Source organism: Prauserella halophila, assembly GCF_024171895.1.
GTDB lineage: Bacteria > Actinomycetota > Actinomycetes > Mycobacteriales > Pseudonocardiaceae > Prauserella > Prauserella halophila.
In genome coordinates this window covers 858,418-973,760 of record NZ_JAMTCQ010000008.1, presented here as the reverse complement: position 1 = coordinate 973,760, position 115,343 = coordinate 858,418, and the positions used below count along the sequence as shown (strand labels likewise).

Sequence of the window (115,343 nt, the reverse complement as noted above, 5' to 3'; positions counted from 1 at the left end):
GATGCGCGCCCCTGCCGCCGACCGGCGGCAGGCTGGTCACGGGATCATCGCGGCCGTCTCGTCACGTCATGTCACGTCGTGGCCGGGCGCCTCCCTCGACGTTGCGGAGGGTCTACGCCGACGGGTGATTGTTGCAGAACACGCGTTGCGAATATAGCCACCGCCGCCGGCGGTGCGCGGACGCAGCGGCAACCCCCGCCCGGCCGCATCGGCCACGCGGGGCGGCCATAGACTCCGGGGAGAAGAGAGACCTCCGCGGGCGGCCGGCGCTCGGTGGTCCTGCGGTCCGAGCACATCCCATCGGAGTCAGCTGCGTGTCGAACATTTCCCGCGACGAGGTCGCGCACCTCGCGAAACTGGCCAGGATGGCCGTCACCCCAGAGGAGCTGGACACCTTCGCGGGCCAGCTCGACCAGATCCTGGACGCGGTGGCCGAGGTCGGAGAAGTGGCGGGCGACGACATCCCGCCGACGTCGCACGCCGTACCGCTGACCAACGTCTTCCGCACCGACGAGGTCCGCCCCGGACTGTCCCAGGACGCGGCCCTGGCCGGAGCGCCCGCCGCCGAAGAGGGACGGTTCCGCGTCCCGCGCATCCTGGGTGAACAACAGTGAGCGGAGGAACAGTGAGCGACCTGACCAGGCTCACCGCGGCCGAGCTCGCGGAGAAGATCCACACCGGCGAGGTGACGGCCGCCGAGGTGACACAGGCCCACCTCGACCGCATCGCCGCGGTCGACGGCGACGTGCACGCGTTCCTGCACGTCGACGCCGAGGGTGCGCTCGAGACCGCCCGCGCCGTCGACGCCGACCTCGCCGCGGGCCGTGCGCCGGTCAGCCCGCTGGCGGGCGTCCCGCTGGCGCTCAAGGACGTGCTCACCACCCGGGGCGTGCCCACGACCTGCGGGTCGAAGACCCTCGAAGGCTGGCTGCCGCCGTACGACGCGACCGTCACCCGGCGGCTGCGCGAGGCGGGCGTCCCGGTCCTCGGCAAGACCAACATGGACGAGTTCGCCATGGGCTCGTCGACCGAGAACTCGGCCTACGGCCCCACGCACAATCCGTGGGACCTCGACCGCATCCCCGGCGGCTCCGGCGGCGGTTCGTCCGCCTCGCTCGCCGCCTACGAGGCGCCGCTGGCCATCGGCACGGACACCGGCGGCTCGATCCGCCAGCCCGCCGCCGTCACGGCCACCGTCGGGGTGAAGCCCACCTACGGCGGCGTGTCGCGCTACGGCCTCGTGGCGTTCTCGTCGTCGCTCGACCAGGCCGGTCCGTGCGGGCGAACGGTGCTCGACGCGGCGCTGCTGCACGAGGTCATCGCCGGGCACGACCCGATGGACGCCACCTCCATCGACGCGCCCGTGCCCGCCCTGGCCGATGCCGCCCGTGAAGGTGCCCGCGGTGACCTGAACGGTGTGAAGGTCGGCGTCGTGCGGGAGCTCTCCGGTGACGGCTACCAGGGCGGCGTGCTCCGCTCGTTCGACGCCGCCGTGGCGCAGCTCAAGGAACTGGGCGCCGAGGTCGTCGAGGTCTCGTGCCCGCACTTCGGCTACGCGCTGTCGGCCTACTACCTCATCGCGCCCAGCGAGTGCTCGTCGAACCTCGCGCGGTTCGACGCCATGCGCTACGGCCTGCGCGTCGCCGACGACGGGTCGCACAGCGCCGAGGAGGTCATGTCGCTGACCCGCGAGGAAGGCTTCGGCGCCGAGGTCAAGCGCCGGGTCATGCTCGGTACCTACGCACTCTCGTCCGGCTACTACGATGCCTACTACGGCTCGGCCCAGAAGGTGCGCACCCTCATCACGCGCGACTTCGCCGCCGCGTTCGAGCAGGTCGACGTGCTGGTCTCGCCCACGACGCCGGTCACGCCGTTCAAGCTCGGCGAGAAGGTCGACGACCCGCTCGCGATGTATCTCAACGACATCTGCTCGATCCCCGCCAACCTCGCGGGCAACGCGGCCATGAGTGTCCCCAGCGGACTGTCCGACGAGGACGGTCTGCCCGTCGGGCTGCAGATCATGGCACCCGCGCTCGCCGATGACCGCCTCTACCGCGTCGGCGCCGCCTACGAAGCGGCGCGCGGCCCGGTGCTCGACAAGCTGGGTGAACTGGAGGCCGCCAAGTGACCACCACCGCCGAACTCATGGACTACGCCGAGGTCGTCGAACGGTACGACCCGGTGCTCGGCCTCGAAGTGCACGTCGAGTTGTCCACGAAGACGAAGATGTTCTGCGGCTGCCCCAACTCCTTCGGCGGCGACCCGAACACGCACGTGTGCCCCGTGTGCCTCGGCATGCCCGGCGCGCTGCCCGTGGTCAACGGCACCGCCGTCGAATCGGCCATCCGGATCGGCCTCGCGCTGAACTGCGACATCGCGCAGTGGTGCCGGTTCGCCCGGAAGAACTACTTCTACCCGGACATGCCGAAGAACTTCCAGACCTCGCAGTACGACGAGCCGATCGCCTTCGACGGCCACCTCGACGTCGTACTCGACGACGGCGAGGTCGTGCGCGTCGACATCGAGCGCGCGCACATGGAGGAGGACACCGGCAAGTCGCTGCACGTCGGCGGCGCCACCGGCCGGATCCACGGCGCGGAGCACTCGCTGCTGGACTACAACCGTGCGGGCGTGCCTCTCATCGAGATCGTCACCAAACCGATCGCCGGCATGGGTGAGCGCGCGCCCGAGGTCGCCCGCGCCTACGTGACGGCGCTGCGCGATCTGCTGCGTGCCATGGACGTCTCCGACGTCCGCATGGACCAGGGGTCCCTGCGCTGCGACGCCAACGTCTCGCTCATGGCCAAGGGGGCGAACGAGTTCGGCACCCGCACCGAGACCAAGAACGTCAACTCGCTGCGCAGCGTCGAACGTGCCGTGCGGTACGAGATGACGCGGCACGCTGCGGTCCTGGCCGACGGTGGTTCCATCAAGCAGGAGACCCGGCACTTCCAGGAGGCCGACGGCACCACCGCCGCGGGCCGCACCAAGGAAACCGCCGAGGACTACCGGTACTTCCCCGAGCCCGACCTCGTGCCCATCGCCCCGACACGTGAGTGGGTCGACCAGCTGCGCGCCACCATCCCCGAGATGCCGTGGCAGCGCCGCAAGCGCATCCAGGACGACTGGAACCTCACCGACGAGGAACTCCGCGACCTCGTCAACACCGGCGCCGTCGACCTCGTCGCCGCGACCGTCGACGCGGGCGCCGCCCAGGCCGACGCCCGCAGCTGGTGGGTGCAGTACCTCAACCAGGCGGCGACCGCCCGCGAGACCGAACTCGCCGACCTGGCCATCACCCCGGCCGAGGTCGCGCGCGTGATCGCACTCGTCGGCTCCGGCGAGCTCACCCACAAACTGGCCCGCCAGGTCGTCGACGGCGTCCTCGACGGCGAAGGTGATCCCGACCAGGTCATCGAGGCGCGCGGACTCAAGGTCGTCTCCGACGACTCGGCCCTGCTGGCCGCCGTCGACGAGGCCCTCGCCGCCCAGCCCGACGTCGCCGACAAGATCCGCGGCGGCAAGGTACAGGCCGCGGGCGCCATCGTCGGCGCCGTCATGAAGGCCACCAAGGGGCAAGCCGACGCCGCCCGCGTCCGCGAGCTCATTTTGGAGAGGGTCGGGGCGGCTTGATAAGCGGTGCCGGTAGGGGAACCTCAGCGGCTCCTTGGCTGCGGGATCGCCTCCTCATGAATGTCCAATTCACCACGTCGTCGCTGTCCTCGCCAAGAAGCCGCTGAGAACCCCCGGCGGTGCCGGTTGCTTGGGCGGTCGCAGCGGCGGCTCACCCGCCGCTGTGGTGACTGCGGGTTCTCGGGGGTGAGGGCGCGAATGGTGCAGCGGCGGATCACCTTTCGTCGTTGTTGCTTCCGAGGTGCAGGTTCTCGTGCTGCGGCGGCTCGCCTTCGTCAGTGGTTGCGCGGTACGGGTGCGGGTTTTCGAGGTGTGAGGGGAGTGTTCGCATGACTGCTCGGCCTTCGTGGCGGGAGTTCGGCGGGCTCGCGGCCGCGGTGCTCGCCGTCGTCTCGCTGCTGTTGCCCTGGACCGTGCTGTCCGCCGACGATCCCGCGGTGCGGTCCGCGCTGGCCGAGCTTCCTGCGGGCGACGTCACCCGCTCGGTGTGGCGCGCGACCTTCTTCGGCTGGTTCCCGCCCCTGCTCGTCGCAGCCGTCGGTGTCACGGTCGCGGCGATCGGCCGGAAGAACGTCGCCCGCACCGGTGGTCTCCCGCAGCTGTGGCTCATCGGCGCCTGCCTGGCGCTGCTGTGCACCGTGCTCGGCTGGCTGCTCGCGGACTGGCAGTTCGGAGCCGAGGAACGCGCCGTGCTCGAGGCGGGCGGCGTGGCCGTCGAGGCGGGCATCGGCCGGTACCTCGGTGCGCTCGCCGCCGTCGCGAGTACCGCCTTCGCCGCACTCGACACCCGCGCGCTCCACACCGAAACCCGCCGCAGCCGCTGACACCCGCCCGTGTTGCGCTTTCCGGGGCCCGTGTTGCGTTCTCCGGGGGCTGTGTTGCGCCTTCCGGAGTCCGTGTTGCGGTTCGGGGAGGCCGTGTCGTGCTGCCCGGTGCGCTCGTCCCTGTCGGCCGCGGTCGGCCCCGTCGAACCGTGCGGTGCGGCCGGCCCCGCGGTGGGAACCGTCGGCCGAGCGGCTCAGTCGCGGCCCGAACCACCCGACGGCTGGCGCACGATCAGCACGACGCGATCGTCGCTCGATGCCGGGTCACCGTCGTGCTTGTTGATCGTGCCGGCCACCGACACGTTCTCCGACACCTGCGACAGCGACCCCAGCCTGCCGTAACTCGGCCCGTTGTCGCCGTCCATCGTGATCTGCGGTTCGCCGCCCACGGAGCCGTCCTGTGTCAGCGGCAGGTTCTGCACGTTCTCCCCGCGCGAGGTCGCCACGGCCACCGAATCCGTCCAGTCGGCACAGCCGGTCACGCCCGGCTTGTCCGGCCACGTCCACGCCGGTGCTCCCAGCGCGGGCGCGCCGTCGGCGCTGTCGGCACCGTCGGACCCGTCAACACTGTCGGGCACCTCGTACAGTGCGTCCTTGTCGGCGCCGCGGTCCGTCACCCACGTGCGCGAACCGTCGGGTGTCCGGCACAGTCCGCCCGGCCTCGTCAGGCCCGAGGCGAACACCGGCGACCCGCTCGTCGGATTGTCGGCGGCAGGAGAGCCCGACGGGTCGATCCGCAGTACCTTGCCCGACAGTGTCCCGCTGCGGTCGGCCTTCTTCGCATCGCCCGCGTTGCCCGTGGCCACGAGCAGTGAACCGTCGGCCGTGGCCAACAGCGCACCGGCGTTGCCGGTCCGCCCCTTCGGGATACCCTTCAGCACCGGCTTCGGCGGCTGGCCGCGGGCGAACCGCACGACCCGGTTGTCGTCCGGCGTCGTGATGTAGGCGTAGACGAGCCGGTCCTCCCTGTACGTCGGCGACAGCGCCAGGCTCGTCAGCCCGCCGTCGCCGGTCGCGTCGACGTCCAGCTTCGCGAACCGGTCCTTCGTGCCGTTGCTGTCGACCAGCATCACCCGGCCGCTGCGGCGCTCACCCGCCAGTGCGCTGATCACCTGGCCCCCGCCCGGCAGCGGCGCCACCGCCGACACCGTGTCCAGGCAGGTGGCGATCACGGCTTGGTCGAAGTCCGTGCAGCCCTCCGGCGGCGGTACGTCGGTCGGCTGCTCCTGGGGAGCGCTCGGCACGTCGGGGGTGTCGGCCTCGGGAAGCTCGGGCTGCGGCCCGCGCTCCGGTGACAGTTCCGGCGCCGCGGACCATTGCTCCCCGGCAGCTTCGTCCTCGAACTGGGCGCACCCGGACAGCGCGAGCAGGCCGCTGACCGCCAGGGCCAGCGGCACCGACCACCGTTGCTGCCCGATGCGCACGGTTTCCGAGCGTAAGTGCCGCGCCGTGAGCCGAGGGTAAGCGGGTCGCGCGTTCCCCGGGTCGTCGGACCGAGAAGATGGGGGCATGGCGATCACGGTTCTGGTTCCCGACGACGGCGGCATGACCGCGCTGACCGGCATCGACGGCGTGTACCCGGTCAAGTACGAACCCGGACAGCCGTTGCCCGAGGCCGCAGCCGACGCGGAGGTGCTGGTGCCGGGAGTCGGTATCTCCGGGAAGGTGCTGTCGGATCTGCCGAAGCTGCGTCTGATCCAGTTGCGCAGCGCGGGTGCGGAGGACTGGGTCGACGTCGTACCGCCCGGAGTGTTGCTGTCGACGTGCCGCGGTGCCCACGGCGGCAGCACCGCCGAATGGGCCGTGGCCACGCTGCTGTCGCTGTATCGCGAGCTGCCGGACTTCCAGGCCGCCCACGCCGAGGGCGTGTGGCGGCCGCACGGGACGGACACGCTGCAGGGCAAACGGGCCGTGATCGTCGGGGCGGGAGACGTCGGCAGACAGCTCGAACGCAGGCTCACCCCGTTCGACGTGCGCGTCACGATGGTCGGGATGGCGGCCCGCGACGGCGTGCACGGTGTCGACGACCTGCCGTCGCTGCTGGCCGGCGCCGACATCGTCGTGCTGCTCGTGCCGTTGACGTCGACGACCCGGGGCATGGTCGATGCCGGTTTCCTCGCCGCCCTGCCCGACGGTGCCGTGATCGTCAACGCCGCCAGAGGACCGGTGGTCGACACCGACGCGCTGCTCGGCGAGCTGACGTCGCGGCGGCTGCGCGCGATCCTCGACGTCACCGATCCCGAACCGCTGCCCGCAGGTCACCCGTTGTGGACGGCGCCGAACGTGATGATCACCCCGCACACCGGTGGGTTCGTCGGTGGCATGCTCGCCCGCTCGTACGCCGTCGTGGCGCGGGAGCTGGAACGGTATGCCGGTGGTGAACTGCCGGAGAACCTGGTGAACGGCGAGTACTGAGCCGGGGATCACCGCACTGGTCGACGAGAGCGGCCTTGCGCGACGGTGAATTCTGGCCTGACTGGTCAGCAACGCGTATCGTGGCGGCGTGCCACGGCCCCGGGAGTTCGACGAGGAGCGCGTCGTCGCGGCGATCCGCCAGGTTTTTTGGGACAAGGGCTACGCGGCGACGTCGGTGGACGATCTCATGCGCGCCAGCGGACTGGGCAAGGGCAGCCTGTACGGAGCTTTCGGCGATAAGCACCAGCTGTTCCTTCGGGTGCTGCGCGAATACAACGACACCAACGATCGGATGCTCCGCGAGCGGCTGGCTTCCGTGCCGCAGGCCATCGACTTCGTGCGCGAGTTCGCACACGGTCCGAGTCGTGACTCCACCGGGGCATCCGCCCAGCGAGGATGTCTCCTGGCGAACAGCACTGCCGAGCTGGCGACGAGCATGCCGGATGTAGCGGCCGAGGCCCGGCGCAGCTACGACGCCACCGCCGGGATTCTGACGGAGGCGATCGAGCGGGCTCAGTGCGAAGGCGACGTGGACCCCGGCGTGGATGCCGGCGAGGTCGCCTATGCGGTGCTGGCCGCCCAGCTCGGAGTGGTCGCGCTCGGGCGGACAGGTATGGGCGTCGAGGCTCTCGCCTCGGCCGCCGAGTCCGCCCTGACTCGACTGCTGCCTTCACCGGGACGGTGAGTAGCCCGCACCACAGCTCACGGCAGCGACGGCCCGGTCCGGTCGAATGCCCTCGGCACGGATGGAGGGCGTCAGATCTGCGCGGCGCCGCCGTCGACGGCGAGTTCGGAGCCGTTGACGTAGCTTGACGCGTTCGAAGCCAGGAAGGTGGCGGCGGCAGCGATCTCCTCCGGTGTGCCGAGCCGGCCCAGCGGGGTGGCTTCCTCGCTCTGCTCCCGAGCTTCCGCGGGCAGGAGATCGAGCAGGCCTGGAGTGGGCACCGTACCCGGTGAGAGCACGTTCACCCGGAAGCCGTGCTGCCGTGAACTGTGGGCCCAGCCGCGGGCCAGGTTACGCACCGCGGCCTTCGTCGCCGCGTAGATCTCGAGACCGTGGGGAGGGCGGGTTGCGGCGCTCGAGCCCGTCAGGATGACGGATGCCCCCGAGCGAAGCAGTGGCAATGCTTTTTGGACGGTGAAGACGGTTCCCTTGACATTGGTGGCGAGCAGGGCGTCGACCTGTTCCTCGGTGACCTCGCCGAATGTGGTCTGGATGCCGATACCGGCGTTGGCGACCACGATGTCCACGTGCCCGGCCTGCTCACGGACGGTCTCGTAGAGAACGTCGAGATCCGCTGGTACGGCAGAATCGCAGACCACAGCGGTCACGTCCGCTCCGAGTTCAACGAGTGCCTCGTCGAGTGCTTCCTTGCGACGGCCCGTGATGAACACCTTCGCACCCTCGTCGCGGAACGCCCGCGCGATCGCGAGCCCGATGCCGCTGCTGCCGCCGGTGACCACCGCGATCTTTCCCGTAAGGACGGCCACGCCGCCCACCTCCTCCGAGTTATTGACTTAATCGTCCATAACTATGCCCGATATGGACCTCTCGGTCAATAATGAGGACGTACGTGTCCGTGGTCACGCCGAGGTGCGGTTCGTCGGGCGGGCAGTCGCGCTCGTGCTCGCTTCGCCGGCCCGTGAGTGCGCCATCCCCTGGTGTCCACAGGGGAGGGAGCGCTGGGCCGTTGGAGTGGTTCGGACGAAGCGTCGACCATTGTCGGTTGTTCGTGTGCCCGGGGCGCTGCTTGTCTTCCTGTCGATCATCGATCCGGCAGAGAGGACCTCCCGATGGACCCGGCAGCAGCCGAGCCCGCCCGACCCTCCCACGCCAGCCCACGTCGTCGCCGGTTCGCGAGGCCACTGCTGGCGGTCAAGACCCTCGCCGCGACGGCGCTGCTGCTCGTCGTGCCCATGGCCGGTGTCGCCCACGCCGATCCGCCGGCCGCACTGCCCGCGAGCCACGCCGAGGCCGACGGCCGGTGGCAGCCGGCGCTCGACTACGACACGGACGGCTGCTATCCGACCCCCGCCGTCGGGCCGGACGGCACCCTCAACGAGGGACTCAACAACTCGGGTGCCCTCAACGGCAACTGCCGTGACGCATCCGATTTGGACAACACGAACGCGTACTCCCGGTCCACGTGCGACGGCGACTGGTGCGCCTACCTGTACGACCTGTACTTCGAGAAGGACCAGGCAGTCCCCGGGTTCGACGTGTTCGGCCACCGGCACGACATCGAGCACGTCGTCGTCTGGGTCCGTGGCGGCGACAGCGCCGAGTACGTGTCGGTCTCCGCCCACGGCGACTACTCGACCTATTCCGCGTCCGAGGTGCAGTGGGAGGGCACGCACCCGAAGATCGTCTACCACAAGGACGGTGCAGGCACGCATTGCTTCCGCCTCGCGTCCACAGGAGACGAACCGCCGGAGAACCACTACGGCACCTGGCAGTACCCGGATCTGGTGAGCTGGGACCACTTCCCGGGCGGCATTCGCGACACCCTCACCTCCGCCGACTTCGGCAGTGCGAGCCTGGCGATCTCCGACGGTGCGTTCGCGAGCAACCTCGAGAAGGCCGAGCCCGGCGACATCGCGTTCGACCCGCACGCGTGACGAGACGTCACCGTCACGGGTGCCACGTGTGCCGTGTCGTTCACCCGGTCGTCGCGGTGATGCTCTACTCTGCGCGGCTATGAGCACACCCGACGACCCCGATTCCCCGACGACGAAGTTCGACCCCAGCACGATGGACGACTCCGGCCCCAGCCGGCCGGGGAGTGACAGCATGCTCGCGGAGGTCGAAGAGTCCGGCCCCGAACCCGACCGCTGGCACGCCGGGCTGGATGTCGGCCTGCTCGTGCTGCGGCTCGGGCTCGCCATGGTGATGGGCGCCCACGGCCTGCAGAAGCTGTTCGGCCTGTTCGACGGCCCCGGCATCGGCGGCTTCGCCGACGCCCTGACCGGTATGGGCTACACGGGCCAGACGACGCTCCTGGCGTGGATCACGGCCCTCGCGGAGACCGGCGGCGCACTGCTGCTGGCCGCCGGGCTGTTCACGCCGCTCGGTGCCGCCGCGGTCCTCGGTGTCACCATCAACATGGTCGTCACGAAGTTCCAGCTCGGCAGTGGCTACTTCGAGACCGAGCTCGAGCTGCTGATCGGGCTCGCGGCGCTGACCCTGTTGTTCACGGGAGCGGGCCGGCTCGCCGTCGACAAGAACACGCCGTGGCGGCGCAAGCCCGGTGCGTTCGGCCTGTTCGGGCTCCTCCTCGCCACCGCAGCCTCCATTGTGGTCATCGTGATGTTCCGCTGAGCGTGGCCGCTCCCGTGGAACGTGAAAACGGCGCCGCACCCCCACAGGTGGGGTGCGGCGCCGTTCGTCCGCTGTGGACGCTGTGGATCAGGTGCGATCCGCTGTGACCTACCCGTTCAGGTCGCGCACCGCGCCGCGGTCGGCCGATGTCGCCATCCTGGCGTAGGCGCGCAGCGCGGTGGTCACCGGACGCTCCCGTTCGACGGGCTGCCACGGCCGTTCGCTCGCGTTCATCTTGGCGCGCCGTTCGGCCAGCACCGTGTCGTCCACGAGCAGCTCGAGGGACCGCCCGTGGACGTCGATACGGATCGGGTCGCCGTTCTCGACCAGGCCGATCGTCCCGCCGTCGGCGGCCTCGGGGGAGACGTGGCCCACCGAGATGCCGGACGACCCGCCGGAGAAGCGGCCGTCGGTGATCAGCGCGCACACCTTGCCCAGGCCCGCGCCCTTGAGGAACGCCGTCGGATGCAGCATCTCCTGCATGCCCGGCCCGCCGGACGGCCCTTCGTAACGGACGACGATCACCTCGCCGGGCTGCACCTGCTTGCCGAGGATCGCCGACACGGCTTCCTCCTGGCTCTCCACGACACGCGCGGGGCCCTCGAAGTGCCACAGCTCCTCGTCGATGCCCGCGGATTTGATCACCGCGCCGTTCTCGGCGAGGTTGCCCTGCAGGACGGCCAGGCCGCCGTCGACGGTGTAGGCGTGCTCGACGTCACGGATGCAGCCGCCGGTCGCATCGGTGTCCACCGAGGACCACCGGTTCTCGGTGGAGAACGCAGCGGTCGTGCGCACCCCACCCGGTGCGGCGTGGAAGAGCTCGACGGCGTCCTCGGACGGCGACTCGGCTCGGATGTCCCATGTGGACAGCCACTGTTCCATCGACGGCGAGTGCACCGATGCGACGCCGGTGTTGAGCAGTCCCCCGCGGTACAGTTCGCCGAGGATCGCGGGGATTCCGCCCGCCCGGTGCACGTCCTCCATGTGGTAGTCCGAATTGGGCGCCACCTTGGACAGGCATGGCACGGAGCGGCCGATGCGGTCGATGTCGTCGATCGAGAAGTCGATCTCGCCCTCCTCGGCGGCGGCGAGGACGTGCAGCACGGTGTTCGTCGACCCGCCCATCGCCATGTCGAGCGCCATGGCGTTCTCGAACGCCTCCCGCGACGCGATGCTGCGCGGCAGTGCCGACTCGTCGTCCTCGGCGTACCAGCGTTTGGCCAGTTCGACGACGGTGCGGCCCGCGTCCTCGAACAGCGCACGTCGCGCCGCGTGGGTGGCCAGCGTCGAACCGTTGCCCGGCAACGACAGCCCGAGGGCTTCGGTGAGGCAGTTCATCGAGTTCGCGGTGAACATGCCCGAGCACGACCCGCAGGTCGGGCACGCCGACCGTTCGACCTCCGACAGGCCCTGCTCGTCGACCGCGTCGTTCGCCGACGCCGAGATCGTCGTGATCAGGTCGCTCGACGGGTGCGCGACGCCGTCCACGACGACCGCCTTGCCCGCTTCCATCGGACCGCCGGAGACGAACACGGTCGGGACGTTCAGGCGCATCGCGGCGTTGAGCATGCCGGGCGTGATCTTGTCGCAGTTGGAGATGCACACGAGCGCATCGGCCTGGTGCGCGTTGACCATGTACTCCACCGAATCGGAGATGATCTCGCGCGAGGGCAGCGAGTAGAGCATGCCCGAGTGGCCCATGGCGATGCCGTCGTCGACCGCGATCGTGTGGAATTCGCGCGCCACGCCGCCCGCCTCGCCGACGGCCTTCGCCACGATCTCACCGAGATCCTTGAGGTGTACGTGGCCGGGGACGAACTGCGTGTAGGAGTTGGCGATCGCGACGATCGGCTTGCCGAAGTCGCTGTCGGTCATCCCGGTCGCTCGCCACAGGGAACGCGCCCCGGCGGCATTACGGCCGTGGGTGGTGGTACGGGAACGCAGAGCAGGCATGCCGTACAGGCTACGCCCGGGTCCCAGTCGGTGGGCAGGTGGCGTCCTGACATGCGGTGGTCACGAGGACGATGCGTCCGCCATGTGGGAACCGGGGCGAGTCTCAGGTGCCGCTGGGGGAGGGTCGGGAGTGCACACGCGCACGCCGATGACGCCACGCGCACCAGAGCAGACAGCCGGCTGCCACGCCGGCGCCGTACAGGCTGCGGCCGCCGGACTGGACGAGCGACGCCGTCATGACGACGAGCAGCGCGGCGTTCGAGACGGTGCGGCCGTTGACCCCGTACAACCGGACGTAGCCCACGATGCACACCGCGTAGATGAGCACGAACACGGCACTGCTCGCGGCGAGTGCGTCCACGGTCAGGCTCTGGTCCGTCAGTAGGACGGCGAGAGTGACGGAGAACAGCGCGCCCATCGTCACCACGGGAGCGGGGGTTCGGCGCGGCAGCGTGCTGTCGGCGGCCGCGAGCCTCAGCAGTGTGCTCAGCCCGCGGACCCACGCGGTGGCGTTGATGAGCATCGCCGACACGGCCACGAGAGCGACGATCGCCTGCACGAGCGGGGTTTCGGCGATCTGCAGCAGTCCCGCGACCGGGTCGACGCCCGTGCGGGTGACGCTGAGGGCGACGGCCACGGTGAGCGCGACGGCGAACGTGCCGTACAGCGCGAGTGCCACCACGCTGACCGGGAGGAAATCCCGGTCGGGTGCGCGGAGTTCGCGAGCCAGGAACGTCAGGTTCTCGAAACCGACGAAGGCCCAGAACGCCAGCAGCACACCCGGGAGCAGGACGTGCGCCGCCTCGGCGCCGGGGATCAGGTCGACGGGTTCGGCCCGCGATCCGGTGGTGCCGAGTGTGCCGAGCAGTACGAGTGCCACGCCCGTGAGCGTCAGCGCGGCGCTGCCCACGAGCTGGGTCCACTGTTTGGCGCCCGCACCGCGGGCGCTGATCAGCAGGGCGGTGCCGAGCAGCGCCACGGCGATCACGCCGGTCGCGCCGGGGATGCCGAGGCCGCGTTCGACGTAGCGGCCGGCCACGACGCATCCCGTCGGCAGGCCGACGACAACGACGAACAGGAACATCAGTGGCATGGCCCGGCCGATCGGGTCACCGAGGCCGCGGGTCACCAGTGCCTGCAGTGCGTCGCCGTCAGGGGACAGTCGCACGGTGTCGCGGAACATGACGAGCATCGGCACGCACAGCACACCCGCGGCGAGCCACACGAGCAGGCTGCTCGGGCCGGTTTCGGCGTAGACCGCCGACGGCAGGCTGAGGATGCCCGACCCCGCGATCGAACCGAAGGCGAGGGGGATCGCGGCGAGTCTGCCCAGTCGTCGGCGTCCGGTGTCGGTCATGCGCTCAGTCGACTAGAATGACAACATGTTGTCAAGTAATGCCGACATGTCCTCCTCCGGAGCGTCCGAGGGCGGCGACGCGGCGGCCAAGGCGCAGGCGTACCGGGCACTGATCGCGGACGTGTACGAACTCGCCGCGGTGAGCCGCCGGATCAGTGAGACGGACGCGGCCGCACGCGGTGTGACCGTCGCGCAGTGGCACGTGCTCAGCGTGCTGTCCGGCGGCGACGCGACGGTGCCGCAGATCGCGGCACGGCTCGGGCTCACCCGGCAGGCCGTCCAGCGAGTGGCGGGAGAACTCGTCGGGGCCGGCTCAGCGGTGCGTCACGACAATCCGGAGCACGCACGTTCCTCGCTCTACCGGGCGACCGAGGCGGGCCTGGGCATGCTCGATCAGTTGATCGCCGACACGGACGCACCGAGGGCGGAGGCCGTGTCGGCCGTGTCGCTCGACGAACTCCGCGCGGCCCGGAACACGCTGCGCGCCGTGTTGACGGGGCTCGGCGGCGGATGAGCCGGTGGCGAGCCGGCGGGGTGTCAGGCCGGGGTCGCGGGCCGGGTCGTGTCGTCGGACTCGGTGTGGCTGTCGGCGGTGGCACCGGAGTCGGCGGTAGCGGGGGAATCGGAGGTCATGTCGCCTGCCAGCGCGCCCGACGGATCGGGGATGCGACCGTCGGACAACAGCGACAGCACCGGTACGTGATGCAGCCGGACGTAGGGCAGTGCCACGGTCGTGCCGTCCGTCAGCGCCGCGCGGATCGCGGCCTTCTCCGTGACCGACAGGCCGGAGAGGTCGTCCCAGGGGATGGATCGGGTGGTCGTAAGGGCGCGGGCGGTCAGCCCCTCGGAGGTCGCGATCGTCCGGACCCGCAGTACCCACACCACGACAGCGACCGGGATCAGATACAGCAGCTGCAGGCCGGGCACGCTGAACGCGATCGGGGTGATGCAGAACAGCAGGATCGGGATGGTCAGCAGGGACACCGACGGGACCCGGAACACCGCGCGGCGCTGCTTGCGCACGACCTGTTCGTCGCGCGCCTGCCGCTCGCGGACCCGGATGCCGGACTGCTGCTGCGGTTCACCTGATTCGTCTGCCACACCTCGATGGTGCCACCGCCGGGTGATCTTCCGGCATTCCGGGCGGGACTTGCGCAGGGCGAACGGCGGATGAAGCCGGCGCGACCGAGGCCCGAGAAACGCAGCGCGGGACCCGACGGGCGCAACCCCGAAGGCGCAACACGGCCCCCGCGGAACGCAACACGGCCCCCGGAGGGCGCAACACGGCCCCCGGGGAACGCAACACGGCGTCTCCGTGGTCGCGCGGCGTCCGCCCGGGTGCTCCGGGTGTCCGCCGATTGGATCAGTGTTTCAGTATTCGGAATCACGATCCCGCAGAGTTGACACCCGCACCGCGGCCCGATTAACGTCACCGGCGTGACACCGCAGACGATTCTCGTACTTCCCGAGCGCGTTGACGCCGAGAGCGACGCTTAGGAAGCGGCCTCTGCAGCAACGCGCGACCCTCGTACGACCACCCCGGTCGGCGGGGGTTTTTTGATGTCGAGGGAGTGTCCACAACGGCCCGACCACGACCATCCCGACCATGACCATCCCGACCACGACGATCCCGACCATGACGTCCCGGACCAGACAAGCCGACCCGAGAAGCCGACGAGCCCAGCAGGACCCACTCAGTACGCTCGAGAGCACCAGGACACGAGGCAGAAATCCATGACTAGCGCGACCTCGCGATCGGATTCCGGCTCCGCCGGAGACAGCGGAGCCCGGGACGCCACGGAGGCGTCCCGGAAGTCCGCCCAGCCGAACGGCCCCCGTCCGAAGCCCACCCCGCCCGCGGGCACCCCCGTCCGCGTGACCGGCGCGCAGTCGCTCGTGCGTGCGCTCGAGGCGGTCGGCTCGGAGGTCGTCTTCGGGATTCCCGGCGGCACGATTCTTCCTGCCTACGACCCGCTGCTCGACTCGACGAAGGTCCGTCACGTGCTGGTGCGGCACGAGCAGGCCGCAGGCCACGCCGCCACCGGATACGCCCAGGCCACCGGCGAGGTCGGCGTGTGCATGGCGACGTCGGGCCCCGGTGCTACGAACCTGGTCACCCCGCTGGCGGACGCCAACATGGACTCGGTCCCGCTCGTGGCGATCACCGGTCAGCAGACTCGGGCGCTCATCGGTACGGACGCGTTCCAGGAAGCCGACATCTGCGGCATCACGATGCCGGTCACCAAGCACAACTTCCTCGTCACCGACCCCGCCGACATCCCGCGGGTCATCGCCGAGGCGTTCCACCTGGCCAGTACCGGCCGTCCGGGCCCGGTGCTGGTCGACATCCCGAAGGACGTCCTGCAGGAGAACACGTCGTTCTCGTGGCCGCCGGAGATGACGCTGCCCGGCTACCGGCCCACGCTGCGTCCGCACGGCAAGCAGGTGCGGGAGGCCGCGCGGCTGATCTCGCAGTCGCGCAGGCCGGTGCTGTACGTCGGCGGCGGGGTGCTCAAGGCCGAGGCGTCGGCCGAACTGGCCGAATTGGCCGAGCTGACCGGCATCCCGGTCGCGACGACACTCATGGCGCGCGGCGCGTTCCCCGATTCGCACGATCACCACGTGGGCATGCCCGGCATGCACGGCACCGTGTCCGCGGTCGCCGCGCTGCAGCGGGCGGACCTGCTGCTGGCGATCGGCGCGCGGTTCGACGACCGGGTCACCGGCAGGCTCGACTCGTTCGCACCCGAAGCCACGGTCGTGCACGCCGACATCGATCCGGCCGAGATCTCGAAGAACCGCAAGGCCGACGTCCCGATCGTGGGCGACTGCAAGGAGATCCTCCGCGAACTCATCGACGCCGTGAAGTTCGAGCACGACCGCGGCGACCGCCCCGACCTCGCAGCCTGGTGGACCCAGATCAACTCCTGGCGCGACACGTTCCCCGCCGGATACGAGTGGCCCGAGGACGGCACGCTCGCGCCGCAGTACGTCATCGAGCGCATCGGCGCGCTCGTGGGCCAGGATGCCTACTACACGGCCGGCGTCGGCCAGCACCAGATGTGGGCCGCACAGTTCATCAAGTACGACAACCCGCGCACGTGGATCAACTCCGGTGGACTCGGCACGATGGGCTTCGCCGTGCCCGCGGCGATGGGCGCGCAGTTCGGCAGGCCCGGCCATCAGGTGTGGGCGATCGACGGTGACGGCTGCTTCCAGATGACCAACCAGGAGCTGGCGACGTGCGCGCTGGAAGGCGCCCCGATCAAGGTGGCCGTGATCAACAACGGCAACCTCGGCATGGTGCGCCAGTGGCAGAATCTCTTCTACGCCGAGCGCTACTCCAACACCGACCTCGGCACGCACAAGCACCGCATCCCGGACTTCGCACTCCTCGCGGAGTCGCTCGGCTGTGCGGGACTGCGGTGTGAGACGGCCGACGAGGTCGACGACGTCATCGAACGGGCCATGGCCATCAACGACCGCCCTGTCGTGATCGACTTCGTCGTCGGCAAGGATGCTCAGGTGTGGCCGATGGTCGGCCCGGGCGCCAGCAACGACGAGGTGATGGCGGCCCGCGGCATCCGGCCGCTGTTCGACGACGACGATGTCACCGACGGGCCCGCCGCGGAGGGCGTCGTCGCCGACAAGGCCGTCACCGGTACCCGAGGGGAGCAGTGAGAGTCATGAGCATGCATACGCTGAGCGTCCTGGTGGAGAACGTCCCCGGCGTGCTCGCCCGTGTCTCCGGCCTGTTCTCCCGCCGGGGTTTCAACATCGAGTCCCTCGCCGTCGGGCCCACGGAGACCCCGGAGGTGTCCCGGATGACGATCGTCGTCGCCGTCGAGGAACAACCCCTCGAACAGGTGACAAAGCAGCTGAACAAGCTCGTGAACGTCATCAAGATCGTGGAACTCGACCCGGCCAGCTCGGTGCAGCGCGACCTGCTGCTCGTGAAGGTGCGGGCCGATGCCACCGTGCGCAGTCAGGTCCTGGAGACCGTGGAAATGTTCCGCGCGAAGGTGGTCGACGTCTCGCCGGAGGCGGTCACCGTCGAGGCCACCGGCACGCACGACAAACTGAACGCGCTCATGCGCATGCTGGAACCGTACGGCGTGCGCGAGCTCGTGAAATCCGGCATGGTCGCGCTCGGCCGGGGCGCCCGGTCGATCACCGCGAACTCAACCCGATAGAAACCTGCGGCCACCGCGCCGCCCGGCCCGGGCGCCCGCCGGAAGGTGCGTCCCGGGCACATCACGCGATGGGAAAGGAAGTACCACCCCTCATGTCAGTCGAAATCTTCTACGACGACGACGCCGATCTCGGCATCATCCAGGGCCGTAAGGTCGCCGTCATCGGGTACGGCAGTCAGGGCCACGCGCATGCGCTGAGCCTGCGTGACTCCGGCGTCGACGTCCGCATCGGCCTGGCCGAGGGTTCGAAGTCGCGCGCCAAGGCCGAGGACGAGGGCCTGCAGGTCGGCACGGTGTCGGAGGTCTCCGCGTGGGCCGACGTGATCATGCTCCTCGCGCCCGACACGAAGCAGCGCGCCATCTACACCGCCGACATCGAGCCGAACCTCAAGGAGGGTGACGCGCTCTTCTTCGGACACGGCTTCAACATCCGGTACGACCTCATCAAGCCGCCTGCCGACGTGGACGTGGCGATGGTGGCACCGAAGGGGCCGGGGCACCTGGTACGCAGGCAGTTCGTCGACGGCAAGGGTGTGCCGTGCCTGATCGCCGTCGAGCAGGACCCCAGCGGCGGTGGCCAGGCGCTGGCGCTGTCGTACGCGGCCGCGATCGGCGGTGCACGCGCGGGCGTCATCAAGACGACGTTCACCGAGGAGACCGAGACCGACCTGTTCGGTGAGCAGTCGGTGCTCTGCGGCGGTGCGTCGGCGCTGGTGCAGACGGGCTTCGAGGTGCTGACCGAGGCGGGCTACGCCCCCGAGATCGCCTACTTCGAGGTGCTGCACGAGCTCAAGCTGATCGTCGACCTCATGTACGAGGGCGGCATCGCGCGCATGCGCTACTCGATCTCCGACACCGCCGAGTACGGCGACCTCACCCGCGGTCCGCGCGTGGTCACCCCCGAGGTGAAGGAGAACATGAAGGCCGTGCTGGCCGAGATCCAGGACGGCACGTTCGCCCGCGAATGGGTCTCCGAGGACGAGAACGACCGGCCGAACTTCGCGAAGTTGCGTCAGGCCGGTGAGCAGCACCCGATCGAGGAGACCGGCAAGAAGCTGCGCGACCTGATGTCCTGGGTCGACCGCCCGATCACCGAAACGGCCTGAATTATCGGATAAGTCCGGTTCGGCTTCCGCGGACCCCCAAGACGTGCATCCGCACGTCTTGGGGGTTTGTGCTGCTCAGGGCTACGGTGCTCGGTGATGACCGACGGCGTTGACCCTGGCGCGCCCTCGGCCGCGGGCCCGGGCGGTGCCGTCGGCCGGGCCGGCGACCAGCAGGCGAAACAGGATGTGTCGGCCGCGCTGGACCTGCGGTCCGCCGACTGGTCGCGGCTGCGCGACGAGGCGGGCACCGAGCGCGGTCCGGTCGAGTACGCCTTCGTGTCCCACACCGACGGCGTGACGTACGTGGTGCTGCGGCCCGCTCGCCGGGCCCGGGACGTGGGCGCGGCCGGCGACGGCGGTGACGACGGTACGAACGGCGGCGACGGCGCGGCCGGCGACGGGGCAGGCGGCGACGGGACAGGCGGCGACGGGACAGGCGGCGACGGGACAGGCGGCGACGGGACAGGCGGCGATGGGGCGGTGCTCGTGTTCACGCCGTCCGAATGGGACGCGTTCCTCGCGGGTGCTCGCGACGGCGAATTCGACCGTCCGCCGGAGTGATCGAGGCGGGAGAAGGGCGATTCGAGGCGGTCGTCCCGGAATGGTGACCTGACGAACGAAGTTCGCATTTGTCCCCTGTGACCAGCGGAAACGGGTGCAGGATCGTCCCCGATGGCGCTGATTTGCCGTCGGAGCATTGCGTCTGCGTGAACGTCGGCGGATAGACTCTGCGCGATCGAGGACACAGTGACGTGACCTCGACCACGTCGACGATCGCCACGGCTGGCGAGCACGCACCGGGCAGGTCGGTCGACGAGTGCGGGGCAGGCGCAGGTCGTGACACGCAGCCCGCGGGCGAGACAACAGTCCCGCGGGCGAGCCGGTGCGCCGCGGGACGGACTGGATTCCGCGTCGCCGGGGCGAGCCGGAACGCAGGGCGATTGCGGCCTGCGGTGTGAGACGCCGTAAGGGTGCTGTGCCCGCTGCACAAGACCAGTGAGTCGAGCTACGAAAGGCGCATCGTGACCACTTCCACCAAGCCCGTCGTCCTCCTCGCCGAGAAGCTCGCTCCCTCCGCGGTGAGCATCTTCTCCGACGAGGTCGAAATCCGGCACGTGGACGGAACGGACCGGCCCGCACTGCTCGAGGCGGTGAAGACCGCCGACGCGCTGCTCGTACGGTCCGCGACGCAGGTCGACGCCGAGGTGCTCGACGCCACCAGCACGCTGAAGGTGGTGGCCCGCGCGGGTGTCGGTCTCGACAACGTCGACGTGTCCGCCGCCACCCAGCACGGCGTGCTCGTGGTGAACGCCCCGACGTCGAACATCGTCTCCGCCGCCGAGCACGCCGTTGCGCTGCTGCTGTCCGTGCTGCGCCGGGTGCCGGCCGCGGACCAGAGCCTGCAGGGCGGTGAATGGAAGCGCAGCTCCTACACCGGTGTCGAGCTGAACGGTAAGACCGTCGGCGTCGTCGGCTTCGGCAAGATCGGTCAGCTCGTGTCGCAGCGCCTCGGTGCGTTCGACACCGAGCTGATCGGCTACGACCCGTACGCCACGGCGGCACGGGCCAAGCAGTTCGGGGTCGAGCTCGTCGGCCTCGACGAGCTGCTCGAGCGTGCCGACATCATCACCGTCCACCTGCCGAAGACGCCCGAGACCAAGGGCCTGATCGACGCGAAGGCGCTGGCGAAGACCAAGAAGGGCGTCATCATCGTCAACGCCGCGCGCGGTGGCCTGATCGACGAGGATGCGCTCGCCAACGCCGTGTCGGACGGGCACGTGGGCGGTGCGGGCATCGACGTGTTCGAGTCCGAGCCGATCACCGAGAGCCCGCTGTTCGGCCTGCCCAACGTCGTGGTCACGCCGCACCTCGGCGCCTCGACCGGGGAGGCGCAGGACCGCGCGGGCACCGATGTCGCGAAGTCGACACTGCTGGCACTGCGCGGCGAGTTCGTGCCGGACGCCGTGAACGTCGCGGGCGGTGCGGTGACCGACGAGGTGCGTCCCTACCTGCCGCTGGCGCAGAAGCTCGGCACCGTGCTGTCGGCGTTCAGCGCGAAGGCGCCGCAATCGGTGTCGGTCGTCGCCTCCGGCGAGCTGTCCGGCGAGGACGTCAGCGTGCTGCAGCTCGCGGCGCTGCGTGGCGTGTTCGCCAATGTCGTCGAGTCGCAGGTGACGTTCGTGAACGCGCCCCGGCTGGCCGAGGAGCTGGGCGTGCAGGTGTCGGTGAGCACCGAGCCCGAGAGCCAGAACTACCGCAGCCAGCTGACCGTGCGTGCGGTGCAGGACGACGGCACGGCACACACGGTGTCGGGTGCGGTCACCGGCAAGGACGAGGTGCAGAAGCTGATCGAGATCGACGGCAGGCACTTCGACATCCGGGCCGAGGGCCACATGCTGCTCATGGAGTACCCGGACAAGCCGGGCATCATGGGCCGTGTCGGCACGGTGCTCGGTGAGGCGGGCGTGAACATCGACGCCGCGCAGATCAGCCAGACCACCGGGCGTTCCGAGTCGGTCATGCTGCTGCGAGTGGACCGTGCGGTGGACCCGGGGCTGCTCGACCCGATCGGTGCCGCCGTGTCGGCGCGCAAGATCCGGTCGATCTCGTTCCCGTGATCGCGGGCAGCGCCTACCAGGTCCGAACCATCACATTCGAGTAAGACGCTACGAATTACGCTATTGGGTGACATCCCCGATGGTGTTGGCTGGTTGATCACGCACTGTCAACCTCCCGGCCCATTGGGGGTGCCCCAGTATGAATCGCTGGCAAGCACGCTTGCTCGCGACCTGCTCGACCGCCTTACTCGCCGCCACGGTTGCGGCCGGTGGCGCGTCGGCGCAGGACGCATCACACATCGAACCCGTTCCGGCCGCCTCGGCCGACAGTCTCGATCCCGGACTCGCCGACGGAGGTGTCTCCCCGCGGCTCGCCGAGGCACAGGGCCGGATATCGGCCTTCGTCGAGGTGGACAAGCAGCCCGCGGTCGACGCGTTCAACGACAAGGAGGCCAGCGGCAACAAGGCCGCGTCCGCGGCCGCCAAGCGGGCCCGGAAGTCGGCACTGGGCACCGTCGACAAGGTCGTCGGCAACCTCAGGGCGATGGGCGCCGGCACCACGGTGCTGGCGCGTACGTCGAACGCGATCGCCGGTGCCGTCGTCTCCTCGGACGCGGCGCGGCTGCGTGAGCTGGCAGGCCGCGACGACGTCGTCTCGGTCAAGCCGATCGTGCCGAAGAAGCACCAGAACGCGGGGGCCGACCAGCTGACCAAGGCCATCAACGTCTGGCAGCAGACCGGCAACTACGGCGACGACGTCAAGATCGGTGTCATCGACAGCGGCATCGACTACACGCATGCCACCTTCGGCGGCCCCGGGACGAAGGAGGCCTACGAGTCGGTCGACCCGACGAAGAAGGCACCGGAGCTGTTCCCGTCGGCGAAGGTCGCGGGCGGTACCGACCTCGTCGGTGACGACTACGACGCCTCGGGTGCCAACGGCTCCGAGATTCCGAGACCGGACCCGAATCCGTTGCCGTGCATGGACCACGGCACGCACGTGGCGGGCACCGCGGGCGGTTTCGGCGTCGACGCGGACGGATCGACGTTCACGGGCGACTACTCGAAGCTCGACGGCGACGCCCTGATGGACATGAAGGTCGCACCGGGCAGCGCGCCGAAGGCCGAGTTGTACGACGTCAAGGTGTTCGGCTGCAACGGTTCGACGGCCGTCATGGCGCAGGCGATGGACTGGACGCTCGACCCGAACGGCGACGGCGACTTCTCCGACAAGCTCGACGTCGTCAACATCTCGGTCGGCAGCGACTACGGCGCGCCCGACGACCCGGAGTCCGACTTCGTGCGCAAGCTCGTCGCCAACGACGTGCTTCCCGTCATGTCGGCGGGCAACGGCGGCGACCTGTACGACATCGGCGGCAGCCCCGGCAACACGCCCGAGGGGCTCGGCGTTGCGAGCATCCGCGACTCGTACGTGCTGCGCGACGCGGTCGAGGTGGCCGCTCCGTCCGATGTGGCCGGCCGGGTGGCCGGGCAGTTCAGCCTGTACTACACCGATTACGACTCGCTGGACCTCACGAAGCCGGTCGTGGCACTGTCCGGTGACAACGCCGACAGCTGCGCGGAGTTCTCGGATTCCGACGCGGCCGCGGTCGAGGGCAAGTTCGCCTGGCTCGAATGGGACGACAACGACGAGACCCGGGCGTGCGGTTCCGCCACCCGTGCGGACAACGCCACGGCGGCTGGTGCCGCGGGCGTCGTGTTCACCTCCAGCCTGCAGAATTTCGGCGCGGCCATCGCGGGTAACGAGGACGTCCCGGTCTTCCAGCTGACCGGCGACGCCACGGAGAAACTGCGCCCGGCCCTCGACGCGGGCACCCTCGAGATCGCCATGACCGGCGACGGCCGCACGTCGCTTCCCACCGAGAACGAGTCCATCGAGGACACTCCGAGCTCGTTCACCTCGCGAGGTGTACGCGGACCGGCCGTGAAGCCGGACCTCGCGTCGCCGGGTGACACGATCGCCTCGGCCCTGATGGGCGGCGGTGACGCAGCCACCGTCATGTCGGGCACGTCGATGGCCTCGCCGCACGCGGCGGGCATCACGGCGCTCGTGCGTGAGTCGAACCCCGACTGGGACGCCACCGAGGTCAAGAACTCGGTCATGAACACCGCGGCCCACGAGGTGACCTCCGGCGGCACGGCCGTCGGGCCGCAACGGGTCGGTGCCGGCCGCATCGACGCGCGGGCCGCGGTCGACAACGAGGTCCTGGTCTACGCGGCCCGCGACCGCAAGGCCGTCAGCGCGTCGTTCGGGGTGCTCGAGGTCGGCCACCCGACCACCAAGCGCAAGGTCGTCCGCATCGACAACCAGGGCGACGAGGGCACGCGGTACTCGCTGGACTACCGGGCCTCGTCCACGATCCCCGGCGTGAGCTACACGCTGTCGCGGGACTCGGTGTACGTGCCGGCCCACGGCAGTGCCGACGTGACCGTCACACTGCGGATCGACCCGTCGGCGATGCGCAAGACGATCGATCCCACGCTCGAACGCACCCAGCTCGGCGTGCCGCGGCAGTTCGTCGCCGAGGCCGCGGGCCGCATGGTGCTCACTCCCGAGGGCGACGGGGCCACGCTGCGGCTTCCGGTGCACGCTGCGCCGAAGCCGGTGGCGAAGCTCCACCACTCCCGCAACATCGTCTTCCGCGGTGACTCCGGCACGGCGGACGTGCGGGTGCGGGGCCGTGGCCTGGATCAGGGTTCCGGCAGTGAGGCCTACCGCTCGCTGATGAGCATCATGGAGCTGCACGCGCGGTCGCCGCAGCTGCCGCGCTGCGTCGGTGAGCGGACGAGCGACTGCACGATCAACGAGACGGCCGAGGGCGGCGATCTGCGGCACGTCGGCGCCACGTCGGTGGGCGAGGGTGACGACGCGTTACTCGCGTTCGGACTGTCCACATGGGGCAACTGGTCGAGTCTCGGCGGGCACACGATCCCGTACATCCAGACCGACACCGACGGTGACGGTCGGCCCGATTACGAGACCTACGCCACGCCGATGCCGTCCACCGACGTGCTGGTCGCCCAGACCGTGCGCCTGTCGGACGATTCCACTGTGGACCTGCATCCGGTCAACGGACAGTTCGGCGGCGTGGACACCAACACGTTCGACAGCAACGTCGCGGTGCTGCCCGTCTCGCTGAGTGCACTCGGCATCGACCCGTCGGCCGACACGCACGAGATCAGCTACACGGTGGGTGTCTCCGGGTACTACGGCGATCCGGAGACGGGCAACGTGGACACGATCGACGAGCCGATCACGTTCGATCCGCTGAACCCGGCGTACACGGTGGAGGGCGCCGACGGTGCGGCCCTGTCGTACGTGGCCGGCCGTCGGGACACGTTCACGGTGACGCGGAACCCGGATGCGGCGGACTCGGCCGAGGAGCTGCTGGTGCTGAACCACCACAACGCATCCGGTCGGCGCGCCTCGACGATCGGGATCCACGAGGTCGGCCGGCGGCCGGTTTCGACGAACGACGGCTGATCCGGCGCCGCCGGAGTCCGGCCCGGCAGGGGCCGGACTCCGCTGAGCGGCCACACCTCCGTGGCCGCTCGCGCCGGCGTCGGACGGTGCCCGGCGACCCCGCCGCACCTCCGTGGCCGCTCGCGCCGGGCACACCGTGAATCAGCCGTTCGGGGGACCCGCGACGGTGGTGCATGCGCCGTTGGGGTGGTCGTGGGTCGACAGTTCGTCGACGCCCGGTAACCTGCCGTCGCTGGCTTAGGATGCGAATGGGGTACCCGCGCTCGATGGGACCCGGTCTGACGGAGGTGTGTGGATGCGGCTCGCTGTGATCCCGGGTGATGGGATCGGGCCCGAAGTGGTCTCCGAGGCGCTCAAGGTACTCGGGGAGGTCGTCCCGAACGCCGAGACGACCACCTATGACCTCGGTGCGTCCCGCTGGCACTCGACGGGTGAACTGTTGCCCGAATCGGTGCTGGGCGAACTGGCCGAGCACGACGCGATCCTGCTGGGTGCCGTCGGTGATCCGAGCGTGCCCAGCGGCATTCTCGAGCGCGGCCTGCTGCTGCGGCTGCGGTTCGAGCTCGATCACCACGTCAATCTGCGGCCCGGCAGGCTGTATCCGGGTGTGCCGAGCCCGCTGGCCGACCCGGGCGAGGTCGACATGGTCGTCGTCCGGGAGGGCACCGAGGGTCCGTACGCGGGCAACGGCGGGCTGCTGCGTAAGGACACCGAACACGAGGTCGCGACGGAGGTCAGCCTGAACACGGCCTTCGGTATCCGCCGGGTGGTGACGGATGCCTTCCGCCGCGCCAACGAGCGCCCGCGCAAACACCTCACGCTCGTGCACAAGACCAACGTGCTGGAGTACTCGGGCTCGTTGTGGTCGCGGATCGTCGAAGAGGTCTCGCTCGAGTACCCCGAGGTGTCGGTGGCGTACTCGCACGTCGATGCCGCGACGATCCACCTGGTCACGGACCCGAGCCGGTTCGACGTGATCGTCACCGACAACCTGTTCGGCGACATCGTCACCGACCTGGTGGCCGCCGTGACCGGCGGCATCGGGCTCGCCGCCAGTGGCAACCTCGACATCTCGGGCCGCAACCCGAGCATGTTCGAGCCGGTGCACGGCAGCGCACCCGACATCGCCGGGCAGAACGCGGCCGACCCGACGGCGACCGTGCTGTCGGTGTCGTTGCTGCTCGACCACCTCGGTGAGAAGGAGGCCGCGCGGCGCATCGAGGCATCGGTGGCGTTCGATCTCGCCACGCGGGACCAGGCGTCGCCGGGCACGACGACGGCGATCGGCGATCGCCTCGCAGCGCTGGTGTCGTCGAACACGACGCCGCGCCCCGCTCTCTGAGCACGCGCTGATTCGACAACGGGCGCCCCGGCCGTCACGGCCGGGGCGCCCGTTGTGTTCGAGGCGGGGTCCGGGCGGGGCCGCCCGGACCCCGTCGCTGCGAGTCCGCACCGTGGCGAGCCCCGGTCTGACGCGAGCCCCGTACTGTTGCGATCCCCGCACCGTATGCCCGGAATGTGGGAACACTGCCCAGCAATTGGACGCCGGTGCGGGAGATGTGGCATGCTCGATGCCCATGGACACGTTTCGCGTGATCATTATTGGCAGGCGCGCCGGGTAAGTGCCCCGCAGGAGCACCCGGCGCGCAGACCTCTCGCATCTTCGCGGGGGGTCTTTTTTGTGGCCGCTACCGGAACCGCGATCGACACTGTTGTCGGTGTTCCGCTTCGTTCGCACACCGCTGTTGTTCGCACACCACTGTTGTTCGTATACCGCGACGAGGAGACGAACCCGTGACCCGCACGGAACCCGCAGGAACCCCGCTCGGCGATGACTTCCACCTGTACGACACGACGTTGCGCGACGGTGCGCAGCGCGAGGGCGTTGCGTATTCGGTGGCCGACAAGATTCTCGTGGCACGGCATCTCGACGAGCTGGGGGTCGGGTTCATCGAGGGCGGCTGGCCCGGCGCGATGCCGAAGGACACCGAGTTCTTCGCGCGTGCTGCGGCGGGGGAACTGCAGCTCAAGCACGCCGCGCTGGTCGCGTTCGGATCGACCCGGCGCTCGGGCGTGGCCGCGGGCGACGACCCGCAGGTCCGCGCACTGCTCGACTCGGAGGCGCCGGTGGTCACGCTCGTGGCCAAATCGGACGTCCGCCACATCGAGCGCGCGTTGCGTGTGGACGTCGACGAGGCGTGCGCGATGGTGGCCGACACGGTGGCGTTCCTGACCGGCGAGGGCAGGCGGGTGTTCCTCGACGCGGAGCACTTCTTCGACGGCTACGCCTACGACCCGGACACCGCGCTGCGAGTGCTGGACGCGGCGGGCTCGGCGGGCGCCGACGTGGTCGTCCTGTGCGACACCAACGGCGGCCAGCTGCCGCTCGGCCTCGCCGACACGGTGCGCGAGGTGCGTGAGCGGACCGGACTGCGCGTCGGTATCCACTGCCAGGACGACACCTCGTGCGCCGTGGCCAACAGCATCGCCGCGGTGCAGGCGGGTGCGACGCACGTGCAGTGCACCGCCAACGGCTACGGCGAACGCGCAGGCAACGCCGACCTCTTCGCCGTCACGGGCAACCTCGTCGCGAAACTGGGTATGGAAGTCCTGCCGTCCGGGGGAGCGGCCGAGCTGACGCGCGTCTCCCACGCACTCGCCGAGATCGCGAACATCGCCCCCGACACCCACCAGGCCTACGTCGGGTCGTCGGCCTTCGCCCACAAAGCGGGACTGCACGCGAGCGCGATCAAAGTGGACCCGTTGCTGTACAACCACATCGACCCCGCACTGGTCGGCAACGACATGCGCGTGCTCGTCACCGAGATGGCGGGCAAGGCGAGCCTCGAACTCAAGGGGCAGGAACTCGGCGTGGACCTCGCGGGCAACCCCCGCGCGCTCAGCAACACGGTGCACAAGGTGAAGGACCTGGAGGCGGGCGGCTGGTCGTTCGAGGCGGCCGACGCGTCGCTGGAACTGCTGATGCGCCGGGAGATCGCGGGTTCGGACGGGCAGGAGCCCGTGGGCCCGCCGTTCGACCTGGAGTCGTACCGCGTGGTGCTGGACCACCGCGTCGACGGCGAGGTCGTGTCCGAGGCGACGGTGAAGGTGCACGTCGCCGGCGAGCGGGTCCTCGCGACGGCCGAGGGCAACGGCCCGGTCAACGCGCTCGACGCCGCGCTGCGGAAGGCGCTGCGGCCGCATCTGGCGTGGCTGGACGAGATGTCGCTGTCGGACTACAAGGTGCGCATCCTGGTCAACCGCCAGGGCACCGGTGCGGTGACGCGCGTGCTCGTCGAATCCTCCGACCGCGAGCGCGAATGGACGACCGTCGGCGTGCACGAGAACATCGTCGAGGCCAGCTGGCTGGCCCTGTGCGACGCGCTCGCCCACAAGGCGCTGCGCGTGACCTCCGAGCAGGTCTGACTCCGAGATTCCCAGGGCACCGGTGCCCGTCCGGGATCTCGGCGGGCACCGGCCGGGGTGCACGAGTGCAGGACACGCGGTGCCGAGTGCAGGACACGCGAGGTGTCGGTCGGACGCTCCGCGTCACTGTCCAGGCTCGCCCGTCGCCCGCCACCACCCAACACGAGGCGCTCCGCGCCGCAGGTAGGCCCGCCCGTCGCCCACCACCGCCCCAACGGAGACGCTCCGCGTCACTGTCTAGAATGGGACCGTGCGTTTGGCTCGGATTGCTCACCCGGAAGGTGTCGCCTTCGTCTCGGTGGACGGAGACGGCGACAGCAACGACACGGTGGTCTGGGAGGTCGCCGACCACCCGTTCGGTAAGCCGAACTACACCGGCAAGAAATGGCCGCTGGCCGACGTCCGGCTGCTCGCGCCGATCCTGCCGACGAAGGTGATCGCCGTCGGCCGCAACTACGCCGACCACGCCCGTGAAATGGGCAACGAGGTCCCGGCCGAGCCGATGATCTTCCTGAAGCCGTCGACGACCGTCATCGGCCCGAATGCCCCCATCCGCAGGCCGAAGCAGTCGGAGCGGGTGGACTTCGAGGGCGAACTCGCCGTCATCATCGGTCAGCCCGTGAAGAACGTGCCCGCGGCCCAGGCGTCGCAGGCCGTGCTCGGCTACACGATCGCCAACGACGTCAGCGCGCGCGACTTCCAGCGCTCGGACGGCCAGTGGGGCCGGGCCAAGGGGTTCGACACGTTCTGCCCGATCGGCCCGTGGATCGAGACCGATCTCGACCCGGCCGATCTGGCGATCCGCACCACCGTCGACGGCGAGACCAAACAGGACTCGCGCACCTCGGAGATCGTCCACAAGATCCCCGAGCTGATCGAGTTCGTCTCGTCGGTGATGACGTTGCTGCCCGGCGACACGATCCTCACCGGCACCCCTGCCGGTGTCGGCCCCATCGTGGCCGGACAGGAGGTGTCGGTGACGATCGACGGGCTCGGCACTCTCACCAATCCCGTCGACGACGCCTGACTCCCGGCTTCCGGCGGGCGAACTCGGGCGCGTGCTCGGGTCGCAGCCCGATGCCGACGAGGTAGGCGGGCACGAGTGACACCGCCGGAACCCTGCGCAGCAGCCGTTGCAGGGGTTTCGGCGGACCCAGCCGCCTGCCCTCCACCACCGGCGCGGCGACCATCCGGTGCAGCAGCCGTTGCAGCGTCTGTACCGCCGCCGTCGGCAGGAGCCTGCGCTTGCGCACCGCGGCCAGTTCCACGGCCGTCGGCGACCCGCGGCGCAGCGGCTCGGCCAACAGCCTCGCGGCGGCCACCGCGTCCTGTACCGCCAGGTTGATGCCGAGTCCGCCGATCGGTGACATCGCGTGGGCCGCGTCCCCGAGGCACAGCAGGCCCTCGGTGTGCCAACGGGGAAGCCGGTTGAGCCGCACGTCGAGGTGTTTGACGTCGTCGGTCGACTCCAGTTCGCCGACCCGGTCCGCCAGTTGCGGCACGACCTCGGCGACATCGCGGCGGAACGCGTCGATGCCGCGCCGCCGGAGGTCGCCGTCGGTGCCCTTGCGGCCCAGATAGGCGAGCTGGTGGAAACCCTCGCGCGGGATGTCGAGGACGAACCGGCCGCTGCGCATGGTGGGTGACAGGGCCGAGGTGGTGTCGTCGGGATCGCGGCCCAGGCGGAACCACCACACGTCGAAGGGCACCGGCCATTCCTTCGGCGTCAGTCCCGCCGCGCGCCGGGGGAGCGACCAGCGGCCGTCGGCGGCCACGGTCAGATCGGCGTGGAGCTCGCCGTCGCCGTCCGGGCCGGAGTGGCGCACTCCCACCACGCGGCCCTCCCGCTGAACCAGGTCGGTGACCTCGGTGTTCATCCGCAGTGTGAACGCGGGTTCGTCGGCGCCGGCCTCGGCGAGCAGGTTCAGCAGATCCCACTGCGGGGTGAGCGCGATGTACGGGTGCCGCGTCCACCGGCCCAACCGGGTCAGGTCGCCCACGACCACCGACGTGCCGTCCTCGGCGGGGAAGGCGATCTCGGTCAGCCGGGTCTGCGGCAGCGCCGCGAACTCCTCGCCGAGGCCGAGTTCGTCCAGCAGGGTCAGCGTCGACGGGTGCACGGTGTCGCCGCGGAAGTCGCGGAGGAAATCGCCGTGCTTCTCGAGCACGGTCACCTGCACTCCTGCGCGAGCGAGCAGCAGTCCGAGCACCATGCCCGCGGGTCCGCCGCCTGCGATGACGCAGTCCGTCCGTGCGGCCGTCACGTCCATCTCTCCACCTCGATTCGTCCGTCGGGCCCGTCACCTCGACTCGTCCGGACCGTCGACGAGCATGTTTTCAACACCCGTTGAATAATTTCAGCATGCGCTCGTGAGCAGCCGAAGTCAACGGCGCTAGGCTGGTCGGGCTATGACTGAGAACAAGCCCGCCGCCGTTCGTGCTCGCTTCTGCCCGTCGCCCACCGGTACGCCGCACGTGGGCCTGATCCGCACCGCCTTGTTCAACTGGGCGTTCGCCCGGCACAACGGCGGAAAGCTCGTGTTCCGGGTCGAGGACACCGACTCCTCGCGCGACAGCGAGGAGTCCTACGAGGCCCTGCTCGACGCGCTGCACTGGCTCGGTATCGACTGGGACGAAGGGCCGGAGGCCGGAGGCGAGTACGGCCCGTACCGGCAGAGCGAACGCGCCGACATCTACCGCGACGTCGCCGCCGAGCTCCTCGAGGCGGGCGAGCTGTACGAGGCGTTCTCCACCGGCGAGGAGGCCGCGCAGCGGCGCAAGGACGCCGGGCAGGACCCGCAGCTGGGCTACGACAATTACGACCGCGACCTCACCGAGGAGCAGAAGCAGGCCTTCCGCGCGGAGGGGCGCGAACCGGTGTTACGCCTGCGGATGCCGGACGAGGACCTGTCCTGGAACGACCTCGTGCGCGGCGAGATCGAGTTCAAGGCGGGCACCATCCCCGACCCGGTGCTGGTGCGCGGCAACGGGGCGCCGCTCTACACGCTGACCAACCCCGTCGACGACGCGCTGATGCGCATCACCCACGTGCTGCGTGGTGAGGACCTGCTTCCCTCGACGCCGCGGCAGATCGCGCTGTACCAGGCGTTGCAGCGGGTCGGTGTCGCCGAATTCGTTCCGGAGTTCGGCCACATGCCGTACGTCATGGGTGAGGGCAACAAGAAACTGTCCAAACGAGACCCGCAGTCGAACCTGTTCACCTACCGGGACCGGGGATTCATCCCCGAGGGCCTGCTGAACTACCTCGCTCTGCTCGGCTGGTCGATCGCCGACGACCGTGACATCTTCACCGTCGACGAACTCATCGAGGCGTTCGAGATCACCAAGGTCAGTGCCAACCCCGCGCGGTTCGACCTCAAGAAGGCCGAGTCGATCAACGGCAACCACGTGCGCGCGCTGAGTCACGAGGACTTCGTCACGCGCGTCACGCCGTATCTCGTCGACGCGGGTGTGCTGCCGCCGCAGCCGTCCGCGGACCAGCAGGCGACACTCGCCGCGATCGCCCCGCTCGTGCAGGAACGGGTCGCGGTGCTGTCCGAGGCGGGTGAGCTGCTGCGGTTCCTGTTCGTCGACGACGCCGAGTTCGTCCCCGAGGAGGCCGCGGCCACGAAGGCGCTCGGCCCGGACTCCGAACCGGCGCTGCGGGCCTCCATCGAGGCGTTGGAGGGATTGTCGTCGTGGGCGGCGTCCGACATCGAGCAGGCGCTCAAGGACGCGCTCGTGGAGGGCCTGGGACTCAAGCCGCGCAAGGCTTTCACGCCCGTGCGGGTCGCTGTGACCGGACGCACGGTGTCACCGCCGCTCTACGAATCGATGGAATTGCTCGGTCGCGACGTGTCACTCGGACGGCTGCGCCGGGCTCTGCCGGACAACTGAGCGTAGATCAGCTGGACCGAAACAGACCCGCCCATATCACCTCGATAGCAGAGTCGGGCTCGCGCAAAACCCCCTAGCCTCGCGTGAGTGGCTTTTGCGCTTGACTCCCCGACGGCTCCGCACCCTGTCGCCGATGCCGATCGCGACGATGTCGACGTCTGGGCACCGCCCGAACTGCGGGCCGTGTGCCTGGACATCGACGACACGCTGATCGACTTCACGGCGACGGGCAAGCGCACGCTCGCCGCCCTGACCGGACGCGTCGACATCTGGGAGGAATGGGAACGCGTCACCGACGAGCATGTCGCACGCGTCGTCGCGGGCGAACTCGACTACGCGGACATGCACGTCCGGCGCACGCACGCGTTCCTGCGCGGCCTCGGGATGGCTGTCGACCTCGCCGGCGCCGCCGGGTTCGAAACCCGGCGCAAAACGCTGCTGAACCGCTCGTGGCGGCTCTTCGACGACGTCGTGCCGTGCCTCGAATGGCTTGCCGCCGCCGGCGTGCAGCTGGCTGCCGTGACGAACGCCTCCGGACCCCATCAGCGCGACAAACTCGCCGCGCTCGGTCTGGCCCGGTTCTTCGACCACGTCGCCATCGCGGGCGAACTCGGCGTCGCCAAACCCGACCCGGCAATGTTCCGGTCCGTCTGCGCCCAGCTCGGCTGCGATCCACGGGAAGCCGTGCACCTGGGGGACAAACTCACCACCGACGCCCTCGGTGCACGTGATGCCGGTCTCACCGGGATCTGGCTCCACCGTGACCCCGACGACGCGAGCGCGGGACGGCGTGACTCCACAGGGGACGCCGGCGGTACCGGGGACATCGACGGTTCCGGGGACATCGACGGTTCCGGAGGCAGTTCCGGGGACGCGGACGGTGCCGGGAATGCCGGAGGCGGCGCCGATGCCGGGGACGGCGGCGCAGGGCGCAGCGGAGCACCCGCCGACGTCCACGTTCTCACCACACTCGCCGGACTGCCCGAACTGCTGGTCTCCGAGTTCGTGCGCGTCGGAGTCCCTGCGCCACGCTGAGCGCCGCACCGGGCCGGAGGACCAGCGACAACGGGGACCGCCGGGGTTCGCTGCGTGCGAGAGGGACCCCGGCTGCACGCGGCCACAGTGCGTGGTCTATGCTTTCTCCAACAACGCGATACGGAGCTGGGAAGCGCACCGGGGAACGGACGTACTCCGGTGAACCCGAGCGAAGTGTCCGTTGGGGTATGGTGTAATCGGCAGCACGGCTGATTCTGGTTCAGTTAGTCTAGGTTCGAGTCCTGGTACCCCAGCTGCGGAGAGAGCAAACCGATCTGGTAAGTTCTCTTCCAACACAAAAGAAGCAAGCCCCCGTCGTCTAGCGGCCTAGGACGCCGGCCTCTCACGCCGGTAGCGTGGGTTCGAATCCCATCGGGGGTACTCGAAAAAGTAGAAAAACCCTATCTGCGGAAAGCGCAGATAGGGTTTTTCTCGTTGTGCCTAGTGGGGGCGCAGCCCCCACACCCCCAGCCCGGCGGGCTCCGCCCCCGGACCCCCTGCCTGTGGTTGCGTGCCGTTCGCGTGTTGCGTCGGGTGGGTGGTTCCGGCCGTGCTCGCCGGCCTGGTTGGGGAGGGGGCGTGGGCGGGTTTGTTGGCGCCGTTACTCGCTGGCGCTCGTTCGGCTGGTGCCGGTTCCGGGGCGTCGTTGGTTTGGGTGTGGGTGTTGCCTCGTGTTTCCCGGAGGAGGCGGGCCAGGGAGAGGTAGGCGGGTTTCGGGTCAGAGGCGTTCCTGGAGGGATTCCGCGGCGTCCAGGAGGTCGCTCGCCCAGCGGGCGCCCGGTTTGCGGCCGATGCGGTCCACCGGACCCGACACCGACACCGCCGCCACGATCGCCCCCGCCGAATCACGCACCGGCGCCGACACACTCGCCACCCCCGGCTCCCGCTCGGCCACACTCTGCGCCCAGCCACGACGCCGCACCTCCAGCAGCGTCCGCTCCCCGAACACCGCCTCGGCGAGAATCGCCTGCTGGGTGTGGGCGTCGGCCCACGCCGTCAGCACCTTCGCCCCGGATCCCGCCGTCATCGGCAGTCGCGACCCCACCGGCACCGTGTCCCGCAACCCACTCGGCGGCTCCGCCGAGGCCACGCACACCCGTTGCACCCCGTCCCGGCGGTACACCTGCACGCTCTCGCCCGTGATGTCCCGCAGTTTGGGCAACACGACAGCCGCCGCATCGAGCAACGGATCCGCCGTGCCGCCGGACAGTTCCGCCAGTGCCGCACCGGGCCGCCACCGGCCGTCCGGGCCACGTCGCAACAACCGGTGCACCTCGAGCCCCACCGCCAATCGGTGTGCCGTCGCCCGCGGCAACCCCGTCTCGGAGCACAACTCCGCCAATCCGCACGGCTGTCCCGCCGCTGCGTGCAAGACGGCGATCGCCTTGTCCAAGACACCGATACCGCTCTGCTGAGCTTCAGAGTTATGCTGTCCCACACAGCGATACTACAATCCCGAAGTCTGGGAAGTCCAGAATTTGGGACAGTCCGGGAGCTCACAGCCCGGCCGACCCACCACAGTTCCCAGCGACACTCAAATGGAGGAGCCCTGATGGCGGAGAAACGGGGCCGCACACTCGCCGAAAAGGTGTGGGACCAGCACACGGTACGCCGCGGCGAAGGTGCCGAGCCCGACGTACTTTTCATCGATCTGCATCTTGTGCACGAGGTTACGAGTCCGCAGGCGTTCGACGGCCTCCGTCTCGCCGGCCGTCAGGTGCGCAGGCCGGACCTGACCATCGCCACCGAGGACCACAACGTGCCGACGGTCGACATCGAACTGCCGATCGCCGACCCGGTCTCCAAGACCCAGGTCGACACCCTGCGCAAGAACTGCGAGGAATTCGGTGTCCGGCTGCACCCCATGGGTGACGCCGAACAAGGCATCGTCCACGTGATCGGCCCGCAGCTCGGCCTCACGCAGCCCGGAACGACCGTGGTGTGCGGCGACAGTCACACCTCGACCCACGGTGCCTTCGGTGCCATGGCCTTCGGCATCGGCACCTCCGAGGTCGAGCACGTGCTCGCCACGCAGACGCTGCCGCTGCGGCCCTTCAAGACGATGGCGATCAACGTCGAAGGCACCTTGCGGCCCGGAGTCACGTCGAAGGACATCATCCTCGCGGTCATCGCGGAGATCGGCACGGGCGGCGGTCAGGGCTACGTACTCGAGTACCGCGGCAGCGCGATCGAGTCGCTGTCGATGGAAGCCCGCATGACGATCTGCAACATGTCCATCGAAGCCGGTGCTCGTGCGGGAATGATCGCGCCGGACGAGACGACGTTCGCCTATCTCGAGGGCAGGCCGCACGCACCGCAGGGTGAGCAGTGGGACGACGCCGTCGCCGCGTGGCGGGAGCTGCGCACCGACGACGACGCCGAGTTCGACGCCGAGGTCACCATCGACGCCGATGCGCTGACGCCGTTCGTGACCTGGGGCACGAACCCGGGGCAGGGGCTTCCGCTGGGCGAGAACGTGCCGGATCCGGAGCAGCTGGGCGACGATAGCGCGAAGTTCGCCGCCGAGAAGGCCTTGTCCTATATGGATCTCGAGCCCGGGACGCCGCTGCGGGAGATCGCGGTGGACACGGTGTTCCTCGGCTCCTGCACCAACGGCCGGATCGAGGATCTGCGTGCGGCGGCGGACGTGCTGCGGGGCAAGAAGGTCGCCGACAGCGTGCGCATGCTGGTCGTGCCCGGCTCCATGCGCGTGCGCACGACGGCGGAGTCGGAAGGCCTCGACAAGGTGTTTCTCGACGCCGGGGCCGAATGGCGCCAGGCCGGCTGCTCGATGTGCCTCGGCATGAACCCGGATCAGCTCGAGCCGGGGGAGCGCAGCGCGTCGACGTCCAACCGCAACTTCGAAGGCAGGCAGGGCAAGGGTGGCCGGACCCACCTCGTCTCGCCGCTGGTGGCGGCGGCCACTGCCGTACGCGGCACGCTGTCCTCGCCGGAAGACCTCTGACCCGCACCCGCTTCACACCGATCGCACAAGCCCGATCGCACAAGCCCGATCGCACAACGGAAGTAGCCCCTCATGGAACCGATCACCGAGCACACCGGCATCGGCGTGCCGCTGCGCAGGTCCAACGTGGACACCGACCAGATCATCCCCGCCGTCTACCTCAAGCGTGTGAGCCGCACCGGCTTCGAGGACGGCCTGTTCGCCGCCTGGCGCGGTGACGAGCAGTTCGTGCTCAACATCGAGCCGTTCGACCGTGGCTCCGTGCTCGTCGCCGGGCCGGACTTCGGCACCGGCTCCTCGCGTGAGCACGCGGTGTGGGCGCTGATGAACTACGGCTTCCGCGTGGTCATCTCGTCCCGCTTCGCCGACATCTTCCGCGGTAACGCGGGTAAGCAGGGCCTCGTGGCCGCGGAGTGCGGGCAGGACGACGTCGAGCTGCTGTGGAAGATCCTGGAGAACGATCCCGGCACCGAGGTCACTGTGGACCTTACGAGCAAGACCGTGCGGGCCAAGGACTTCAGCGCGCCCTTCGAGATCGACGAGTACACGCGCTGGCGGCTGACGGAAGGGCTCGACGACATCGCGCTGACACTGCGCCACTCCGGCGACATCGCCGAGTTCGAACGCAATCGTCCCGGCCACAAGCCCGTCACGCTGCCGGCGGCACAGTCACAGTAGGCCGCCTGCCTCCTGAGAACCGCGAAGATTCCCTGTTCAGTAAGGGAATCCGGCCCGGCCCACCGGCCGGCATCCGACACCGGACGCACGCTCGCACCGGCCGGATTCGATCGTCGCTCATCGGCGGGATCGTCCATCCGGCAAGGGAAAACCCGCGTGCCGTTTGGAAATTGTGCTGCGTAGGTAATACCGTATGCCCCATGTCGGCCGGTGTGGCCGGGTAACACGTAGTTCTTCCTGGAGGACTGGAATGGCCAACAAGGCCCAACTCATCGAGGCGCTCGGCGAGCGCCTGGGCGACAAGAAGGTCGCCACGCAAGCCGTCGACAATCTTGTCGACATCATCATTCGGACGGTCAACAAGGGCGAAAAGGTGAACATCACCGGCTTCGGTGTGTTCGAGAAGCGCGCCCGCGCCGCCCGCACCGCACGGAACCCGCGCACCGGCGAGACCGTCCGCGTCAAGAAGACCAACGTCCCGGCCTTCCGTGCGGGCACCACCTTCAAGGATGTGGTGAGCGGCACGAAGAAGCTGCCGAAGGCCACGAAGGCCAAGCCGGTGTCGGGCACCACCGCCCGCGGCACCACGGCCTCGTCCGCCGCGTCGTCCACGCGCAGCACGACGACCCGTTCGCGCGCGACGACCGCGACCCGCGCCACGGCCACGAAGTCGGCTCCGAAGACCGCGACGACGTCGACGGCGGCGAAGTCCTCGGCCACCAAGACGTCCTCGGCCGGCAAGGCTGCCCCGAAGATGGCCGCCAAGACTACGGCTGCCAAGTCCACGGCCGCCAAGTCCACGGCCTCGAAGAGCACGGCCGCCAAGAGCACGACGTCGAAGAGCACCGCCGCCAAGAGCACGGCGGCGAAGTCGACGGCGAGCAAGTCGACGGCCGCCAAGAGCACCGCGGCCACGGCGAAGAGCACCACCAAGGCTGCGCCGAAGACGGCGGCGAAGTCCTCGACCGCCAAGACGTCGACGGCCGCCAAGACGTCCTCGGCCGGCAAGACTGCCCCGAAGACCGCAGCCAAGTCCACGGCGTCGAAGAGCACGACGGCCAAGAGCACGACGGCCAAGAGCACCGCCAAGGCGGCACCGAAGTCCTCGGCCAAGACGACCAAGGCGGCAGCCACGCCGGCCAAGACCACCGCCACGGCGTCGACGGCGAAGAAGACGGCCACGAAGAAGAAGTGAACCGGCCCACCGGTCGACACCTGTGGCGCCGGACGTCACACGCGGACGGGCCCCGCACCGCAGTCGGCGGTGCGGGGCCCGTCCGCGTTCGGGGCCGGGTGTACCGGTCGCTACACGCCGAGCGGTGCGGCCAGCGCGTTCGGCAGGTAGCCCGCCGCGACGAGACGTCCGACTCGGTCGAACGAGAGTTGCCACACCGAGCCCTTCTTCGCCGGCACACCGTTCGGCGTGGCAGGCGGCAACGTGATGCCGCCGCGGTCGGCGAGCGTGGCGACCACGTGCGGGATCACGCCGCCCTGGCTGCACACCACCGGAGTACCGCCGCTGAGGCCGAGCTCGACGATGCGCCGTACCGCGCGGTCCGGATCCGCCGCGAAGGTGCGCTCGGACAACGCGTGATCGTGCCGCACCTCGGTGCCGAGGTCGTCCGCGACGCCCTGCACCGTCTGCACACAGCGCAGTAGGGGAGCGGTGATGACCCGGTCGGGTCCGAATGCTTGCAGTACCGGCCGCAGAGCACTCGCCTGGCGTTCGCCCGCGTCGCTCAGCGGCCGCAGATCGTCGTCCCCCGTCCAGGATTCGCGTTTGCCCGCCTTGGCGTGCCGCACGAGCAGCATCGACGTGACCTGCTGCGGCAGGGCGCCGAACTGCTCGACGACGGCGGCATCCGAGTCGTAGGACAACAGCCGGACGGCGTCGTCCGGCGTGGTCCAGCGCAGCTCGTCGACCTCCTCATTGGGGTCGAATGCACCGTTTCCGGCGCGTGCGGTGAAGTAGTCCACGGCTTTCGTGCCGCGGGCGATGCGGTATTCCACGCGTTTCAGGAATGCACCGAGGACGGCGGTGAAGCCGGTTTCCTCCCGAAGTTCCCGCAGCGCTGCGACCGGTGCGGTTTCGCCCGGATCGAGATGCCCCTTCGGCAGCGACCAGTCGTCGTAGCGTGGCCGGTGGACGACCGCGATGTCGACGCCCGGGTTCCCGCTTGCGGCCGGGCGCCAGAGCACCGCGCCCGCAGCCCGGGCGACGATGTGATCGGCGGCGTCGGTGGTAATGCTCACCCTGTTGCTCCGTGCTTGCGTAGCGTTTCGAGTTGATGGTCGCGGACCTCGGACGAGTTCGCAGGGGACGGTTGCCACTCTCCCGTCGAGGTGAGGATCCAGCACCGGGTGTGCCGGTCCATCGTGGAGCTGAGGATCTCGTCCAGTTCCGCGGTCAGTTTCGGATTGTGGACCTGAACGAGCGCCTCGATGCGACGGTCGAGGTTGCGGTGCATCATGTCGGCGCTGCCGATCCAGTATGCCCCGCTCGCGCGGAAGTGGAAGATCCGCGAGTGCTCGAGGAACCGGCCGAGGATCGAGCGGACGGTGATGTTCTCGCTCAGTCCCGGCACGCCGGGCTTGAGCGTGCAGATACCGCGCACGATGATCTCGACGGGGACGCCGGCCTGGGACGCGCGATACAACCCGTCGACGACCTGCTCGTCGACGAGCGCGTTGCATTTGACGCGGATACCGGCCTCGTGGCCCTGCCGTGCGAGCTCGATCTCCCGGGTGACGTGGTCGAGAATGCCGCGCCGGATGCCGCTCGGCGAGGTGAGGAGGTTGCGGTAGGTCGCCTGGTGCGAGTACCCGGTGAGGACGTTGAACAGGTCCGTCAGGTCGGCCCCGATCGCCGGATCCGCCGTGAGCAGGCCGAGATCCTCGTAGTGGCGCGCGGTCTTCGGGTTGTAGTTGCCCGTGCCGAGGTGGCAGTAGCGGCGGATCGTCGTACCTTCCTGCCGCACGACCAGGGAGACCTTGCAGTGCGTCTTGAGGCCGACCAGCCCGTAGACCACGTGCACACCCGAACGTTCGAGGGTGCGCGCCCACGTGATGTTGGCCTGTTCGTCGAAGCGTGCCTTGATCTCCACGAGCGCGACGACCTGTTTGCCCGCCTCGGCGGCGTCGACGAGCGCGTCGACGATCGGTGAGTCGCCCGAGGTGCGATAGAGCGTCTGCTTGATCGCCAGTACCTTGTCGTCGGCGGCCGCCTGCTCGATGAAGCGCTGCACACTCGTGGAGAACGAGTCGTACGGGTGGTGCACGAGCACGTCCCCGTCGCGCAGCGTGGAGAACACGCTCTTGGGCGTTTCCCGTTCACCGAACGCGGGTGGCGTCGCCGGGACGAAGGGGCGGTCCTTGAGCTCCTGCCGGTCCAGCGACAGCAGCTGGGTCAGGCACGAGAGGTCCAGCAGTCCCGGAACCTCGACGACGTCCCGCGGGTCGACCTCGAGCTCGCGCAACAGCAGCTCGAGCATGTGCTCGCTCATGTCCTGCGAGACCTCGAGCCGGACCGGCGGGCCGAACCGGCGCTGTGCGAGTTCGCGCTCGAGCGCCTGGAGCAGATCCTCGTCGCGGTCCTCCTCGACTTCGAAGTCCGCGTTGCGGGTCACGCGGAACGCGTGATGCTCGATGACCTCCATTCCGGAGAACAGCTCACCCAGATGCGCCGAGATCAGCTCCTCGAGGGGCAGGAACGTGCGGGTTCGGCTGTCGCGTTCCGGTTCGGTGCGGACCAGCCGCGGCACGTTGTTCGGCACCTTCACCCTGGCGAACCGTTCGGTGCCTTCATCGGGATCGCGCACCGTCACGGCGAGGTTGAGCGAGAGCCCCGAGATGTACGGGAACGGATGCGCCGGGTCCACGGCCAGCGGGGTGAGCACCGGGAAGATCTGCTCCCGGAAATAGCGCGACAGGCGCTCGTGGTCCGTCTCGTCCAGACCGGACCACGACACGATGTGGACGTCCTCGGATGCCAGCCCGGGACGCACCTGTTCCTCGAAGGCGGCGTTGTGCCGTTGGACGAGCTCCTGGTTGCGCTTGGCGATGTGCGCGATCTGTTCCCGCGGCGTGAGCCCGTCCGCGCTGCGCACGGACAGGCCGGTCTCGTCGCGGCGCTTCAGGCCCGCCACCCGCACCATGTAGAACTCATCCAAATTGGACGAGAAGATCGCGAGGAACTTGGTTCGCTCGAGCAGTGGCTGGGACTCGTCCTCGGCCAGTGCGAGGACCCGCGCGTTGAAGTCCTGCCACGAGAGTTCGCGGTTGAAGTACCGGTTGTCGGGCAGCTCGTCGGGGCTGCGGTCGGTTGCGGTTGCGGCGGGCAGAGCCGCGGGCAGGGCGTGGTTCGCGGCGTCGGTGACGTTCGCTTCCGGCGGTGGCTCCGTGGTCACCCGCCTCGCGCCCGGAGAGCTCGCAGCGGGTGGGGTGCTCTCGTCGTAGGTCACGGACGCATTGTCCATCAATATCCGCCGCTGTGGGCAGATCCGCCTGGCCGGGTTCAACCCTCCGGCCGGCGCGCCGCCGCGGGTGCGGCACCGGTCCGCCGGAGCAGCGCGGTGGTGGCCGGGCCGAGGCCGAGTGCGCGGGTGTGGTGCAGGTCGGAAGGGGTGTCGACGTCCGAACGCAGCGAGGGCACCGCGGCGGTGACGGCGACGGCGCCCGACCGGGCGTGCACACCGGCGGAGCCGGGCCCGAAGCTCGGCGCGAGCGGCCGGCCGGGCGCGGACAGCAACAGGGTCGTGCCGGTGCCGTGGCGGTCGGCGGCGAACGCCCGCCCGCCGCCGGCCTCGGCGAGTGCGGCGGCGAGCTCGGTGCTGCGCAACGCGGGCAGATCGGCCTGCAGCGCCCCGACGACGGTGTCGCTCTCCCGGCCCGGTCCCGGTCGCCTGTCGGGGACACCGCCGCGTACGAGACGTTCGGCGGTGTGCAGAGCGGTGTTCAGGTCGGGTGCGCCGCGGTCGTCGACGACGTCGGCTCCCAGTTCGGCCAGCGGGGCGAGGGCGTGGACGTCACGTGTGACGACCACCACGCGGTCGATGCCGGGCGTGTCGAGCGCGGCCGAGACCGTGTCCAGGGCCAGCGCGAGCACCAGCGACGTGTGCTCCCCGGCCGCCGGGGAGCCGCCGGAGTCGGGCCGGGTGGGTGCACCGGGGGAGGTCAGTACTCCGCGGAGCCGGGATTTGCCGACGTGCGGCGGCTTCATCGGTACGAGGAGTGTGACGGTCACAGCGGTCATCTTCGCGCATCTCTCGTGGTCCGGCGCCTGTGGGAGGATCGAGCGCCGAAGCGTGGACGTGCACGAGGAGGAGTCTTGGCAGATCGTGAGAAGGGCGGCTTCTGGGTCGGTGCCGTGGCGGCGCTGTTCTACCCGTTGGCGTACCTGAACAAACGGGTGTACCGGAACTTCGAGGGCATTCCCCGGAGCGGTCCGGTGCTGCTGGTGATGAACCACGTGTCACACCTGGACCCGGCGGTCGACGCGGTGTTCGTGCACCAGGCCAAACGAGTACCGCGGTTCCTGGCCAAGGCGAGCCTCGCGCGGGTGCCGATCTTCGGCCGGATGATGACCGGCGCGGGCTCGATCCCCGTGGCCCGCGGCACGACCTCGGCGGGCGACAGCCTCAGGGCGGCGCACCAGGCGCTGGAGGAGGGCAAGGTCATCGTGATCTACCCGGAGGGCACGATCACGAAGGACCCGGAGTTCTGGCCGAAGCGGACGCAGACGGGTGTCGCCCGGCTGGCGCTGGAGAACGACGTCCCGGTGATCCCGTGTGCACGCTGGGGCACCCAGGAGGTCCTCAACGGCTACACGAAGAAGTTCCGCCCCCTGCCGCGCAAGACCGTGACCCATGCGGTGGGGGAACCGGTGGACCTGAGTGCCTACCGGGAGAAGTCCCCGACGCCCGACGTGCTGCGTGAGGTCACCGATCTGCTCATGGCGGAGGTCACGACCCTGCTGGCCGACGTTCGTGGTGAGGAGCCGCCCGCGAAGGCCGACAGCGATGCCTGAGCGCCCGCACCGTCCCGACGCGACCGACGCGACCGACGCGACCGACGCGACCGACGCGACCGACGCGACCGGCACAGCCGACGCGGCCGGTTCCGAGTCCGGGGAGGCCGAGCGCACGGTGCGGACCGTGACGGTCCTCGGCTCCGGCTCGTGGGGCACTACCTTCGCGAAGATCCTCGCCGACGCGGGCAGGGACGTCAGGATGTGGGCACGCAGGCCCGAGGTCGCGTCCGAGATCGCCGAGCAGCACACGAATTCCGGCTACCTGCCCGGTGTGACGCTGCCGGACAACCTCACCGCGACGTCGGACGCGGCCACGGCGCTCGACGGTGCGGACGCCGTCGTGCTCGCCGTGCCGAGCCAGAGTCTGCGCGCGAATCTGGGGCACTGGCGGGAACTGCTGCCCGCCGGCACGATTCTCGTGAGCCTGGCGAAAGGCGTGGAGCTGGGCACCCGCAAGCGCATGAGCGAGGTGATCGGCGAGGTCGCCGGGGTGCCGGAGGACTCCGTCGTGGTCGTGGCGGGGCCGAACCTGGCGAAGGAGATCGCTGCGGGCCAGCCCGCGGCGGGCGTGTTCGCGTGTGGCGACCACGAGCGTGCGGTCGCCGTCCAGGAAGCGGCGTTCACGTCGTACTTCCGTCCGTACACCAACACCGACGTCGTCGGCAGTGAGCTCGCCGGCGCCTGCAAGAACGTCATCGCGCTCTCGTGCGGCATCGCGGCGGGGCTGGGGTTCGGCGCCAACACGGTCGCGACCCTGATCACGCGCGGACTCGCCGAGACGGCGCGACTGGGCGCGAAGCTGGGCGCCGATCCGATGACGTTCGCGGGTCTGGCGGGTGTCGGCGACATGGTCGCCACCTGCGCGTCGCCGTTGTCGCGGAACCGGACGTTCGGTGAGCGCATCGGTCGCGGCGAAACCATCGAGCAGGCACAGGAGGCCGTCGGCGGACAGGTCGCAGAGGGCGTCATGTCGTGCCGCTCGATTCGTGACCTGGCCCACGAATCCGGTGTCGACATGCCGATCACGGACGCCATGTTTCGCGTGTGCCACGAGGGGAGCGACCCCGCGACCGTCGGTGCCGAGCTCCTCGGGCGGCAGCAGAAGCCCGAGCGCCTGTGACCGTCGGGTGCGGGTGCGGGGCCTCTCGCACCCGCACGCGGGTTCGGTCCGTGGGATCGGCTTGACGCCGTCGGGCCGGGCTGGTTTTCTTATTTATGTGCTGACGCAGAACGTATCCGCGCTGCGGCGACCGCTGACCGGTCGCCGCGGTACGTGCTGCGCGCCTTGTTGTCGCTGTTGCCGGTGAATCCGACGCCGTACCGCAACCGCACTCCGTCGTTCTCGACGACTCCCTCCTGACAGCAAGGATCTCTGCACGCTCCCATGTTTGCCGTTCCCGAGAACACCGTCGCCCTGCCCGAAACCGCGGCCCGTGCCGTGAAGCACCCGGTCCGTGTCGCACGCGACTACGCCCTCGACCGTGACCGCTGGAACACGCTGCTGCGCTACGACCCCGACGAACGGTTCGCCGCGCTGATCGACCGCACCGACGGAGACGAGGTGTGGCTGCTGAGCTGGCTGCCCGGCCAGTACACGGGCGTGCACGACCACGGCTTCGCCACCGGTGCGTTCACCGTCGTGTCCGGCACGCTCACCGAGACGGTCACGCGCCGGACCGCGGGCGGCCAAGGGGGAGACTTCGGGGGAGGCCGGGCGGCCACCGAGGTGCACACGCTCGGCCAGGGCCAGTCCCGCGTGTTCGGGCCCGGATACGTGCACGAGGTGCGCAACGAGGGCCCGGACCCGGCGGTGAGCGTGCACGTCTACCGCGCAGAGGGCCGCACCGTCCGGCCGGTGCACGTCGACCCGCTCGCCGGATCGGTGACCGAACCCGGCTGACGCGCGACTGCCTTCCCGCGCGTGTTCTGCACCCGTGCACGCGTGTTCTGCACTCGGACAGCCGAGTTCTGCACTCGGACGGCAGTGTCGGGCCGCGGTGCGGCCGGGTCGCGTGGCTGCATCGCATCACAACCGGATCGCGTCCTCGTCGGCGGTCGACCTCGAACGCAGAACACGCGGGTCAGCGTGGGGAGGGGCGTTCGGCGATGTGCGGTGGGACGGGCAGGTCGGCCGGGACGTACGTCGCGGGCCGGGGCGGGCCGAGCACGGTGCGCACGTCGATCACACCGGCCCAGACGTCGTCGCGGTCGGCGTCCGCGGGCTGTTCGCTCGGATCGCCGCCGCGGATCTTCACCGACGTCTCCGTCAGGTCGAGGGCGAGCACGGCGACGCCGGCCAGTTCCTTCGAGTCCGGGGTGCGGGCGTAGTCCCACGAACCGGGCGTGAGGTGTTCGCTGATCACCCGCAGCGCGTGGTCCCGCTCGACGTCGTCGGTCACCGCACGCGAGCGGCCGTGCACCACGGCGCAGCGGTAGTTCATCGAGTGGTTGTTCAGCGAGCGCGCGTAGACGATGCCGTCGAGAATCGTGACCGTGACGCAGATGTCCACCCCGCGTGCCGCGGTGCGTACGTTGCCGGAGCCGGTGGAGCCGTGCAGGTAGAGCGTGTCGCCGTCGCGCCCGTACCCGGTCGGGACACACAGCGGCGAGTCGCCGGACACCAGCGCGAGGTGGCAGATCAGTCCGGCGTCGAGCACGGCGCCCAGCTCGGCGCGATCGGTCTCGGCGCGGCCCGGTTTGCGGGTCAGCGTGCTTCGGGCGGTGGGGGACAGGTGCGGGGAGGTCGGCATGGGTCTCACCGTCGCCGACGCAGTGGCATGATGAAATGTCCACACATGAGTTAGTTCGGAAGTCCACTTTGAGGGGGTCGGTGTGACGCACGCCGAGGCGATGCCGCAGCGCGAGACCGCGTTGCCGGTGACGCTGGACAGGGAATCGAGCGTGCCGCTGGCCGTGCAGCTGGCCGGCGCGCTTCGCGAATCGGCGTCGACGGGACATCTGCGCGGCGGCGACCGGCTGCCGTCCACCCGCGCGCTCGCGGGCAGGCTCGGTGTCAGCCGCACCGTGACGGCGGCGGCGTACGAACAGCTGCACGCCGAGGGCTGGATCGTCGGCAAACACGGCTCCGGCACGTACGTCACGACCTCGCCGCCGACCGCCCGCCCCGAACACCGTTCCGTGGCCGCGCGCGACGAACTGCCGCCGGGCAGGCTCGCGCTGCTGCCCGGCGTGCCGTGGGCCGACGGCCTGGACCGGTCGGCGTGGCGGCGCGCATGGCGGGCGGCCTCGGACACGCCGCCCGCGGTGCATCTGTCGCGGACCGGACTGGGCGAGTACCGCGAGGTGATCGCCGAGCACCTGCTGCGGCACCGCGGGCTCGACGCGGGCACCGACTCGGTACTGGCCACCGGAGGAACGACGGCCGCCGTGGTCGAACTCGCCGCGGCCGTGCTGTCACCGGGCGATCTCGTCGCCGTCGAGGAGCCGGGCTATCAGCGTGCCGTGCAGGCGTTCTCCCGTGCCGGCATGCGTGTGGCGGGTGTGCCGGTGGACGAGGAGGGGCTACGGACCGACCGCATTCCGGCCGGCGCACGGGTCGTGTACTGCTCGCCCGCGCACCAGTACCCGATGGGTTGCCGGATGAGTGCGTCCCGGCGGGTCGAGCTCGCCGAACTGGCCAGGGAGCGGGATGTCCTCGTCGTCGAGGACGACTACGACGGCGAGCTGCGCTACGACGTGGCCCCGTTGCCGCTGCTGGCCTCGCTGGCACCGGACGTCGTCGTGCATCTGGGCACTACGAGCAAGATCCTCACGCCCACGCTGGGTGCGGGGTGGATGGTGGCGCCGCCGTCGGTGACGCGGGCCGTGCTCGAACACCGTGACCTGACCGGCACCCGCCCGTCCCCGGCGGGCCAGCACGTGGTCGTCGAACTCGCCCGGCACGGCGACCTGGGCAGGCATCTGCGCAGACTGCGGCGGGAACTGTCGGACCGCCGGTCGATCCTCGTCGATGCGTTCGCCACGGCGGGCGTGCCGGTGCTCGGCGACGACGCGGGCGCACACCTCGTGGTGCCGCTGCCGTCGGCGGAGGCCGAGCGGGAGCGGATCGCCGAGGGCAAACGCCGCGGCGTGCTGCTCGACGGCCTCGCCCGGCATTTCGCGACCGTGCCGACGGCACACGGTGTACTGGTGGGCTACGCCGGGTGCTCGCGGTCCGAACTCGCCGAATGCGTGCCGACGCTCGTTGACCTGACCCGTACGAGGCACCGGTAGGGTGGCAGCCCATGAATAGCCGCAAGACGCGCGTGGCCGTGGTGTTCGGCGGCCGCAGCAGCGAGCACACGATTTCCTGCGTGTCCGCGGGCTGCGTGCTGGACAATCTCGACCCGGAACGGTTCGAGATCGTGCCCGTCGGTATCACCCCGGCCGGTGGCTGGGTGCTGGGCACCGACGACCCCCGGGCTCTCCGGATCCGCGGGCGCGAACTGCCGTCGGTCGACGACGGCCGGGCGCTCGTGCTGGCAGGCGACCCGACGAGCAAGAGTGTCGTGAGTCTCGAGCCGGGCAGCGAATCCGAGGTGCTGTCCGAGGTGGACGTCGTGTTCCCCGTGTTGCACGGCGCTTTCGGTGAGGACGGCACCGTCCAGGGACTGCTGGAGATGGCCGACATCCCCTACGTCGGAGCGGGCGTGCTGGCCAGCGCGGCGGCGATGGACAAAGTGTTCGCCAAGAAGCTGCTGGCCGCAGAGGACCTGCCCGTCGGGCCGTACGCGTCGGTCCGGCGTGGACAGTCCACCCTCGGCGAGTCCGAACGTGAACGGCTCGGACTGCCCGTGTTCGTCAAGCCGGCGCGGGCGGGCTCGTCGATCGGCATCACGCGCGTGACGGACTGGGCGCAGCTCGACGACGCGATCGCGCTCGCGCGTGAGACGGATCCGAAGGTGCTCGTCGAGGCGGGCGTCACGGGCCGCGAGGTCGAATGCGGTGTGCTCGAATTCCCCGACGGGCGCGTCGAGGCGTCGCTGCCCGCGGAGATCCGCGTGCTCGGCGACGACGCCGACGCCTGGTACGACTTCGAGACCAAGTACCTCGGCGAGGACGCCGAACTCGACATTCCCGCCAAACTCGGCGATGACGTGATCGAACGCCTGCGGGCGTGCGCGGTCGAGGCGTTCCGGGCGCTGGACTGCCAGGGACTGGCTCGCGTCGACTTCTTCGTCACCGACGGCGGCGAGCTCGTCATCAACGAGGTCAACACGATGCCGGGCTTCACCACGACGTCGGCCTACCCGAAGATGTGGGCCGCCACGGGCGTCGACTATCCGATGCTGCTGTCCACTTTGGTCGACACGGCGATCGCCCGCGGTACCGGCCTGCGCTGAGCCGCGCGGTTGCCGGGCCGTACCGGCCGTGGCTGCCGCGGGACGGGTCGTCGGAAGCGTCAGAAGGCGGGCGGGACCTGCTCGAGCGTCTCGCCAGCCAGGTCCGAGATCCGCTGCAACGGGCCGGTCCCTGTGCCCTCGGGAACCGTCAGCGCGAGGTGGACCGGCCGGTCGACGACGTACCAGGTGGCGCTCGGGCCGGTCTCGTCCGGCACGTGCAGCCACTGGACACCGTTGATCTGACGGAGTGAGGACGTGCGCGTCAGTTCCGACGGCCGGTCGAGTCCGCACCGCAGTACCACCGGATTGTCGCGTCCCCACGCCGCAGTGGCGGGCGGTGCCGGTTCGGCGAGCTCGCGCTGCTCCAACGGCTCGCCCGACGACGTCAGTTGCCCCGGCACGGCCTCGAGCATGCGGTGACACGCATCGCTGCCCGACTCCGGTGCGGGAATCGACACGAGCGGCAGCGGCCCGGCCGGTCCGGTGGGGTTCGTGCTCGACGACGACCCGGCCTGTGAACCCGTCCCCGGCCCGGCGTCGCCGCCGAACACCCCGATGGCCCCGACACCCGCCGCCAGGGCCACGGCGAGGACGGCAGCCGCGACGAGCAGCGTCCGTGGCGGTGCTCCGGTGTCCGGTGCTCCGGTGTCAGCGGTTCCGGTGCCGGACGCACCGGTGTCCGGGACTCCGGTGTCGGTGGTTCCGTTGTCGGTCGTGTCCGTGTCCGTGTCCGTGTCCGTGTTCGGTGGAGCGGTGTCCGGCGGTGTCTCGGCCGTGGCAGGTGTCTCGGTCGTGCCGGGCGTCCCGGCCGGACCGGACTCCTCGTCGTGGGGTCCGGCCCGGCCTGCCCGGTCGGGCCTGTCGGGCGTGTCGGAGCTGTCGGTCATGCGGTCGTGTCGGTCCTCGGTGTCGGTCGGTTCCTGGCGCAGGTCCGCCGGCGGCCGTGCCGCCGGCGGAGCTCGTCACTGGGGCAGGTGCACCACCGGGCAGGTCAGGGTGCGGGTGATGCCGTCGACGTTCTGGACGCTGGCGACCACGAGCTGGCCGAGGTCGTCGACGTTGCCGGCCTCCGCGCGAACGATGACGTCGTACGGGCCGGTGACGTCCTCGGAGCTGGCGACCCCGGGCAGCTGGGCGATCTCGGCGGCCACCGACGCGGCCTTGCCGACCTCCGTCTGGATGAGGATGTATGCATGCACCACGGCGCGTCCCTTCGTCCGGTTCGGCCCGTGCGGGCCCAAGATGGGTAACGTCGCTGCAACGTACCGCAGGCGGGGCACCGGAGGTGTTGTGTGGAGGGCAGGGACACGGACAGGAACAGGGGGGCGGACCGAAGCAGGAGCGCCGGGGCGGAGGCACGCGCGGGCGGAACGGTCGCCGACGTCGGCGAGTTCGGACTGATCCGCGACGTCACCGGCAGGCAGCAGCCGCCTGCCGGCACGGTCGTCGGCCCCGGTGACGATGCGGCCGTGGTGCCGGCCCCGGACGGGCGGGTGGTGATCAGCACGGACGTGCTCGTGCAGGGGGTGCACTTCCGGCTCGACTGGTCCGGTCCCGAACAGGTCGGCCACAAGGCGGCCGCGGTGAACCTGGCCGACATCGCCGCGATGGGCGCGACGCCGACGTCACTGGTGGTCGGCTTCGGCTGCCCCGCCGACACCGACGCCGCCGTCGCGACCGGCATCTCCGACGGTCTGACGGCGGAGGCCGCGCGGGTGGGCGCCGGCATCGTGGGCGGCGACGTCGTACGGGCCGACCAACTGGTGGTCAGCGTCACCGCGCTCGGCGACCTCGGCGGGCGCACCCCGGTGACACGGTCGGGTGCGCGCCCGGGCCACATCGTCGCGGTGTGCGGCAGGCTGGGCTGGGCGGCCGCCGGACTCGCCGTGCTGGGCCGCGGATTCCGGTCGCCGGTCGGAGTGGTCAACGCCCAGCGCGCGCCGGAGCCGCCTTACACCGCGGGCCCCGCAGCCGCCGACGCGGGCGCCACGGCGATGATCGACGTCTCCGACGGGCTCCTCGCCGACCTCGGGCACCTCGCCGAGGAATCCGACGTCGGCATCGACATCACCACCGACGCGCTCGAGGTGGACCGCAAACTCGTCGACGTCGCGAATGCGCTCGGGGCGGATCCGATGCGGTGGGTGCTCACCGGTGGGGAGGATCACGCACTCGTGGCGACGTTCCCGTCGTTCGTCGACCTTCCCCAGGGCTGGCGGCAGATCGGCACGGTGCTGATGCCCGACACGGGCGTCACTGTCGACGGCAAGCCCTACGACGGCGAAATCGGATGGGAACACTGGCGTTGAATCGGGTTACATGGACGGCGTGGACATTCACGTGCTCGCCTTCGACCACCCCGACTCGACCAAGCTGATCGATCTCGTGCAGCAGGAGTACGTCGGCCGCTACGGCGACCCCGACGTCACGCCCGTCGACCCGGCGGAGTTCGCGCCGCCGCAGGGGATCTTCCTCGTCGGCTACCGCGACGAGGTGCCGATCGCCTGTGGCGGCTGGCGCGCGCACGCCGCGGGTGACGGTTCGCTGCGCGGGCGCGACGCCGAGATCAAGCGCATGTTCGTCGTCGACGGCGAGCGCGGCCGCGGCCACTCCCGCGCGATGCTCGCCGCGCTGGAACGCACCGCCGCGGAGTACGGCTGTCGCCGCATCGTCCTCGAAACCGGGTACAAACAGCCGGAGGCGATCGCGTTGTACCGTTCGTCGGGCTATCACGAGATCGAGAAGTTCGGCGTGTACGCCCAGGATCCGATCAGCGTGTGCATGGCGAAGGAACTGGAGTAACGCGGATGGCGATCTACGCGCTCGGCGACCTCGAACCCGACATTCATCCCGACGCGTGGGTGCATCCGGACGCGACGCTGATCGGCGACGTGCGCATCGGCCCCGAGGCGTCGATCTGGCCGCAGACCGTGCTGCGCGCCGATAACGACCGCATCGAGGTCGGCGCGCGGTCCAACATCCAGGACGGCTGCATCGTCCACGTCGCCACGGGCCAGCCGACGATCCTCGGTCCGGCCTCGGCGATCGGCCACAACGTCCACGTCGAAGGCGCGACGATCGGCGCGGGGTGCCTGCTCGCATCCGGTGCGGTCGTGCTCAACGGCACGGTCGTCGAGGACGGCGGCGTGGTCGGCGCCGGGGCCGTGGTGTCGTACCGCGGGCACGTGCCGTCGGGACACATCGCGCTCGGAGTGCCGGCCAGGACGCGGGAGAACACCTCGCTCGGAGCGGACGCGATCGCGGGCATCGTCGACGGCTACGTCGAGCGGGCGCAGCGGTACCGGGCGGAATTGCGCAGGCTCGAGTGACTGTGAAGGCCGCCGCGCCGGCGCGCTAGAGTCCGGGCCGTGACTTCCACGGGTACTTCCGGACGTGCGCTGACCGATGTCGTCGAGGCGGGCTGGGCCGAGGCGCTCGCACCCGTCGCGGACACGATCGGGGCGATGGGGGAGTTCCTGCGCGCCGAGGTCGCCGCGGGACGGACCTATCTGCCGTCCGGTGAGCACATTCTGCGGGCGTTCCAGCAGCCGCTGGCCGACGTGCGGGTACTGATCGTGGGCCAGGATCCGTATCCGACGCCCGGACACGCGATCGGTCTGTCCTTCGCCGTGGCGCCGGACGTGCGGCCGCTGCCGAAGAGCCTCGTCAACATCTACAAGGAGTACTGCGAGGACCTCGGGTATCCGGCGCCGTCCAACGGTGATCTGACACCGTGGGCGGGCCGGGGCGTGTTGCTGCTGAACAGGTCGCTCACGGTGCAGCCCGGCAAGTCGAACTCGCACCAGGGCAAAGGCTGGGAGCAGGTCACCGAGCAGGCCATCCGCGCGCTCGCCGCCCGGGACCAGCCGCTCGTGGCGATTCTGTGGGGCGCGGGCGCGCGCAAGCTCAAACCGCTCATCGGGGCCGAGCGGTGCGTCGAGTCCGTGCACCCGAGCCCGCTGTCGGCCCACAACGGCTTCTTCGGTTCGCGGCCGTTCAGCCGTGCCAACGAACTGCTCCGGGCGCAGGGAGCCGACCCGGTCGACTGGCGCCTCCCGTAACCGACGCGCGCGTCCTGCGCCCATGCCCGCCGTGTTGCGGGTTCCGGGGGCCGTGTTGCGCGTTCCGGGGGCTGTGTTGCGCGTTCCGGGGGCTGTGTTGCGGATTCCGGGGATCGTGTTGCGGGTTGAGGGGCCTCGGGTCAGTCGCAGTCGGCCTGTGCGGCGCGACGCCGGTGGGCGGCGACCTTGTGGGTGCCGTAGGAGCCACGCCAGCACGGCGGTGGTGAGCGCAGCCGGGAGGACGTCGCCGGGGTCGTCGACGATCCAGCGCAGGCCGTCGGCCGCCGCGACGGGGTCGGCCGAAGGGAGTGCAACAGTTCGTTGAGGCGTTCGCGGGCGGAGGCGCCGGCGGCGAACACCGGGTGGAGCGCGTCGGCCGCGGCGAACCCGGCGCTGCAGCTGCTCCTGCTCGGCGTGCTCCTGCAGGTGATCGGCCTGGCTGTGGCTCTGGTCACGGGGCAATTGGCGGGTGCGGTCCGGGACCGGGTGCTGGGTAGCCCGCGCGTGCGCACGGTGTTCGAGCGTCTGGCCGCGACGGTATACGGAGCGTTGGCCGCCGCGTTGATCGCCGACTCCGCGCGCTGACCGGCCGTGGCCGCACGAGTGCAGAACACGCGGTGCCGAGTGCAGAACACGCGCACAGCACGAAGCCCCGGGGATCGATGATCCCCGGGGCTTCGAGAGTTTCTGGTTCTGAGGCGTCAGCCCCGAACGACCTTGCCGGCCTTCAGGCAGGAAGTGCACACGTTCATGCGCTTCTTCTGGGAAAGCCCGAGCTTCGCGTGCACGGTCTGGATGTTCGGGTTCCACCGGCGGTTGGTCTTCCGGTGAGAGTGCGAGACCGACTTGCCGAAGCCCGGCCCCTTGCCACAGACGTCGCACACGGCAGCCACGTCGAACACTCCTCGAGAAAGTAGGTAAACACAATCCGCCCGGGAATACCGGGCATCTCGAACAGGGTATCCGGTGCGTTCTCCGTGGCTCCATCCGGGTCGATACGCTCGCGTCGAACCCACCAGTTCCCGGTTGGAGGATACGCGGTGCACTCCCTGGATGCGGCGGCCGTGCGCGCGTGGGCGGGTGCCTGCGTGCGCAGCCTCGAGGAGCTGCGCGCCGACATCAACGGCATCAACGTCTACCCGGTCGCCGACTCCGACACCGGCTCCAATCTGCTCCACACGGTCACGGCCGCCTACACCGCGCTCACGCAGCGCCCCGAGGTCGCCCGCGCAGGGGAGGCGCTGCAGGTGCTGGCGGGTGGGGCCGTCGCGGCGGCGCGCGGCAATTCCGGTGTGATCCTGTCGCAGGTGCTGCGCGGGTTCGCCGAGTCGGCGGGCGATGCCGCGGTCCTCGACGGCCCGGCCGTCGCCGCCGCGTTGCGCCGCGCCGACACGCGCGCCACCGGGGCGGTCGCACGGCCCGTCGCCGGGACGATGCTGAGCGTGCTGCACGCAGTCGGCGCAGCGGTCGCCGGGCCGGACGCCGATCCGGCCGCGTCCGGCCACGCCGGCCTCGCCGCCACGCCCGATGCCACCACCGCTACCGACGCCACCACCGCTACCGATGGCGGTGCCACCGATGGCGGTGCTACCGATGGTGGCGCGGTCGACGGGGCCGTGACGCTCGACGTCGTGGCCCGCGTGGCCGCCCGCACCGCCGCCGGGGCGCTGTCGGAAACGCCGCGGCAGCTGGCCGCGCTGGCCGCCGCGGGCGTGGTCGACGCGGGCGGTCGCGGCCTGGTGGCCGTGCTGGATGCGCTCGCCGCCGTCGTCGCAGGGGAGGCCGGCATCGCCCCGCATCGCCCGGTGACCGCCGTCTCGGCACTGCCCGCACCGCAGGCGTGGGAGGTGATGTACCTGCTCTCCGGCCTGGAGTCCACCACCGAGGACACCACCACCGAGGACACCACCACCGAGGACGCTGCGCTCGCCGCCCTGCGCCGGGACCTGGCCGAACTGGGCGACAGCGTCACGGTCGCCGGGGACGGCGCGGGCAATCACGCCGTCCACGTCCATTGCGACGACATCGGGGCGGCTCTCGAGGCCGGGCTGCGTCACGGCAGGCCGCACCGGGTGCGGGTGGAACCGCTCATGACCCCGGCACCGCCGGAGAGCGCTGCGGCCGACCGCGCCGTCGCCGCCGTGCTTCGCGGGAAGGGAGTGGCCGAGCTCGTCGGCGGGGAAGGGGTGCCGGTGCTGGCGGTGGAGCCCGACACGGAACCGACCACGGAGGAGCTGCTCGGGCTCGTCGGGGAGACCGCGGCCGAGCACGTGACGGTCGTGCCGGGCGGGGTGGACCTGACCGCGGTGGCCGAACGTGCGGCGAGTCATCCCGTGCTGGCCGAGCGCGACGTCGTCGTCGTGCCGTGTGCGTCGCCGGTGCAGGCGCTGGCCGCGCTGGCGGTGCACGATCCGGAACGCAGGGCGAGCGCCGATGTCGTGGCCATGGCGGAGGCGGCCGCCGCGACCCGCCGCGGCGACATCGTCGTCGCGGGCGAGGACGCGCTCACCTGGGTCGGCCAGGTGCGCGCGGGCGATGTGCTCGGGCTCGTCGACGGCGAGGTCGTGCGGATCGGCGACTCCGGCAGTGTCACGGCGACGGCGATCGACGTGCTGGAGCGGATGCTGGCCGTCGGCGGCGAATTGGTCACCGTCCTCACCGGAGCGGAGGCACCGCCCGACGTGGAGGACGTGCTGGCGGAGCATCTGCGCGTCGGCCATCCGGAGGTCGAACTGGTGTGCTACTACGGTGGACAGTCCGACGCGGTGCTGCTGATGGGCGTGGAGTGAACCGGGTGCCGGGTCGGCGGAGCGGCGGACGTGCCGCCGTGGAGTGTGGATGTGCGGGACAGGGCGAGAACGGCAGGCGAGTGACATGACGACGACGGCCGGCAGGCTTTCCGAGGTACTGGGTGCCAAGACGGCGAAGGCGCTCGCCACGTCGCTGAATCTGCACACGGTCGCGGATCTGCTGCGGCACTACCCGCGCCGGTATGCACACCGCGGCGAACTCACCGACATCGTGGGCCTGGAACTCGGCGAGTACGCCACGGTGCTGGCGCGGATCGAATCGACCAAGCGGCGTCCCATGAAGAACCGCAAGGGGCAGATTCTCGAGGTCGTGCTCACCGACGGCAGCCGCCGCATGTCGTGTGCCTTCTTCGGCCAGGAATGGCGGGAGAAGGAGCTGCGGCCCGGCAGGAGCGGGCTCTTCGCGGGCAAGGTGTCGGCTTTCCGCAGCAACCTGCAGCTGTCCAATCCGGAATACGAGCTGTTCGACGATGACGACGACAGCTCGTCCACGGTGGACAGTTTCGTGAAGCAGATCATCCCGGTGTACCCGGCGGCGGCGGGGATCACGTCGTGGGTGGTTTCGCGTGCGGTGCGGCAGGTGCTCGACACGCTCGACGCCGTCGACGACCCGCTGCCGGAGGTGATGTGCGCCGAACACGGCCTCACCGACCTCGACACCGCGCTGCGCCGGATCCACCGGCCGGAGAGCCAGGAGGAGCTCGATGCCGCGCGCGAGCGGCTCAAATGGGACGAGGCGCTGTCGATCCAGCTGATCTTCGCCCAGCGCAGGCAGATCGAGGTGAGCGATCCGGCGCGCGCCTGCCCGCAGGCAGGCGGCGGCATCGCGGCGGCGTTCGACGAGCGGCTGCCGTTCGAGCTCACCGAAGGGCAGCGTGACGTCGGCGAGGCGATCGCGGCCGACCTGGCGACCGCGCATCCGATGAACCGGTTGCTGCAGGGCGAGGTCGGCAGCGGTAAGACGATCGTGGCGTTGCGGGCGATGCTGCAGGTCGTCGACGCGGGCAGGCAGGCGGCGATGCTGGCGCCGACGGAGGTCCTGGCGGCCCAGCACGCGCGGTCGTTGCGGGAGCTGCTCGGCGACCTCGGTACGGCGGGCGAACTCGGCGCGGCCGAGTCCGCGACGAAGGTGACGCTGCTCACCGGATCGATGGGTGCGAAGGAACGCAAGCAGGCGCTGCTCGAGGCGGCCTCCGGCGAGGCGGGGATCGTCGTCGGCACGCACGCGCTGATCCAGGACCACGTGACGTTCGCCGATCTGGCGCTGGCCGTCGTGGACGAGCAGCACCGCTTCGGCGTCGAACAGCGGGACGCGCTGCGCACGCGCGGTGCCGACGGCACCAGCCCGCACGTGCTGGTCATGACGGCGACCCCGATCCCGCGCACCGTCGCGATGACGGTCTACGGCGATCTGGAGACGTCGGCGCTGCGTCAGCTGCCGTCGGGTCGGTCGCCGATCGGTACGAACGTCGTGCCGGTCGCCGAGAAGCCGTCGTGGCTGGACCGGGCGTGGCATCGGGTCGCCGAGGAGGTCGGCAAGGGCAGGCAGGCTTACGTCGTGTGCCCGCGGATCGGCGACGAACCGCCGGGTGACACCGGTGGCCGCCGCCCGCCGATCGCCGTCCTCGACCTCGTGCCGATGCTCGAACAGGGGCCGCTGCACGGACTGCGGATCGGTGTCCTGCACGGCAGGCAGCCGACCGAGGACAAGGACTCCGTCATGCGCGCGTTCGCGGCGGGGGAGGTCGACGTGCTCGTCGCGACGACGGTCGTCGAGGTCGGTGTGAACGTGCCGAACGCGACCGTCATGGTGATCATGGACGCCGAGCGGTTCGGCGTCAGTCAGCTGCACCAGTTGCGCGGGCGGGTCGGCCGGGGCGCCGAACCGGGACTGTGCCTGCTCGTGACCGAGGTGCCGGACGGCACGAGCACGCGGCAGCGGCTCGCCGCGGTGGAATCGACGATCGACGGGTTCGAGCTGTCGAAGCTGGATCTCGAACTGCGCAGGGAGGGCGACATCCTCGGCGCGGCGCAGTCCGGGACGAAGTCGGCGCTCAAGCTGCTGTCGCTGCTCGACGACGAGGACGTGATCGCGCGGGCACGCACCGTCGCGCAGCAGGTCGTCGACGCCGACCCGGAACTCGCCGGGAGCCCCGGCCTCGCCCGTATGGTCGCCGAGGTCATCGACTCCGAACGGGCCGAGTACCTGGAGAAGTCCTAGTCTCGCCCCGGGTGGTCCAGATCCCACCTTCCCGAGGCATGGGAAGGATCTCCCATAGGGCGGGAGATACGGGGTAACGTGCCACGCGACCGATCCGAGGGACGGAAGGACCGGGAATGTTCCGCAAAGTGCTCGTCGCCAATCGTGGCGAGATCGCCATCCGCGCGTTCCGCGCTGCCTACGAGCTGGGCGCGGGGACCGTGGCAGTGTTTCCCCGCGAGGACCGCAACTCGCTGCACCGACTGAAGGCCGACGAGGCGTACGAGATCGGCGAGCCGGGGCATCCGGTACGGGCGTACCTGTCCGTCGACGAGGTCGTCCGCGCGGCGCAGCGCGCCGGTGCCGACGCCGTCTACCCGGGGTACGGCTTCCTGTCCGAGAATCCCGACCTCGCGCGCGCGTGCGAGGAGGCGGGCATCACGTTCGTCGGCCCGGACGCCGAGACACTCGAGCTGACCGGCAACAAGGCGCGCGCCGTCGCGGCCGCGCGCGAGGCCGGTGTTCCCGTGCTCGGCTCCTCGGCCCCGTCCGCGGACGTCGACGAGCTGGTCACGGCTGCCGAGGGGCTGACGTTCCCGGTGTTCGTCAAGGCCGTCGCCGGCGGCGGTGGCCGCGGGATGCGGCGCGTCGAGGCGCCGGCGCAGCTGCGGGAGGCCATCGAGGCGGCGTCCCGCGAGGCGGAGTCGGCGTTCGGCGACGCGACCGTGTTCCTCGAGCAGGCGGTCGTCGAGCCGCGGCACATCGAGGTGCAGGTCCTCGCCGACGGCGGCGACGACGTCATCCATCTCTACGAGCGCGACTGTTCGGTGCAGCGCAGGCACCAGAAGGTCATCGAGCTGGCGCCCGCACCGAACCTCGATCCGGACCTGCGGGAGCGGATCTGTAGCGATGCGGTGAAGCTCGCCCGGCAGATGGGCTATCGCAACGCTGGCACCGTCGAGTTTTTGGTCGACCGCAGCGGCAACCACGTCTTCATCGAGATGAACCCGCGTATCCAGGTGGAGCACACGGTGACCGAGGAGGTCACCGACGTCGACCTGGTGCAGTCGCAGCTGCGCATCGCCGCGGGTGCGCGGCTGCCGGACCTCGGGTTGTCGCAGGAGGCGATCTACCTGCGTGGTGCGGCGATGCAGTGCCGGATCACGACGGAGGATCCGACCAATGGGTTCCGCCCGGACACCGGCATGATCAGTGCCTACCGGTCCCCGGGTGGATCGGGCATCCGCCTGGACGGCGGCACCGCGTTCTCCGGCACCGAGATCAGCGCCCACTTCGACTCGATGCTCGTGAAGCTCACGTGCCGCGGGCGGACGTTCGACACCGCGGTGGGCCGTGCCCGCCGCGCGCTCGCCGAGTTCCGGATTCGCGGCGTCGCGACGAACATCCCGTTCCTGCAGGCCGTGCTGGACGATCCGGACTTCCAGGCAGGCCGGGTCACCACCGCCTTCATCGAGGAGCGGCCGCACCTGCTCACCGCGCGCCACTCCGCCGACCGCGGCACCCGGCTGCTGACCTACCTCGCCGACGTCACGGTCAACAAGCCGCACGGTGAGCGCCCGCGGCTCGTCGACCCGGAGAGCAAGATCCCGTCCCTGCCGCAGGGCGCGCCGCCCGCGGGGTCGAAGCAGAAGCTCACCGAGCTCGGTCCCGAGGGCTTCGCGCAGTGGATGCGCACGTCCGGCACGGTCGGCGTCACCGACACGACGTTCCGCGATGCCCACCAGTCGCTGCTGGCCACGCGCGTGCGCACGAAGGACCTGACGGCGATCGCGCCGGTCGTGGCGCACACGCTGCCGCAGCTGCTGTCGGTGGAGTGCTGGGGCGGTGCGACCTACGACGTCGCGCTGCGGTTCCTCGCCGAGGACCCGTGGGAGCGCCTCGCGCTGCTGCGGGAGGCGATGCCGAACGTGTGCCTGCAGATGTTGCTGCGCGGACGCAACACCGTCGGCTACACGCCGTACCCCACCGAGGTCACCGACGCGTTCGTCGAGGAGGCCACGGAGACCGGGATCGACATCTTCCGCATCTTCGACGCACTCAACGACGTCTCGCAGATGCGGCCCGCGATCGACGCCGTGCGCGCGACCGGGAAGTCGGTCGCCGAGGTGGCGCTGTGCTACACGTCGGACCTGTCCGATCCGGGCGAGCAACTGTACACACTGGACTACTACCTGCGGCTGGCCGAACAGATCGTCGACGCGGGCGCGCACGTCCTGGCGATCAAGGACATGGCGGGCCTGTTGCGCGCACCCGCCGCCGAGAAACTGGTGACCGCGCTGCGCCGTGAGTTCGATCTGCCGGTGCACATCCACACGCACGACACCGCGGGCGGTCAGCTCGCCACGTATCTGGCGGCGATCCGCGCGGGCGCCGATGCCGTGGACGGGGCGGTCGCGTCGATGGCGGGCACGACGTCGCAGCCGTCGCTGTCGGCGATCGTCGCGGCGACCGACCACTCCGAGCGGCCGACCGGACTGGACCTGCGGGCGGTCGGTGACCTCGAGCCGTACTGGGAGACCGTGCGCAAGATCTACGCCCCGTTCGAGGCGGGCCCGGCCTCGCCGACGGGCCGGGTCTACGACCACGAGATCCCCGGCGGGCAGTTGTCCAACCTCCGCACGCAGGCCAAGGCGCTCGGACTCGGCGACCGGTTCGAAGAGGTCGAGGCGATGTACGCCGCCGCGGATCGGATGCTCGGCCACATCGTCAAGGTGACGCCGTCGTCCAAGGTCGTCGGTGACCTGGCGCTGCACCTCGTGGGCGCGGGCGTGGCACCGGCCGAGTTCGAGGCCGAACCCGGCAAGTTCGACATCCCCGATTCGGTCATCGGCTTTCTGCGTGGCGAACTCGGCGACCCGCCCGGCGGCTGGCCGGAGCCCTTCCGCACCAAGGCCCTCGAGGGCCGTGCGGAGGCCAAACCCGAGTCGACGCTGTCCGAAGAGGATCGCACGGCGCTCGGCACGGACCGGCGGGCCACGCTGAACCGGCTGCTGTTCGCCGGCCCCACGAAGGAGTTCGACACCCACCGCGAGGCGTACGGCGACACGAGCGTGCTGCCGAGCAAGGACTTCTTCTACGGCCTGCGGCCGGGGGAGGAGTACCCGGTGGACCTCGAGCCGGGCGTGCGGTTGTTCATCGGGCTCGAGGCGATCGGTGAGGCCGACGAACGCGGCATGCGCACCGTGATGTCCACACTGAACGGTCAGATGCGGCCGATCCCGGTGCGTGACCGGTCCGTGGCCACGGACGTGCCCGCCGCGGAGAAGGCCGACAAGAACGACCCGAATCACATCGCGGTGCCGTTCGCGGGCGTCGTCACGCTGCAGGTCGGCGAGGGCGATGCGATCGAGGCCGGTGACACGGTGGCGACCATCGAGGCGATGAAGATGGAGGCCACCATCACGGCACCGGCGGGTGGCACGGTGCGGCGGCTCGCCATCAACCCGGTGCAGCAGGTCGAGGGCGGAGACCTGCTGATCGTCCTCGAGTGACCGCTCGCCGGTGCGTCACCCCGAGCGCGGCGAGCGTGTCGTCGAGCGCGGTGTGACGCACCGGTGACGCCGGTCGTCGTCGAGTACCGTGCCACTGGTGGAGATTCAGGCGGTACCGCAATGGCAGGGCGCGTTCTCCGACGACGCGGCGCGACGGCTGCCCGCGGGGAGCCGCGCCCTCGCCGACTTCGCCGGTGAGGTTCTCGACGCCGAGGTGCGTGAGGTTCCCGTGTCCCCGGATGCGACGGCCACTGTGGACGGTGTCGGGCACCGGCAGGCCCTGGTGCACAACCGGGACGCCGTGCTGGCGGCACTGGGTCCCGGCGGGCCGGTGCTGACCGTCGGCGGTGATTGCGGCGTCGATCTGGTCCCGGTCGGGTTCGCGCGCCGGCGCCACGGGCCGGAGCTGACCGTCGCGTGGTTCGACGCGCACGCGGACTGCAACACCACGGCGAGCACCCCGTCGGGGGCGTTCCACGGCATGGTGCTGAGTGCCCTGTGCGGCCGATCCGGCAGCGGCGCGGCGGCCGGCGTCGTCGATCGGGACTTCGACGCCAGTCCGGCACTCGAGCGCGGGCGTGCGGTGCTCGTCGGCACGCGGGTGTTCGACCCGGAGGAACGCCGTGCCGTGTCCGACGGGCTGGTGCGGCACGTTCCGCCGCCTGCCGACCCGGCCGCGGTACGCGACGCCGTGGCGGGAGGGCCGGTATACCTCCATGTCGACCTGGACGTCCTCGACCCGGCCGCATTCGACGGCACGCACTACCGCGAACCGGGCGGGCTCACCGTCGACGGGCTCGTCGCGGCCATCGACGCCGCCTCGCAGGGTCGTGTCGTCGGCGCCTCGCTGACCGAGTGCGCCACCACCGACCCGGCGTCGTTGCAGCGGCTCGGGCCGGTCGTCGAAGCACTCGGAAGGGCCCTCGAGTCCGGCCGCTGACGCGGAATGCGGATCGCGGCGTGACGGGGAGGCCGGCCGGATCCTCCGGTCGTACTGGGCCGCCCGGGTGAGCGTCGGGGTTCCTCCGGTGCTACCGGTCTTCCGCCTCGCCGGTTCGTGTGGTGTGCTCGCTCCCGCCCTCCGATGACCGTGGGGAAGGGAGTTGTCGCCGCCCGTGTGCGCTCACCGTGCAGGAGAAGCGTCGGAGCCGGGTCTGTTGCGGGGGCTCGGCGGGATCATGCGACCCGAGCTGGAGGACGTCGCGGGCGAGATCATCGCGGAGATCCGTGCGGCGATCCCCGAGTATCAGGGTTCGTTCGACGGCCCCTACGGCCGGTGGATGACCGACGGCGTGCGGCACGCGATCGCGCTGTTCGTCGACCGGCTCGGGGAGCCGGCCGCGGCGTCTGCCCCCACGGCCTCGCCCGAGTCCGCCCCGCGGGACGGGCACGAGGTGCACCGCCGGATCGGCAGGCAGGAACTGCACGAGGGACGCAGTCTCGACACGTTGCAGCATGCCTATCGCATCGGCGTGCGGGTGGCGTGGCGGCGGATCATGCGCCTGGGCAGGCGCAGTGGCTTCTCCTCGGCCGTCATGTCGCAGCTGGCCGACCGGATGCTGGCGCTGATGGACGAACTGTCGTCGGTGGCACTCGACGGTTACCGCGAGGCGAAATCGGAGCCGGCCGATCCGGTGATGGCGGCGCGGCGCAGACTGGTCCGGTTGCTGGCCGGTGGGCGCTCGGTCGCCCGCGCCGACGTGGAGGACCTGGCCCGGCTCGCCCGCTGGCCGGTGCCCGAGACCGTGACCGCGATCGCGTTGTCGCCTCCGGTGTGGCCGTCGCCGGACGAGATCCCCGGCGAGATGCTGGCCGACCTGACCGGTACGAGCCCGTTCCTGCTCGCACCCGCCGCGGTGACGACCGAGGAGGCCGCCCGGCTGCAGTCGTCGTTGGTCTGCGGTGCCGTGGCGATCGGAGTACCGGTGGATCCGTTCGCCGCGGCGGACTCGCTGCGGCTCGCGCGGCGCGCCCTGGCCCTCGCGGGCGACGGTGCGGTACCGGCCGAGGACCTCGTCGTCTGGGCCGAGGACTGGTTGCCGGAACTGCTGCTGCGGACCACCGATGCCGTCACCTCCCAGCTGCGCCGACGGTTGTTCGAACCACTGTCGGCGCTCACCGAACGGCAACGGGTCCGCACGATCGAGACGCTGCGGGCCTGGCTCGAGGAACAGGGCAACGCCCACGCAGTGGCGCAGCGGCTGGGCCTGCACCCGCAGACCGTCCGGTACCGCATGCGGCGGATCGAGGACGCGTTCGGCGAACGACTCCGCGACCCCAGGGCGCGGTTCGAGCTCGAGCTGGCGGTGTACAGCCTCGGCGACGGCGATCGCACCGGAGGCAACGGCGGCGCCGGATTCGTCGGGTGATGACAACGGGAACCGGAAAAGTTGTGTCCCCGGTGAGCGCTGAGCGCGGCGGGGCATGAATGTCTTGTTCCGCCCGATCCGACCGGCTTAGCGTCGCATGCGGCGATCCGGCGCGCCGGGGCATCGCCACGAGATCGGCCGGTCTTGCACGAGTTGTCGCAGCAAGAGTCTTCGCCCAACGAAGGATGGAGTTCGATGCGTACACGTATGCCGGGTCTGATGAGTGGTCTAGCCCTGTCGGCGGCCGTCGCCCTCGCGGCGGCGCCTGCCGCGTCCGCGGCACAGGACATCACCGTCACCAACCCGAACGCCGATGGAACGGTGGCCGCCACCGCCTCCGACGTCACGTTCGCCGACAGCGACACGGATACCGAGGTCACCTGTACGTCGGCGAGTGCCGACGGAGCGATTCCGAGCGGTACCCACACCACTCCCGCGGCCATCGGCGACCTGTCGGTGGGCTTCGAGAACTGCACCGGCCCGCTCGGAGACGTGTCGCTGACCCCGAACGACCAGCCGTACCAGCTGCACATCGGCGCTTTCGACAGTGGGACCGGCGTGTCGACCGGCTGGATCGGCGAGGTCAACGTCAGCGTCTCGACGTCCACGTGCAGTTTCGAGGCGGTCGGCAACGCGCCGGGCCGCTACGACAACAGCACCGGCCAGCTCACCCTGACCCCGGACGTCGCGTTGCCCGACGGTGTCGCGCCGCTCGAGGCGACGAACGTCAGCTGGTGCGTCGGGATGGTCAACGAGGGTGACGCGCTGACCATCGACGCGGTCTACGACATCACCGACCCGGCCACGCCGATCACCATCGGCTGATCCGCTCCCGGTGAGGACGCCCCGAGGCCACGCCGGTTGCAGCTGTCGAGCATCGCCGCGCGGAGCGTGACCGCTCGGGCGGGTGATGGGAGACGGGGCGTGGCCCCCGGGGCGTCTCGCCCGCGCGGCGGCGCGGGCGGGACGACGGCCGCAGGCGCTATTCCGGTGGATGGCCGACCGGAATGAGCATCGTCGGGATCTCGGATTCGGGGACTCCGAGCAGCTGGGACAGGTTGGCGTCGTCGAAATCGGACACCGCGCAGCAGGCCAGGCCCAGTGCGGTCGCGATGAGGTACACGTTCTGCACCGCGATGCCGGAGTCGACGTGCATCGTCCGGTAGTGCCGCAACGGTTTGCGCTCGTACGCGACGTCCATCTGCGTGGTCAGTGCCATCGTGACCGGCGCCGCGGCGAATTCCGGCTGCCAGTACACCTGCTGGAGTGACCGCACCGGATCGGCCGTGGTGAGCCGGACGAGCTCGTGCGCCATGGCCTCGTAGCGGTACACGCCCGGCTCGAGGGCGTCGGTGCCGCGGATCAGGACGTAGGCCCGCAACAGGTCCAGTCCGTCGCCGCTCGGCGCCATTCCCATCGGGTGGTGCTCGGACCCGTAGGCCGGTTCGAACCGCTGCACGCCGAGCGCGAACCGCAGCAGCCCGCTCAGCGCCGCGAGGTCCAGACCGCGGTGGGCGAACACGTCCCAGGAGCGGCGCTTGACGAGCGTCTTGACCAGGTCGGTACGCGGCGGCTCGACGTCCGGCAGCGGAATCCGGCGCAGTGCGGGCAGCGGATCGGGCGAGGGTGGCGTCTGTCCGTTGAGCAGGCGGTGTACGGCGAGTGCGCGCTGGACCGTGTCGCGCACGGTCGTGTCGGTGTGGACCCGGTCGCCGGTCGACTCCGGTTCGGCGGGTTCCGGCTCCGCAGGGGTGGCGGCGCTGTCGGAGACGGCGGTGCCGTCCGGGGTGACAGCGCCGTCGGGGAATGCGGCGCCGTCGGGGAATGCGGCGCCGTCGGGGAATCCGCCGCTCCCGGGGAATGCGGGGCCGTCGGGGAACGCGCCGCTGTCCGGCGCAGGCGGGACGTCGTCGGGATCGGGGAGGGCGTGCCGGCCGCTCGTGCCGGTGTGCCGGGCGGCCGCAGGGTCGGGCGCGTCGGACGGCAGCTGCTGTTGCCGGTGCCGTGGGGCGGCGCCGGTCAACCACTCGTCATCATCGATCGCGCGGTGGCGATCGTAATCCGAACCCCAATCGCGGCCCAGTGGCTCACCCATTGGCACCTCCCCATTACGCCTGGTCACGTCGAGCGCACACCAAACCGCATCGTAACCGGTTCGGGTTACACATCGCGCCGAGTGATCGAGGACACAAGTTCGTGGGGGCATGCCCGGCCGGCGTGGTCGTGGTCCGCGGTGGTGATGATCACCTCGGCGCGCGTGCGGGCGACAGGGCAGGGTCGCGGGAACGGCGCAGCGACGTCGCCGCGGCGGAGCCGCCGGCCACGGCGAATCCGGTCCTCAGCGCCAGTCGTCGTCGGAGGCGATGATCGTCAGCTGCTGTGTCGCCCGGGTGAGGGCCACGTACAACACCCGCCTGCCGGTGAGTGATTCGGCGATCAGCTCGGTCGGCTCCACGAGCGCCACCGCGTCGTATTCGAGGCCCTTCGAATCGAGGCTGCCGACGACCTTGAGCCGGTCCTCCGACTGCCCGGCCAGCCAGCGCTCCACCTCGGGCACGCGGTCCATCGCGCAGATGACGCCGACCGTCCCGTCGACGGCGTCCAGCAGCTCCTTCACCGACGCGTGCACCACGGTTTCGCGGTCGTGGGCCTCGACCGCGCGGATCTCCGGTTCCAGACCGGTCGTGCGCACCGCGTTCGGCAGATCGCCGTCGTCGGCGCCCCGCCCCGAGACCACCCGGGCCGCCAGGTCGAAGATCTCCGCCGAGTTCCGGTAGTTCGTGCGCAGCGTGTACCGGCGGTGCTTCGTCTTCGCCCCGAACGCCTGGCCGCGTGCCTGCTCGGCCTCGTCGGGATCCGGCCACGAGCTCTGCACCGGATCGCCCACGATCGTCCAGCTCGCCTGCGCCCCGCGCCTGCCGAGCATCCGCCACTGCATCGGTGACAGGTCCTGCGACTCGTCGACGACGATGTGCGAGTACTCGTCGTAGTGCGCGGGCCGCGTACTACGCGTCCGGGCCGGATCGTCCGAATCACGCGTCTGCTCGGCGTCCAGCTCGATGTCTTGTGCGCGCTGTTTCCTGCGCTTCGGCGGCGGACCGATCAGCACGCGGATCTCGTCGAGCAGTGCCACGTCCGCCACGGTCCAGTCGTCCCCGTCACCGCGCAGCGAGTCCGCCAGCAGCGCGACCTCGTCGCCCGTGAGGACGTTCTTCGCCGCACGCGCCAGCCGGTCGTCATCGCCCAGCCGGCGCAATACCTGCGCCGGGTACAGCACCGGCCACCACGTCACGAGGAACCGGTGGAACTCGATCCGCTCGCCGACGTCGCGGATCACGTCGGCGCGGTCGAGCTGCGGCCCGCCCGCGGTCGTGTTCTCCTCGGCCTTGTCGGCCAGCATCCCCAGTAGCGTCTCCGCCGCCCGCACCCGCGACCGGTTCGGCGGTCCGCCCGCCGAATGCACCTTCTTGCGCGCCTTGTCCAGCTCCTTGGCTCCGAGCTTGAGGACCTCGCCCTTGTAGACGATGCGCAGCTCGTCCGGCGCCTCCGGCACCGCGTCGCGGACGGCCTTCTGCAGGACCTTCCGCATCCGCAGCGACCCCTTGACCGCAGCCAGGGGAGCGGGATCGTGCCGGGTCGCCTCCAGTCCGTCCAGGACCTCGCCCAGTGCCCGCAGCTCGACGTTCGTCTCGCCCATCGACGGCAGTACCCGTGAGATGTAGGACGTGAACACCCCGGACGGGCCGACCACGAGCACGCCCGCCCCGCCCAGCTGCTTGCGGTAGCGGTACAGCAGATACGCCGCGCGGTGCAGTGCCACGGCCGTCTTCCCGGTGCCGGGGCCGCCGGTGATCTCCGTGACGCCGCGCCACGGCGCACGGATCACCTCGTCCTGTTCCTTCTGGATGGTGGCGACGATGTCGCGCATCTTCTCGCCGCGTGCCCTGCCGAGGGCCGCCATCAGCGCACCCTCACCGACCACCGGCATGTCGTCGGGTACCGACCCGGGCATCAGCACGTCGTCGTCGACATCCAGCACCTGCTGCCCGGAGCAGCGGATCACCCGCCGCCGTACGACGTCCATCGGGGCCTCGGCCGTGGCCTGGTAGAACGCGGCCGCCGCGGGCGCACGCCAGTCGGTGACGAGGTTCTCGAAATCGGCGTCGCGGATGCCGAGCCTGCCCACGTACACGGGTTCGGAACCGGTGTGGTCCAGCTTGCCGAACACCAGGCCTTCGTACTCGGCGTCGAGCGACTGCAGGGTCTGGTTCGCGTGGAACACCATCATGTCCCGCTCGAACAGCATCGACGCCTGCTCGAACACGGCTTCACGCTGTGCACCGTGGCCGATTTCGTAGCCCTTCGCGCGCATGTCCTCGGCCTGGCTCCGGAGTTCACCGAGCCGGCGGTACACCCGGTCCACGTGGGACTGTTCGATCGCGATCTCGGCCCGTCTGACCCGAGGTTCCGCCACTGACGCGCTCCTGCCGCCAAATCGCCGGGAAGGGGAAGAACGACAATACGCGAGTCCGGAGCCGGGCAGCACAAGGTCCGGTCGAGAGTCACACTCGCCACCCTTGCCGGGCCTGCGAGCCGTTCGGGGACGGACCGGTGGCGCCCGGCCGGGTGGCACCCCGGCGGACACGCTTCGCGTGACTGTCTAGGGCCCGCCCGTCTCCCGCCACCGCCCAACCGGACACGCTTCGCGTGACTGTTTAGGATCGGGGTGTGACCAGGATCGTGGCCGGGCGAGCGGGTGGACGCACCCTGCGGGTACCGCCGCGTACGACGCGGCCGACGTCCGAACGGGTGCGTGAAGCCCTGTTCAACTCCCTCGAAACCGCCGGTGACCTCGACGAGGCGCGCGTGCTCGACCTCTACGCCGGCTCCGGCGCGCTCGGGCTCGAAGCGCTCTCGCGCGGTGCCGCCGACGCGCTGTTCGTCGAGTCGGACCGCCGTGCCGCCGAGGTGCTGCGCGCCAACCTCGCCGCCGTCGGACTCGGCGGACGTGTCCGCCATGCCGCGGTCGAGGCGGTCGTCGCCGAGCGCGGCCGCGAACCGTTCGACGTCGTGCTGGTCGATCCGCCGTATGCGCTGGCCGGTACTGCGCTCGCCGGCGTACTGACCGGCCTCGTCGGCGGTGGCTGGCTGGCGGACCGGGCGCTCGTCGTCGTGGAACGGGCGGTGCGGGACGGCGCTCCCGACTGGCCGGCGGGCCTCGCACCGCTGCGTACCAAACGCTATGGCGGAGCCGCGCTGTTCCGGGCGGAGGCCGACGCCGACACCCCCGACGCCGACACCGAGGCGGCCGAGCGCACGGTGGGCGACGGCGACTGACGCCCCGCACCGTGCGGTGATACCGGCACCCCGGCAGACGGAGATCGGCCACATCCTCGCCCGGTGCGGGTGGGGGATTGCTACCGTCCGCCCGTCCTTCGATCATGCGAGCAGCGGTGCTCGGCATCGCGGTTAGGGTTCTGTGCCATGCGACGAGCGGTATGTCCCGGTTCCTACGATCCGGCGACCAACGGGCACCTGGACGTGATCGAACGGGCGGCGAACCTGTTCGACGAGGTCGTCGTCGCGGTGCTGGTCAACAAGAGCAAACAGGGCATGTTCACGATCTCCGAGCGCATGCAACTGCTGCAGGACGCGACGGCGCAGCTCCCCAACGTGCGGGTCGACTCCTGGCACGGTCTGCTCACGGACTACTGCAAGGAGCAGGGCATCCAGTCGATCGTCAAGGGCCTGCGCTCGGTCAGCGACTTCGACTACGAACTGCAGATGGCCCAGATGAACCGGGAGATCTCCGGTGTCGAAACCCTGCTGATGTCGAACAACCCGTCGTACAGCTTCCTGTCCAGCTCCCTGGTCAAGGAGGTCGCGACCTACGGCGGGGACGTGACGGACATGGTGCCGCCGGTGGTGCACGAACGTCTCCTCGCCCGGCTCGCCGAACGCGACTGACGTCTCCGGCCCCTCATTTTTTGCCCCGAAGGGCACCTTGGGGGCGTTGAGTGCCCCGAAGGTGCCCTTCGGGGCAGCGAACCCGGGCGGGGTCTGACACGCCCGGGCCGCGCCCGGTCACCGAAAACCGGCGCCCGGACCGGCACACTGGGCAGCAGGCCACGATCAAGTTTCAGGGAGTTGCCGTGTACCGGGTGTTCGAGGCGCTCGACGAGCTCGTCACGATCGTCGAAGAGGCGCGGGGTGTGCCGATGACCTCGAGCTGTGTGGTGCCACGAGGGGATGCGCTCGAGCTGCTCGACGACATCCGCGAGGCGCTGCCCACCGAGGTCGACGACGCGCAGGACGTGCTCGACAAGCGCGACGAGGTCGTGCAGACCGCGCGCAGCGAGGCCGAATCGACGGTCTCGAACGCCAACGAGCAGGCCGAACGCACCGTGTCCGAGGCGACCGCGGAGGCGGAGCGCCTCGTCTCCGAGGCGCGCGCCAAGGCCGAACAGCTCGTCGCCGACGCGCAGTCCGAGGCCGAGCGCACCGTCTCGGCAGGTCAGGCCGAGTACCACGACCTGACCGAGCGCGCGCGGACCGAATCCGAGCGGATGGTCCAGGCGGGCAGGGACGCCTACGACCGCTCCGTCGAGGAGGGCCGCACCGAACAGGCCCGGCTCGTCGCACAGACCGAGGTCGTCCAGGCCGCCCACGGCGAGGCCTCCCGCATCGTCGACGAGGCCCACGGCGAGGCCGACAAACAGCGGAGCGACTGCGACGCCTACGTCGACAACAAGCTCGCCGAGTTCTCCGAGCTGTTGTCCACGACGCTGCGCACCGTCGACTCCGGCCGCAACCACCTCCGCGGCGGCGGCTCGTACAGCGGTTCGGGCAGTTCCGGTGGTTCCGGCTACAACGGGTCGGGCTCCGGTGCCTACGCCCCGGGTGCCGGCGGTCGCGGCTTCTACGACTTCCAGTCCCACTGAAACAAGGGCGCACGTTCGCCCCGGACGCGCGGCCGCTCGACAACGGCCGTGCAACGGGTGACTGCGCAGTGGGTGACTACGCGACGCGTGTGCTCGACGGGTGGCTGCTGACACGCGGCCCCGTCGACTCTGTCCTGTTGACGTCCCGTCGGCTCTGCCCCGGGTCCGGGCGCCGGACGGCCGCGCGGAACGGATTCGCCCTGCTCGCGTAGGCTGGATTGATGCGCCTCGCGCCCGCCGTGATCGCCCGTACGGCCGTCCGAAACCCTCGAACCGAGAAATCCGATGTCTGACGAACGTTCCCCGAATCCGAGCTCCGAGCGCGCCGACCACCGCAGCCCGTGGGTGATCGACACGCACGAGCTGGGCCGCCGTCCCGGCGCCAGCCGGCCGGTGCAGCGGGACATTCCCGTCACCGAGCCGCTGGGCGTGCCCGACGTGGTCACCGTGCCCTCCGGCGCCGCGATCGCTGTCGACCTGCTCCTGGAGTCGGTCGTCGAAGGCGTGCTGGTCACCGGCACGGCGAGCGCCTCGACCACCGGCCAGTGCTCGCGGTGTCTCGACCCGATCACCGGCGACGTGGCGATCGACGTCACGGAGCTGTTCGCCTATCCCGATTCGACGACCGACGAGACCGCCGACGAGGACGAGGTCAGCCGGGTCGTCGACGACCGTGTCGACCTGGAACCGGTGATCAGGGACCAGCTCGTGCTCGCGCTTCCGCTGGTGCCGCTGTGCAGCGACGACTGCGCCGGACTGTGCGCCGGATGCGGCGTGAAGTGGGCCGATCTCGAGTCCGGACACGGACATGAGACGATAGATCCTCGGTGGGCCGCGCTCGTCGACCGACTGCAGGACATGGAGGACGTCTCCGACGCCCCGAGTGACCGTGCAGATGAAGGAGCCGACGACTCGGACCGGTGACACCGCACGGCGGTGCCGCACCCCACCCCGGAGTTTCGAGCAAACAGCTCGCGCGATCGCGGGCAGATTTTGATGAGGAGAATCAGCCGTGGCTGTCCCCAAGCGGAAGATGTCGCGCTCCAACACCCGCGCCCGCCGTTCGCAGTGGAAGGCGAAGCCGGTGCACGTCGTGGAGTGCTCCAACCGCGCCTGCAAGGCCAAGAAGCCGCAGCACGTCGCCTGCCCCGAGTGCGGTCAGTACGCCGGCCGGCAGGTCGTCGAGCCGGCCTGAGGTTCCGCGAGATGGGGGGTAAGGCACCGGCAGGCCCGGCTACGGATCCCGCACCGCTGCTCGAAGCGCTCGGTGTCGACTTCGACAGCGAACTGCTGACACTGGCTCTGACGCACCGCTCGTACGCGTACGAGAACGGTGGCCTGTTGCCGAACGAGCGACTCGAGTTTCTCGGCGATGCGGTGCTGGGCCTGGTGGTGACCGATCACCTGTATCGCAAGCATCCCGACCTTCCGGAAGGGCAGCTGGCGAAACTGCGTGCCAGCGTCGTCAACATGCACGCGCTCGCGGGCGTGTCCCGCGGTCTCGGTGACGGCGGCCTCGGCACGTACCTGCTCCTCGGTAAAGGGGAGGAGCTGACGGGCGGTCGCGACAAGGCGAGCATCCTGGCCGACGGGCTCGAGGCCGTCATCGGTGCGACCTACATCGCGCACGGCATCGAGACCGCGCGGGAGCTCGTCCACCGCCTGTTCGGGCAGCTGCTCGAGGAGGCGCCGCTGCGCGGAGCCGGCCTGGACTGGAAGACCAGTCTGCAGGAGCTGACCGCGTCGGCGGGGCTCGGCGTGCCCGAGTACAAGGTCGAGGACACCGGGCCCGACCACCGCAAGGAGTTCACGGCCACGGTGTACGTCGGTGGCCGCGATCTCGGCAGCGGCAGCGGGACGACGAAGAAGGAAGGCGAGCAGAAGGCCGCCGAAACGGCGTGGCGTGCGCTGTCCGCGGAGCTCGACGCCGAGGACGAGGCGTCCTCCTGATCCTGCTCGGAGCAGCGCGTGCCTGAACTTCCCGAGGTCGAGGTCGTGCGTGCCGGTCTCGAACGGCACGTCGCAGGCCGCGTGATCACGTCGGTCGACGTGCTGCACCCGCGGGCGATCCGCAGGCACGTGCCGGGCGCCGAGGACTTCGCGGGCAGGCTCACGGGCATGAAGATCGCCGCGGCCCGCAGGCGCGGCAAATATCTGTGGCTGGACCTCGCCGACGGTGAGGCGATGCTCGCCCACCTGGGCATGAGCGGCCAACTACTCGTCCAGCCCGCGTCGGCACCCGACGAGAAGCACCTGCGCGTGCGCATCCGTTTCGCCGACGACGGTCCCGAACTGCGGTTCGTCGACCAGCGTACGTTCGGCGGGCTCGCACTCGACGACCTCGCCGACGTCGACGGCACCCTCGTGCCCTCGAGCGTCGCCCACATCGGCCGCGATCCGATGGACCCGCGGTTCGACCTCGCCGCCGCGGTCGCGTCCCTGCGCGGCAAGCGCACCGAGATCAAACGGGCGCTGCTCGACCAGACGCTCGTGTCGGGCATCGGCAACATCTACGCAGACGAGGCGCTGTGGCGGGCGCGCCTGCACGGCGCTCGCCCCGCCGGACGGCTCACCCGCGCGCAGGGCGAACTGGTTCTCACCGCTGCCAGCGAGGTCATGACCGACGCGCTCGACGCGGGCGGTACCTCGTTCGACGCGCTCTACGTCAACGTCAACGGCGCGTCCGGTTATTTCGCGCGGAGCTTGAGTGTCTATGGGCTTGAGGGTCACCCGTGCAAGAGGTGCGGAACACCGATCGGACGCGAACGATTCACGAACCGCTCGAGCTATTTTTGCCCGTCCTGTCAGCGAAAACCGAGGTAATCGGGCACCTGTCCTGCTCCTGCGGGCGATCTCCGTATCGCGATTCCGGAATCTCGTCCTGGACGCCCTCTACGTCAACGTAGAGTCCGGCGGCACTGGACGTTGCGGCGCACGAGCTTGCTGACGGATCCATCGCGACCTCGACCGGTGGCATGCTGTTCAGCCCGAGTCGGTGTCACCGCTGAGTCCGTGCCGGTGACGTGGACTCCTCACCTTCGCCGCGGCGATGACCAGCGCTGATCCCTGCCCTCCGGACGCCGGGATATCCGTGATGCCGGAGAGCGCGAACGCGTAGGCGGCCACCGCGAGCAGGTGTCCGGCGACACCGAGGGCTGCGCCGACGGCTCCACCGAGCGCTGCTGGTTCCGTGTCGGAGTGGTCGGGGCGCGGATTGTCGAGTGCCGACAGACTCTCGGCCGGTGCAGCCGGCACCGCCGACACCGCCGGCGCACTTGCTCGGGCCGCCGGAAACAGGGAGGCAGCGGCGAACACGGCACCGGCCACCGCCACACCCGTAATACCGAAGCGGTCGGCCATAGTGAGGCCGATGGGCGCTCCGAGTGCGCCGCCGGCTGCTGCTCCGAAGCCGTAGAGCCCGAGGGAGCGTCCGACCTGCTGCGGCGGGACCGCTTCCTTCGCCCAAGCGGTGCTGGTGACGACGAACGCGCCGAACCCGAGCGCGAGGAGCGATTGGCCGGCCCAGTGACCGGCCCACGGCAGGACCGCGCTTCCAGCGCACATCAACGCTACGGAGGCGATCACGGTACGGCGTCTGTGCCGGGCCCAGCGGCGTGCGATCAGGATGACCGGCTGGACGGCGATGACGAGGACCATCGCCGCCGCAACCCGCGTCCCCGGACCGGGTGCCGCGGCGGCGAACGCCACCGGGGCTGATGCGTAGAAGACGTAGAACGCGGCGAAGCCCCCGCCCGCGGTCACTGCGATGCTGCGGGCGGGGTCCTGCGACGCGGTGGTCAACAACGCGTACCTCATGACGACTCCTGCGTGCGGTGCGAGTCGAGCCGGGGGTTGTCGGCGAGCTTGAGCCAGATGACTCCCGCGGTGATCACCGCCAGCCAGAACTCCGTCACCGGAGTGGGTGTCTCGCCGAAGAAGACGGGTCCGAGAGGTGCTGCGCCGACGGCTCCGATTCCGGCCCGGACGTAGTCGACGGACACGTCGATCTTGGTCGACACGGCGGACCATCCTCCCTGGTTGCATGCGTGTACATGCACATAAATGGATACAAGAGAAGCGCTCTCGGCGGGCCGTATAGGTCACGGCTCGACGAGAGCGCCCACTGCCGTCAGCGCCGCGGTGATGGAGTAGGGATCAAGGTGGGGGAAGTGCTTCGCAGGCTCGCTCAATAGGTCTTGCACCCGGGCTTCGTACGGCTCGCGCAGCTCTCGCAGCAGCGTCTCGCCGGGCTCGTCATGTCAGGAGTGCGTTCTCCCGGGTGGGTCCCATCAACGATCCATCCTGTGCCGACACGGGCGCGCTGAACGGCAACACGAACGCGCGTGCCCTGGCACGCACCATGTCGATCATTTGCCGCGGCGGGGACGTGGACAGTGTCCGCTTGATCGGTGGAGCCGGACTCCGCGTGAACGGCACGAACCGTCCCGGTCGGACCGGTCGTCCTACTTCTGCCCGCACTGCCGGCGCAGACCCCGCCGGAGCCCCGCCTCGCGCTGAGCGTGCGCCGAGGCGCTACCGGCTCGAGGTGCTCGAGCCGTCCGTGGTGGTGGTTTCGTCGCCGCCGCTGCCGTCGTCGCCGTCGCCGCTGCCGTCGTCGCCGCCGCTGCCGTCGCCATCGCCGCCGTCGCCGTCGCCGCTGCCGTCGCCGTCGCCGTCGCCGCTGCCGTCGCCGTCGCCGCTGCCGTCGCCGTCGCCGTCGCCGCTGCCGTCGCCGTCGCCGCCGCCGTCGCCGCTGCCGTCGTCGCCGCCGCTGCCGTCGCCGTCGCCGCCGTCGCCGCCGTCGCCGTCGCCGCTGCCGTCGTCGCCGCTGCCGCCATCACTGCCGTCGCCGCCGTCGGAAGGGTCGTCGGTGCCGGGATCGTCGGACTGGTCGTCCTTGGCCGACGACGGTGGCCGCTGGTAGTCGGTCGTCGTGACGACGGTGGTGGGCGTGCCGTCGGGGCCGATGCTGATCGTCGTGCTGGTGCCCGAGGCCGACGTCGACGTCTCGACGGGTACGGGCTTGCCGTCGACCATCTCGGTCGTCGCGCCGGGCGCGGGTTGGTCGAGTTCGGTCGTGTCGCCGTCGTTGCCCGCGTTCTCGATCCGGGAGGTCTCGTCGCCGTCCGCGGCGGCCCGGTCCTCGCCGCCGGTCGTGACCTGGGCGAGTGCGCCGAAGGCTGTCGCCAGCACGAGGCCGCTCGCGGCCAGTGCGAGGTATCCGGTGCGCTGCCAGCGTCCGGACGGCTCACGCGGGGGTGCGACTTCGCCGTTCGAGGGGGCCATGCGGTTTCCTCCGACTCAGACAACCGACTCAGACAACCCGGATGGTCAGGCAACCCGGATGGACAACGGCGGCACGCTACCACTGTCGGGTAGTGGGCCGGAGCACACAGGTGGGCGGACGGGTACGTGGCCGGGAAACGGGTGGGCGGGGCCCGCGACGACCGAGCACCCATCATGGGCGAGTGGGTGAACGAAACGACACCGCGGGCAGAAATGACACCGTGCGTATGACCGCGTGGGTACACGGAGCGGTCCAGGGCGTGGGATTCCGGTGGTGGACCCGCAGCCGGGCGCTCGAACTCGAGCTGGTGGGCAGTGCGACCAACCTGTCCGACGGCCGGGTGCAGGTGGTCGCGGAAGGCCCGCGTGAGCGGTGCGAACTGTTGCTCGGCGCACTGCGCACCGGGCGGACGCCCGGCCGGGTGGATCATGTCGCGGAGCTGTGGGCCGAGCCGAAAGGCGGCCTGGCGGGATTCGTCGAGCGCTGAGCGGCCGGGTGTCCCTAGGCGGCGCCGTCACGGTGGCGGACCCTGCGTGGGTGGGCGGACCCTGCGTGGGTGGGCGGAGCCGGCGTGACGCCCGTGGCCACGGGGACGACAGTGCCGGATGTGGTGAGCGGGGCGAAAAGCGGCAGGTGAGACGGTCGGGAGTCGTGGTCATCGGCACGGAGTGGGGTGCGGCCGCGCCGGGACGTCGTCCGACGGTGTGCGAAAGCGCCCGGGTAGCATTCACCGATCGGAGATCGCCCGGATGTGAGCGAAAGGTCGACGCTGCGTGTATCTCAAGAACTTGACGCTCAAAGGCTTCAAGTCGTTCGCGTCGGCGACCACGCTGCGGTTCGAACCCGGCATCACGTGCGTGGTCGGTCCGAACGGCTCCGGCAAGTCGAACGTCCTCGACGCGCTGCGCTGGGTCATGGGTACCCAGGGTGCGAAGGACCTGCGTGGCGGCAAGATGGAGGACGTCATCTTCGCCGGCACGTCGGGGCGCGCGCCGCTCGGCCGCGCCGAGGTGACCCTCACGATCGACAACGCCGACGGTGCGCTGCCGATCGAGTACTCCGAGGTCTCGATCACGCGGCGGATGTTCCGCGACGGGGCCAGCGAGTACGAGATCAACGGCAGCGGCTGCCGCCTGCTCGACATCCAGGAGCTGCTGTCGGACTCCGGGATCGGCCGCGAAATGCACGTCATCGTCGGCCAGGGGCAGCTGTCGGAGATCCTGCAGGCCAAGCCCGAGGAACGCCGGGCGTTCATCGAAGAGGCCGCGGGGGTGCTCAAGCATCGCAAGCGCAAGGAAAAGGCCGTGCGCAAGCTCAACGGGATGCAGGGCAACCTGGACCGGCTCAACGACCTCACGACGGAGCTGCGTAAGCAGCTGAAACCGCTCGGCAAACAGGCGGAGATCGCGCGCAAGGCGCAGACCGTCCAGTCGGAGCTGCGCGATGCGAGACTGCGCCTCCACGCCGACGATCTGGTGACCCAGCGCGAGACCATCGCCAAGGAGGAGGCCGACGAGAACGCCGCCCGCGCGCGCAGGGCCGAGGTGGAGCAGGCGCTCGAGGTGGTCAGCTCCGAGCAGGCCGACTTGGAGCGTTCGCTCGCCGAGGACGCGCCGATGCTGCAGGCGGCGCAGGACACCTGGTACAAGCTCTCGTCGTTGGCCGAACGGCTGCGCGGCACGGTGCGGCTGGCCGTGGAGCGGCAGCGGCACCTGTCGGAGGAGATCGACACCGGCGGCACCGGCCGTGACCCGGAGGAGTTGCTCGCGGAGGCCGAGGAAGCGGCCGCACGCGAGGAGGAGCTGAACGAGGGGGTCACCGAGGCCCGCGCCGTGTTGTCCGAGACGACCGAGCGCCGTGAACACCTGGAACGCGTGGTGGCCGAGGCCGAGCGTGCCCACATGGCCGCGGTGCGTGCCGTCGCCGACCGCCGTGAGGGCATCGCGAAGCTGTCCGGCCAGGTCGAGGCGCTGCGCAGCAAGAACAACGCCACGGCCGAGGAGGTCGAACGGCTCACGACCGGGCTCGAGGAGGCCGAGGCCCGTGCGGAGACCGCCGCCGAGGAGCTGGAGGCGGCCCGCGCCGAGGGCGGGGCCTCCGAATCCGACGACGCCGGGCTGCAGGAACGGCACGAGCGCGCCGTCGAGGCCGTCGACGGCGCCAAGCAGCGGGTCGACGAGCTGGTCAAGGCCGAGCGCAGCGCCGAGCGGGACATCGCGTCGGAGAAGGCCAGGGTCGACGCGCTGTCGATGGGCCTGAGCCGCAAGGACGGTGCAGGCGCGCTGCTCGGCGCCACCGACGAACTGCCCGGCCTGCTGGGGTCGGTCGCCGCGCTGCTGACCGTCGAATCCGGATTCGAGGTCGCGCTGGCCGCGGCGCTCGGTCCGGTTGCCGACGCGGTCGCTGTGTCGGCGGGTCAGGACGCACTGCCGGCCCTGCGTTACCTCAAGGACAACGAATCCGGCCGCGCGGGCCTGCTGCTCGGTGGCGCGAACGGTTCCGTGGACACGTCGTCGTGGCCCGCGTTGCCCGGTGGCGCACGGTGGGCACGCGAGGTCGTCACGGCGCCGGACGCGCTGCGGGCAGCCGTCGAGCGGGCCCTGGACCGGGTGGCCGTGGTCGATCACCTGGACGACGCGCGTGAGCTCGCCACTGCCGAACCCGGCGTCACCGCCGTCACGCGGGAGGGCGACGTGCTCGGCGAGCACTGGGCCGTGGGCGGATCGGCCAAGGACGAGAGCGTCATCGAGGTGCAGGCCGCCGTCGACGAGGCGCAGGACCGGCTGGCGGCCGCGGAACGTGCCCTGGAGCGGGCGTCCGCGGAGCTGGAGGGTGCACGCGCCGATCAGGACGACCGTCAGGCCGAGGTCACCGCGGCGAAGGAGGCACTCAACGAGGCGAAGGTCCGCAAGGCGCGTTCCACCGAGCGGCTCAGCAGCCTGGAGCAGAACGCGCGGTCGGCCGAGTCCGAGGTCGAGCGGCTGCGGAACCAGCGCGCGAAGGTGGAGCAGAGCCGCGAGGACGTGCTCACGCAGCTCGCCGAACTCGAGGACCGCCTGGCTGCGGTGTCGGACCAGCCCGTCGAGGAGGACCCGGACACCTCCGAACGCGACGAGGCCGCCGAATCGCTCACCGCGGTGCGGCAGGAAGAGGTCGACGCGCGGCTGGCGTTGCGGACCGCCGAGGAACGGGCCCGGAGCATCGCGGGCAAGTCCGATGCGCTGGTGCGGGAGGCCGAGGCCGAGCGGCAGGCCCGCGAGCGCGCCGAGCAGGCCCGCATCGCCCGCGAGCGCGGCGCGTCGATCGCCGAGGCGGTCGTCGGCGGCGGCGAGGTGGCGCTCGACCGCATCGAGGCGTCGTTGCAGCGTGCGGCTGCGGAGCGGGACGCCGTGAAGGCCCGCAGGGAGCAGCGGGAGACAGCGCTGACGCAGGTGCGCGGCAAGGTCAAGGAACTGACCGGCGAGCTGGAGAAGCTCACCGACGCCGTGCACCGGGACGAGATGGCACGTGCCGAGCAGCGGCTCCGCCTTGAGCAGCTGGAAACGAAGATCACCGAGGAATTCGGCATCGGGCTGGAGGACCTCGTCACCGAGTACGGGCCGCACGTCGACGTGCCGCCCGGAGCGGGCGAACTCGCCGAGTACGAGGCGGCGAAGGAGCGCGGGGAGTCGGTCGCCGAGCCGCAGCCGATCCCGTACGACCGGCCGACGCAGGAGCGCCGCGCCAAGCGTGCCGAGAAGGACCTCGCCCAGCTCGGCAAGGTCAATCCGCTCGCCCTCGAGGAGTTCGCCGCGCTGGAGGAACGCTACAAATTCCTGTCGACCCAGCTCGAGGACCTCAAGGACACCCGCAAGGGTCTGCTGCAGGTGATCCAGGAGGTCGACGACAAGATCCTCGAGGTGTTCACGAGTGCCTACGAGGACGTCGCGCGGGAGTTCGAGACCGTGTTCTCCGTACTGTTCCCCGGGGGCGAGGGGCGCATGGTGCTCACCGATCCGAACGACATGCTGGCCACCGGCGTCGACGTCGAGGCCCGCCCGCCCGGCAAGAAGGTCAAGCGGCTCTCGCTGCTGTCCGGTGGTGAGAAGTCGCTGGTCGCGGTCGGGATGCTGGTGGCGATCTTCCGTGCCCGGCCCTCGCCGTTCTACGTGCTGGACGAGGTCGAGGCCGCGCTGGACGACACGAACATGCGCAGGCTGATCGGTCTGCTGGAGCAGCTGCGCGACAGCTCCCAGCTCATCGTCATCACGCACCAGAAGGCGACGATGGAGATCGGCGACGCGCTGTACGGCGTGAGCATGCAGGGCGACGGCATCACCAAGGTGATCTCGCAGCGCATGCGTGCCGACACGGGCGAACCGGAACCGGACTCGTCGGACCGCGACCGGTCCGAGCCCATCGAGGCCTGAGAAGGCCGGCCGGCGATCACGTGTCGGCCGGGTCGGCGCCGGCCGATTCGGTCAGGGTGAGTGGATCATTTTCGCGACGATGTTGCACACGTCTGCGAGCACGTCGGGTGCAGGGTCCAACTCGGGGGCGTGTCGGCGGAACCGTCGCGTGTCCACCGTCCGTGGCTGATCGCAGACGGCCCAGCTGTTCGGGGCAACTTCGGGGCGGAACCGGAATGGTTTCTGCTGCGAGGTCAGCGGTACGACGACGGCCACCCGGCCGTTCCACAGCGCGAGGTGCTCGGGGGACGAGATCACGAGTGCGGGCCGGTCTCCTCGTTGTTCGTGCCCGACAGTCGGGTCGAGCTGCACGAACCACACCTGGCCGGTCCTGACGTTCGGCGCGGTCATGTGTCGGACGGGTCGGCGTCGGTCCAGGCGTTGAGCTCGTCGAGTTCGGCGTCCTCGTCGCTCGGGTTCTCGGTGAAGTACCGGCGCGTTTCGGCGATGGCAGCGTTCCACCAGTGCTCATCGATCAGTCGCCGGATCGTCTCATCGGCCGACTTGGCCCCGAGCTCGTCGGCCAGTCCGTTGATCTGCTCACGGGTTTGTTCGCTCACACGCATCGTCACGGCCATACCGAAAGTGTACGCACCCATAGATGATTCCGTATACGCCGACATGGTGATCCTCGGTCCCACACCGTTGTGCGGACACGGACGAGGCCGGCCGACGATCACGCTCGCCGGCCGGCCTTCACCGGTCGTCGTGCCCGCCGGTGCGTCAGGCGGGTTCCTCCTCTTCCTTCTCCAGCTCGGTGGCGTGCGGGTCGGAACCGCTGTGCCGCAGCGACAGCAGGCCGCCGACGACGAGCGTGACGAGCACGCCGAGCGGGACGTACCACGGGAACGCGAGACCGACCGCCTCGCCGTCCACGGTGAAGGTGACGCCGAGGACGAACACCGCGGCCACGACGACGGTGCACACGAAGGCGATGATCGCGTCGGTCTGCCGCGCCTTCTTGACGATCATGCCGAGGAAGAACGCGCCGAGCAGCGCACCGTAGGTGTAGCTGGCGATGCTCAGGCCGAGTTCGACGACCGGGGTGTCGGTGCTGGTGAACATCGAGGCGAACACCACGAACACGACGGCCCAGATGACCGTCCAGATCCGTGCCTGCTTGAGCATCACGGCGTCGGACATCTTCTTCTTCGTGAACCGCTCGTAGAGGTCGGCGATCGTCGAGGTCGACAGCGAGTTCAGCGACGAGGAGATCGTGGACATGGCGGCGGAGAGGATGCCGGCGATGAGGATGCCGGACAGGCCGACGGGCAGCTCCTCGAGGATGAACCGGGGGAACAGGTCGTCCGGGTTGGCCAGGCCCAGCGCGTCGATGCTCTGCCCGCCGTAGAACGAGAACAGCATCGCGCCGACCAGCAGGAACACGGCGAACTGGAAGAACACGACGAAGCCGCTGGCGATCACGGCCTTCTGGCTCTCCCGCACGTTCCTGCACGCCAGCAGCCGCTGCACCATCAGCTGGTCGGCGCCGTGCGAGGCCATGGCGAACAGCGCACCGCCCACGACCGCGGTGATGAACGCGTAGTGGTCGGTGACGATGTCGGAGCCGAACTCGAACAGCTGGAACTTGCCCGCGTCGGCGAGGTCGCCGAACCAGCCGCTGGGCAGCCTGCCCGCGAGGACGAAGATCGCGGCGATGGCACCGAGCACGTAGATGCTCATCTGGACGACGTCGACCCAGATGACGGCGCGGATACCGCCGAAGTAGGTGTAGATGACGGCCACGAGCGCGATCGCGGCGATCACGACCCAGTACGACACGTCGAGGCCGAGCCCGTCGAGCACGAGTTTGACCGGGATGGCCGTGGCGAACAGGCGAACGCCGTCCGCGAGCAGGCGCGTGACGAGGAACGTCACCGAGGCGGTGCCCTGCAGACCACCGCCGAAGCGTTTGCCGAGGAAGCCGTACGCGCTGACGAACCCGCCCGCGTAGTACTTCGGCAGCAGCACGAACGCGACGATGACGCGGCCGATGAGGTAGCCGATCGCCAGCTGCAGGTACGTGATGTTCCCGAGATAGGCCACGGTCGGCACGCTCAGCACGGTCAGCGTCGAGGTCTCCGTGGCGACCACCGAGAAGGTGACGGCCCACCAGGGAACCTTCCGGCTGCCGACGAAGTAGTCGTTCGACGATCGCTGCTTCCCGCTGAGCAGGATGCCCAGGATGGGCGTTCCCACCAGGAAGATCGCGATGATCGCGAGGTCCAGTGCGCGCATTGGTCTCTCCTACCGTGTCTCGCGCGTGTTGGCCACCCGCAATCGCGACATCGGCGACGTGGGTGGGGCCGGGAGGGCGAGCGGTCGCTCACCAGGGGTGATGCTGCCGAGGACGCGTGGCCCGCGGGCACCGGTGGCGCTGGGGACGTTGCCGGCGGCGCCGTGCCACGACAGCCAGCCGAGCACGGCCGTCAGGTAGGCCTCTTTCGCGTCGGCGGGCAGGCCCAGCTCGTCGCTCGTGCGCACGGTGAGGCGACGGCCGAGCGCGCGCATCAGCACCGGGTTGTGCACGCCGCCGCCCGAGGCGTACACGGTCGTGGCGCCGTGGCGGGTGCACGCGTCGGCGATCGTCACGGCCGTGAGTTCGGTCAGTGTCGCCAGGAGATCGGTGTCGCCGACCGGTGGCAGGTCGCCGAGGGCTGCGGCCAGGTACGTGCTGTGGAAATGCTCCTTGCCCGTCGACTTGGGCGGCGGGGCCGCGTAGTACGGATCGGCGAGGAGCCGGTCGAGCAGGTCGGTGCGGACCGTGCCCGCAGCGGCGAGCGCGCCGTCGACGTCACTGCGGGCCGCGCCGCCGGTGACCTGGGTGGCGGCGAGGTCGAGCAGCGCGTTGCCGGGTCCGGTGTCGTAGGCGAGTACGTCCCCGGCGGCCGTGCCGGAGTCCCCGTCGGTCCCGTCGGGGCCGACGGGACCGTTGCCTCCCGGCGGCACGACGGTGATGTTGCTGATTCCGCCGATGTTCAGCGCGACGGCCGGAGTGCCCTGCCGGTCGGCGACGGGGCGCAGCAGCAGCGCGTCGAGGGTGCTGGCCAGCGGCGCGCCGTGCCCGCCTGCGGCCACGTCGCGCACGCGCAGGTCGGAGATGACGGGACGGCCCGTGCGCTCGGCGATCCAGGCGGGCTGGCCGAGCTGCAGGGTGCCGAGTGCCCGGCCGGCGTCGATCCAGTGGAACACCGTCTGGCCGAGCGAGGCGACCACGTCGACGGTCCCGGCTTGCTGCTCGGCGTGGGTCACGGCGTCGGCGAACGCCTGGCCGATGCGGGTGTCGAGCCTCGTCAGTTCTTCGGCGCTGCACGACGCGGGCGGCAGCGCCGCCAGTAGTCCGGCACGCAGGTCGTCGGGGTAGGCCAGTTCCCACTGGCCGCACGGAGTGAGGACGAGCTCGCCGTCGGCTGTCGTCAGCTCGGCGACGGCGACGTCGATGCCGTCCACGGAGGTGCCGGACAACAGTCCGGCGACACGGAGCGAAGGGGACACGGTGGTGGTCTAGTCCCATCAGTCGGGCTGTGCAACACGTTCGGTGGGTTTCTGGCCGAGATGGATGCGATACCGTTAACTTCCCACGCCGCGTACCAGGGGTGCACCGGCCGGAAACTGCGTCAGTGGGAGGATGGCGGCGTGTCGAGCACAGCCGTGATCTGGATCGTTGTCGTTGTGGCCGCCCTGCTGGTGGTCGCTCTCGTGGCCGGCCTGACCCTGTCCCGCAGGCGCAGGATCAGCCTGGAGCGGGACCAGGAGAAGCAGGTTCCGAAGGGTGGCGGGTACCAGGCCGGGGGTGGCATTTCCCTCGCTCCCGGCGGGGAGGCCGCGACCGCCGGGTCGTCGACGGCGACGCCGGAGGCACCTGCTCACCCGGCCGAGGAACGCACCGAGACCGACGGCCAGCCCGGCGTCGGCGACGATGCGTCCGTGCCGCGCGACACGCCGCGGCGCGGCATCGTCGACGTCGGCCTGCCGGACACGGAGGAAGAACCCGAGCCCGCCGAACCGGCCGAACCCGTCGAGACGGAGCCGGAACGCGGCGGGACCGACGGCGCCGCGGCTGCGGCTGCCGGAACCACTGCACCCGACGCTGCTGCACCGGATGCCACCGCACCCGACGCCGCTGCCCCCGACGTCACTGCGCCGGACGTCACTGCGCCGGAGGTCACGCCTTCGGAGACGGCGGCCCCGGAGACGGCATCGCCGGAGACAGCGGTCCCGGAGACCGAGGCCCCCGGAGACACGACCGAAGCCCCGAAGACCGAAGCCTCGAAGACCGAAGCCTCGAAGACCGAAGCCTCGAAGACCGAAGCCTCGAAGACCGAAGCCTCGAAGACCGAAGCCCCTGCGGAGCCGGTGGCCGGTGTCGAGCAGTCGGAGACCGAGGAGCCGGAGATCGAGCAGCCGGAGCCTGCCTCCGGCCGGATCGAACGGCTGCGGGGGCGGCTGTCGAAGTCGCGTTCGGCGCTGGGTCAGGGGTTGCTCGGCCTGCTGGGTGCGGGTGACCTCGACGAGGACTCGTGGGAGGAGATCGAGGACACGCTCCTCGTCGCCGACCTCGGCGCGTCGACCACCACCGAGATCGTCGAGAAGCTGCGCGAGGAGCTGTCGGTCCGCGGCGTGCGCACGTCCGACGATGCGCGGGCGGCGTTGCGCGATGTGCTCATCCAGACGCTGTCGCCGGAGGCCGACCGTTCGGTGCGGGCGCTGCCGCACGACGTCGACGGGGAGAAGCAGCCCGCGGTCGTGCTGGTCGCGGGTGTGAACGGCACGGGCAAGACGACGACCACCGGCAAGCTCGCGCGGGTACTCGTGGCTCAGGGCAGGCAGGTACTGCTCGGTGCGGCCGACACGTTCCGCGCGGCCGCGGCCGACCAGCTGGAGACGTGGTCCCAGCGTGTGGGTGCCGAGGTGGTGCGCGGCAAGGAGGGCGCCGACCCGGCGTCGGTCGCGTTCGATTCCGTCAAACGTGGCGTGGACGCGGGTGTCGACGCCGTGCTGGTCGACACCGCGGGCAGGCTGCACACCAAGACCGGCCTGATGGACGAGCTCGGCAAGGTCAAGCGCGTCGTCGAGAAGCAGGCGAAGGTCGACGAGGTGCTGCTCGTGCTCGACGCGACCACGGGGCAGAACGGTCTCGCGCAGGCGCGGGTGTTCTCCGAGATCGTCGACGTCACCGGGGTGGTGCTGACCAAGCTCGACGGCACGGCCAAGGGCGGCATCGTGTTCCAGGTGCAGCGCGAACTCGGTGTGCCGGTCAAGCTCGTCGGCCTGGGTGAAGGGCCGGACGATCTGGCGCCGTTCGAACCCTCGGCGTTCGTCGACGCGCTGCTGGGCTGAACCCGCCGCAGCGGCTGCCGACAGTCGCTGCCGGCTCCGGGGCACGACACTTCCACGTCCGGATCGGCGCGCAGCCACAGGGCGGTGATCGGTGACCCTGCGGTGGAATGCGTCACCGCGGGCATCGGAACCGGATCGGCAACGGCGAAGTCCCACCCGGGTGCAGGATGCCGGCGGCATCTGCGGGATTTCGTCTTGTTGAATGGAGTTTCCATGGCTCGCGTTTCACGTCTCGTCGCCCTGTCCGTTCTCGGACTCGCCGCTTTCGGCCTGACCGGCTGCTCGGCGCAGGTGGAGTCCGATGAGCTCGAGAAGCAGGTCAAGTCCTCGCTGGAGGAATCCACGGGTAATGAGGCGAAAGGCGTCGAATGCCCCGACGACCTCGAGGCGGAGACCGGTGCGACCACCCGGTGCACCCTGACCGCGATGGACGGCACCCGGCTCGGCGTGAGCGTCGAGGTCACGTCGGTCGAGGACAGCCAGGCGAAGTTCGAGATCGAGGTCGATGACGCACCGATGCAGTAGTGCAGTAGTGCCGTAGTGCCCGGACGTCGCGCAGGCGGGTGTGAACGCGCCCGACCGACGAGCACGATGACGCTGCGGCACCACGATGACGCTGCGGCACCGCGGTGACACTGCGGTGTCCTGTGCCGGGATGCAGCCTGTGCGGGGACGCGGGGCGTCCGTGAGAGTGACACGGAGGTGCGGGATGCGACGCGGTGTGCGGTGCGGCCTGGCAGCGGTGGGTGCGGTGCTCGCGCTCGCCGGATGTGCCCGGGAGGTGCCCGGGTCCGCCGTCCGGGGCGAGCCCACCGAGATCGCGGCGGTCCAGTCGTTCATCGGTTTTCGCGGTAGCGGAGGGAAGACGGCTGTGATGGCGAGCACGCTCAGCGCCAGGCCCGACACGATGGACTCTCTCGCCGACGACTTCCGGTCGTTCATTTCCTCGATCCGCCTGCAACGCGGCTGAGCCTGCGCACGCGGCCCGCGACGTGCGGCCCGGCACCGCTGCGAAGGCGTTCACGAGCACGACGTTCGACCGACGAACCGGGCGTTGACGTAGAATGATCGCGGCCGATACGCGGCTCTTCGGTGACGCGCGGGGCTGTCCACTCCGCCGGCAGGACGACGCTCTTCCGGGAGGCCGGCGGCAGCGGGCTGACCGCCCTCGACATGGCCACGTTCGGCACCACGGCTGACAAGATGTGCACCGTCGGGCCGGATTTCCAGGAGTTCATCTCGTCGGTGCGGCCTCGGCCGGGCTGACGCGTCACCCCGGCAGTTGCTCCGCCAGGGCGCCGGCGGTGCGCCGGACCGCCGGGGCGATGTGCTCGACGGCTTCCTTGGTCAGCCTGCCCTCCGGCCCGGACACCGATACGGCGGTCGGTGTCGGGATGCCCGGGACCGGCACCGCGATGCACCGTACGCCCAGCTCCTGCTCGCTCTCGTCGAGTGCGTATCCCTGTTCGGCGACCTCGGCGAGGTGCGCCAGGAACGTGTCGGTGTCGGTGTGCGTGTGCTCGGTGTAGGCGGGCATGCCGGTCCGGTCCAGCAGTTCGCGCACCTCCTCGGCGGGCAGCTGCGCCAGCAGCGCCTTGCCGACTCCCGTGCCGTGCGGCAGCAGTCGCCGTCCCACCTCGGTGAACATCCGCATAGAGTGCTTCGACGGCGCCTGTGACACGTAGACGACCTCGTCGCGCTCCAGAACGGCCAGGTTGGCGGTCTCGCCGACCTGCTCCACCAGTTCGGCCAGCAGTGGCCGCGCCCAGGTGCCGAACTGCAGACTCGCCTGTTCGCCCAACCGGATCAACCGTGCCCCGAGGGCGTACCGCCGGGTCGCGTTCTGCCGCACGTAGCCGGACGCTACGAGGGTGCGGATCAGTCGATGGATCGTCGGCAGGGGCAGCCCCGACGACGCGGCCAGTTCGGACAGGCTCGCCTCGCCGCCCGCGTCCGCGAGCCGTTCCAGCAGCTCGAAAGCCCGGTCGAGGGACTGTACTCCACCGCTCCCGGCCATCCCGGCTCCTTCCGCTCCCACTGCAGTATTGCCCACATTGAGCTTCCGTAATGTAGAAACTATAGTCCGATATGTAAAAGGTCTATGCTCAACGACGTTCCCTGAGGTGTTCCATGTCTGATGTTCGTGTGCTCGGCGACGCGATCGAGCGCGGAGACGAGGTGCTGACGCAGGAGGCACTCGACTTTGTGGCCGATCTGCACGAGAACTTCGCCGGCACCCGTGACCAGCTGCTCGAGGCCCGCAAGCAGCGCCGCGAGGAGGCCAAGCGCACCGGACGCCTGGACTTCCTGCCCGAGACCAAGCAGGTTCGCGAATCGGAGTGGCAGGTCGCCGAGGCGCCGCCCGCGCTGCGCGACCGCCGCGTGGAGATGACCGGCCCCACCGAGCGCAAGATGACGATCAACGCGCTCAACTCCGGCGCCAAGGTGTGGCTCGCAGACCTCGAGGACGCGAACACGCCGCACTGGAGCAACGTCGTGAACGGGCAGATCAACCTGTCCGACGCCATCCGCGGCACCATCGAACTCGACTCGAACGGCAAGCACTACGCCCTGCGTGACGACGTCGAGCACGCCACCATTGTCGTCCGCCCGCGTGGTTGGCACCTCGACGAGCGCAACCTCGAGTTCAACGGCCGCAAGGCCGTCGGTGCGCTGGTCGACTTCGGCCTGCACTTCTTCCACAACGCCAAGGAACTGCTCGCCCGCGGCAAGGGGCCGTACTTCTACCTGCCGAAGATGGAGAGCCACCTCGAGGCGCGACTGTGGAACGACGTGTTCACCTACGCCGAGAAGGCGCTCGGCGTGCAGCACGGCACGACTCGCGCCACGGTGCTCATCGAGACGATCCCCGCTGCGTTCGAGATGGAGGAGATCCTCTACGAGCTGCGTGAACACGCCTCGGGCCTGAACGCGGGCCGCTGGGACTACCTGTTCAGCGTCATCAAGTACTTCCGTGACGCCGGTGAGAAGTTCGTCCTGCCCGACCGCAACGCCGTCACCATGACCGCGCCCTTCATGCGCGCCTACACCGAACTGCTCGTGCGCACCTGCCACAAGCGCGGCGCCTTCGCCATCGGCGGCATGTCTGCGTTCATCCCGAGTAAGGACCCGGCCGTCGCCGAGAACGCCGCCAACAAGGTGCACGCCGACAAGTCGCGGGAGGCCGGCGACGGCTTCGACGGCTCCTGGGTGGCCCACCCCGGCATGGTCGGGCTGTGCCGGGAGGAGTTCGACAAGGTCCTCGGTGACAAGCCGAACCAGCTCGACCGCCTCCGCGAGGACGTGTCCGTCACGGCCGACCAGCTTCTCGATGTCGCCGCGACCGACGCGAAGTGCACCTCGGCCGGCCTGCGGGGCGCCGTGGACGTCGGCGTCCGGTACATCGCCTCCTGGTTGGGCGGCAACGGTGCGGCCGGTATCCACAACCTCATGGAGGACGCCGCGACCGCCGAGATCTCCCGGTCGCAGGTGTGGCAGTGGGTGCAGAACGGCGTCGTGCTCGACGACTCCGGCCAGACCGTGACCCGCGAGCTCGTGCGGTCCGTGCTCGGCGAGATCAAGGGCGAGCTGGCCGACGAGATCCAGCCCGACCTGCTGCAGCCCGCGGTCGAACTGTTCGAGGAGGTCGCGCTGGCCGACGAGTTCGCCGACTTCCTGACGCTGCCCGCCTACGAGCGGATCAAGTAAGTGACCGCCGGCCGGCTCACCGAGGACGTCTACGCGCGCATCGACGCTTCGCTCACCGCGTCCGATGCACGTGTGGCAACCACCTATCCCGGTGAGCCGGCCGGACGGCAACCCGTGCACACCGTGTACGTCCCCGCCGGCCGCTTCCACGCCGGGCTGGTGGAGGAGTGGGGATCGCGTGCCCTCGACGTACTCGGGGCCCACGCACTACCCGCGTCCGAGGACGTGCTCGGGCGAGTGCGCGCCAAGCTCGCGTCCGAGCCCATCGAGGATCTGCGCATCGACTTCGAGGACGGCTACGGCCATCCCGGCGACGACGTCGAGGACGCCGAGGTCGTGCGCTGCGCCAGGGAACTCGTCTCCGGAGCCGGCGGTGACGGAGCCGGCGGTGGACTCCCGGTGCCGTTCTGCGGAATCCGGTTCAAGAGCTTCGAAGCGGGTACACGGCGCCGCGGCCTGCGCACGCTGGATCTGTTCCTGGACGCGCTGGGCGGGCCGCCGCCGGCGGGATTCGTGGTGACGCTGCCGAAGGTCACCGACGTCGACCAGGTGTCGGCGGCCGCCGACGTGCTGAGCGAACTGGAGCGGGCCCACGGGCTCGCCGCCGGGACACTGCGGTTCGAGGTGCAGGTCGAGACCGCCCAGTCGGTGTTGCGCGCCGACGGCACCGTGGCGCTGCCCGCCATCGTGGCGGCTGCCGACGGCCGGTGCAGTGGCCTGCATTTCGGCACCTACGACTACAGTGCGGGCCTCGGCATCGCGGGTGCGTATCAGAGCATGGACCACCCGGCCGCCGATTTCGCCAAGCAGTTCATGCAGGTCGCCGCCGCGGGCCGCGGGGTGCGGCTGTCCGACGGGTCGACCAACCGCCTGCCGGTGGGCGAGGCCGTCGCCGACGGCTGGGCCGAGCACCTGCGCCTGGTTCGCCGTTCCCTCGAACGCGGCTTCTATCAGGGCTGGGACCTGCATCCGCATCAGTTGCCGAGCCGGTTCGCCGCGACGTACGCGTTCTTCCGCGAGAGTCTCGGGTCGGCGGTCGACCGGCTGGGTGCTTACGTCGGCGCCGTGGAAGGTGCGGTACTCGACGAGCCCGCGACCGCCCAGGCGCTCGCGACCTACGTGCTGCGCGGCCTCGACTGCGGCGCCGTCGACGAAGCGGAACTCGCCGGCACACCGGGCGGAGCCGAGGCGGAACAGGCCGGCACACCGGGCGGAGCCGAGGCGGAACAGGCCGGCACACGGGGCGGAGCCGAGGCGGAACTCGCCGGCAGGCTGGGCGGCGAGCTGGATCGGCGAGCACTTTCCCGGTTGGCGGCCCGAGCCGGCTGACAGCCCCGCCCCGCGTGTCCTGCGCTCAAACCCGCGTGTTGCGCATTCCGGAGTTCGTGTTGTGCATTCGGGGGCGCGTGTTGCGCATTCCGGGAATCGTGTTGTGCGTTCCGGGGTTCGTGTTGTGTGTTCGGGGTTCGTCGTGGGGGTCGTGCCCTCGTTGGTCGGTTCGGTCTGTGCCGGGTTGCTCGGTGTTCGGGTTGTGGGGCTCGCTGTGTGGGTGGGTTTTCGGGGTGGCTGCGGTTGTCGGGGTTGTGGCGCCTCGTCGACTGGGCCGACCTCCGGATGGCACTGGCGGTTGCCGGGGGTTTGGCGGCGGTTGTCGGGTTGGGGTGCCCTCGGCGGGCGGGCAGTCCCGCGATCCCGTCTACCCTGACGGCATGGTGCTCGACCTCAACAGTGACCTCGGCGAAGGTTTCGGGATCTGGCCGCTGACCGACGATGACGCGCTGCTCGACATCGTGACCAGCGCCAATGTCGCATGTGGATTCCACGCGGGCGATCCGACCGTGCTGCGCCGGGTCACCGAGCGCGCGGCCGAACGCGGGGTCGCGATCGGCGCGCAGGTCGGCTACCGCGACCTCGCAGGATTCGGCCGCCGATTCATCGACGTCGACCCTGCCGAACTCGGCAACGACGTCATCTATCAGATCGGTGCGCTCGACGGTTTCGCGCGCATCGCCGGTACGCGCGTGCGCTACGTCAAACCGCACGGCGCGCTGTACAACGCCGTCGCCCATCACACGGCGCAGGCCGAAGCTGTGGTGGAGGCGGTGCGTCGCTACGACGCGAACCTGCCGATCCTGGGGCTGCCCGGATCGGAACTGTTGCGGCATGCCGGGGAAGCCGGGCTGCCGACGATCGCCGAGGCGTTCGCCGACCGCGCCTACACCCCGGAAGGCCGGTTGGTGTCACGCCGCGAACCGGGAGCCGTCGTGCACGACGCCGACGCGATCGTCGCCCGCAGCGTGCGCATGGCGACCGACGGCGTGGTCACCGCAGTCGACGGCACCGAGGTCGAAGCACGGCCACGGTCACTGTGCCTGCACGGAGACACCGCCGGCGCGGTCGACCTCGCACGACGGGTCCGGACGGGACTGCTCGACGCGGGCGTGGAGCTCGCACCGTTCGCGTAGACACCAGCTTCGCCGCGGTGCTGTGCGTGGTGCTGTGGTTGTCGTGGTGTTGTGGTCGCCGTGGTTTCTGGCGGGGCCGCGCGTAGCGGGTCATCGCCCTTCGGCGTCGTCGCTGGGTTCGGTGGCGACGCCGCGGTCGGTGCCGCTGTGCCGGGGCCGGGATCGCCAGGCCGGTACGGCCATCGTCGCGCCCGCGCCGATCTGCGCCACGGACAGCCAGAGCGGGTTGTCCGAACCGATCGCCAGATAGAGGCCGATCAGGGCGACGGCGACGCCGCAGGTGAGTTGCAGTCGAGCGTGCGGCCCGGCGATCGTCCCAACGTTGCCTGACCGCTTCCGCGTGCCGTTCATCCTCGCCGAGGCTACCCCGCCGGTCCGGGCCCGTCAGAATTCGCGGCCGGGACCGGCGGGATGCCGCCGACTGCTCGGGATCGGCGTACCGCCGCCCATCGCCGTCAGCCGCCGCAGTCAGCCATCAGCCATCAGCCGTCGGCCACCGGCCACCGGGCGTCAGCCGTCGCGGAGCCGGGCCACGCGCAGGGAGCGCAGCCGCGCCAGCGCGGCGGCGACCTCGAACCGGCGCGGCACGACGTAGTCGCCGAGGAAGCCGTGGCGGATCGCGTCGGCGCCGTCGGCGAGATCCGCCTCGAGTAGGTCGAGGAACTCGGCGACGGTGCGCCGGCCGTCGACCAGGCCCGTTTCGGCGCCGTGGGCCAGTGCGAGGCCGATGCCCATCACCTGGCCGGGGTCGACGATCTGTTCCACGGCGCGCAGATCGATGTCGGTGTCGCCGTAGGTGAGGGTGTCGATGCCGCGCTGTTTGACCTTGCGCTTGCCCTTGTGCTCGGGCGACAGTGACGCCGGGTCGCACACCCGGTGTGCCACAGCGGGAAAGCCGTTGGCCTCGACCGTCCGGTCGGTGCCGCTGCGCAGCTGCTGTGCGCGTTCCGTCGCGTCCTCGGCGTGATACGACGCCATCATGATCACGCGGTCGGCGGTGTCGAGGTAGTCGCCGGACCCGCCCATCACCAGCACCGTCGACACGCCGTGCTCGGTGTAGAGCGGCCGCACGAGGTCCACGAACGGCGTCAGCGGTTCGTTGCCCTTGGCCACGAGCTCCTGCATCCGAGCGTCGCGGATCATCAGGTTCGTCGCCGCGGTGTCCTCGTCGATGAGCAGCACCTCGGCGCCCGCCTCGAGGGCCTCGATCGTGGTCGCGGCCTGCGAGGTCGACCCGGACGCGTTCGACGTCGAGAAGTCCCGCGTGTCCGCGCCCGTGGGAAGTTCGCCGACGAACGCGCTGACGTCCACGCGCTCCACGCTGCGCCCGTCCTCGGAGCGGATCTTCGCCGTGGCCGAGCGGCTGACCACCAGTTCCCTGCCGTCGCCGGGAACGTGGTCGTACACGCCGTGTTCGAGCGCGCGCAGCAACGTCGACTTGCCGTGGAATCCGCCGCCGACGATCAGCGTGATGCCCTCGGCGATCCCCATGCCGCCGACCGTGCCCCGGTTCGGCAGGTCCACCGTCGTGCGCAGCGACTCGGGGGATTCGAACGGAACGCCGTCGGCCAGCGGCCGGTCGTCGGTGCCGCTGCGGCGCGCGAGCATCGCGCCGTCGGCGACGAACGCCACGAGCCCGCGCTCGGGCAGCGCCTTGCGCAGCGCGTCGGTGTCCTCCACGGAGTCGACGAACGCGGCGAGCTCGTCCGGGTCGAGCGCGTCGTAGCGCAGCGACTCGATCGCGCGGGGCAGTTGTTCGCACAGCGCCTTCCGCGCGCCCCGGCCGTCGATGCGGCGGCGCGGTCCCGGCAGGTCGATGCCCAAACGGACGGTCAGTGCGCCGCCGGACACGCGCAATGCGCTGCGGTCCAGCACCTGCTGCCCGCCGACGTCGGCGCGCAGCAGCGACCCGCGCAGCTGGGTGCCCAGCACCCGCAGCAGCCGGTCCGCGAGCGCCCGCGCGCGCACCGGCGTGTGCCACAGTTCCTCCGGGAACCCGGCGTGCTCGGCCGAGACCCGCACCTCGATGCGGCTCGCCGGGGCGAACGGATCCGTCTGCGCCTTGCGGATGCCGACGGTGTATCCGCCCGCGTCCCAGTCGCCCTGGAGGCTCTTGTACCTGCCGTAGCTCTGACCGTCGAGCTGGGACAGTTTCGCGCCCAGCCCGGTGAGCGTTCGCTCGTCACTCCTGTCACGTGCCATCGCTTCACACGGTACGGCCACGCCCCGACCAGGTCGTCGGGGATTCCGCCGGTATCGGCGCCCGAGGCCGCCAGTCCCGCGCACCGCGCCCGGGCGAGCGCGCACGAACGGCCCGGCATCGCCCGGTTCGCGCCACCACAGCAGGCCCGACAGCACGAACTCGCCCTCGGACAGGTAGCGGCTCGGCTCGGGCAGCTCGGTCACGTAGATCCGGCTGACCTCGCGGTCGAGCAGGTCCTCACCCGCGTGCAACCGCAGTCGCAGGCTCGGGATGTCGAGCAGAGATCTCACCAGCGTGATCAGATTTGTAGGAAAACACAAAAACTGCCGCTCGTGTGCCTGGTGCTTTCGTACCTCCGCGCCGTTGCCGTGAGGGATTCCCGGTTGTCTACTGACAGGGACAGCCCGAGACCTGGAGACACGCCGTGGAATTCGTCCGACCGGACACCCTGGGAGCGGCGCTCGCCGCGAAGGCCGAGCGTCCCGGTGCCGTGCCCATCGCCGGTGGTACCGATGTGATGGTCGAACTCAACTACGACCAGCGTCGCCCCGACGCATTACTGGATCTGACGGAGATCGAACTCGCCTCGGTCCGCGGTGAGCGGCGGATCCCGGCTGCCGGGTTCTACACCGGCGTCAAACGCAGCGCGGTGGCGGCCGACGAGCTGATCACCGCGGTCCACCTGCCCGCCGCGGACGGTGCCGCCGAGCAGTTCAGCAAGATCGGTACGCGCAACGCCATGGTGATCGCGGTGTGCTCGCTGGCACTGGTCTTGCGCGAGGGCTACGCGGGTGCTGCGATCGGCTCGGCAGCGCCCACCCCGCGCCGGGTACCGGATGCCGAGGCGTTCCTCGTCTCCGAACCGCCCCGGGCCACCGACGCGCCGCTGCCGGATTCGCTCACGCGGCGATTCGGTGAGCTCGTCGCCGCGGGCACGGAACCGGTCGACGACGTCCGCGGCACCGCCGAGTGCCGCACCCACGCCCTCGGCGTCCTCGTACGCCGGACGTTGACCTGGGCCTGGGACGACTACCGAAGGAGCGTGCGAGCATGCGCCTGAACCTGACCGTCAACGGCGAACAGCGCCGGGCCGAGGACGTGTGGGCAGGCGAGAGCCTGCTGTACGTGCTCCGGGAACGGCTCGGCCTTCCGGGGTCGAAGAATGCCTGCGAACAGGGCGAATGCGGCTCCTGCACCGTGTACCTGGACGAGGTGCCCGCGTGCGCCTGCCTCGTCGCCGCGGGGCAGGCCGACGGCAGGCGGGTCCGCACCGTCGAAGGACTCGCCGACGGCGACACCCTCGACCCGGTTCAGCAGTCCTTTGTGGATTGCGGTGCCGTCCAATGCGGATTCTGCACCCCGGGCCTCGTTGTCGCCGCGCACGACCTGTTGCGCCGTGAACCCGACCCGAGCGACGAGGAGATCCGTGAAGCGCTGGCGGGGAACCTGTGCCGCTGCACCGGTTACGAGAAGATCCTCGATGCGGTGCGGTCGGCGGTGAGCGCGCGATGATGATCATCGAGAACGCGGCGATCGCGACCGTCGACGCCCGGGGCAGCGAGTACCGCAACGGTCACGTCGTGGTCGACGGCGACGTCCTCGTGGCCGTCGGCGACGGCCCGGCCCCGGCCGAATACACCGGAACGCGCCTCGACGCCTCGGGTTGCCTCGTCACCCCCGGGCTGGTCAACACGCACCACCACCTGTACCAGTGGGCCACGCGCGGATACGCCGCCGATTCGACACTGTTCCAGTGGCTCGTCGAGCTGTACCCGGTGTGGGGCCGCCTCGACGCCGAGGTCACCCGCTCGGCCGCGTCCGCGGGCCTGGCGCGTCTCGCGCTCACCGGCTGCAGCACCGTTGCCGACCACCACTACGTCTTCCCCCGCAGTGGCGGCGACCAGATGGATGCGCTCGTGTCCGCGGTCGACCGCATCGGCGTGCGCGGCCATCTCGTGCGCGGATCGATGGACCGCGGTGAGTCGCACGGCGGGTTGCCGCCGGACCACCTCGTCGAAGACCTCGACGCCGCGCTCGCGGGCACCGAGGCGGCCATCGACGCCCACCACGACCCCGCACCCGACGCGCGGGTACGCATCGCCGTGGGCCCGTGCTCCCCGTTCACCGTCACCGAGCGGCTCATGACCGACGCCGCGGAGCTCGCGCGGCACAAGGACGTCCGCCTGCACACGCACCTGGCCGAGACGCGCGACGAAGAGCGGCAGTGCCTCGCCGAGTTCGGATGCACGCCGGCCGAGTACGCCGAGAAACTCGGCTGGCTGGGCGAGGACGTGTGGCTGGCCCACACCGTGCACCTCGCCGGCGACGCCGTCCGCCGCATGGGCGCCACCGGAACCGGGTCCGCGCACTGCCCGACCTCCAACGGCCGGCTCGGCACGGGCATCGCGCCGGCTCGGGGGCTGCTCGACGCGGGCGCACCCGTCGGCCTCGGCGTCGACGGGGCCGCGTCCAACGAATCCGGCGGGCTCGGCGAGGAACTGCACCAGGCGCTGCTGCAGGCCCGGCAGCGGGGCGGCCCCGAGGCGCTGACCACTCGGCAGGCGCTGTGGCTGGGCACGATGGGCGGCGCGCGCTGCCTCGGCCGCGAGGGCGAGCTCGGCTCGCTCGAACCCGGCAAGCTCGCCGACCTCGCCGTGTGGGACCTCGGCGGGCTGCGCTACGCCGGCATCGACGACCCGGTCGCCGCGCTCGTGCTGGGCACTACGCCCGACGTGAAGCTGCTGCTGGTCGGCGGCGAGACCGTCGTCGCCGACGGACGGCTGCACACCGCCGACGAAGCCGCCGTGGCCGCCGAACTGAGTGCCACGAGCAGGAGGATGCGATGACGTCGACAACCGGCGGCCGCGACGTCGCGACGTCGCGGCCGCCGGCCGGCGGAGTCGGAACCAGCGTTCCGGTCCGCCCCGACCACCTCGTCTGAGACCGCGCCCGGAACGTTGCGGTGCCGGTGACAGCGCCGGTGACAGCCGTGTTGCGTTCTCCGGGGGCTGTGTTGCGTCCGCGAGGTTAGCGAGCACGTTGCGGGAGTTCATCACCGAGATCCCGGTCCCGCCCGCCCGGCGGTAGGTCGGGACAGAAAAGACCCGGCGCCAGAGACGCCGGGTGGTATGAAGCCACTGTACCACGGGCTCACCAGGGGGCAGGTTTGCGAACCTTGGGTGCGACGGTGTCGGGAAGCTGATGGTCGTAGAGGTCGTCGCAGGCGAGTCGGTACCACCAGTGCCCACCCGCGCCTTCGTCCGGCTCTCCCGCGAGTTTGCCTGCACGGTAGTTCTTGGTGGGGTTGACGAGCCCAACCGGAACCTTCGTTCGGGCGACGCCGAGCGGATATGCCAGATCGCTGTCGTTGCTGATGACCACCGCGGCATCCACGGCGTCGGTGAGTACGTCGATGAGGAGGTGGGAGGCGACGTTGACGTCGGTCCCCTTCTCCTCGCGTCGCGCGACCGAGACCATGAACATCGAGTCCGGTTGGTCGTCGCCGGACGCGTTTCTGACTGTGACAGGCCAGTCAGAGGTGACGACGACAGGCCTGCCCTTGCGGTCACGTCGTGCCAACGGTGCCGTGGCGACACGGCTGACGTAATTGCCGAAGCTGATCCGGATTGTGGGATCGGAGTGTCTCAGCGCGCGAAGGTACACGTCCTGCTCCTGTTGGCCCGACGACTGGGGTGAGCCGCTGATGCGGGCGGTGCAGTAGGTGATGTTCTCGACCGTCGCGTCATCCCACCCCGACCGCTTGTCGATCAATCCGCGGGCCAAGCTCCGGAGGTCGAGCCAACGCCAACCGGGCGTGGAACGGCCGCACAGACCACGTGCGCCGTAGTACAGGTTGTAACCATCAATGTAGATTCCCACCCTCATGCAGGCAGGCTAGGTGCGGCCACCGACAGTCAGGCACTGCTGGCGGCCACGCTCGTCCCTGAAGACCGGCCCGAGCTGTTGGCGAGCACGTTGCGGGAGTTCATCACCGAGATCCCGGTCCCGCCCGCCCGGCGGAAGGTCGGGCGGGCGGGCAGTCGTCAGCTGCCGGACGACTCGGTCGACGTGCCGGTCGAGCCCGTGCCCGTGGATTCCGGATCCGCTCCGGCGGTCTCTTCCTTCGCCGTGGACCGTCGCGCGCGGTCGCCGAACACGAGGTTCAGCACCACGGCCGCGAGACAGCCCGCGCTGATGCCGGAGTCGAGCACGGTGCGCAGCGCCGACGGGAAGTCGGCGTAGAACTCGGGCGCGGCGATCGGAATGAGGCCGATGCCGAGAGCGGCGGCGACGATCGTGACGTTGGCGGGCCGCTCGAACGACGCCTTCGCCAGCGTGCGCAGACCCGACACCGCGACGCTGCCGAACAGCACGAGCCCGGCGCCGCCGAGCACCGGCTGCGGCACCAGCGCCACGATTCCGCCCGTCACCGGGAACATGCCCAGCAGCACGAGGATCAGCCCGCTCGCGGCGACGACGTACCGGCTCACCATGCGCGTCAGCGCGACGAGCCCGACGTTCTGCGCGAAGGCGGTGCACGCGAAGCCGCCGAACACGGTCGCTACGGCGGTGCCGAACCCGTCGGCACGCAACCCGTCGGCCAACGTGCGCTCGGACGTGGGCCGCTCGACGACTTCGCCGAGGGCCAGCATGTCCGCCGTGCTCTCGGCCATGATCACCAGTGCCACGATCGCCATCGAAATGATCGCCGCGATGTCGAACACCGGAGCGCCGAAATGGAACGGCGTGACGATGCCGAAGGCGGGGGAGTCCGACAGGGTCGACGTGTCGACCTCGCCCAGTGGCCAGGCCACGAGCGTGCCCAGTACCAGGCCCAGCAACAGGGCGATCCGGCTCCAGAATCCCGTCAGGAATCGGTTGAACGCGAGTACCGCCACGAGCGTGATGCCCGCCAGCAGCAGGTTCGTGCCGTTCGCCGACTCCGTCTGGTTCGCGATCCAGCCGACCGCCACGGGAAGCAGTGACACCCCGATGAGGGTGATGACGGTGCCGGTGACGATCGGCGGGAAGAACCGGGTCAGCCGGGAGAAGAACGGCGCCGCCAGCACGATCAGCGCTCCCGCGACGAGCGTCGCGCCGTAGACGACGCCGAGTGAGGCCTCCTGCCCGTGCTGCTCGACGATGGCCAGCACGGGTGCCACGGTCGCGAACGTCACGCCGTTCACGAGCGGCAGGCGGGCCCCGAACCGCCACACGCCGAGCGTTTGCAGCAGGGTCGCCAGTCCTGCGGTGAACAGGCTCGCGCTGATCAGCAGGCTCAACTGACCGGGGGAGAGGCCCACCGCGCCGCCGATGATCAGTGGTGGAGCGACGACGCCCGCGTACATGGCGGCGACGTGCTGCAGGCCTCCTGCGATCAGTTGCGGTAACGGCGGTTTCGTGTCGACGGGGTGCACGGGAACGCTCCAAAGTGGTCGGTGGCCTGGCGGTGGCGACGCTGACCGCGGTACCGGGCTTCCGGGCGCCGGTGGTCATCGGCGCCCGGAAGCGGCACGGTCGAGCCCGGTCGACGACTCAGAACTCGGGCAACGAGTACCAGGCGAGGCCGGCTTCGTCGGCAGGCTCGTCATCCCGGAGCACGGTGCCCTCGATGAGACCGTAGGGGCGGTCGGCGGCGTAGAACACCTCGTTCTCGTTGGTCAGGCCGAACGGGCTCATGTCCACGAGGAAATGGTGCTTGTTCGGCAGGGACAACCGGATCTCGGCGACCTCGGGCCGTGCCTCGAGCACGGCTTCTCCCATCGCGTACAGGGTCTGCTGCAGCGACAGGCTGTGTTTCGTCGCGAACGTTTCGAGCAGTATGCGGCGGATCTCCTCGAACGAGGCGGTCCAGTCGATGCCGCCCGTGGCGCCGTAACGCCAGCGTGCCGTGAGTGCGGTTGCCAGAATGCGGTCGTCGGTTTCGGCGAGCGTGGTGTAGTCGTCGCGGGGAAACCCGTGGAACTCCGATCCGGTGGATTTCAGCACCGTCAGGCCGGTCAACCCGGACACGACCCAGGCCTTGCCGTCCTGCAGCGTCACCGCCGTGGTGCGCTCCTCACCGCCGGAGCGGCTGAAGGCGTGATCGTGCGGCGTTCCGCCGACGTCGATGCGGTTCCAGTCGTGCTCGGAGACCAGCAGCCGTGCCCCCGTGATGTGCTCGAACGACTCGGTGAAATGCCCGGCCAGCCGCAGGGCGAAATCCTCGATCTCCCCGACGCCGCCGTCCTTGGCGAACGCGAAGACGGTGTTCTTCTGGGTGTCGGTGGCCACGACGTCGGCGTTGTCACCGGTCAGATGGGTCCGCTCCAGGGTGCCGCGCAAGGCCGTCGACACCGTCAGGTCCTTCAGATGATGCACCGGTCCCTGGCGGTCGACGGTGACGAGCCGGACCTCGGCCTTGCCGTACTGGTTGGGTCCCAGTGTGATGCCCACGCGGAATCAGCTCCCTCGGTAGGTGGAGTAGGCGAACGGGCTCAACAGCACCGGAACGTGGTGATGCGCCGTCGGATCGATGATGCGGAAGGTGACGGTCACCTCCGGCAGGAAGCAGTCCTCGCCGAGGTAGGACTCGGTGTCGAACACGAGCCGGTACACCCCCGCGGGCAGGGCGTCCGGGCCGAGGTCCCGCGCGCGCCCGTCGTCGTCGGTCGCGGCGGTCGCGACGGTCGACCAGTCGCCGTCGCGTGCGTCCAGACGCACGGGGACACCCGCGGCGGGGCGGCCTCGTGCGGTGTCGAGGACGTGGGTGGTCACGTGACTCATGCGGTCACCGCTTTCTCCAGGCGCAGCAGCGCGATCTTGACCAGTTCTTCGCCCGCGACGCGCAGTTCGGTGTCGGGGTCGTTGCCGAGGCGGCCGCGGAGGTTCTCGAGCAGTTCGGCGCCGCTGCGGCCGCCTGCGCACACCAGGAACACGTGGCCGAAGCGCTCCTCGTACTCGGCATTGGCCGTGCGGAACCGTTCGGCGTGCTCATCGTCCACACCGGACTGTTCGGTGCGTGCCGTCCCCGCGGTCGGTTTCTCACCGATCCGCGGATGGGCCGTCATCGCGGTGTGGATCTCTGCCGGTTCGAGCGTGATCGGGGCATGGGCCAGCAGCGCGCCGACGTCGGCATACGGGCGGCCCGCCAGCACGTGTTCGGTCCACCGGTCGACGTCGAGGCAGTCGGTCAGCAGTGGGCGGATGTGGTCCGGATCGGCCGTGTTGAAGTCGGCCAGCCGAAGGTGGCTCATCCGTGGAAAACTAAGCGAGGCCTACCCGTACGTCAACATTTTGTTGAAATCAGTGCACAGGCGTTTGTTGAAATCAGTGCGCAGGCGGGCGGTGTAGCTTGTTGAAATCAGTGCACAGGCGGAGTGCACAGGCGGACGGCGCAGCGGGGTGTGCCTGCGCGCGTGCGAGGGCCGGGGGCGGTAGCACCGCGACTGCCGGACGAACGGGAGGTGCGCGCCGCGTACCGGGGCCGGACCCTTCCCGGTAAGTGGCGGTCAGTCCCGGTTGAGGTAGTTGTACACCGTGAAGCGGGTGACGCCGAGTAGTTCGGCGACCGCGGCCACGGACCGGCGCAGCTGGAATGCGCCCCGCTCGTCGAGCAGCCGTACCGCACGCTGTTTCCCCGATCTGTCCAGATCGGACAGTCGTGTCCCGAGTTCGGCCTCCACCAGGCGCACCATGCTGTCCAGCACGCTGCCGGTCTCGGAGCCGTCCGGTTCGACGGCGGCACCGGGTTGTTGCAGCCGCAGGGTGAGGCGGGTGGCACCACCGTCGAGAGCCGCGCGCGCGATGGCGGGCAGGGCGTCGAGCAGTGCGTCCTCCTCGCCACGGACCGATGTGCCGAGCGGGCCGAAGTCCGTGCTCAGGCCCGCCTCCTCGGCCGCGGCACGCGCCTGGACGGCGTGCTCCGGTGGCGCGCCTTCCCCGTGGAAGGGCTCGCTCGTGAACTCGGCTTCCAGGTGTCCCACGAAGGGAAGGTTACGTGGGGCTGCGGCGGGCGGGCCAGAATGGGCGCATGATCCCGGACCCCACGCTGCACGGCCTGCCGTTCGACGCCCACCTCTCGACGCTGTTCACCGAGCTGCCCTTGCTCGAGCGTCCCCGGGCGGCGCGCGAGGCCGGGTTCGACGCGGTGGAGTGCTGGTGGCCGTTCGGTGCCGTGGCCGTCCCGACGGGCGCCGAGGTCGATGCGTTCGTCTCCGCGATCGCCGACGCCGGGGTGAGCCTGGTCAGCCTGAACTTCTTCGCGGGCGACATGGCGGCCGGTGACAGCGGGCTCGTGTCGTGGCCCGGCCGTGAGGCGGAGCTGGCCGAGAGCGTCGACGTGGCACTCGACATCGCCCGCAGGCTGGGCACCCGGCGGTTCAACGCGCTGTACGGTAACCGCCTCGAGGGCGTCGATCCGGCGGAGCAGGACGAGGTCGCCGCAGCCACCCTGGACCGGCTGGCCCGCCGGGTCGGTGCGGTCGACGGGACGATCGTGCTGGAGGCGCTGTCGGGCCGCCCCGCGTACCCGCTGACCACGACCGCCGAGGCGCTGGCCGTGCTCGACCGCGTCGGCAGGCCCGAGCTGACCCTGCTCACGGACCTGTATCACCGCGCCGTCGTCGGGGATCTCGATACGGTCGCCGAGCACGCCGCGCGCACCGGGCACGTCCAGCTGGCCGACGCGCCCGGCCGCCACGAGCCGGGCAGTGGCACCACGGACCTCGACCGCCACCTCGTCGCGCTCGAAGCCGCAGGCTACGACGGGTTCGTGGGCCTGGAATACCTGCCGAGCACGGACACACTCACCGCGCTGGAGTGGCTGCCCCGCGGGCGCCGCGCAGCCCGGCACTGAGCGGGTCGGGGTGAGCGCGGGGTCCGGCACGGACCGCCAGTGCGCGGCGATCCACCCGGCGCACGTTGACCCACCCGGCGCACGTTGACCCACCCGGCGCACGTCGATCCACTCGGCGCACGTTGACCCACCCGGCGCACGTTGACCCACTCAGTGCACGTCGATCCGCTCAGTGCACGTTGATCCACACGGCGACGGCGGGTTCGTCGCCGTCGTTGCGGATGCGGTGCGGGGTTGCGGACGGGAAGCGGATGCCGTCGCCGGGGCCGAGTTCGTGGGGGACCCCGTCGACGTCGACGGTCAGTCTGCCGGCCGTCACGCTGCCCATCTCGTGGCCGGTGTGGCGCAGGTACTCGGCGTCCTGGCTCGACCTCGACCCCGGTGGGTAGACCGTCTCGTACACCTCCGTGCCGGACAGCGCTACGGGGGTGAGGCTCCGGTACGTCACCCCGTCGCCGAGCGAGAGCACCGCAGCCTCGTCGGCGCGGGTGACCACGACGGGCTCGCTCCGGCCGGGCTCATCGGTGTCGGGGCCGTCCGTACCGGCGTCGCCGGGGCCGGAATCGGAGGTGGGCGGGCCCGGTGCCGTCTCGGCGAGTGCCGTCGCATCCGGTGCGGTCTCGCCGAAGGCCGCGGACAGTGACACGTCCAGTGCCGACATGATCTGCAGGAGCCGGGTCACGGACGGGCGCAGCTTGCCGCGTTCGATCTGCGACAGCGCGCTCGGGCTGATGTCGAGGTCGGCAGCCAGTGCGCGCAGGGACACGCCGCGCCCGGTGCGCAGCGACCGGATGCGAGCGCCGAGGTGCAGTTCGTCGGCAGGGAACACGGGAGAAATCTAGCGCAGCCGGGTGCGGCGTGGGGTGGGTGTGAAGGAAACACTTCACGCAAGTGTTTACCCATGGCTTCACATGTGCTTGGCTGCGGGTCGCAGTACGCAGCGAGGAGGTGCGGGAATGGACCTGGTGTTCCGGGCGCCGCGTGCGGTCACGCCCGACGGGGAGCGGTCGTGCAGCGTCGGCGTGTCGGGCGGGCGCATCGCTGCGGTCGAGGACTACGACACGCTCACCGGCGATCGCGTGGTGGAGTTGCGCGAGGACGAGGTCCTGCTGCCCGGGCTGGTCGACACGCACGTGCATGTCAACGATCCCGGCCGCAGTGACTGGGAGGGCTTCGACACCGCCACGCGCGCGGCGGCGGCCGGTGGGGTCACCACGCTCGTCGACATGCCGCTCAACAGCCTGCCGCCGACCGTCGACGTGACCTCGCTCGACGTCAAGCGCCGCGCGGCCGAGGGGCGCATCGCCGTCGACGTCGGATTCTGGGGTGGTGCGGTCCCCGGTAACCGTGGCGAGCTGCGGCCGCTGCACGACGCGGGCGTGTTCGGCTTCAAGTGCTTCCTGCTGCACTCGGGCGTGGACGAGTTCGCCCCGCTCGACGAGGCGGGCCTCGAGGAGGCGATGCGCGAGCTGGCCGCCTTCGACGGGCTGCTGATCGTGCACGCCGAGGACGCCGAGACGATCGGCGGGGCACCCGCCGTGCACGGCCGCTCGTACGCCGATTTCCTCGGTTCGCGGCCCCGCGCCGCGGAGAACACGGCGATCGCCCGCGTGCTCGACCTCGCGCGCCGAACGGGTGCGCGCGTGCACATCCTGCACCTCGCGTCGGGTGATGCGGTCCCGATGCTCGCGCAGGCGCGTGCCGACGGGGTGCGCGTGACGGCCGAGACCTGTCCGCACTACCTCAGTTTCGTCGCCGAGGAGATCCGCGACGGCGCCACCGAGTTCAAGTGCTGCCCGCCGATCCGTGAGGCCGGCAACCGGGAAGAGCTGTGGCGGGCTCTGGGCGACGGTGTGCTCGACTGCGTCGTGACCGACCATTCGCCGTGCACCCCGGACCTGAAGCGGTTCGACAGCGGCGACTTCGGCGACGCCTGGGGCGGGATCGCCGGGCTGCAGGTGGGTCTGCCCGCGGTGTGGACCGGGGCACGGTCGCGGGGATTCACCCTCGACGACGTCGTGCGGTGGATGGCGCAGGGTCCGGCCGAGCAGGTCGGCCTGTCCGGCAAGGGGCGCATCGCCGTCGGATGCGATGCGGACTTCGCGGTGTTCGCACCCGACGAGGCGTTCGTCGTCGACCGGACACGGCTGCAGCACCGCAACCCGGTGAGTGCCTACCACGAGCGAGCGCTGGCCGGAGTCGTGCGCGCGAGCTGGTTGCGCGGCCGCGAGATCGCCCTCGACCATCCGGCCGAGCCGTTCGGGGAGTTTCTGACCAGGGAGGAATCGACTCCCTCTGTCCGGAGTGGACAGCACTGAGCGGCCCTGCCGCGGCGCCGCCCCGGCCGAACGCGGAGCGCGGTGGGACGCCCCCAAGCCCACCTTCGGGGCGTCCACCGCCCTATTGCTCCCTTGGCCAAGGCGTGTCCCGTGCCCCAGTTCCAGGTGTCCCGTGCTCCTGGCTCAAGGTGTGCCGGGCGGCAGGGCCGTGCGGTTGCGCCGAGTACGCGTGGTCCTCGCGGCCGTCGTCAGCCCAGCAGTGAGCGCAGTCGCCGGGTCCGTTCCTCCGGGGTCTGTTTCGGACAGCTGGTGCACTTCTGGCCGCCGGGGATGTCGTAGATCAGGCAGCAGGACGTCCGCCGCACCACCGGGGTACCGCCCACCTCGGTGAACAACGGTCGCGGCATCGGCGCGCCCGCCGCGGCGATGCCGTCGCCGAGCTCGCCGGCCAGGCGCATCGCGTCCTCGGTCGCACTCAGCCGTGACCCCGCCCACAGCAACCGGTTCCCGATCGAGTCCGCGGCGATCGCCCACAGCGACCGCTGTGTCGCTCCGCTGACGTCCGCGATCGCCTCGGTCGCCGCACCCAGCGAGCTCGCGAACGCCGCCGCGAGCCGGTCGAGTCCACCGTCGAGCGGCCGCACCGACCGGGCGTCGAGGATCCGCCCGTCGTGGTGGACGTCCAGCAGCACGGCATCCAGCGACGGATCCGTCGCCGTGCCGGTATGGACCAGTGCTTCCAGTGCGGGCGCCACGAGCATCGACGACGACGAGTACCACCGGATCGTCCCCAGCACGCGCTCGCCGGCCGCGCCGTAGAGTCCTGCCGCGCGCCGCAGATCCTCCCGCAGCCAGGTGCGGTCGGCCAGCACGCTCGCCGCCAGCTCGGTCATGTTCTCCTCCCATGCCCCGGGTCGCCGACCGTTCCGTTCCCGGCCGTGCCGCTCCCGACCGTACGGGCGGGCCTCATTCCTTCCTCCGCAGCACCGACACGTCGAACTCGAAGGTGACCTCCGTGGCGCCGGTCAGCGCGTCGAGTTTCGCGCCGAGCCCGCCGCGGTGGAGGTGGTGGGCGTTCGGTCCCATGAGTACGAGCTTGCGCACCTCGTCGGCGTCGAGCTCGGCGGTGTGGCTTGCGGTGTCCACATCGACGGGTTCGAAGTGATCGCCGAGCGACTCGGCGATCCGGTCGGTCTTGTCGCCGGCGATGTCGAGCAGGCCCAGCTCGGTGACGAGCTCGCGCAGGTGGCCCGCGCCGGGCGTCGCGACGGCGAGCAGTCCGCCGGGCCGCAGCACGCGGTGGAACTCCGCGGTGTTGCGGGGTGCGAACACGTCGAGCACGACGTCGGCGACACCGTCGGCCACCGGCCACGGCTCCCACAGGTTCCACACCACGGCGCCGATCCGCGGGTGGGCCTTCGCCGCGCGCCGGAGCGCGGGAGCGGACACGTCGAGTGCCAGGCCCCACGCGGACGCCACCCGGTCGAGCACCCCGGCGAGGTAGTAGCCCGTGCCGGCTCCGGCGTCGACGACGAACTCCGGCTCCCCGGACGCTTCGACGACGCGTGCGAGTACGTCCACGAGCGGCGCATACCGGCCCGTCGCCAGAAAGTCCGCGCGGGCGGCGGCCATCTCGCTCGTGTCGGCGGTGCCCGCGTCGACGCCCGCACGGAGGAGGTTGACGTAGCCCTGCTTGGCGAGGTCGAACGAGTGCCGCCGTACGCAGCGCAGCGACCGCCCGTCCGGATGCAGCGGCGCTGAGCAGACGGAGCAGCGCAGTGCGGACACGACAACGGGCGGTAACGAGCGCGGCGTGCCGCTTCGGGTGGTCACGGGCCTATTCGACCACGACGTTTCGGGATCGGACGGATCTGCCCCGATTTGGGAAACGCAGAAGTAACACTCACCACGAATCGCTTCACGCACCCGAAACGCCACGAGTCATTCGGCGCAACACGACTTTCCGATGCTGTCCCGCAATCGCGAGTTCGGCTGCCTGCTCTCTTAAGGAGGAGAAGCGTGGAAGGAAATACAGCCTGGTTGCTCACCAGTGCAGCGCTGGTGTTGCTCATGACGCCGGGGTTGGCGTTCTTCTACGGCGGCATGGTCCGCTCGAAGAGCGTCCTGAACATGCTGATGATGTGCTTCGGTGCGATGGGCCTGGTCTCGGTGCTGTGGGTCGTCTACGGCTACTCGATGACCTACGGCGGGACGGTCGGCGGCGTCCTCGGCAATCCGTTCGAGATGCTCGGGCTGTCCGGCCTGATGACGCCGGAGGGAGATCCGACCGAGGGCACGGTCGACGTGGCGTTCCAGGCGATGTTCGCGATCATCACGGTCGCGCTGATCGCCGGTGCCGTGGCCGACCGTATGAAGTTCGGCGCCTGGCTGCTGTTCGGCGGCCTGTGGGCCACGCTCGTCTACTTCCCGGTGGCCCACTGGGTGTGGGGATCCGGTGGCTGGATCGACGAGCTGGGCGCCCTGGACTTCGCGGGCGGAACGGCGGTGCACACCAACGCGGGTGCCGCCGCACTCGGCCTCGTCCTGGTGCTCGGCAAGCGTGCCGGCTGGCCGAAGGAGCCGATGAAGCCGCACAACCTGCCGTACGTGATGCTCGGCGCCGGCCTGCTGTGGTTCGGCTGGTTCGGTTTCAACGCCGGTTCGGCCTATGCCGCCGACGGTGTCGCGGGCATCGCCTTCATCAACACCGTGACCGCCACGGCCGCCGCCATGCTCGGCTGGCTGCTGCTCGAGCGCATCCGTGACGGCAAGCCCACCAGCCTCGGCGCCGCCTCCGGTGTCGTCGCGGGCCTGGTCGCCATCACGCCCGCCTGTGCCTACGTCGACACGTGGGGCGCGTTGGCCATCGGCGCGATCGCCGGTGTCGTCTGCGCCGCGGCCGTCGGCCTCAAGTACCGCTTCGGCTACGACGACTCGCTCGACGTCGTCGGTGTCCACCTCGTGGGCGGTCTGATCGGCACGATCATGCTCGGCTTCGTGGCCACCGCCAGCGTGGTCCCGGACGGCGAGGGCGTCAACGGCCTGATCTACGGCGGCAGCATCGACCTGCTGGGCAAGCAGGTGCTGTCCGTGGTCGTCGTCATGATCTACTCCGGGCTCGTCGCCGCGATCCTCGGCGTCGTCATCAAGGCCGTCATGGGTGTCCGGGTGTCGACCGAGGACGAGGTCGCGGGCATCGACGAGACGGAGCACGCCGAGTCGGCCTACGACTTCGCAAGTGGCCGCGGTGGCCGTCCGACGTTGGGCGGCAGCGGTGTGGCGAACTCGGCCAGGAAGCTGGAGGAAACCAACTCATGAAGCTGATCACCGCTATCATCAAGCCCTTCACCCTCGACGACGTTCGCGCGGCGCTGGAACAGCTCGGCGTGCTCGGGATGACCGTCGGCGAAGTCCAGGGCTACGGCAGGCAGAAGGGCCACACGGAGGTCTACCGCGGCGCCGAGTACGCCGTCGACTTCGTGGCCAAGCTGAAGGTCGAGGTCGTGGCCGACGACGCCGACGTCGACAAGGTCATCGACGCCGTCGCCGGTGCCGCCCACACCGGCAAGATCGGCGACGGCAAGGTGTGGGTCACCTCGGTCGACACCGTCGTGCGGGTCCGCACCGGTGAACGCGGCCCGGACGCCCTCTAGGCGCCCGCGGTGGCCGTAGGGGGACTTGTCGAGGCGGTCGACCGGCTGCTGGAAGGCCGCCACGGCCGGATCGGTGCTGCCGCACTGCGGGCCGCACTGGTCGATCTGTACGAGTTCTGGCTGAGCAGAGCCGCCACGGCGGCCGGCGGCGACGTCACCGGGTCCTTACCGGACGGCGTCGCGCTGGTCGCCGTCGGCGGCCTCGGCCGTCGCGAACTCGTGCCGTTCTCCGATCTCGACCTGGTGTTGATCCACGACGGGCATCCGGGGATCGGGGAGATCGCGGATGCCCTCTGGTATCCGCTGTGGGACGCGCGCGTCGGTCTCGACCATTCCGTGCGGACCCCCGCCGAGGCGCTGAAGGTCGCCTCGGCGGATCTGCGGACGGCGATGGGACTGCTCGACGGCAGGCTCGTCGCCGGGGACGCCGAGCTCGCGTCCCGGCTCGTGGGCGCCGCTCGTGAGCAGTGGCGGCGCACCGCAGGGAAACGCATTCCCGAGCTGATCGAGTCCGCGCGGGAGCGCTGGCATCGCAGCGGCGAGGTCGCCCAGTCGTCCGAACCGGACCTCAAACACGGTCGCGGCGGACTGCGGGATCTGGGCCTGCTGGACGCGGTCGCCGTCGCCCAGCTCGCGGACCGGCCGGGGGAGGAGCTCACCGCGGCCCGTGAACTGCTGCTGGACGTCCGGACCGAGTTGCGCCGTACGGTGCGCCGCGGCCGGGACGTGCTGGGTGCGGCGGACGCGGCCGTGGTGGCCTCGGAACTCGACTTCGGCGACCGGTTCGTACTGGCGCGCCACCTGTCCGGCGCGGGCAGAACGGTCGCGTACGCCGTCGACGTCGCACTCAGGGCCGCCGGGCCGCCGAAGGGCAGGTTCGGCAGGAAGCCGGCACGCACGCCATGCGGCGACGGCGTGGTGCTGCACGGCAGCGAGGTGGCGCTGGCGCGCGACGCCGTTCCTGCGCGCGATTCCGGGCTGCTGTTGCGGGTCGGCGCCGCGTCGGCGAGGACGGGACGACCGATCTCGCACGGTACGCTGCGCACGCTCGCGGATTCGGCGCCCGAACTGCGGGCGCCCTGGCCGGAGTCCGGCCGGAGGGCGCTGACGGAACTGCTCGGCGCAGGCGACGGCCTCGTCGACGCCGTGGAGGCGCTCGACCGGACGGGGCTGTGGGCGCGGTTGCTGCCCGAATGGGGAGCGGTGCGCGATCTGCCGCCGCGCGAACCGGTGCACGCGTGGACGGTCGACCGGCACCTGGTGCAGGCCTGCGTCGAGGCGGCCGGGCTGACCGACACGGTCGCGCGGCCCGACCTGCTGTTGCTCGGTGCGCTGCTGCACGACATCGGCAAGGGCCGCGAGACCGACCATTCCGAGCTCGGTGCGGAGATCGCCGGTCATGTCGCCGTCCGTATCGGACTGTCCGAACACGACACCCGCGTCGTGGTCGGGATGGTGCGGCACCATCTGCTGTTGCCGGACACGGCCACGCGCCGTGACATCAGCGAGCCGGAGACCGTCGAACGTGTCGCCAAGGCGATCGACGGCGACCCGCTGCTGCTCGAGCTGCTGCATGCGCTGGCGAAGGCCGATTCGCTGGCGACGGGACCAGGCGTGTGGACCCAGTGGAAGGCGGGCCTGGTGGGCGAGCTGGTCGCCCGCACGCGCACGCTGCTGACCGGCAGGCCGCTGCCCGAGCCGGAAGCCGTCGACGCGACACAGCGGGAGCTGGCCGCCGAAGCGGTTCGGGCCGGAACGGGACAGGTCGCGGTGACCTCGGCGGACGGGCACCACCGGGTCGTCACGATCACGTGCGCCGTTCCCGCGGCTGCCGAGCTACTCACTCCGGCGGCGGGCGTACTCGCACTCAACTCGCTCGAGGTGCACACCGCGACGCTGCACACCGTGACCCCGGACGGCTTCGACGGCGGCAGGGTCGGTGTGTTCACCGCGTCGCCGCGATTCGGCACCCCGCCCGATCCGGCACTGCTGCGGGACCAGTTCGCCCGCGCGGTCGCGGGTGGGCCCGCGCTGTCGCGGAAACTGGCGGAGAAGGAGCGGGCCTACGAGGGGACGCAGGCCGCGCCGGTGTCGCCGAAGGTGCTGTGGTTCGACGACGAGACGACCGGAGCGGAGGCGGTCGTCGTCGAGCTGCGTGCGATGGACCGGCTCGCCCTGCTCTACCGGGTGGCCGGCGCGTTGCGGCACAGCGATGCCGAGGTGCGCTGGGCGAAGGTCGAAACGCTCGGTGACCGGGTGGTCGACTCGTTCGCCATCACGCCGCGGACCGGAACGCTCGATGCGGACTGGCGCAGGCGCCTCGAACAGAACCTGCTCGCCGCGGCGCAGTAACGGCGGCGCAGTAACGGCGGCGCAGTAACGGCAGGTCAGGCTGCCGTCCACGGCTGTTCCCCGGACTTTCAGGGAACCACTCACCCCGGCCGGGCGGGCCTACGCAACGGTGGCTGAGTAGCCCTACTCAGCCCGATTCCGGTGTCTTCACGCTGCCGCGAGACCCCGCGCAGGGCGCATGCTGGGAACCAGCTCGGGCATGCGGTTCTGCAGCGGTGTGGTTCGCCTGGTGCTGGGGGTCTGGCGAACAGACCGACCAGGGCCGTGAGTGCCCGGGAAGAGACGCCGCCCGGCCGGACGAGGGGGATCTGTGGGGGACAGACCGGCCGGGCGGCCCCTCGAGCACCGGCGGCCAGTACCCTGGGACGTCGTCGGCGCAGTGAGCCGGCGCCAGGAACGACGAACTGCTGGAGCGTGCACCCCGTGTTCGACACCCTCTCGGATCGGCTCACCTCGGTCCTGCAGAACCTCCGCGGCAAGGGCAAGCTCTCCGATGCCGACATCGACGCCACCGCACGCGAGATTCGCGTCGCGCTGTTGGAGGCCGACGTCGCGCTGCCCGTGGTGCGGGAGTTCATCAAGCACGTCAAGGAGCGTGCGAAGGGCGCCGAGGTTTCCGAGGCGCTGAACCCGGCCCAACAGGTCATCAAGATCGTCAACGAGGAGCTCGTCGGCATCCTCGGCGGCGAGACGCGGCGCGTGAACCTCGCGAAGAACCCGCCGACCGTGATCATGCTGGCCGGCCTGCAGGGTTCCGGTAAGACGACACTGGCCGGCAAGCTGGCGACGTGGCTGAAGCAGCAGGGCCACGCGCCGATGCTGGTGGCATGCGACCTGCAGCGCCCGAACGCGGTGACGCAGCTGCAGGTGGTCGGTGAGCGCGCGGGCGTGACGACCTTCGCGCCCGAACCGGGCAACGGCGTGGGCGACCCGGTCGACGTCGCCAAGCGCAGCATCGACGAAGCGCACCATGCGCAGCACGACGTGGTCGTCGTCGACACGGCCGGCCGCCTCGGTGTCGACGAAGAGCTGATGCAGCAGGCTGCCGACATCCGCGATGCGGTCCAGCCGGACGAGACGCTGTTCGTCGTCGACGCGATGATCGGCCAGGACGCCGTGGCGACCGCGGAGGCGTTCCGCGACGGCGTCGGGTTCACCGGTGTCGTGCTGACCAAGCTCGACGGTGACGCCCGCGGTGGTGCGGCACTGTCGGTGCGGCAGGTGACCGGCGAGCCGATCCTGTTCGCCTCCAACGGGGAGAAGCTCGAGGACTTCGACGTCTTCCACCCCGACCGCATGGCCAGCCGCATCCTCGGTATGGGCGACATGCTCACCCTGATCGAACAGGCCGAGCAGGCGTTCGACCAGGAGAAGGCCGAGCAGGCGGCCTCGAAGCTGGGCACCGGCGACATGACGCTCGAGGACTTCCTCGAGCAGATGCAGGCCGTCCGCAAGATGGGCCCGATCGGCAACCTGCTGGGCATGCTTCCCGGTGCCGGGCAGATGAAGGACCAGCTCTCCCAGGTCGACGACGCGCAGATCGACCGCCTGCAGGCCATCATCCGCGGTATGACGCCCGCCGAGCGCGAGAATCCGAAGATCATCAACGCGTCCCGGCGGCAGCGCATCGCCAATGGTTCCGGTGTCGCGGTGCGCGAGATCAACGACCTCGTCAACCGGTTCTTCGAGGCCCGCAAGATGATGCAGCAGATGGCGGGCCAGTTCGGCTTCGGTGGTGGCGGAGGCAGCGCCACGAAGAAGCAGAAGAAGGGCCGCAAGAACAAGAAGGGCAAGAGCAAGGGCCAGCAGAAGCCGAAGCTGCCCGGCGGTATGCCCGGGATGCCGCCCGGCGGTATGCCGGGTGGCGGCGGGGGCGGAACGCCCGACGTGTCTCAGCTCGGCGGCGGACTCAACGATCTGCCGCCCGGGTTCGACCCGTCCAAGCTCAAGCTGCCGAAGAACAAGTAACCCATGTTCCACGTTCGCGGTGCGGTCCTGCCCGACGGCCGGCAGCAGGACCTCTGGACCGACGGCGACCGGATCTCGCTGACCCCGGTGGACGGTGCGCGCACCCTCGACGGGGCGTTCGTACTGCCCGGGCTGGTCGACGCGCACTGTCACCCCGGCATCGGCGTCGAGGGCCCGGTCACGCTCGACGAGGCGACGGCGCAGGCCGTGACCGATCGTGACGCGGGGACGCTGCTCATCCGGGACTGTGGCGTGCCCGTCGACACGCGATCGCTGCAGCGGCGTGACGACCTGCCACGGATCATCCGCTGCGGTCAGCACATCGCGTTGCCGAAGCGGTACATCCCGAAGCTCGGCATCGACCTCGACCACCCGGACCGGCTGCCGGACGCGGTGGCCGAACAGGCGGTCGCGGGCGACGGCTGGGTGAAGCTGGTCGGCGACTGGATCGACCGCGGCATCGGCGATCTCGCACCGCTGTGGCCGGACGACGTGCTGGCCGACGCCGTGCAGGCCGCCCACGACGCCGGCGCGCGGGTGACGGCGCACGTGTTCGGCGAAGCCGCGCTGCCGGGCCTCGTCGCGGCAGGGATCGACTGCCTCGAGCACGGCACGGGTCTCGACCGCGAACTGCTCGACCGGATGGCGGACCAGGGCACGGCCCTCGTGCCGACCCTGATCAACATCGAGAACTTTCCCGGCATCGCGGACCAGGCGGCCAAGTATCCGACGTACGCGGCGCACATGCGGGCGTTGCACGCCGGGGTCGGTGACATGGTCGGCGAGGCGATCGACGCGGGCGTGGACATCTACGCGGGAACCGACGCGGGCGGCATGGTCGCCCACGGCAGGCTGCCCGACGAGGTCGCCGCGCTGCACCGCGCGGGAATGACGGCGGAGCAGGCGCTGGGTGCCGCGTCCTGGTCGGCCCGCGCGTGGCTCGGCCACGACGGCATCACCGACGGTGCGCAGGCGGACCTGCTGCTGTTCGACACCGACCCCCGTGAGGACCTCGACGTCCTCCGCAGTCCCCGGCACATCGTGCTTCGCGGGCGGCTCGTCCGCTGACGCCTACCGGCCGGTCGTGACGACGCGGGCACGCACAGTAGGCTCGCGACGGTTTGTCGGCCGAATCCGGGGAGGACCAGCGTGGCGGCACCGAATCCGGGGGACCCGGTGCCCGGCGACCCGACTCCGGCGAGCCTGCCGCGACCGCGGTGGGGCTTCGGTGCCTTCCTGCTGGTCGAGGTCGTGCTGCTGGCCTCGGCGGCGTTGATCGGCGCGATCCTGCACCGCGGCGGCGGCGATCTCTCCGTGCGCAACGTCCTGATCGGCACGATGCTGCCCACGGTCATCGCGGCGAGCACCGCGCTGGTCATCACGAAGGTGCGCGGTAACGGCCCGCTGGCCGACCTCAACCTGTCGTGGTCCGCCAGCGACGTGAAACTCGGCATCAAACTGGGCGCGCTGGGCCTGGTCGTGACCAGCGTCGGAGCGTGGATCTGGACCGAGGTCGTCGGCGAACGCAACGCCCGTTCCGCCATCAGTGCCCTCGTCGAGGACCAGCCGATGTCGCTGTACGCGGCCATCGTGATGTTCCTGTATCTGTGGCTGCTCGGCCCCATCTGCGAGGAGATCATCTACCGCGGGCTGCTCTGGAGCGCCACGGAACGACTGGAATGGCGCAAGGAGAAATGGGGCAGGGTGGCCGCGTTCGGGCTGTCGACCGCGGTGTTCGCCGTCAGCCACCTCGAACCGCTCCGTACGACGCTGCTGCTGGTCATCTCGATTCCCATCGGGATGGCGCGGCTGATCACCGGACGACTGCTCGGCAGCATCGTGGCCCATCAGATGAACAACTTCCTGCCCGCTGTGGCGATCCTGCTGACCGCACTGGGCATCGTGGAGGCCTGACCGCCACCGGGTCCGGACCGGCATCCGGACTGCGAGTCCGCGCCGCCGGTCGGGCCGCTGTCCGTCCCCGGTCGCACCGAGGAGGGGAGCCCGCCGCAGGTGACGCACGTCGCTCTGGCAAAATGGGAGCTTGCCCGCTCCGAACGGGCCCTCTCACCGCGTCGGAGCGATACACAGACCTGCGGGCATCGCCGATCCGCTCCCCACTCGGGGGTGGTGCCTCGAACCGAGTAAGCGAACACGACAGGAGTACCCACACCCGTGGCCGTCAAGATCAAGCTGCAGCGCCTGGGCAAGATCCGTGCGCCGTACTACCGCATCATCGTCGCGGACGCGCGTACCCGGCGGGATGGCAAGGCCATCGAGACGATCGGCAAGTACCACCCGAAGGAAGAGCCGAGCTTCATCGAGGTGAACTCGGAGCGTGCGCAGTACTGGCTGGGTGTCGGCGCACTGCCGACCGAGCCGGTCCAGCGCATCCTCGAGGTCACCGGCGACTGGCAGAAGCACAAGGGCCTGCCCGGTGCCGAGGGCACGCTGAAGCCGCTGCCGGAGAAGAAGACCAAGCAGGAGCTCTTCAACGAGGCGCTCGCCGCCGCGAACGAGGAGCCGTCCGTCGAGGCCGTCACCCCGAAGAAGAAGGGTGGCAACAAGAAGGCCGACAAGGCGGAGAAGCCGGCCGAGGAGACCACCGAGGCTGCCGAGTCCGAGGGCGAGAAGAAGGCCGACGAGGCGTGAGCTTCCTCGCCGACTCGCTCGAGCA

102 protein-coding genes, 2 tRNA genes and 2 pseudogenes (1 of these 106 running past the window's edge) are annotated in these 115,343 nt (G+C 70.4%); 70 read left to right on the top strand and 36 right to left on the bottom strand.

The window, feature by feature from the left end; translation table 11 throughout:
- The first annotated feature begins 314 nt into the window (after window positions 1-314).
- The 4 genes from gatC (at window position 315) to LY41_RS04785 (ending at window position 4,457) form a co-directional block, all read left to right on the top strand.
- Window positions 315-614, top strand: coding sequence for an Asp-tRNA(Asn)/Glu-tRNA(Gln) amidotransferase subunit GatC (gene gatC, locus LY41_RS04800; RefSeq protein WP_253862568.1), 300 nt, complete (start codon window positions 315-317; stop codon window positions 612-614).
- A gap of 11 nt (window positions 615-625) precedes the next feature.
- Window positions 626-2,128: an Asp-tRNA(Asn)/Glu-tRNA(Gln) amidotransferase subunit GatA gene (gene gatA, locus LY41_RS04795; protein WP_253862567.1), complete on the top strand. Its 1,503-nt coding sequence runs from the start codon at window positions 626-628 to the stop codon at window positions 2,126-2,128.
- Window positions 2,125-3,633 carry an Asp-tRNA(Asn)/Glu-tRNA(Gln) amidotransferase subunit GatB gene (gene gatB / locus LY41_RS04790; RefSeq protein WP_253862566.1) on the top strand — a complete coding sequence of 503 codons (1,509 nt, stop codon included), beginning with the start codon at window positions 2,125-2,127 and terminating at the stop codon, window positions 3,631-3,633. The genes gatA and gatB overlap by 4 nt, the downstream gene beginning before the upstream one ends.
- Before the next feature lie 329 nt (window positions 3,634-3,962).
- Window positions 3,963-4,457 carry a hypothetical protein gene (locus LY41_RS04785; RefSeq protein WP_253862565.1) on the top strand — a complete coding sequence of 165 codons (495 nt, stop codon included), beginning with the start codon at window positions 3,963-3,965 and terminating at the stop codon, window positions 4,455-4,457.
- A gap of 194 nt (window positions 4,458-4,651) precedes the next feature.
- Here LY41_RS04785 and LY41_RS04780 read toward each other — a convergent pair whose 3' ends face one another.
- Window positions 4,652-5,881, bottom strand: a complete 1,230-nt coding sequence (locus tag LY41_RS04780; protein ID WP_253862564.1) for a PQQ-dependent sugar dehydrogenase — start codon at window positions 5,879-5,881, stop codon at window positions 4,652-4,654.
- 85 nt (window positions 5,882-5,966) lie between these two features.
- Between LY41_RS04780 and LY41_RS04775 the strand changes: the two genes are divergently transcribed.
- Together LY41_RS04775 and LY41_RS04770 are read left to right on the top strand one after the other, a co-directional pair.
- The gene (locus LY41_RS04775; protein ID WP_253862563.1) at window positions 5,967-6,872 is read left to right on the top strand and encodes a 2-hydroxyacid dehydrogenase; all 906 of its coding nucleotides are present in this window, start codon (window positions 5,967-5,969) and stop codon (window positions 6,870-6,872) included.
- Window positions 6,873-6,960: 88 nt separating this feature from the next.
- The gene (locus LY41_RS04770; protein WP_253862562.1) at window positions 6,961-7,557 is read left to right on the top strand and encodes a TetR/AcrR family transcriptional regulator; all 597 of its coding nucleotides are present in this window, start codon (window positions 6,961-6,963) and stop codon (window positions 7,555-7,557) included.
- 71 nt (window positions 7,558-7,628) lie between these two features.
- On the opposite strand, the gene LY41_RS04765 is transcribed toward LY41_RS04770, so the two are convergent.
- Window positions 7,629-8,363 carry an SDR family NAD(P)-dependent oxidoreductase gene (locus tag LY41_RS04765; protein ID WP_253862561.1) on the bottom strand — a complete coding sequence of 245 codons (735 nt, stop codon included), beginning with the start codon at window positions 8,361-8,363 and terminating at the stop codon, window positions 7,629-7,631.
- Window positions 8,364-8,789: 426 nt separating this feature from the next.
- Between LY41_RS04765 and LY41_RS04760 the strand changes: the two genes are divergently transcribed.
- Together LY41_RS04760 and LY41_RS04755 are read left to right on the top strand one after the other, a co-directional pair.
- The gene (locus LY41_RS04760; protein ID WP_253862904.1) at window positions 8,790-9,491 is read left to right on the top strand and encodes an NPP1 family protein; all 702 of its coding nucleotides are present in this window, start codon (window positions 8,790-8,792) and stop codon (window positions 9,489-9,491) included.
- Window positions 9,492-9,570: 79 nt separating this feature from the next.
- Window positions 9,571-10,191 (top strand): DoxX family protein, encoded by a 621-nt coding sequence (locus LY41_RS04755; RefSeq protein WP_372493089.1) that lies wholly within the window; start codon window positions 9,571-9,573, stop codon window positions 10,189-10,191.
- A gap of 108 nt (window positions 10,192-10,299) precedes the next feature.
- On the opposite strand, the gene ilvD is transcribed toward LY41_RS04755, so the two are convergent.
- Together ilvD and LY41_RS04745 are read right to left on the bottom strand one after the other, a co-directional pair.
- Window positions 10,300-12,144: a dihydroxy-acid dehydratase gene (ilvD, locus tag LY41_RS04750; protein ID WP_253862560.1), complete on the bottom strand. Its 1,845-nt coding sequence runs from the start codon at window positions 12,142-12,144 to the stop codon at window positions 10,300-10,302.
- A gap of 103 nt (window positions 12,145-12,247) precedes the next feature.
- Window positions 12,248-13,501: an APC family permease gene (locus LY41_RS04745; RefSeq protein WP_253862559.1), complete on the bottom strand. Its 1,254-nt coding sequence runs from the start codon at window positions 13,499-13,501 to the stop codon at window positions 12,248-12,250.
- Window positions 13,502-13,526: 25 nt separating this feature from the next.
- Between LY41_RS04745 and LY41_RS04740 the strand changes: the two genes are divergently transcribed.
- Window positions 13,527-14,015: a MarR family winged helix-turn-helix transcriptional regulator gene (locus tag LY41_RS04740; protein ID WP_253862558.1), complete on the top strand. Its 489-nt coding sequence runs from the start codon at window positions 13,527-13,529 to the stop codon at window positions 14,013-14,015.
- Window positions 14,016-14,038: 23 nt separating this feature from the next.
- Here LY41_RS04740 and LY41_RS23795 read toward each other — a convergent pair whose 3' ends face one another.
- Window positions 14,039-14,602: a PH domain-containing protein gene (locus LY41_RS23795; RefSeq protein WP_253862557.1), complete on the bottom strand. Its 564-nt coding sequence runs from the start codon at window positions 14,600-14,602 to the stop codon at window positions 14,039-14,041.
- Between the two features lie 633 nt (window positions 14,603-15,235).
- Here LY41_RS23795 and LY41_RS04730 point away from each other — a divergent pair.
- The 9 genes and pseudogenes from LY41_RS04730 to LY41_RS04690 all read left to right on the top strand — a co-directional run bounded on the left by LY41_RS04730 (window position 15,236) and on the right by LY41_RS04690 (window position 29,316).
- Window positions 15,236-17,182 (top strand): acetolactate synthase large subunit, encoded by a 1,947-nt coding sequence (locus tag LY41_RS04730; RefSeq protein WP_253862556.1) that lies wholly within the window; start codon window positions 15,236-15,238, stop codon window positions 17,180-17,182.
- A gap of 5 nt (window positions 17,183-17,187) precedes the next feature.
- On the top strand, window positions 17,188-17,694 hold the full coding sequence (ilvN, locus tag LY41_RS04725; protein ID WP_253862555.1) for an acetolactate synthase small subunit: 507 nt from the start codon (window positions 17,188-17,190) through the stop codon (window positions 17,692-17,694).
- 92 nt (window positions 17,695-17,786) lie between these two features.
- On the top strand, window positions 17,787-18,800 hold the full coding sequence (ilvC, locus tag LY41_RS04720) for a ketol-acid reductoisomerase (RefSeq protein ID WP_253862554.1): 1,014 nt from the start codon (window positions 17,787-17,789) through the stop codon (window positions 18,798-18,800).
- Between the two features lie 468 nt (window positions 18,801-19,268).
- Window positions 19,269-19,361, top strand: a pseudogene (locus LY41_RS04715) (DUF397 domain-containing protein); the annotation flags it as partial.
- A 461-nt stretch (window positions 19,362-19,822) separates the two neighbouring features.
- Window positions 19,823-21,418 (top strand): phosphoglycerate dehydrogenase, encoded by a 1,596-nt coding sequence (gene serA, locus LY41_RS04710; RefSeq protein WP_253862553.1) that lies wholly within the window; start codon window positions 19,823-19,825, stop codon window positions 21,416-21,418.
- A 139-nt stretch (window positions 21,419-21,557) separates the two neighbouring features.
- Window positions 21,558-24,863, top strand: a complete 3,306-nt coding sequence (locus LY41_RS04705) for a S8 family peptidase (RefSeq protein ID WP_253862552.1) — start codon at window positions 21,558-21,560, stop codon at window positions 24,861-24,863.
- A 295-nt stretch (window positions 24,864-25,158) separates the two neighbouring features.
- Window positions 25,159-26,205: a 3-isopropylmalate dehydrogenase gene (locus tag LY41_RS04700; RefSeq protein ID WP_253862551.1), complete on the top strand. Its 1,047-nt coding sequence runs from the start codon at window positions 25,159-25,161 to the stop codon at window positions 26,203-26,205.
- Window positions 26,206-26,657: 452 nt separating this feature from the next.
- Entirely contained in the window at window positions 26,658-28,289 is a 1,632-nt protein-coding gene (gene cimA, locus LY41_RS04695; protein WP_253862550.1) for a citramalate synthase, read from the top strand.
- Between the two features lie 250 nt (window positions 28,290-28,539).
- On the top strand, window positions 28,540-29,316 hold the full coding sequence (locus LY41_RS04690) for a fumarylacetoacetate hydrolase family protein (RefSeq protein ID WP_253862549.1): 777 nt from the start codon (window positions 28,540-28,542) through the stop codon (window positions 29,314-29,316).
- Here LY41_RS04690 and LY41_RS04685 read toward each other — a convergent pair.
- A complete protein-coding gene (locus tag LY41_RS04685) occupies window positions 29,291-30,559 on the bottom strand; it encodes an FAD-dependent oxidoreductase (RefSeq protein WP_253862548.1) in 1,269 nt (422 codons plus the stop codon). The genes LY41_RS04690 and LY41_RS04685 overlap by 26 nt on opposite strands.
- 139 nt (window positions 30,560-30,698) lie before the next feature.
- Here LY41_RS04685 and gltX point away from each other — a divergent pair, with 139 nt between their 5' ends.
- From gltX to LY41_RS04665, 4 genes are all read left to right on the top strand, one after another.
- Window positions 30,699-32,186, top strand: coding sequence for a glutamate--tRNA ligase (gene gltX / locus LY41_RS04680; protein WP_253862547.1), 1,488 nt, complete (start codon window positions 30,699-30,701; stop codon window positions 32,184-32,186).
- 183 nt (window positions 32,187-32,369) lie between these two features.
- Window positions 32,370-33,221 carry an HAD family hydrolase gene (locus tag LY41_RS04675; protein ID WP_425563723.1) on the top strand — a complete coding sequence of 284 codons (852 nt, stop codon included), beginning with the start codon at window positions 32,370-32,372 and terminating at the stop codon, window positions 33,219-33,221.
- A gap of 182 nt (window positions 33,222-33,403) precedes the next feature.
- Window positions 33,404-33,475, top strand: a tRNA-Gln gene (locus tag LY41_RS04670).
- Window positions 33,476-33,529: 54 nt separating this feature from the next.
- Window positions 33,530-33,602 (top strand) — tRNA-Glu (locus LY41_RS04665).
- Between the two features lie 337 nt (window positions 33,603-33,939).
- Here LY41_RS04665 and LY41_RS04660 read toward each other — a convergent pair.
- Window positions 33,940-34,659, bottom strand: coding sequence for an IclR family transcriptional regulator (locus tag LY41_RS04660; protein WP_253862546.1), 720 nt, complete (start codon window positions 34,657-34,659; stop codon window positions 33,940-33,942).
- A gap of 114 nt (window positions 34,660-34,773) precedes the next feature.
- Here LY41_RS04660 and leuC point away from each other — a divergent pair, with 114 nt between their 5' ends.
- The 3 genes from leuC (at window position 34,774) to LY41_RS04645 (ending at window position 38,059) form a co-directional block, all read left to right on the top strand.
- A complete protein-coding gene (gene leuC, locus LY41_RS04655) occupies window positions 34,774-36,186 on the top strand; it encodes a 3-isopropylmalate dehydratase large subunit (RefSeq protein WP_253862545.1) in 1,413 nt (470 codons plus the stop codon).
- Between the two features lie 72 nt (window positions 36,187-36,258).
- Window positions 36,259-36,864 (top strand): 3-isopropylmalate dehydratase small subunit, encoded by a 606-nt coding sequence (gene leuD, locus LY41_RS04650; protein ID WP_253862544.1) that lies wholly within the window; start codon window positions 36,259-36,261, stop codon window positions 36,862-36,864.
- A gap of 250 nt (window positions 36,865-37,114) precedes the next feature.
- Entirely contained in the window at window positions 37,115-38,059 is a 945-nt protein-coding gene (locus LY41_RS04645; RefSeq protein ID WP_253862543.1) for an HU family DNA-binding protein, read from the top strand.
- Window positions 38,060-38,169: 110 nt separating this feature from the next.
- On the opposite strand, the gene LY41_RS04640 is transcribed toward LY41_RS04645, so the two are convergent.
- Genes LY41_RS04640 through cofC form a run of 3 tightly spaced genes read right to left on the bottom strand, consistent with a single transcriptional unit; the run spans window position 38,170 to window position 42,115 of the window.
- Complete coding sequence (locus tag LY41_RS04640; protein WP_253862542.1) at window positions 38,170-39,117, bottom strand: NUDIX hydrolase; 948 nt, start codon at window positions 39,115-39,117, stop codon at window positions 38,170-38,172.
- Complete coding sequence (locus LY41_RS04635; RefSeq protein ID WP_253862541.1) at window positions 39,114-41,339, bottom strand: RNA degradosome polyphosphate kinase; 2,226 nt, start codon at window positions 41,337-41,339, stop codon at window positions 39,114-39,116. Before LY41_RS04635 ends, LY41_RS04640 begins: the two co-directional genes overlap by 4 nt.
- A 38-nt stretch (window positions 41,340-41,377) precedes the next feature.
- A complete protein-coding gene (cofC, locus tag LY41_RS04630; protein ID WP_301296486.1) occupies window positions 41,378-42,115 on the bottom strand; it encodes a 2-phospho-L-lactate guanylyltransferase in 738 nt (245 codons plus the stop codon).
- Window positions 42,116-42,190: 75 nt separating this feature from the next.
- Here cofC and LY41_RS04625 point away from each other — a divergent pair, with 75 nt between their 5' ends.
- The 3 genes from LY41_RS04625 to LY41_RS04615 all read left to right on the top strand — a co-directional run bounded on the left by LY41_RS04625 (window position 42,191) and on the right by LY41_RS04615 (window position 44,792).
- A complete protein-coding gene (locus LY41_RS04625; protein WP_253862540.1) occupies window positions 42,191-42,889 on the top strand; it encodes a lysophospholipid acyltransferase family protein in 699 nt (232 codons plus the stop codon).
- The gene (locus LY41_RS04620; RefSeq protein WP_253862539.1) at window positions 42,882-44,012 is read left to right on the top strand and encodes an NAD(P)H-dependent glycerol-3-phosphate dehydrogenase; all 1,131 of its coding nucleotides are present in this window, start codon (window positions 42,882-42,884) and stop codon (window positions 44,010-44,012) included. The genes LY41_RS04625 and LY41_RS04620 overlap by 8 nt, the downstream gene beginning before the upstream one ends.
- A gap of 264 nt (window positions 44,013-44,276) precedes the next feature.
- Complete coding sequence (locus LY41_RS04615; RefSeq protein ID WP_253862538.1) at window positions 44,277-44,792, top strand: cysteine dioxygenase; 516 nt, start codon at window positions 44,277-44,279, stop codon at window positions 44,790-44,792.
- Between the two features lie 181 nt (window positions 44,793-44,973).
- Here LY41_RS04615 and LY41_RS04610 read toward each other — a convergent pair whose 3' ends face one another.
- A complete protein-coding gene (locus tag LY41_RS04610) occupies window positions 44,974-45,642 on the bottom strand; it encodes a pyridoxamine 5'-phosphate oxidase family protein (protein WP_253862537.1) in 669 nt (222 codons plus the stop codon).
- A 100-nt stretch (window positions 45,643-45,742) separates the two neighbouring features.
- Between LY41_RS04610 and pdxR the strand changes: the two genes are divergently transcribed.
- Window positions 45,743-47,125, top strand: coding sequence for a MocR-like pyridoxine biosynthesis transcription factor PdxR (gene pdxR / locus LY41_RS04605; protein ID WP_253862900.1), 1,383 nt, complete (start codon window positions 45,743-45,745; stop codon window positions 47,123-47,125).
- A gap of 11 nt (window positions 47,126-47,136) precedes the next feature.
- Complete coding sequence (locus tag LY41_RS04600; RefSeq protein WP_253862536.1) at window positions 47,137-48,234, top strand: D-alanine--D-alanine ligase family protein; 1,098 nt, start codon at window positions 47,137-47,139, stop codon at window positions 48,232-48,234.
- A 59-nt stretch (window positions 48,235-48,293) separates the two neighbouring features.
- Here LY41_RS04600 and LY41_RS04595 read toward each other — a convergent pair whose 3' ends face one another.
- Complete coding sequence (locus tag LY41_RS04595; RefSeq protein WP_443678871.1) at window positions 48,294-49,121, bottom strand: DUF3515 domain-containing protein; 828 nt, start codon at window positions 49,119-49,121, stop codon at window positions 48,294-48,296.
- A 75-nt stretch (window positions 49,122-49,196) separates the two neighbouring features.
- Complete coding sequence (locus LY41_RS04590) at window positions 49,197-49,436, bottom strand: Lrp/AsnC family transcriptional regulator (protein WP_253862535.1); 240 nt, start codon at window positions 49,434-49,436, stop codon at window positions 49,197-49,199.
- Between the two features lie 90 nt (window positions 49,437-49,526).
- Here LY41_RS04590 and LY41_RS04585 point away from each other — a divergent pair, with 90 nt between their 5' ends.
- From LY41_RS04585 to LY41_RS04565, 5 genes are all read left to right on the top strand, one after another.
- Window positions 49,527-50,543: a thiamine-phosphate kinase gene (locus LY41_RS04585; RefSeq protein ID WP_308292202.1), complete on the top strand. Its 1,017-nt coding sequence runs from the start codon at window positions 49,527-49,529 to the stop codon at window positions 50,541-50,543.
- A 10-nt stretch (window positions 50,544-50,553) separates the two neighbouring features.
- Window positions 50,554-51,036: a GNAT family N-acetyltransferase gene (locus LY41_RS04580; protein WP_301296484.1), complete on the top strand. Its 483-nt coding sequence runs from the start codon at window positions 50,554-50,556 to the stop codon at window positions 51,034-51,036.
- Between the two features lie 5 nt (window positions 51,037-51,041).
- Window positions 51,042-51,563 (top strand): gamma carbonic anhydrase family protein, encoded by a 522-nt coding sequence (locus LY41_RS04575; protein ID WP_253862534.1) that lies wholly within the window; start codon window positions 51,042-51,044, stop codon window positions 51,561-51,563.
- Between the two features lie 69 nt (window positions 51,564-51,632).
- Entirely contained in the window at window positions 51,633-52,295 is a 663-nt protein-coding gene (locus LY41_RS04570) for a uracil-DNA glycosylase (protein WP_253862896.1), read from the top strand.
- Between the two features lie 321 nt (window positions 52,296-52,616).
- Window positions 52,617-52,880: a hypothetical protein gene (locus tag LY41_RS04565; protein ID WP_253862533.1), complete on the top strand. Its 264-nt coding sequence runs from the start codon at window positions 52,617-52,619 to the stop codon at window positions 52,878-52,880.
- 116 nt (window positions 52,881-52,996) lie between these two features.
- Here LY41_RS04565 and rpmB read toward each other — a convergent pair whose 3' ends face one another.
- Window positions 52,997-53,188 carry a 50S ribosomal protein L28 gene (rpmB, locus tag LY41_RS04560; protein ID WP_075846683.1) on the bottom strand — a complete coding sequence of 64 codons (192 nt, stop codon included), beginning with the start codon at window positions 53,186-53,188 and terminating at the stop codon, window positions 52,997-52,999.
- A gap of 147 nt (window positions 53,189-53,335) precedes the next feature.
- Between rpmB and LY41_RS04555 the strand changes: the two genes are divergently transcribed.
- The 6 genes from LY41_RS04555 (at window position 53,336) to LY41_RS04530 (ending at window position 64,011) form a co-directional block, all read left to right on the top strand.
- Window positions 53,336-55,084 carry a DAK2 domain-containing protein gene (locus tag LY41_RS04555; RefSeq protein WP_253862532.1) on the top strand — a complete coding sequence of 583 codons (1,749 nt, stop codon included), beginning with the start codon at window positions 53,336-53,338 and terminating at the stop codon, window positions 55,082-55,084.
- An 85-nt stretch (window positions 55,085-55,169) separates the two neighbouring features.
- On the top strand, window positions 55,170-57,326 hold the full coding sequence (gene recG, locus LY41_RS04550) for an ATP-dependent DNA helicase RecG (RefSeq protein WP_253862531.1): 2,157 nt from the start codon (window positions 55,170-55,172) through the stop codon (window positions 57,324-57,326).
- A gap of 116 nt (window positions 57,327-57,442) precedes the next feature.
- Complete coding sequence (locus LY41_RS04545; RefSeq protein ID WP_253862530.1) at window positions 57,443-60,817, top strand: pyruvate carboxylase; 3,375 nt, start codon at window positions 57,443-57,445, stop codon at window positions 60,815-60,817.
- A 97-nt stretch (window positions 60,818-60,914) separates the two neighbouring features.
- Window positions 60,915-61,757 (top strand): arginase family protein, encoded by an 843-nt coding sequence (locus LY41_RS04540; RefSeq protein ID WP_253862529.1) that lies wholly within the window; start codon window positions 60,915-60,917, stop codon window positions 61,755-61,757.
- 238 nt (window positions 61,758-61,995) lie between these two features.
- Window positions 61,996-63,186 carry a PucR family transcriptional regulator gene (locus LY41_RS04535; RefSeq protein ID WP_253862528.1) on the top strand — a complete coding sequence of 397 codons (1,191 nt, stop codon included), beginning with the start codon at window positions 61,996-61,998 and terminating at the stop codon, window positions 63,184-63,186.
- A gap of 219 nt (window positions 63,187-63,405) precedes the next feature.
- Window positions 63,406-64,011: a hypothetical protein gene (locus LY41_RS04530; protein ID WP_253862527.1), complete on the top strand. Its 606-nt coding sequence runs from the start codon at window positions 63,406-63,408 to the stop codon at window positions 64,009-64,011.
- A 157-nt stretch (window positions 64,012-64,168) separates the two neighbouring features.
- Here the strand turns inward: LY41_RS04530 and LY41_RS23790 are convergent, their stop codons facing one another.
- On the bottom strand, window positions 64,169-65,281 hold the full coding sequence (locus LY41_RS23790; RefSeq protein WP_308292201.1) for a SagB/ThcOx family dehydrogenase: 1,113 nt from the start codon (window positions 65,279-65,281) through the stop codon (window positions 64,169-64,171).
- 243 nt (window positions 65,282-65,524) lie between these two features.
- Window positions 65,525-67,660, bottom strand: coding sequence for a HelD family protein (locus LY41_RS04520; protein WP_253862526.1), 2,136 nt, complete (start codon window positions 67,658-67,660; stop codon window positions 65,525-65,527).
- A gap of 254 nt (window positions 67,661-67,914) precedes the next feature.
- Between LY41_RS04520 and rsmD the strand changes: the two genes are divergently transcribed.
- The 7 genes from rsmD (at window position 67,915) to mutM (ending at window position 72,950) form a co-directional block, all read left to right on the top strand.
- Entirely contained in the window at window positions 67,915-68,523 is a 609-nt protein-coding gene (gene rsmD / locus LY41_RS04515; RefSeq protein WP_253862525.1) for a 16S rRNA (guanine(966)-N(2))-methyltransferase RsmD, read from the top strand.
- A 147-nt stretch (window positions 68,524-68,670) separates the two neighbouring features.
- Window positions 68,671-69,153: a pantetheine-phosphate adenylyltransferase gene (gene coaD / locus LY41_RS04510; RefSeq protein WP_253862524.1), complete on the top strand. Its 483-nt coding sequence runs from the start codon at window positions 68,671-68,673 to the stop codon at window positions 69,151-69,153.
- A gap of 185 nt (window positions 69,154-69,338) precedes the next feature.
- Complete coding sequence (locus tag LY41_RS04505; RefSeq protein ID WP_253862523.1) at window positions 69,339-70,127, top strand: SPFH domain-containing protein; 789 nt, start codon at window positions 69,339-69,341, stop codon at window positions 70,125-70,127.
- 285 nt (window positions 70,128-70,412) lie between these two features.
- Window positions 70,413-71,051 carry a YceD family protein gene (locus LY41_RS04500; RefSeq protein WP_253862522.1) on the top strand — a complete coding sequence of 213 codons (639 nt, stop codon included), beginning with the start codon at window positions 70,413-70,415 and terminating at the stop codon, window positions 71,049-71,051.
- Window positions 71,052-71,139: 88 nt separating this feature from the next.
- Window positions 71,140-71,322 carry a 50S ribosomal protein L32 gene (rpmF, locus tag LY41_RS04495; protein ID WP_253862521.1) on the top strand — a complete coding sequence of 61 codons (183 nt, stop codon included), beginning with the start codon at window positions 71,140-71,142 and terminating at the stop codon, window positions 71,320-71,322.
- 11 nt (window positions 71,323-71,333) lie between these two features.
- Entirely contained in the window at window positions 71,334-72,077 is a 744-nt protein-coding gene (gene rnc, locus LY41_RS04490) for a ribonuclease III (protein WP_253862520.1), read from the top strand.
- 18 nt (window positions 72,078-72,095) lie between these two features.
- The gene (gene mutM / locus LY41_RS04485; RefSeq protein WP_253862519.1) at window positions 72,096-72,950 is read left to right on the top strand and encodes a bifunctional DNA-formamidopyrimidine glycosylase/DNA-(apurinic or apyrimidinic site) lyase; all 855 of its coding nucleotides are present in this window, start codon (window positions 72,096-72,098) and stop codon (window positions 72,948-72,950) included.
- 159 nt (window positions 72,951-73,109) lie between these two features.
- Here the strand turns inward: mutM and LY41_RS04480 are convergent, their stop codons facing one another.
- From LY41_RS04480 to LY41_RS04470, 3 genes are all read right to left on the bottom strand, one after another.
- Window positions 73,110-73,943 (bottom strand): hypothetical protein, encoded by an 834-nt coding sequence (locus tag LY41_RS04480; protein WP_253862518.1) that lies wholly within the window; start codon window positions 73,941-73,943, stop codon window positions 73,110-73,112.
- A complete protein-coding gene (locus LY41_RS04475; RefSeq protein WP_253862517.1) occupies window positions 73,940-74,146 on the bottom strand; it encodes a DMT family transporter in 207 nt (68 codons plus the stop codon). Before LY41_RS04475 ends, LY41_RS04480 begins: the two co-directional genes overlap by 4 nt.
- A gap of 514 nt (window positions 74,147-74,660) precedes the next feature.
- Window positions 74,661-75,413, bottom strand: a complete 753-nt coding sequence (locus LY41_RS04470; RefSeq protein WP_253862516.1) for a hypothetical protein — start codon at window positions 75,411-75,413, stop codon at window positions 74,661-74,663.
- Window positions 75,414-75,595: 182 nt separating this feature from the next.
- On the opposite strand from LY41_RS04470, the gene LY41_RS04465 reads away from it, so the two are divergent.
- Both LY41_RS04465 and smc read left to right on the top strand, forming a co-directional pair.
- A complete protein-coding gene (locus tag LY41_RS04465) occupies window positions 75,596-75,901 on the top strand; it encodes an acylphosphatase (RefSeq protein ID WP_308292200.1) in 306 nt (101 codons plus the stop codon).
- A gap of 286 nt (window positions 75,902-76,187) precedes the next feature.
- Window positions 76,188-79,823 (top strand): chromosome segregation protein SMC, encoded by a 3,636-nt coding sequence (gene smc, locus LY41_RS04460; RefSeq protein ID WP_253862515.1) that lies wholly within the window; start codon window positions 76,188-76,190, stop codon window positions 79,821-79,823.
- A 51-nt stretch (window positions 79,824-79,874) separates the two neighbouring features.
- On the opposite strand, the gene LY41_RS04455 is transcribed toward smc, so the two are convergent.
- From LY41_RS04455 to LY41_RS04440, 4 genes are all read right to left on the bottom strand, one after another.
- Window positions 79,875-80,213, bottom strand: coding sequence for a type II toxin-antitoxin system PemK/MazF family toxin (locus tag LY41_RS04455; protein WP_253862514.1), 339 nt, complete (start codon window positions 80,211-80,213; stop codon window positions 79,875-79,877).
- Window positions 80,210-80,440 carry a hypothetical protein gene (locus LY41_RS04450; protein WP_253862513.1) on the bottom strand — a complete coding sequence of 77 codons (231 nt, stop codon included), beginning with the start codon at window positions 80,438-80,440 and terminating at the stop codon, window positions 80,210-80,212. Before LY41_RS04450 ends, LY41_RS04455 begins: the two co-directional genes overlap by 4 nt.
- 145 nt (window positions 80,441-80,585) lie before the next feature.
- The gene (locus tag LY41_RS04445) at window positions 80,586-82,100 is read right to left on the bottom strand and encodes a sodium:solute symporter (RefSeq protein ID WP_253862512.1); all 1,515 of its coding nucleotides are present in this window, start codon (window positions 82,098-82,100) and stop codon (window positions 80,586-80,588) included.
- A 9-nt stretch (window positions 82,101-82,109) separates the two neighbouring features.
- Window positions 82,110-83,357 carry an anhydro-N-acetylmuramic acid kinase gene (locus tag LY41_RS04440; protein WP_253862511.1) on the bottom strand — a complete coding sequence of 416 codons (1,248 nt, stop codon included), beginning with the start codon at window positions 83,355-83,357 and terminating at the stop codon, window positions 82,110-82,112.
- Window positions 83,358-83,498: 141 nt separating this feature from the next.
- Between LY41_RS04440 and ftsY the strand changes: the two genes are divergently transcribed.
- From ftsY to LY41_RS04420, 4 genes are all read left to right on the top strand, one after another.
- On the top strand, window positions 83,499-85,202 hold the full coding sequence (gene ftsY, locus LY41_RS04435) for a signal recognition particle-docking protein FtsY (protein WP_253862510.1): 1,704 nt from the start codon (window positions 83,499-83,501) through the stop codon (window positions 85,200-85,202).
- Window positions 85,203-85,415: 213 nt separating this feature from the next.
- Window positions 85,416-85,727, top strand: coding sequence for a DUF4333 domain-containing protein (locus tag LY41_RS04430; RefSeq protein WP_253862509.1), 312 nt, complete (start codon window positions 85,416-85,418; stop codon window positions 85,725-85,727).
- Window positions 85,728-85,911: 184 nt separating this feature from the next.
- The gene (locus tag LY41_RS04425; RefSeq protein ID WP_253862508.1) at window positions 85,912-86,172 is read left to right on the top strand and encodes a hypothetical protein; all 261 of its coding nucleotides are present in this window, start codon (window positions 85,912-85,914) and stop codon (window positions 86,170-86,172) included.
- A gap of 122 nt (window positions 86,173-86,294) precedes the next feature.
- Window positions 86,295-86,468, top strand: coding sequence for a hypothetical protein (locus tag LY41_RS04420; RefSeq protein ID WP_253862507.1), 174 nt, complete (start codon window positions 86,295-86,297; stop codon window positions 86,466-86,468).
- 4 nt (window positions 86,469-86,472) lie between these two features.
- Here the strand turns inward: LY41_RS04420 and LY41_RS04415 are convergent, their stop codons facing one another.
- Window positions 86,473-87,219 carry an IclR family transcriptional regulator gene (locus tag LY41_RS04415; RefSeq protein WP_253862506.1) on the bottom strand — a complete coding sequence of 249 codons (747 nt, stop codon included), beginning with the start codon at window positions 87,217-87,219 and terminating at the stop codon, window positions 86,473-86,475.
- Window positions 87,220-87,332: 113 nt separating this feature from the next.
- Between LY41_RS04415 and aceB the strand changes: the two genes are divergently transcribed.
- The 3 genes from aceB (at window position 87,333) to LY41_RS04400 (ending at window position 91,375) form a co-directional block, all read left to right on the top strand.
- Complete coding sequence (aceB, locus tag LY41_RS04410) at window positions 87,333-88,910, top strand: malate synthase A (protein ID WP_253862505.1); 1,578 nt, start codon at window positions 87,333-87,335, stop codon at window positions 88,908-88,910.
- Window positions 88,911-90,239, top strand: coding sequence for a DUF6986 family protein (locus LY41_RS04405; protein WP_253862504.1), 1,329 nt, complete (start codon window positions 88,911-88,913; stop codon window positions 90,237-90,239).
- A gap of 380 nt (window positions 90,240-90,619) precedes the next feature.
- Entirely contained in the window at window positions 90,620-91,375 is a 756-nt protein-coding gene (locus LY41_RS04400; protein ID WP_253862503.1) for a LamB/YcsF family protein, read from the top strand.
- 90 nt (window positions 91,376-91,465) lie between these two features.
- Here the strand turns inward: LY41_RS04400 and LY41_RS04395 are convergent, their stop codons facing one another.
- From LY41_RS04395 to LY41_RS23980, 3 genes and pseudogenes are all read right to left on the bottom strand, one after another.
- The gene (locus tag LY41_RS04395; protein WP_253862502.1) at window positions 91,466-91,726 is read right to left on the bottom strand and encodes a hypothetical protein; all 261 of its coding nucleotides are present in this window, start codon (window positions 91,724-91,726) and stop codon (window positions 91,466-91,468) included.
- A 159-nt stretch (window positions 91,727-91,885) separates the two neighbouring features.
- Window positions 91,886-93,577 carry an ABC-ATPase domain-containing protein gene (locus tag LY41_RS04390; RefSeq protein WP_344056396.1) on the bottom strand — a complete coding sequence of 564 codons (1,692 nt, stop codon included), beginning with the start codon at window positions 93,575-93,577 and terminating at the stop codon, window positions 91,886-91,888.
- A 20-nt stretch (window positions 93,578-93,597) separates the two neighbouring features.
- Window positions 93,598-93,877 (bottom strand): annotated as a pseudogene (locus LY41_RS23980) (PucR family transcriptional regulator ligand-binding domain-containing protein); the annotation flags it as partial.
- A gap of 125 nt (window positions 93,878-94,002) precedes the next feature.
- Between LY41_RS23980 and LY41_RS04385 the strand changes: the two are divergent.
- Genes LY41_RS04385 through LY41_RS04375 form a run of 3 tightly spaced genes read left to right on the top strand, consistent with a single transcriptional unit; the run spans window position 94,003 to window position 96,424 of the window.
- Window positions 94,003-94,638, top strand: coding sequence for an FAD binding domain-containing protein (locus tag LY41_RS04385; protein ID WP_253862500.1), 636 nt, complete (start codon window positions 94,003-94,005; stop codon window positions 94,636-94,638).
- Window positions 94,629-95,090, top strand: coding sequence for a (2Fe-2S)-binding protein (locus LY41_RS04380; RefSeq protein ID WP_253862499.1), 462 nt, complete (start codon window positions 94,629-94,631; stop codon window positions 95,088-95,090). Before LY41_RS04385 ends, LY41_RS04380 begins: the two co-directional genes overlap by 10 nt.
- On the top strand, window positions 95,087-96,424 hold the full coding sequence (locus LY41_RS04375; RefSeq protein WP_253862498.1) for an 8-oxoguanine deaminase: 1,338 nt from the start codon (window positions 95,087-95,089) through the stop codon (window positions 96,422-96,424). The genes LY41_RS04380 and LY41_RS04375 overlap by 4 nt, the downstream gene beginning before the upstream one ends.
- A gap of 304 nt (window positions 96,425-96,728) precedes the next feature.
- On the opposite strand, the gene LY41_RS04370 is transcribed toward LY41_RS04375, so the two are convergent.
- The 6 genes from LY41_RS04370 to LY41_RS04345 form a co-directional block, all read right to left on the bottom strand.
- Complete coding sequence (locus LY41_RS04370; protein WP_253862497.1) at window positions 96,729-97,463, bottom strand: NYN domain-containing protein; 735 nt, start codon at window positions 97,461-97,463, stop codon at window positions 96,729-96,731.
- A gap of 158 nt (window positions 97,464-97,621) precedes the next feature.
- Entirely contained in the window at window positions 97,622-98,995 is a 1,374-nt protein-coding gene (locus tag LY41_RS04365) for a nucleobase:cation symporter-2 family protein (RefSeq protein ID WP_253862496.1), read from the bottom strand.
- A gap of 118 nt (window positions 98,996-99,113) precedes the next feature.
- The gene (pucL, locus tag LY41_RS04360; protein ID WP_253862495.1) at window positions 99,114-100,013 is read right to left on the bottom strand and encodes a factor-independent urate hydroxylase; all 900 of its coding nucleotides are present in this window, start codon (window positions 100,011-100,013) and stop codon (window positions 99,114-99,116) included.
- A 6-nt stretch (window positions 100,014-100,019) separates the two neighbouring features.
- Window positions 100,020-100,343 carry a hydroxyisourate hydrolase gene (gene uraH / locus LY41_RS04355; protein ID WP_253862494.1) on the bottom strand — a complete coding sequence of 108 codons (324 nt, stop codon included), beginning with the start codon at window positions 100,341-100,343 and terminating at the stop codon, window positions 100,020-100,022.
- A complete protein-coding gene (locus LY41_RS04350) occupies window positions 100,340-100,813 on the bottom strand; it encodes a 2-oxo-4-hydroxy-4-carboxy-5-ureidoimidazoline decarboxylase (RefSeq protein ID WP_253862493.1) in 474 nt (157 codons plus the stop codon). The genes uraH and LY41_RS04350 overlap by 4 nt, the downstream gene beginning before the upstream one ends.
- Before the next feature lie 255 nt (window positions 100,814-101,068).
- The gene (locus tag LY41_RS04345) at window positions 101,069-101,542 is read right to left on the bottom strand and encodes a helix-turn-helix domain-containing protein (protein WP_253862492.1); all 474 of its coding nucleotides are present in this window, start codon (window positions 101,540-101,542) and stop codon (window positions 101,069-101,071) included.
- Between the two features lie 47 nt (window positions 101,543-101,589).
- Between LY41_RS04345 and LY41_RS04340 the strand changes: the two genes are divergently transcribed.
- Entirely contained in the window at window positions 101,590-102,414 is an 825-nt protein-coding gene (locus LY41_RS04340; RefSeq protein WP_253862491.1) for a hydroxypyruvate isomerase family protein, read from the top strand.
- A gap of 169 nt (window positions 102,415-102,583) precedes the next feature.
- Here LY41_RS04340 and LY41_RS04335 read toward each other — a convergent pair whose 3' ends face one another.
- Window positions 102,584-103,243 (bottom strand): helix-turn-helix domain-containing protein, encoded by a 660-nt coding sequence (locus LY41_RS04335; RefSeq protein ID WP_253862490.1) that lies wholly within the window; start codon window positions 103,241-103,243, stop codon window positions 102,584-102,586.
- Between the two features lie 127 nt (window positions 103,244-103,370).
- Here LY41_RS04335 and allB point away from each other — a divergent pair, with 127 nt between their 5' ends.
- On the top strand, window positions 103,371-104,732 hold the full coding sequence (allB, locus tag LY41_RS04330; RefSeq protein WP_253862489.1) for an allantoinase AllB: 1,362 nt from the start codon (window positions 103,371-103,373) through the stop codon (window positions 104,730-104,732).
- Between the two features lie 209 nt (window positions 104,733-104,941).
- Here the strand turns inward: allB and LY41_RS04325 are convergent, their stop codons facing one another.
- Together LY41_RS04325 and LY41_RS04320 are read right to left on the bottom strand one after the other, a co-directional pair.
- Window positions 104,942-105,586, bottom strand: a complete 645-nt coding sequence (locus LY41_RS04325; protein ID WP_253862488.1) for a (2Fe-2S)-binding protein — start codon at window positions 105,584-105,586, stop codon at window positions 104,942-104,944.
- Between the two features lie 73 nt (window positions 105,587-105,659).
- Window positions 105,660-106,526: a putative RNA methyltransferase gene (locus LY41_RS04320; RefSeq protein ID WP_253862487.1), complete on the bottom strand. Its 867-nt coding sequence runs from the start codon at window positions 106,524-106,526 to the stop codon at window positions 105,660-105,662.
- A gap of 186 nt (window positions 106,527-106,712) precedes the next feature.
- On the opposite strand from LY41_RS04320, the gene LY41_RS04315 reads away from it, so the two are divergent.
- The 8 genes from LY41_RS04315 to LY41_RS04280 form a co-directional block, all read left to right on the top strand.
- Window positions 106,713-108,011, top strand: a complete 1,299-nt coding sequence (locus LY41_RS04315) for an ammonium transporter (protein ID WP_253862486.1) — start codon at window positions 106,713-106,715, stop codon at window positions 108,009-108,011.
- Window positions 108,008-108,346, top strand: a complete 339-nt coding sequence (locus LY41_RS04310) for a P-II family nitrogen regulator (protein ID WP_253862485.1) — start codon at window positions 108,008-108,010, stop codon at window positions 108,344-108,346. Before LY41_RS04315 ends, LY41_RS04310 begins: the two co-directional genes overlap by 4 nt.
- A gap of 9 nt (window positions 108,347-108,355) precedes the next feature.
- Complete coding sequence (locus tag LY41_RS04305; RefSeq protein WP_253862484.1) at window positions 108,356-110,698, top strand: [protein-PII] uridylyltransferase; 2,343 nt, start codon at window positions 108,356-108,358, stop codon at window positions 110,696-110,698.
- A 423-nt stretch (window positions 110,699-111,121) separates the two neighbouring features.
- Window positions 111,122-112,666 carry a signal recognition particle protein gene (ffh, locus tag LY41_RS04300; protein ID WP_253862483.1) on the top strand — a complete coding sequence of 515 codons (1,545 nt, stop codon included), beginning with the start codon at window positions 111,122-111,124 and terminating at the stop codon, window positions 112,664-112,666.
- A gap of 3 nt (window positions 112,667-112,669) precedes the next feature.
- Window positions 112,670-113,734, top strand: coding sequence for an amidohydrolase family protein (locus LY41_RS04295; protein ID WP_253862482.1), 1,065 nt, complete (start codon window positions 112,670-112,672; stop codon window positions 113,732-113,734).
- Between the two features lie 81 nt (window positions 113,735-113,815).
- Window positions 113,816-114,580: a CPBP family intramembrane glutamic endopeptidase gene (locus LY41_RS04290; protein WP_372493079.1), complete on the top strand. Its 765-nt coding sequence runs from the start codon at window positions 113,816-113,818 to the stop codon at window positions 114,578-114,580.
- A 261-nt stretch (window positions 114,581-114,841) separates the two neighbouring features.
- On the top strand, window positions 114,842-115,318 hold the full coding sequence (gene rpsP / locus LY41_RS04285; RefSeq protein WP_253862481.1) for a 30S ribosomal protein S16: 477 nt from the start codon (window positions 114,842-114,844) through the stop codon (window positions 115,316-115,318).
- Window positions 115,315-115,343, top strand: partial view of an RNA-binding protein gene (locus tag LY41_RS04280; protein ID WP_183778450.1) — the beginning only. 211 nt of this gene lie beyond the right edge of the window; only the first 29 of its 240 coding nucleotides appear in the window; it begins with the start codon at window positions 115,315-115,317; its stop codon lies off the right edge, out of view. The genes rpsP and LY41_RS04280 overlap by 4 nt, the downstream gene beginning before the upstream one ends.

Excerpts from the sequence above, each read along its gene's own strand:
- LY41_RS04745 (WP_253862559.1), bottom strand. The coding sequence starts at position 13,501 with ATGACCGACACCGGACGCCGACGACTGGGCAGACTCGCCGCGATCCCC.
- LY41_RS04615 (WP_253862538.1), top strand. The coding sequence starts at position 44,277 with ATGTTTGCCGTTCCCGAGAACACCGTCGCCCTGCCCGAAACCGCGGCC.
- LY41_RS04740 (WP_253862558.1), top strand. The coding sequence starts at position 13,527 with ATGTTGTCAAGTAATGCCGACATGTCCTCCTCCGGAGCGTCCGAGGGC.
- LY41_RS04700 (WP_253862551.1), top strand. The coding sequence starts at position 25,159 with ATGCGGCTCGCTGTGATCCCGGGTGATGGGATCGGGCCCGAAGTGGTC.
- LY41_RS04575 (WP_253862534.1), top strand. The coding sequence starts at position 51,042 with ATGGCGATCTACGCGCTCGGCGACCTCGAACCCGACATTCATCCCGAC.
- leuD (WP_253862544.1), top strand. The coding sequence starts at position 36,259 with ATGGAACCGATCACCGAGCACACCGGCATCGGCGTGCCGCTGCGCAGG.
- recG (WP_253862531.1), top strand. The coding sequence starts at position 55,170 with ATGACGACGACGGCCGGCAGGCTTTCCGAGGTACTGGGTGCCAAGACG.
- aceB (WP_253862505.1), top strand. The coding sequence starts at position 87,333 with ATGTCTGATGTTCGTGTGCTCGGCGACGCGATCGAGCGCGGAGACGAG.
- LY41_RS04425 (WP_253862508.1), top strand. The coding sequence starts at position 85,912 with ATGCGACGCGGTGTGCGGTGCGGCCTGGCAGCGGTGGGTGCGGTGCTC.
- pdxR (WP_253862900.1), top strand. The coding sequence starts at position 45,743 with ATGCCGCAGCGCGAGACCGCGTTGCCGGTGACGCTGGACAGGGAATCG.
- LY41_RS04775 (WP_253862563.1), top strand. The coding sequence starts at position 5,967 with ATGGCGATCACGGTTCTGGTTCCCGACGACGGCGGCATGACCGCGCTG.
- LY41_RS04580 (WP_301296484.1), top strand. The coding sequence starts at position 50,554 with ATGGACGGCGTGGACATTCACGTGCTCGCCTTCGACCACCCCGACTCG.
- rnc (WP_253862520.1), top strand. The coding sequence starts at position 71,334 with ATGGGGGGTAAGGCACCGGCAGGCCCGGCTACGGATCCCGCACCGCTG.
- LY41_RS04390 (WP_344056396.1), bottom strand. The coding sequence starts at position 93,577 with ATGGCACGTGACAGGAGTGACGAGCGAACGCTCACCGGGCTGGGCGCG.
- LY41_RS04600 (WP_253862536.1), top strand. The coding sequence starts at position 47,137 with ATGAATAGCCGCAAGACGCGCGTGGCCGTGGTGTTCGGCGGCCGCAGC.
- LY41_RS04445 (WP_253862512.1), bottom strand. The coding sequence starts at position 82,100 with ATGCGCGCACTGGACCTCGCGATCATCGCGATCTTCCTGGTGGGAACG.
- LY41_RS04530 (WP_253862527.1), top strand. The coding sequence starts at position 63,406 with ATGAGTGGTCTAGCCCTGTCGGCGGCCGTCGCCCTCGCGGCGGCGCCT.
- LY41_RS04350 (WP_253862493.1), bottom strand. The coding sequence starts at position 100,813 with ATGAGCCACCTTCGGCTGGCCGACTTCAACACGGCCGATCCGGACCAC.
- LY41_RS04295 (WP_253862482.1), top strand. The coding sequence starts at position 112,670 with ATGTTCCACGTTCGCGGTGCGGTCCTGCCCGACGGCCGGCAGCAGGAC.
- LY41_RS04430 (WP_253862509.1), top strand. The coding sequence starts at position 85,416 with ATGGCTCGCGTTTCACGTCTCGTCGCCCTGTCCGTTCTCGGACTCGCC.
- LY41_RS04470 (WP_253862516.1), bottom strand. The coding sequence starts at position 75,413 with ATGGCCCCCTCGAACGGCGAAGTCGCACCCCCGCGTGAGCCGTCCGGA.
- LY41_RS04610 (WP_253862537.1), bottom strand. The coding sequence starts at position 45,642 with ATGCCGACCTCCCCGCACCTGTCCCCCACCGCCCGAAGCACGCTGACC.
- ilvD (WP_253862560.1), bottom strand. The coding sequence starts at position 12,144 with ATGCCTGCTCTGCGTTCCCGTACCACCACCCACGGCCGTAATGCCGCC.
- LY41_RS04480 (WP_253862518.1), bottom strand. The coding sequence starts at position 73,943 with ATGAGGTACGCGTTGTTGACCACCGCGTCGCAGGACCCCGCCCGCAGC.
- LY41_RS04415 (WP_253862506.1), bottom strand. The coding sequence starts at position 87,219 with ATGGCCGGGAGCGGTGGAGTACAGTCCCTCGACCGGGCTTTCGAGCTG.
- LY41_RS04620 (WP_253862539.1), top strand. The coding sequence starts at position 42,882 with ATGCCTGAGCGCCCGCACCGTCCCGACGCGACCGACGCGACCGACGCG.
- leuC (WP_253862545.1), top strand. The coding sequence starts at position 34,774 with ATGGCGGAGAAACGGGGCCGCACACTCGCCGAAAAGGTGTGGGACCAG.
- LY41_RS04760 (WP_253862904.1), top strand. The coding sequence starts at position 8,790 with ATGGCCGGTGTCGCCCACGCCGATCCGCCGGCCGCACTGCCCGCGAGC.
- LY41_RS04645 (WP_253862543.1), top strand. The coding sequence starts at position 37,115 with ATGGCCAACAAGGCCCAACTCATCGAGGCGCTCGGCGAGCGCCTGGGC.
- LY41_RS04730 (WP_253862556.1), top strand. The coding sequence starts at position 15,236 with ATGACTAGCGCGACCTCGCGATCGGATTCCGGCTCCGCCGGAGACAGC.
- LY41_RS23790 (WP_308292201.1), bottom strand. The coding sequence starts at position 65,281 with ATGGGTGAGCCACTGGGCCGCGATTGGGGTTCGGATTACGATCGCCAC.
- LY41_RS04370 (WP_253862497.1), bottom strand. The coding sequence starts at position 97,463 with ATGAGGGTGGGAATCTACATTGATGGTTACAACCTGTACTACGGCGCA.
- LY41_RS04545 (WP_253862530.1), top strand. The coding sequence starts at position 57,443 with ATGTTCCGCAAAGTGCTCGTCGCCAATCGTGGCGAGATCGCCATCCGC.
- LY41_RS04785 (WP_253862565.1), top strand. The coding sequence starts at position 3,963 with ATGACTGCTCGGCCTTCGTGGCGGGAGTTCGGCGGGCTCGCGGCCGCG.
- ilvN (WP_253862555.1), top strand. The coding sequence starts at position 17,188 with ATGAGCATGCATACGCTGAGCGTCCTGGTGGAGAACGTCCCCGGCGTG.
- LY41_RS04310 (WP_253862485.1), top strand. The coding sequence starts at position 108,008 with ATGAAGCTGATCACCGCTATCATCAAGCCCTTCACCCTCGACGACGTT.
- LY41_RS04535 (WP_253862528.1), top strand. The coding sequence starts at position 61,996 with ATGCGACCCGAGCTGGAGGACGTCGCGGGCGAGATCATCGCGGAGATC.
- LY41_RS04375 (WP_253862498.1), top strand. The coding sequence starts at position 95,087 with ATGATGATCATCGAGAACGCGGCGATCGCGACCGTCGACGCCCGGGGC.
- LY41_RS04705 (WP_253862552.1), top strand. The coding sequence starts at position 21,558 with ATGAATCGCTGGCAAGCACGCTTGCTCGCGACCTGCTCGACCGCCTTA.
- LY41_RS04500 (WP_253862522.1), top strand. The coding sequence starts at position 70,413 with ATGTCTGACGAACGTTCCCCGAATCCGAGCTCCGAGCGCGCCGACCAC.
- coaD (WP_253862524.1), top strand. The coding sequence starts at position 68,671 with ATGCGACGAGCGGTATGTCCCGGTTCCTACGATCCGGCGACCAACGGG.
- cofC (WP_301296486.1), bottom strand. The coding sequence starts at position 42,115 with ATGACCGCTGTGACCGTCACACTCCTCGTACCGATGAAGCCGCCGCAC.
- LY41_RS04395 (WP_253862502.1), bottom strand. The coding sequence starts at position 91,726 with ATGAACGGCACGCGGAAGCGGTCAGGCAACGTTGGGACGATCGCCGGG.
- uraH (WP_253862494.1), bottom strand. The coding sequence starts at position 100,343 with ATGAGTCACGTGACCACCCACGTCCTCGACACCGCACGAGGCCGCCCC.
- LY41_RS04450 (WP_253862513.1), bottom strand. The coding sequence starts at position 80,440 with ATGGCCGTGACGATGCGTGTGAGCGAACAAACCCGTGAGCAGATCAAC.
- LY41_RS04595 (WP_443678871.1), bottom strand. The coding sequence starts at position 49,121 with ATGACCGACAGCTCCGACACGCCCGACAGGCCCGACCGGGCAGGCCGG.
- LY41_RS04400 (WP_253862503.1), top strand. The coding sequence starts at position 90,620 with ATGGTGCTCGACCTCAACAGTGACCTCGGCGAAGGTTTCGGGATCTGG.
- LY41_RS04755 (WP_372493089.1), top strand. The coding sequence starts at position 9,571 with ATGAGCACACCCGACGACCCCGATTCCCCGACGACGAAGTTCGACCCC.
- LY41_RS04325 (WP_253862488.1), bottom strand. The coding sequence starts at position 105,586 with ATGACCGAGCTGGCGGCGAGCGTGCTGGCCGACCGCACCTGGCTGCGG.
- LY41_RS04685 (WP_253862548.1), bottom strand. The coding sequence starts at position 30,559 with ATGGACGTGACGGCCGCACGGACGGACTGCGTCATCGCAGGCGGCGGA.
- ilvC (WP_253862554.1), top strand. The coding sequence starts at position 17,787 with ATGTCAGTCGAAATCTTCTACGACGACGACGCCGATCTCGGCATCATC.
- LY41_RS04340 (WP_253862491.1), top strand. The coding sequence starts at position 101,590 with ATGATCCCGGACCCCACGCTGCACGGCCTGCCGTTCGACGCCCACCTC.
- allB (WP_253862489.1), top strand. The coding sequence starts at position 103,371 with ATGGACCTGGTGTTCCGGGCGCCGCGTGCGGTCACGCCCGACGGGGAG.
- LY41_RS04380 (WP_253862499.1), top strand. The coding sequence starts at position 94,629 with ATGCGCCTGAACCTGACCGTCAACGGCGAACAGCGCCGGGCCGAGGAC.
- LY41_RS04455 (WP_253862514.1), bottom strand. The coding sequence starts at position 80,213 with ATGACCGCGCCGAACGTCAGGACCGGCCAGGTGTGGTTCGTGCAGCTC.
- LY41_RS04635 (WP_253862541.1), bottom strand. The coding sequence starts at position 41,339 with ATGGACAATGCGTCCGTGACCTACGACGAGAGCACCCCACCCGCTGCG.
- gltX (WP_253862547.1), top strand. The coding sequence starts at position 30,699 with ATGACTGAGAACAAGCCCGCCGCCGTTCGTGCTCGCTTCTGCCCGTCG.